This window comes from Pseudomonas sp. NFACC43 (assembly GCF_900119645.1).
Classification (GTDB): domain Bacteria; phylum Pseudomonadota; class Gammaproteobacteria; order Pseudomonadales; family Pseudomonadaceae; genus Aquipseudomonas.
Map to the genome: position 1 here is coordinate 1 of NZ_FPKK01000015.1, position 110,024 is coordinate 110,024.

Sequence of the window (110,024 nt, forward strand, 5' to 3'; positions counted from 1 at the left end):
ACGGCTTAACGTATTGCGGGGCAATCAGTTTTACCTCGTGGCCCAATGCCTCAACCTGTCGAGCCAGCCAGTGGGCACCGCCACACGACTCCATCACCACTGTGCAGGCCGGCAGTTGGGCCAATGTGCCGAGCAATTGGCTGCGGCTGGTTTTCTTGCGCAAAACCTGATGACCTTTGGCGTCCTGGCCGTGCAGATGGAAACTGTGTTTACCAATGTCGATGCCGAGAAGCGTCATCGTGTTCATGAGAGATCCTCCGCCGAAAACGAGAAAAGCCCTGCAAGCGTAAACCTGCAGGGCTTCTCGGTCAGGCTGACCATCTCATTAAACCCGACGCTTGGTCGGGCTTCTCTTGAAATCTGGATATTAGGTTCGTTTCGCCTCGGCTTGCATCATCAACTGATTCTGCTGCTTGATAGCTTCAATCAAAACCTCGCTGTAAACACGCTTCTTTTGGTCCGATTTTGCATTGCGAATAAAATCGGCAAAGGTGCTTTTGGCCCCTTTAGTCAAACCTAGCTTGATCGAGATCATAGGTGCGCTCCGGATGGTGGCCCGAGCGTGGCCTCTAGGTCGGCAGGGATAGGGTAGTCAATTTTATCGCCACCAGCTTTATAAAGTCGTCCCGAGTTGTCGATATGATTGAGCAATGGTTCCACATGGAAATGTGCAGATATATGCAATTCAGCATTTGTATTCCGCAAAAAGAACAAGCATCATGCGCGTTATGCAAAAACGCAACGTTTCTACCGTATTAAGAGCATTGCTCGATCAGCACGGGATCTCCCCCACGGAGCTTCACCGGCGTACCGGCGTGCCTCAGTCCACCCTCTCGCGGATCCTCAGCGGCAAGATCGTCGATCCTTCGGATAAGCATATCTCGAAGATCGCCGAGTATTTTGCCGTGAGCACCGACCAGTTGCGCGGGCGCGCCGATCTTTCGCCCGTTGGCAGCGGGCGCCGCGACGAGCCGCATTCCGAACTCAAGGACATAAGCCTGTGGGACGACGATACCCCTGTCGAAGAAGACGAGGTCTCGGTTCCCTTTCTGCGTGAGGTTGAATTGGCTGCTGGATCAGGAAGATTCGTCATCGAGGAGAGCGAGCGCTCCAGCCTGCGCTTTGGCAAGCGCAGCCTGCGCCATAACGGCGTGCAGTTCGACCAGGCCAAATGCGTGACGGTGCGCGGCAACAGCATGCTGCCAGTACTGCGCGATGGGGCCACGGTCGGGGTGAACGCAGGCAAATGCGGGATCGGCGACATTGTCGACGGCGACCTCTACGCCATCAATCACAACGGCCAGCTGCGGGTGAAACAGCTCTACCGCTTGCCTACCGGTATCCGCCTGCGCAGTTTCAATCGCGAAGAACACCCAGACGAGGACTACACCTTCCAGGAAATGCAGGATGAGCAAATCGTCATCCTCGGTCACGTCTTCTGGTGGGGCATGTACGCCCGCTAACCTCTCCACGGTCAGATAAAACCCGCCGTTGCGCGGGTTTTTTTTCGTCTCCAAAACCGCCGTAACCCCCATGCCTGCTGGATGTAGATGCATTCGTGCATTGCTTTCGCATAAATAAATGCATTTACGCATTGACTTGATATGCATACATGCATATTCTGTGTCCAAGCCGCTCGACAAAGTGGCTGGCAACAACCGCTCTTTAGTTTCACCCATAGGCAGCGATGAACCGGCCTCAACGGTTCAGAGGGTTGGCAACTGGCCCAGGTGTGCAGCGTAAAGCACCAGAAGCAGTTATCCGGCGGGCAGGGACCGCGGTCGGAGGAACAATTTGAATGGATCCGTACCGCGCCAGTCGCGCCGAAAGATCAAGCGCATTACTGAAAAGCCTGGGCAACCGGGCTTTTTGGAATGCCTGCACCGTGAGGTGCGTTCAAACACATCACCGCCGCTAATGGAGGGCTTCCGATGCTGAAGGATTTCAGATGCGGTCACTGCAAACGACTTCTGGCCTGCGTGGGCGAGAACACCGAACTCCAGATCAAATGTTCCCGGTGTGGGACGTTGAATCATGTGAAGGCCGTTGAGCCTCGAGTGAACGCCGGCGAGCGAACAGCGTGCGGAATAGACCCTGCACTCCGTGCTCAATGACATCCAGCGAGGTAAGAAAAATGAAATTGCTCAAAAAAATCCTACTGGCGACTGCGTTTCTGTCGTCCTTCGTATCCCTGAACACTTGGGCTGATACGGCCATGTCGTGGAACCTGGCCCGGGACATGTACCTGATGACCGAAGCTGCACCGGCCGGTTCGCCGTGGTCGTTCATGCAAAACAAATCGGGGGTGAATGCCTCGGCCAACTACACGCTCTTTCCTACGTTCCAGGCCGAGGTGTGTAACGGTAATCCAACGACTTGCTGGCGAGACGATGTCCCGGCTTCCTGGATCGCTATTCCCAAGAAAAGCTTCACCTTTACTGGCTCGGGCACCAGTTTCGTATTCAAACAGGGGGACGTGGTTGCGCATCCGGGCACCAACAGCCAGAGCATCTTCCGCTGGGCCAGTCCTGTCACCGGCAACATCAACGTGCTGGGTCGGGTCAACGACCTGCATAACGCCTGTGGGGATGGTATTGGCTGGTCGCTCAACCTGGGCGACACCGTGCTCCAGTCCGGGAGCCTGGCAAACGGCGGTAGCACTACGTTCATGTTGAACAACGTCGCAGTCACGCCGACGTCTTTGCTTTATCTGGTCATCGACAGGAAGGCGAACAACTCTTGCGACGCGACCAGTGTGGACATGCTGATTACTCGGTAGACGCAATAGGGGCTCCGGAGGCATCCAGTTAAAAGAGTTGTATCAACGCGCCTCAAAAAACCATTTATCTAAGGGAAGAAAACCAGTGAAAAAATTGCTCAGTGTGCTGATCGCAGCCGTCCTGGCGAGCCAGGCCCTCCACGCGTTTGCCGAAATCTCACCCGTCGGTTCCTGGCAACTCGCTTCCTACCATGTTCCGGGCGGCGGTTTTTATGCCAACCAGACGATCTGTTTCAAAGCAGACAATACCTGGTACTCGAGTTCCCAGGCCGGCTGGAAGGGCGCATGGTTCCAGAACGGGGACGATCTCCAATGGAACGGGAGTGTGCCAATGCCGGGTGCAGGGAGCGCCAACAATCTCGCAACCATTGCCATGGGCAAGTTCGTCGCTGCAGGTTCTATGTCGGGTAACTACGCGGAATGGGCCGCACCCAGTGCGCTGCCACTGCCCTGGGACAGGCACTACACCTACACCATGACTTACAAAGGCGCGACCTGCGCTGCGCCAAAGTGATTTCAATCTTCAGTGACCTGGCCAACGTTTGAACGCTGCTTCCAGTGACTCAATGGGTTGCAACGACCCATATCTCTTTCAACTTCAAACAACTTACCCGCCCAATCTTAATCACCCCAGGAAACGAGACATGACAAACGAGCAACAAGCGTTGCTGGACATGCCGATCTGGCTGGTCATCGTGCTCGCCCTGGTGGGCGGGGTGTCCGGCGAGATGTGGCGTGCCGACAAGGAAGGGGCGCGCGGTTGGTCCCTGTTACGGCGCCTGGCCTTGCGCTCCGGTGCCTGCGTGATCTGCGGTGTCTCGGCAATCATGCTGCTGTATGCCCTCGGCATGTCGATCTGGAGTGCTTGCGCCCTGGGTTGCCTGACCGCCATGGCTGGCGCCGACGTGGCCATCGGGCTGTACGAGCGCTGGGTCGCCAAGCGGATTGGTATCTGCGAAATGCCACCGCCGGATTCCCGTTCCGACCAACAGTGAGCCCGGTGCCCCAGCCCACAGCAAAGAGGCCATCCAATGCCCGTTCTCATTGAAAAACCATCGCAGTTGTTTTCCGCCATTGCCGAGACGCTGCGTACCACGTTTCCCGGCCTGAAGGTCGGGAGCCTCCAGGACTTCGACGACACCGGCGATCAGCCTTGGGTCTTGATCGCCATCGAGCGCGATGCGTCAGGCAACCGTGCCAACGACGCACGCATTGCCCATGTCCTGACGCTGTCCATGCAAGTCGTGTCGCCGGGCGCGGGGTTGGCGGCCTGCGATCTGGCCAGTGAGTTGAAACGCCTGATCGTCGACAACCGCTGGGGTCTGTCGGCCGAGCAATGCAGTCGGCCAGCGGATGTCGAGGGTATCGCGTCCGTCTTTAGCGGCGGGACCCGGTCCTATACCGCCTGGACCCTTTCATTCACTCAAACCCTGTACCTGGGTCCGACGCTGCTGGACGACCCCTCGGGTATCCCGAAATTTGCCCGTACCTGGGAAGTGTCGAACATCGACGACCCGGATCAATACACCTCACTTGAGGCCTGAACCATGTTCGATGGACTTGTACGCCTGCACCTGGGGCCGATCATCGAGCGCCTGGCCGAGGTGGAAGCCGAGCTGGAAGACCTGCATCGACGCGCCGACAGCTTCTGCCGCATCGGTGTCTGTCAGGAAGTGGATGCGGCCAGCAACACGTGTCGGGTCAGCCATGGGGATCTGTTGACCCCGGCGATCCGGTTCTTCAACCCGAGTGCCGGTGCCCAGAGCGAATCGCGGATCCCCTCGATTGGCGAGCAGTGCCTGCTATTGAACCACGGTGGTGGCGATGGCGGCGGTCAGTCGGTGGCGTTGTTCGGTCTCAATGGCGGTCAGTTTCCGCCCGTCTCGACACAGGCCTCGCTGACGCGTCGGCTCTATCAGGACGGCACGGAGAGCGGCTACGACCATACCAGCCATGTCCTGCACTGGAACAACGGCCCCACCGCATTCGCCGGTTCCCGTGAATCCCTGGAACTGAGCATCGGTCCGGCGCGGCTGGCGATGAGCCCAGAGACGATAGAACTGCAACTGGGCGCCGTCGGCATTCGGCTCGACGCCTCCGGTGTGCACCTGAGCGGCCCGTTGGTGGATCACCAGGGACGCGTCATCAGTACCGCATAAAGAGCTTCCCATGATCGGAATCGATAGAAACACCGGCGTGACGGTGGACGACTGGCTGCAGTTCGTGCAGCGCGCCACCCGGGCGTTGACCACGCCTCTGGGCACGCGTCAGAAGCGCCCCTTGTACGGCTGCGCACTGACGCAACTGCTGGGACAGAACCTCGGCGACGATCTGCTGATCCTGGCCCAGAGCCACGCGGCCCAGGCGTTCTACAACCCGCACAACGGCATCGGTGACTTCGAACCGCAAGTCATCGTGGCCAGCCGGCATGGTGCCGGGCTGCTGCTGCGCTTCGCCGGCATCTGGAAAAACCGCAAACAGACTTTCGAGGTGGTGACATGAGCATGTTGATCCCCGGCCAGAATCAGTTGGCCGAACCTGCCATCGTGACCGTCGAAGCGTTCGAGGATCTGCTCGCAGAATTCAAGACCTTCGTGGTGGAGTACGTTGCCGCACGCTCTCCCACCAGCGCGGCGAAGCTGGTGGACAGTCTTGAAAACGAAAGCGAACTGCTGACCCTGGCGCTTGAGGCGTTCTGCGTACGGCTGCAAACCCACGAACGCAAGTACAACGCCCGCATCAAGCAGATGTTGGCGTGGTGGGCCACGGGCACCAACCTCGACGCTCGTCTCGCGGACATGGGCCTTGAGCGTCAGTTGCTTGACCCAGGCGACCCGGCAGCGTTCCCGCCCATCCCCCCGGTCTACGAGAGCGATGACGATGCGCGGTTGCGCTACTACCTGGCGCCCCATGCGCCAGCGGCCGGCTCGCGCATGCAGTATCGGCGGGAGATTTTTACCTTGGGTGAACGGCCAGTGGTGAAGGTGGACAGTGCGGCTGGCGGTGTCGTGAACGTGACCTACACATTCGATCCGGACGGTCTCGCCGCGCAGGTCAAGGACGGCAACGGACGCCGGACAGCCCTGGGTGAAGTCACCGTGACGGTGTTGTCCCGGGAGGGTGATGGCACGCCGTCCGAAGCGCTGCTGGACGGTGTTCGCCGGCACTTCGCCCGGCCTGACGTACGACCGGAAACCGATCTGGTCATCGTGCAGGCCGCGCAGATCAAGCCTTACAACATCCGCGTCGTGGCGAAGATCAATGCCGGCCCGGATTCAGGCTTGACCCAGGTTGCCGCAGAACGGCAATTGCGGGACTACGCCGAGGCGTGTCATCGACTGGAAGGTCGGGTGGACCCGAGCTGGATCGACTACACGCTGCACAGCGCCGGCGCGGTCCAGCTCGAGATTCTCGAACCGCTGGAGCCGATCGTGACCACGGCTTTCCAGGCACCGTATTGCACGGGCGTCGAGGTCGAGGTGCAAACGCTATGAGTGACGACACACCTCGCCCGAGTCTGTTGCCGGCCAACAGTTCACCCTTGGAAAGGGCACTGGACCTGGGGTTCGCTCGGCTGCTCGAACGCATCGATCCGCCGTTTCCCGAGCTGATGAACCCGGCCGCCACGCCGTTGGCGTTCCTGCCGTATCTCGCGGCGGATCGTGGGGTCAACGAGTGGAGCTCCACGGCTCCCGAAGCTGAAAAGCGCCTGACCGTTGAACTCGCCTGGCCCACCGCCCGGCAGGCCGGGACGCGAAAGGCGCTGGAAAATGCTGCCAAGGGTTTGCAACTGATGCCTGAAGTGCGCGCCTGGTATGAGCAAACACCCCCTGGCCCGCCCTACAGTTTTTCCGTCAGGGCATTTACCGAGCAGCCCTACAGCGAAGAAATCGACACCCGTCTCGACCGTCGCCTGGCGGATGCCAAAAGCGAACGCGACACCTTGAAGGTGTCTGTCGGCTTGAGTGCATTCGGCCGTCACGTCATCGGCGCCGCCACGCTGTGCGGCGAACTGACCACGGTTTATCCGATCGTCATCGAAGGACTGGAAGCCTCGGGCCAGGCTTTCATGGCCGCCGGGCTCTACAGCGTCGAAACCTCCACTATTTATCCACAGGGGTCCTAAATGGCCGACTACTACACCCTACTCACCGATGCGGGGATCGCCTACGAAACCGCCTGCAAGGCGGCGGGCACACCCATCAAGCTGTCGCAGATTTCCGTCGGTGATGGCGGCGGAGCGGAATACAACCCGGCCGCAACGGCGACCGCGCTCAAGCGCGAAGTCTGGCGTGGGCCGCTCAATGCGCTGTTCCAGGATGAAAGCAATCCGAGCTGGTTGCTGGCCGAGGTCACCATCCCGTCCGATGTGGGTGGCTGGTATGTGCGTGAGGCCGGGATCTGGACCGATACCGGCATCCTCTATGCGATTGTCAAATATCCAGAGTCGTTCAAGCCGGTGTTGGCGACGTCTGGTTCGGGCAAAGAGTTCTACATTCGGTCGATTTTCGAGACCAGCAATGCTGAGCTGGTGACGTTGTTGATTGACGATACGATCGTCAAGGCTACGCGGGCCTGGGTGGCCGGCTATGTGGCCGAGGAACTCGCCAAACTCGACAGGAAGCAGTCGGTGCGGGTGGCGACGACGGCTAACATTGTTTTGAGTGGGGCTCAGACGATTGATGGTGTTGCGGTGGTTGCTGGGGATCGGGTGCTTGTTAAAGCCCAGACCTTGGCGAAAGACAACGGTATTTATATCGTTGCCAATGGGATGTGGGGTCGGGCAAAGGATGCCGACGCGAGTGTCGAAGTCACCTCGGGGTTGATTGTCTCGGTTGAGGAAGGGACGACGCTTGCCAATACGATCTGGCAGTTGATTACTGACGGTGTGATCGTGCTGGGTACCACGGCGTTGACGTTTCAGAACGTGACGCAGGGTTTTGCGCCACTTAACTCCCCAGCCTTGATTGGGGCGCCTACGGCCCCTACGGTGTCGGGGAGCGACAACAGTACCAAGATCGCTACTTCGGCAGCGGTTCGCTCCATCATGGCGCAGTTTGGTTTTGGTTCTGCCGCGTACAGCTATACCGGGGACATCGATGCCATCACATTGAACGGCGTCTACATGGTGACTACTAGTACCACGGGAACTAAGCCCATGAGCCCTGGAGCCACGACGGTTATCCCTAACGGTACGATTTTCCATATGGAACGTGGTAGTTCCAACATGGCGACGCAGTGGTGGGACTCCTTGGTGAGTAGCACCATTCCGATTACCTGTATGCGTACTCGCAATTCTGCTGGGGTATGGACGGCCTGGGCCCAGGTTTGGGGCGCGCTCAATACGCCAAAGCAGGCGAATCCACTCGATCTGACGCCGGGCGCAATGCTTGCCCCTGGCGCGTTCGGAATTGGCCGGGCAATCGTCGGTACCGCCCTGGATTTGAATGACTACACGGTACCGGGTGATTACCTGACAGCCACGGCAGGTCAGCTTAACCTGCCACCCGGTTGGAGCCCTACCCGGCGTTACGGCCTCAAGGTTTCCGGTCTTTCCAATGCTGGCGAGCGTCTGACACAAATGCTGATCGGGGGCATGTCGGGCGATGAGGTCGGCATGGCAATTCGCGCACGGCGTGAGGATGGACAGTGGAAAGACTGGGAGGAAATCACCACCGGTCGACACGGCCCATTCAAGGCAACTCAGACTTACAAGGCCGCCGGGGTGTTTACCTGGGCGGTGCCAGCTGGCGTCAAGAAGGTCTGGGTCACCGTATTCGGCGGCGGTGGCGGTGGCGGACGCTTCTCCCATGGCGGTGGCGGTGGAGGTGGCGGCGGGATTGCCGAAGGATTGGTAGACCTGACCGGCGTTTCCTCTGTCACGGTTACTGTCGGCGCTGGTGGGGCTGGCTGGGCTGGAAGTGATGGCGACGGAGCGCCTGGCAATGCATCGTCTTTCGGCAGTTTCATGAGTGCCACGGGCGGCGCCGGTGCGTCGAAGTGGTATGGCGGCCTAGCAGGCCTTGGATCAGGTGGAGATATCAATACCACCCTGGGCCCGGGTGGACACGCCACTCGCCACGATAATGGTGTGGCTCCTTCGACTTCCATATACGGCGGCGGACATGGCGCCGGCGGCCGGGGTTACGGCGCTGGGGCGGGTTCGATTGGCCAGGCCGGTACGTCCAGTACGCTTGTCGGCAGTGGCGGGGGCGGCGGCAATGAAAACGGCAACGGCGGCAATGGGTCGCCCGGCCAAGTAGTTATCAGATGGTGATCAACATGTGGGCATTGATACAAGACAGCGTTGTGCATGAGGTGACGGAGGTCGATCCCGCAGGACGCTTCCACCCGGATTTGATGTGGAAACCATGCAGCGAAGAAGTCAGACACGGATGGCGGTACGACGGGGAGGTATTTGTCGAGCCGGTGAGGGAGGGCGATTCTCTGGCCGCCCGCGAGCGAGCCTGGCGCGACGCGGAGATGCACGCCAGCGAGTGGCTCGTGACACGTCATCGAGATGAGCAGGACTTGAAACAGGAGACTACCCTGACGTCTGCTCAGTTTTCCGAATTGCTTACCTATCGGCAGGCCCTCCGGGATTGGCCGCAGTCGCCGAGTTTTCCCGACCGCCAATACCGCCCCGTCGTGCTGCCCTGGCTCGCCAGTCAAACCCAATAAATCGCCCCGCACCACGGGGCGTTTTTTTGACCGGCAAATTTCAACAACACTCAACAGCCCCTGCCTCAAGGGGCTTTTTCGTATCTGGAGAACCCCAAAATGGCACCACGCCAAACCTACACCGTACTCCTCCCATTCCCCACCGGCGGCGGCCACTGGTCGACCACCGGCCAGGAACTCGACCTGCTCGACGTCGAGGCCAACGCCTTGCGCAGTGCCGGTCGCCTGGAGCTGAAAAAAAACGAGGCCGGCGAATCGGTCTCCGCATCCACCCCGGCCAAAAAGGCCGCCACCAAGAAGGCTGAATAACTATGGCTGAGGTTTTGAACTTCGAGCACAACGGCATTACTGTCAATGCCACTGAATCTCCCGAGGCCATGGGTGGCCTGGGTGACAACGTCATCGGGCTGGTCGGCACCGCGCCGAACGCCAACCCGCTGATTCCGAAAAACACCCCGTTCCGTATCAACAGCTTCACCACCCAAGCTCAGTTGGACCCGACCGGTGCGGAGGCGGGCACGCTGTTCCATGCCGTCTACCAGATCCTCAAAGTGGTCAAGGTGCCGGTGTACGTGGTCATCGTCGAAGAGGGCGCCACGCTGGCCGACACGCAGAACAACGTGATCGGCGGTATCGAGGCGCAGACCGGGCGCAAGTTGGGCCTGGCGGCGTTGAGCGGGGTGGCCGAGGACCTGACCATCATCGGCGCGCCAGGCTTTACCGGCACCAAGGCCGTGGCCAGCGAGTTCGCTTCGTTCGGCAAGCGCATCAAGGCGCGTGTGGTGCTCGACGGCAAGGACGCCTCGGTCGCCGATCAAGTGACCTACAGCCAGGAACTGGGCGGCGCGGACCTGGGTTTCGACCGTTGCCTGGTGGTGCACAACATGCCGGCGGTGTACTCCAAGGCTGCGAAGAAAAACGTTTTCCTGGCCCCGTCGAGCCTGGCCATCGCTGCCCTCGCCAAGGTCAAGCAATGGGAGAGCCCGGGTAACCAGGTGACCTATGCCGAAGACGTTTCGCGCACCGTCGAATACAACATCCTCGACACCTCTACCGAGGGCGATCTGCTCAACCGCTACGGCGTCAGCTACTACGCCCGGACCATCCTCGGCGGCTTCTCGCTGCTGGGCAACCGTTCCATCACCGGCAAGTTCATCAGCTACGTCGGCCTGGAAGATGCCATCAGCCGCAAGCTGGTGAAGGCCGGCCAGAAGGCCATGGCCAAGAACCTGACCAAGTCCTTCATGGACCAGGAGGTCAAGCGCATCAACGACTGGCTGCAAACCCTGGTGGCCGATGAAACCATTCCGGGCGGCAGCGTGTACCTGCATCCGGAACTGAACAGCGTCGAGAAGTACAAGAACGGCACCTGGTACGTGGTCATCGACTACGGCCGCTACGCGCCGAACGAACACATGATTTATCAACTCAACGCCCGCGATGAAATCATCGAGCAGTTCCTGGAGGACGTTCTCTAATGTTTACCAACCGCGTAAGACAGGCCATCGCGGCCACCCTGCAAGGCCTGCCGTTGTCGGCGACCGTCGAGGAATTCACCCCGCCGAAGATCGAATTCGAAATGGAGTCGATGACTGGCGGTCGCTTCATCGCCGAGGAAATGGCCAAGAGCGGCAAGGCGCTGACGGCCAAGTTGTCGCTGCAAGGCGTCGGCCCGCAAATCATGCTGGCATTGGGTGTGAGCGTAGGGGACGACATTCTGCTGAACGTGCGCGAGGCCGGTCAGGACCAGGACGGCAACACCTGGTTCACCTATCACACCGTGGGCGGCAAGTTGAAATCCCTCGAGGAAACCGCCCTGAAGATGAACGAGAAGCCCAGGACCAATCTGGAGCTGTCCTGCCGCACGTACAACCGCCTGGAAAACGGCGTTCCGGTGATCGACATCGACGTGCGCACCCAGAAGTTCGTGCTCAACGGCGTCGACATCCTCGGCGATGCTCGCCGTGCGGTGTTGCTGCCTTAAACGGATGCCCGTCAGTTGCACCCAATCCCTGTGGCAGCGAGCCTGCTCGCGATAGCGGTGTGTCAGCCAACATCGATGCTGACTAGCCCGACGTCATCGCGAGCAAGCTCGCTCCCACAGGGTGTCCTCTGATTCACCAAGGAACTGATTCCATGTCCTGGACGCCTCCCGTTCATGTCTTGCTGTCGCCGATCACCGGTGACGACGGTTCGCAGATCGAGCAGCTTCAACTCAAACCCTTGTTCTATGCCGCGCAAAAAGAGGCCCTGGCCCGTGCCGGCGATGACGAGGACGATCAATTCTTCGAACTGGCCAAACTGGCCACCGGCCTTTCGGTCAAGGAGCTGGACCAGCTCAAACGCCCGGACTACGTGAGCATTGCGCAGTACGTGCACGAGATGTCGACCCGTCCGGCGTCGTACTTCTTGGGGCAAGTCGCTGACGCTCAAACAGCGCCCGCCGACCCCGACCAAGTGCAACTGCTGCAACCGCTCAACGTCGCTGGCCGCAGCCTGATCTCGCTGACCCTGGAAATGCCCGTGCTGCGAGCGACCAAGGTGATGAAAAAACTGAAGACGGCCAAGGAGCGCGCCGAGTTCATCACCGCCCATTGCACCGGGCTGATGATTCCCGACCTGGACCTGTTGACCGTGCCTGACTGGACTCAGCTTCAGGTGCGCATCGACGATTTTTTAAACAAACCGGCGGACTTCTTTCGGAGCGCGACATCGAAGTGATCCTCGATGTGGTGCCGCTCATTTACTCGGTAAGTGAGGCGGAAATCCTGGAGTGGGACGCCGGCAAGGCCTTGCGCCGCTACGACATCGCGATCGCTCGCCTTGGCGTGAAACAGGAGTAAAGCGCGATGGCAGACAGTAAATATTCGCTCTCCTTTGCGGCGAGCGTCGATATGCCGACACTCGGCAGTGTGGCTGATGGGTCGGGGCTGACTCTGGCGTTGAGCACCGCCAGCCTCGACATCCGGCTGCTGGTATCGGAGCAAGTGAAGCTGCGCGAGACCCTGGCAACGCTGAACACCACGCTCTTGGGGCAACAGTTGCTCAAGGTGAATGCAGCAGCGCCAGCGGCGAATGCGGAGCCGAAGTCGAAACTCAGGGCCGAGGTCGATCAGCTGGCGCCCCCCGACGTCCTCAAGCCTGCCATGGCGATGCAAACGGCCATGGTCGACCTGAACCAGAAGTTGCGGCTGTCGCCGGAACAACTGCAGGTGATGGCCAACGAAAACCAGAAGATCGCCGGCGAAAAGCAAACCGCATCCAGCGGGGCGACCGCTGTGCAGCTGGCACAGATCCAGCTGGCGGCGGTCAATGCGGGGCTGGTCAAGAACGTCAAGCCCGAAGACCGCCAGCAAGTGCTGACGGATTTCGCCCGCGACAGTGCGGTGATGGCGTCGGCCTACAAAATCGAGCTGAAGGACGCCGGCGCGCTTATGGCTGGCTTGCGCACTTCATTGAACCTGGATCGAGGGAAGAGTCTCGAATTGGGCAACGCGGCCAACCGTCTTGGCGCCAGTGCCAGTTTGCAGACCTCGGCGGCGGACATCGGCTCGGTTGCCCAGGGCGGTGGCAAGGCCGGCATCGAAGCGGGCATGACGCCCGAGCAGATCGCCGCCATCGCGGCCGCGCTGTTGAACGCCTCTGTCGGCAAGGACGAAGCGAGCGCCTCGCTGAAAATCCTGGGAACCGCGTTGGGCAAGGGCGACAAGGTCACGCCGGAACAGCGAACGGCCTGGGCTCGATTGGACATCGAACCGGGGGCACTGGCCAGCAGGCTGCGCACGGATGCACCGGGTGCGATCAAGGATGTTCTGGCGACGCTGCAAAGCAAGCCTGCCGAGCAGCAGGCCTCATTGCTCAAGACGCTGTTCGATGGCGACGAGGGCATCGGCAAGTTGCTGAAGTCGCCCGAGGACTTGAAAACCGCGCTCACCGTGGCATCCGATAAGGGCGAAGGTGACAAGGGGTCGATGGCCCAGACCGCCGATACCCGGGGAAACACCTCGCAAGCACGCTGGAATGCACTGGATGCCAGCGTGACCCGTCTCGATACGGCGATCGGCAGCGCTGTCACGCCCATCACCGATCTGGCGATGCTTGGCGTGGACGCGCTGGCGACGGGGTTGAGTGTCGCGGCCGAGTCGCTGCCGAAAATCACTGCGGCGTTGGCCTTGTTCGGCGCGGCGCTCGCATCACCGTTTCGCGGCGCCATTGTGGACAAAGTGACGTCGGGTGTCGCCTCTACCCGCGAGGCATTGCTGAAGCCCGATGCGGCGATCCAGCCAGCGGCAAGCGATACGTCCGGAACTCAAGCCAAGGACGGCGGGCAGAAGCAACCGGGCGCAGGAACAGCCGAGACTTCCCGTCCTGATATGCGCAGCCGGCTGGGGATCTCCGCCGTTCGAGCGAGAACTTTCACCGGCAGGCTGGGCGCCCCCCTGGTGCTGGCCAGCGCTGGCTATGACGGCGTCAAGGCCCTGCAAGCCGGTGATTACAAGGCGGCTTCGGGGGCGGCCGGAGCCGGTCTTGGCGGGCTAGCGGGCGGATATGCCGGTGCCGCCACCGGCGCGATGCTCGGCAGTTTCGTTCCGGTGATCGGCACCGCGATCGGTGCGTTGGTCGGCGGTGCGCTGGGTTCCTATTTGGGCAGCAAGGGCGGCGAATCCCTGGGGGAGGCTATCTACACCGGGGCTGATCGCCTCAAGTCGCCGGACCAAGTCAACAAAGACCTGGTCAGCACCATGATTAGCCCCCAACAAAACACCATGACCGCGAACATCTACATCAACGGCCAGGACCAGGCCAGTGCCAGCCAGTTGGCGAACCTGGTCGTGCAGCAGCTTGCCGGCCAGTTCGCCCTGACAACCGTGCCCAACTCACTGGCCATGCGCAGTGACGCGGCCCTGACCGACGGAGGTCGCTGATGCGTCAACAAATGGCATTGGGCAGTTTCATCTTCGGCCTGTCCCGCAACTTTGCCTACCACAGCCTGCTGCGCACCTCGGACGGTGGCTGGAAAAGCATCGACATTCTTACCAGCAAACCCAAGTCCAGCCAGACCGGCCAAGGCCCGCAAGGGCTGACGATCACGGGCAAGTCGATGTACGCCACCGCCATGGATCGCCTCGATGAGTTGCGAGCGTTGCAGGCGCAGCGTGTGCCATTGCCGCTGGTGGACGGCATCGGCCGCAACTGGGGCCTCTGGCAGATCAACAAGGTGACGGAAACCCAGACCGAGATCATCGATGACGGCACCGCGATGGTGGTGGGGTGGGTGATCGAATTGACGGAGTTCGCCAATGCGTAGGGTTCGAAGCATCGCCGGTGATTCGGTGAATCTGTTGCTGTATCGAGAGCTGGAGCGTTGTGACGATCTGGTCGAAGCGGCGTTCTGGCTGCTCAATCCGGAACTGGCGGAATGGGGCCCGGTATTACCAGCGGGCGTAGGGGTGGTCTTGCCGGAAGTGGACCTCAAGCCCGTGGCAATCCCACCGGTTTCGGCCTGGGATTAAGGAGGCGGCATGTCATTGGGTTTCACGCCTGCGGTGGAAATTTATGGTGCGAACGCCGCGCTGCTCAACGATCGATTGCTCAATTGGACCCACGTCGACGCGGCGGGATTCGAATCCGATCAACTGACGCTCACCATCAGTCTGGATGGGCTTGAAGGGTTGCCCAGCCTGGGCGGGAAAATCGGCCTGCGGGTCGGCTACCTGGAGTCGGGGCTGGTGGACAAGGGCGAGTTCGTCATTACCCGGCGCACGCCGACGCTGTTCCCGTTGCGCCTGACATTGGTGGCCATGGCCGCGCCGTTCAGTGCGGCGGACCAGACCGGATTCAAACAGCGCCGCTCCGTCAGCCATGGCCCGACGACCTTGGGCGCGCTGTTTCGTCAACTGACCTCCAGGCACGGCTTTTCTGCGCGCGTGGCGCCGGACTTGTCGCTGATCAAGATCGAACACATCGACCAGTCCAACGAAACCGACATGGGTTTCCTGACGCGCCTGGCCCACCGTTACGACGCGGTCGCCAAGCCGGTCAACGAGTTGTATGTACTGGCGCGGCGCGGTCAGGCGAAGTCGTTGTCGGGCAAGGTCCTGCCCGAGTTACAACTGTCGGTGACGACGAACAATCGACCCGGCGACCATGCCTTCATTTCGGCCAGGCTGGATGAAACCGCCCGAGCGAAGTACCAGGGCTGCAAGACCAGTTGGTGGGATGCGGCAGCTGGCAAGCTGCGGGTCGAGGAGAGTGGCATCGCCCCGTTCAAGACCCTGCGCCAGCGCTTCCAGAGCGCAGACGATGCCCGCGCCGCCGGTGAAGGAGAGGTGCGTCGGATGCTGCGCGAAGCCCTCAAGGTGGCGATCGAATGCCCGGGCAATCCGGCCTTGTCCGCCGAAGGCATCGTGCTGCTGGATCCTTCCTGGCCGGATTTCATGCGTGGTCGCTGGTCGATCGACAAGGTCACCGCCAGCGGCGACCGGGAAAAAAGCTATCGCTGCTTGATTAACGCGACCTGCCTGGATGCCAAGGCCTGACCCCCGTTCTGCAAACACAGCAGAACCCAGTAGGAGCGAGCTTGCTCGCGATATCACGCAGCACTTTCCAACACCTGGAGTTCCTCCATGAAGATCACTCCGATCCTCACGCAACTGCGTGAGCAATGCCCAACCGTGGCCAATCGAGTGGCCGCCGGTATCGACCTTGGCACATTGCAGCCTCCCTGCGCCTACGTAGCGCCGATCAACGATCTGGCCAGCGCAAACACGGCGCAGAACGCCACCCGGCAAGCGATCCGCGACCGCTTCGAAGTGACCTTGGCTCTCGATTCCACCGACGTGACAACAGCACTGGATCAATTGCACGACCTGCGTGCCGAACTGTGGCGCGCGCTGGTGGGGTTCAAACCCGCTGGCGACTACACCGGCATCGAGTACGACGGCGGTGAGCTGGTTTCCCTCAACAGCAGCCGTGTGGTGTACCGGCTGCGCTTTCTCAGCGAGTTCCAGCTGGGTCGCAACTTGATGAGCCAGCCTGCCGAAAGCTGGCACGAGCGTGAACTGGACGGCTTGTCGTCCTACACCGGGGCCACCGTACGGGTCGATGCCATCGACCCGGCGGACCCCAACCTGAAACGTCCCGGCCCTGACGGGCGCGTGGAACTGACTTTCTCTGGAGACGTAACCCCATGAGCAAACGCATCACCGTGCTGCCGGCCCCGGGCCGTGCCGTACCGGACCCGGAAGCGGGCGATCTGTTGCCCCTCGAGGGCCGTGAAGTGCCGGACAACGCCTGGTGGCGTCGACGTCTGGCCGATGGCGATATCACTACCAAAGCCGTGAAAGCGGCCAAACCACAGGGAGCCAAATGATGGCGATCGGATTCAGCAATATTCCCGCGGACATTCGTGTGCCGCTGTTCTACGCCGAAATGGACAACTCGGCCGCCAATAGCGCGTCATCGGCCATGCGCCGGTTGATCGTCGCCCAGGTCAACGACAGTGTCGCCCCGGCCGATGTCGGCAAACTGGTACTGGTGTCCAGCGTCGCGCTGGCCAAGAACATCGGCGGGCAAGGCTCGATGCTTGCCTCGATGTACGAAACCTGGCGCAAGACCGACCCGCTCGGTGAGATCTGGTGCCTGCCGCTGCACAACGTCGAAGGCGCCGTCGCCAAAGGCGTGCTGACTTTCACCGGCACCGCGACTGAAAGCGGTGTGCTCAACCTGTACGTTGGCGGTGTGCGCGTGCAGGCCGCCATCGTCAACGGCGCCACTGCCGCCCAGGCCGCCACGGCGTTGGCCTTGAAAATCAACGCCGCCGCCGACCTGCCGGTGAGCGCTGCGGCCGCCGAAGGCGTCGTGACCCTCAGCGCCAAATGGACCGGCGACAGCGGCAATGACATCAGCCTGCAATTCAATCGCCTGGGCAAGAGCAACGGCGAAGACACCCCGGCGGGGCTGACCACCGCCGTCACCGCCATGACCGGCGGCACCGGTATGCCGGACCAGACCGCGGCCGTTGCAGCCTTGGGCGACGAGCCATTCGAATTCATCGCCATGCCCTGGTCGGACGTGGCCAGCCTCGACACCTGGCAAGCGGTGATGGACGACAGCACTGGCCGCTGGTCCTGGGCCAAGCAATTGTTCGGTCATGTCTACAGTGCCAAGCGCGGCACCCTGGGTGCCCTGGTGGCGGCCGGTCAGGCGCGCAACGACCAGCACATGACGATCCAGGCCCTGGAGCCGGGCGTACCACAACCGTTCTGGGTCCAGGCCGCCGCATTGGCCGCCCGCACCGCGGTGTTCATCTCGGCGGATGCCAGCCGCCCGACCCAGAGCGGCAGCCTGCCGGGCCTGGATCCGGCACCGGCCAGCGAACGCTTCACCCTGACCGAACGCCAGTCGCTGCTCAACTACGGCATCGCCACGGCGTACTACGAAGGTGGCTACGTGCGCATCCAGCGTTCCATCACCACGTATCAGAAGAATGCCTTCGGCCAGGCCGACAACTCCTACCTGGACAGCGAAACCATGCACCAGTCGGCGTTCATCGTGCGCCGCCTGCAAAGCGTGATCACCAGCAAGTACGGTCGCCACAAACTGGCCTCCGACGGCACCCGTTTCGGCGCCGGCCAGCCCATCGTGACCCCGAGCACCATCCGCGGCGAACTGATCGCGCAATACGCCAAGCTCGAACTGGTAGGCCACGTGGAAAATGCCGAGCTGTTCGCCGAGCACCTGATCGTCGAGCGCGACACCCAGGACCCGAGCCGGGTCAACGTGCTGTTCCCGCCGGATTACATCAACGGCCTGCGGGTGTTCGCGTTGCTCAACCAGTTCCGCCTGCAGTACGACGACGCGGCCTGATCGTTCCGTTCGAACATCTGAATCCAGCCCACCGCGCGTGGGCTTTTTATTGCAAGGAGAAACACCATGGGTCAACTGATTGCGGGCACCTGCTACGTCAAAGTGGACGGCGCTCAACTGACCATCAATGGCGGCTGCGAAGCGCCCCTGATGTTCACCAAACGCGAAACCGTCGTACCGGGTTTCTACAAGGAAACCGACATCGCCCCGTCCTTCAAGGTGACGGCCCTGCACACCGCGGACTTCCCGCTCAAGCAACTGGTGGCCGGCACCGACATGACCGTTACCTGTGAATTCAACAACGGCAAGGTCTACGTGCTGGCCGGCGCCTACCTGGTGGAGGAGCCGGTGTCCAAGGGCGACGACGCCACCATCGAACTGAAATTCGAAGGCATCAAGGGGACCTGGCAATGACCGATGTCGTGACGTTGCGCGTGGCCATCGAGGCCCACGGCGAGTCGCTGAACGAACTGACCTTGCGCCGTCCGACGGTGCAGGAGGTCCGGGCGATCAAGGCGCTGCCGTACAAGATCGACAAGAGCGAGGAGGTGAGCCTGGACATGGACGTCGCGGCCAAATACATCGCGGTGTGCGCCGGCATCCCGCCGTCGTCGGTCAACCAGTTGGACCTGGCTGACCTCAATGCCCTGAGCTGGGCCGTCGCGAGTTTTTTCATGAGTGCGGCGTCGCAGCCATCGGCGACCTGATCGCCGCCGCCTATGACCTGGCCTGGTTCTGGAAGGTTGACCCCGAACAGATGATGGCCAGGCCACTGGACGTGCTCCGCGAATCACTGGAGCACGCGCAACGGATCAATGCGATGCAGCAGGTGCAGTGATGGCAGACACACAAAACGTAGAGAAAAGAGCGGTGCTGCTGACCGGCATCGATGAGCTGTCACCCAAGCTCGCCGGCCTTCGTGCGAAGGTTGCGAGTTTCAAGCAGAACCTCGACGCCACGGGCCTGGGCAGCCTGGATATTTCCAGCCTGCTGCCCAGCGGCGGCCTGGCCCAGCCCTTTATGGACGGGCTCAAGTCGGCCCTGGCCTTCAAGGACGAAGCGGGTGCAGCGAGCGCGGCGGCCAGCGCCGTCCAGGCCCCTGAAGCGCCCCGCATGGCGGCACAGAGCCTGGATGGATTGAAGACTTCCATCAGCAATGTGTCGGTGCAGTTCGGCTCGGCCCTGGGGCCTGCGGTCAACGCGGTGGCGCTCAGTTTGCAGCCCATGGTCAGCGGCGTGGCCCAAGTACTGCAGGACAACCCGCAACTGGTACAGGGCCTGGCGAATGGCGTCGTGGCGTTCAACGCGATCCAGATGGCGGTCAGCGGCGCGAGCCAGGCGTTCGAAGTGGTGAACCTGGCCTTGAAGATGAACCCCATCGGCTTGATTGCCATGGGCATCGCCTTGGCGGCAGGGATGATCATCGCCCACTGGACGCCGATTTCAGCGTTCTTCGCCGGGCTCTGGCAGAGGCTCGCGCCGATCGTCCTGCCGATGGTCGAGTTCTTCAAGACGATGTTCGCCTTTACCCCGATGGGGCAGGTGATCAGCAACTGGGGACCGATCAGCAGCTTTTTTGGTGCCCTCTGGAATGTGATCGTGGCGGCGGCAACGCCGGTCATCGGTTTCATGCAGACGCTGTTCGCCTGGTCACCCTTGGGCTTGATCGTTGCCAATTGGACGCCCCTGACCGGGTTGTTCGCGGCGATCTGGGACCTGCTCAAGGCCTTGACCGTGCCGGTGATGGACGCCTTGAAAGGGCTGTTCGACTGGACGCCGTTGGGGCTGATCATGGCCAACTGGGGCACGATCGGTGAAGTCTTCGCCGGGATCTGGGAAGGCGTGCGCAACCAGGTGTCGATCATGCTGGCGGTTTTCAGCGGTCTGTTCGACTGGTCACCCATCGAGGGCCTCGTCAAGCAGTGGGGGCCGGTGGGCGAGTGGTTCAGCCAGTGGTGGAACGAGTTGCAGGCGGTGATTGCGCCGATCAAGGCGTTTTTCAACGGCGGCTTCGGCGAGATGATCACTTCGTTCACCGCTAAGGTCGAGGGATTGACCGAGGCGCAGCGCGCCACCAACGCCGAAGGCAAAGGTGAGCTGGCGCCGGCGTTTTTTGGCGGGGCCAGCGAGCAGTCTCCGGGCCTGTCGTCCAGCCTGGCGCCAGCGTCCACCAACATTCCAGCGAAAATCCCGCTGGCGCCGGGTACGTTGCCACACACCTCCAGCGCCCTGGTGCAACAAAGCGCCGCCAATAACCGCACGCAACTCGAAGGCGGCCTGACCGTGCGCTTCGAAAACGCACCGGCCGGGCTGCGCGCCGATCCGCCCCGGACCAATCAACCGGCCCTGGCGGTGAGTTCGCGCATCGGCTATCGCTCACTTTCCACAGGAGGCTCCAATGAGCTGGCGTGATCGTTTGTTGCCGGCGTCGTTTCGTGGCGTCGGGTTCTGGGTCGATCAGGCGAAAACCCCGGTCGGCCACAAGGGCCAGTTGCATGAGTATCCCCAGCGGGACCAGCCGTTTTTCGAAGGGCTGGGTCAGCAGGCAAGAATTCATGAGCTGACGGCGTTCATCGTCGGTCCCGATTGCCTGGAGCAGCGCGACAGGCTGCTCAAGGCGCTGGAGCAGGGCAGCGGCGAACTGGTGCATCCGTGGCTGGGGCGCCTGCAGGTCAAGGTCGGTGAATGTGACATGACCCAGACCCGCCAGGACGGCGGGCTGGTGACCTTCGCCCTGAAGTTCTACCCTGACCAGCCGCTGCAGTTCCCCTCGGCCGCGATCAACAGCCAGAAACTGCTGCTGGTATCGGCCGACAGCCTGCTGGGCTCGGCGGTGCGGCGCTTCGAGCAAGCCATGACGTTGATCAAGGCGGCCCGGATCGGCATCGCGGACCTGCGCAACAGCCTCAAGGAGGTGTACGGCGTCATCGAGCAGGAACTCAAGCCGTTGATCGAGACCTATCGGCAACTCAGCGATCTGGTCAAGGCGGTCAAGGAGTTGCCCAGGGAAGTGGCGGCCGAGTTCAAGGGACTGCTGGGAGATATTCGCGAGTTGAAGGACTTTGCCCGGGACGGCTATCGCGGCGTGATAGCCAGCGTGTCGCAACAGGTGCAAGCCATTCGCCAGGCGGATGCGCCCAAGCTCACCACCGGCAAGGACACCATGGCGGCGGCCCAGGCCGTGGCCGATCTGGTGCAGGACACGCTCCTGGTACAGGCGGCGCAATGGATTGCGGCGATGCCTGTGGCTGCGCCCGCGGTGAAACTGGGCGCCACCCCATCGGTGGCGCAGCAGGCCGTGCAGCCGGTCCAGCGCCGGGACGTGCCGGTGGCCGACGATGTGCTGGCCCTGCGCGATGCCCTCAACGACGCCATTTGGCAGGCGTCCCTCAAGGCCGATCCGGATCACTACCAGGCGTTGAACCATCTGCGCCAGCAAATGGCGGCACACCTGACGGCGGTGGCCTCGTCGGGCGTCAGGCTGATCAGCCTGTCGTTCAAGCAGAGCCTGCCGGCGCTGGTGGTGGCCTACCAGCAGTTCGCCGATGCCACCCGGGTGACCGAAGTGACCCAGCGCAACGGCGTGGCCCATCCGGGTTTCCTGCCGCCCAATGACCTGAAAGTCGCGGGGGAGTGAGCCATGAACGAGCTCGACAATGCGGTCACGCTCACCGTCGGCGGTCTGGATTACGGCGGCTGGAAAAGCGTGGAAATCAGTGCGGACCTGGAGCGGCAGTTTCGCACGTTCAAACTCGACATCACCTGGCAATGGCCGGGACAGACCCAAGCGGTACCCATTCGCCCCGGTGATGAATGCCAGGTGCGCATCGGCTCCGACCTGGTGCTCAGCGGTCATGTGTTCAAGGCGCCAGTGAGCTACGACGGGCGCCAGATCAGCCTGAGCATCGAGGGCGGCTCCAAGACCCAGGACCTGGTGGATTGCGCGGCGATCAACCGCCCCAGCCAATGGCGCGGGCAAACGGTGCTGAGCATCGTCCAGGCCCTGGCGTCGCAGTATGGGGTGGGGGTGGTCAGCGAAATCCCCGAGACCGCTCGGTTGAGCACCCACAGCATCGTGCCCGGGGAAACCGTTTTCCAGTCCATCGACCGCTTGCTGACGTTGTTCCGGGTGTTCTCCACCGATGACGCCCAAGGGCGCGTGCTGCTGGCCAGACCCGGCAGCGGCGGACGCGCCAGTGATGTGCTGGAGCTGGGCAAGAACATTCTTTCTGGCAATGCACCAATGGACTACAGCCAGGTGTTTTCCGAATACCGGGTCATAGGCCAGCACAAGGGGAACGACCAGCAGAGTGGAACGGCGGTCAGCGAAGTGGTCGGCACCGCCACCGACCTGAGTTTCAAGCGAAAGCGGGTGACGGTGATCAGCGAGAGCGCCCAATTGACCTTCGAGTTGGCCCAGCAAAGGGCCGACTGGGAAAGCGCCATCCGCACCGGTCGCGCCCTGACCACCACCTACCGCGTGCAGGGCTGGCGCCAGGCCAATGGCGACTTGTGGCGGCACAACACCTTGGTACGGGTGATCGACCCGGTGCTGGGGTTCGATGGCGACATGCTGGTTTCCAAGGTGACGTATTCGTTGTCGAACCAGGGCTCCGTCACCACCCTGCAAGTCGCGCCGCCTCATACCTTCGACGCCAACCCGGTGCCGCCAAAACCCTGAGCCCCACGCCGATGCCTGCGCCCCACACGTCCCCTGTGGGAGCGAGCCTGCTCGCGATGGCGGCAGTGCAGCCTACAGAGATGTTGATCCGAACACCGCGTTCAAGTCCCCGATTCTCAAGGAAATCTCAATGAGCCTACTGACCCGTCTCCTGGCGCGCGGCACTGTCGTGCTCGCCAATTCGGCCACCAAGCTGCAGTCGCTGCAAATGCGCCTTACCGCCGGCGAAGTGAACGATGACATGGAACACTTCGAGCCCTATGGCTTCACCAGCAACCCGCTGGCCGGTGCCGAGGGCATTGCCACGTTCCTGGGGGGCGACCGTTCCCATGCCGTGGTCCTGGTGGTCGCCGATCGCCGCTTCCGTCTCCAGGCTCTGGCCCCCGGCGAAGTGGCGCTCTACACCGACGAAGGCGACAAGCTGCACTTCAAGCGCGGTCGTGTCATCGACATCGAGACGGCAACCCTGAACATCCGCGCCAGCAGCGCGGTGAACATCGACAGCCCGGTCATCAACCACACCGGCAGGATCGTTTCCCAAGGCGACCAGATCGCCGGCGGCATCAGCCAGATCAAACATGTGCATGTCGGCGTACAGGCCGGCAACGGCCAGACCGGCGCGCCGGCGGGAGGCCAATGATGTTCATCAGCCAGAACCTGCACGCCGCGCTGACCCGCTCGGTGTTGATCAGCCTGTTCACCTGGCGTCGTGCCGCTGACGACGATGCCGTCGATGATGACGAACGTTTCGGCTGGTGGGGCGACACTTTTCCCACCGTTGCAGACGACCGCATCGGCTCGCGGCTGTGGCTGTTGCGCCGGGTCAAGCTGACCCGCCAGACCCAGCTCGATGCCGAGTTCTATGCCCGTGAAGCCTTGCAATGGCTGATCGATGACGGCCACTGCCGCGCCATCGACATCATCAGCGAACGCCTCGACGCCCAGCGCCTGAACCTGCGCACGGTCCTGACCCTGGCCGACGGCGAGCGACTGGACATCAACCCCGATAACAGTTGGCAGGTGACCTATGCCGTTTGAAACCCCTTCGCTGCCGGTGCTGATCAAGCGCGCCCAAAGCGACCTGGCCAGCGATTCGCTGCGCCAGTCCGATGCTCAGGTTCTGGCCCGCACCCTCGGCGGCGCGGCCTACGGCCTGTACGGCTACCTGGACTGGATCGCCGAGCAGATCCTGCCGGATAAAGCCGACGAATCCACCCTGGAGCGCATCGCCGCCCTGCGCCTGAACCAGGCGCGCAAAGCGGCCCAGGCGGCCAGCGGCAGTGTCAGTTTCACGGCCACCGCGGGAGCGGTGCTGGATGTCGACACGCTGCTGCAATCCACCGATGGCCGCACCTACAAGGTGACGGCCGCCCGTACCGCCAGCAATGGCATGAACACCACCACCGTCGCCGCACTGGAGGCCGGCAGCCTGGGCAATGCCGATGCCGGCCTGGTCCTTGCGCCGGTCCAGCCGATCCTCGGTATCGGCAGAGATTTCACCGTCCTGTCACCGGGGCTGAGCGGTGGTGTCGCCCGGGAAAGCCTCGAGTCCCTGCGGGCACGGGTGATCCGTTCCTACCGCATCATTCCCCATGGCGGTTCGGCGCAGGATTATGAAACCTGGGCCCTGGAATGCCCCGGCATTACCCGCGCCTGGTGCCGGGGCAGTTACCTGGGGCCTGGTACCGTCGGCCTGTTCGTGATGCGCGACGACGATCTACAGCCGATCCCCAATGCCGAGCAACTGGAGGAAGTCCGAGCCTACATCGAACCGCTGCGCCCGGTGACTGCCGAAGTGCACGTGCTGGCCCCGACGCAGGTACCGGTGACCTACCGGCTGCGCATCACCCCGGACACCAGCGTGGTTCGCGCGGCGATCGAAGCTCAACTGCGCGACCTGCATAACCGCGAAGCCGGTCTCGGCGAGACGCTGTTACTCACCCATATCGCCGAAGCCATCAGCAGCGCCAACGGCGAAACCGACCACAAGCTGACCGCGCCCAGCGCCGATGTGACCGCTGCCAGCAATCAACTGCTGACCTTCGGGGGGTGCGTATGGCTGGAATAAGAAGCGCCGAGCAGTACCAGACCCAATTGCGCAGCCTGCTCCCCAGCGGCCCCGCATGGGACCCGGAGCGGGTGCCGGAGCTGGAGCAGGTGTTGGAAGGCATCGCCCAGGAACTGGCGCGCCTCGACGCCCGCGCCGCTGACCTGCTGCATGAAATGGACCCGGCGGGTGTGAGCGAACTGGTGCCGGATTGGGAGCGGGTGATGAACCTGCCCGACCCCTGCCTGGGTGCCTCGCCTCTGTATGACGATCGCCGCCTGGCGGTACGCCGACGCTTGTTGGCGGTGGGCAGCCAGGCCATTGCGTACTACGTGGAAATCGCCAGGAGCCAGGGTTACCCCAACGCCACCATCACCGAGCACAAGGCGCCCCGCATGGGCCGCGCCCGGTTCGGCGAAGACCACTTCGGCACCTGGCAGGCCCAATTCATGTGGACCCTCAACACCGGCGGCCGCCTGCTGCTGGGGCGGCGTTTTGGTGCGAGCTATTGGGGGGAGCGGTTTGGGGTCAATCCGGGGTCGGCCCTGGAGTGCCTGATTCATCGCAGCGCTCCGGCGCATACGAAGGTTCACATCAATTATGACTAGGAAATAGAGCGATGGATTACCCAAAAAGTGTGCCCAGCGCCGGCTTGGTGAATGGCAAGTTCGTGGATGAAAATCCCCTGACGGGAACGCCGGGCTCCCTGATTCCGGCAGCTTGGGGAAATGGCGTGACCCAGGAAATCTTGAATGTCATCAACGCGGGTGAATTGACGCCGGATGAGACCCGAAACGATCAGTTGCTCCAGGCGATCCAGTCCGTGGCGGCCAAGGGCTGGAATCAGGATCAGGCGCTGCCGCTTGCCGCTTTACCCTTGCCTGCGATCGCCACAGTTGATTCCCGGATGACAGTCACTCCGGTGGCGATATCGACCAGCGGGGGACGCGTTTCGATTCCTGGAGGCGTCTATATCAGCATTGGACAAGAGTTGGTAAGCGGACAGTTGGGTCGTTCGCGTACCTACGTCACGACGGCGTGGAGCAGCGCCGACTTGCTGCCCAGCTCCAGCTATTTCCTGAGAGTGCAGGCTTCCGGTAATTCACTAGCGTTTTACCTGCAGCGTGGAAGTCTGTACGACGCGACGCCGGAAACGCTCAAGGGCTCTTTCAATGGAGCTTCCGGTGGTGGATTTCCATCCACATCGCTGGATATGTGCCTGGCTTGGGTAATGACCGGGGCGCCGGGCTCGTTGCCTACGGTACGCTCGATCTACAACCGGACCCGATTGAGCTGGACTCAAACCGTGAACGGCACCGGCGTGGTGTATCTGCCACTGGACCCTCATGCGCGTTCGGCACAACTTATCGCGGGCAATCCTACGCCGTCCTCCAGCTCTATCACTTCGCTGGCATTCGCCCAGGCTGGGTGGCTCGGCGGTAACTACAGCTACTTATCTCCGGTTGCAACATCGCCGACAAGCAATTCAGTGGGCTGGAGCAATCTCGCGAGCCCGACGATGTGTGTGCTGTTTTCCAACAATGTGGTCAATGACGTGACGGTCGCAACGGTCACAGCCAGTTTTGACCATTCCCAGCTACGTTCGCTGTGGCAGTGTTTTCAGGCTGAGCACACGCTGGGCGCGAACAATGCCGACAGCGACGAACTGCTCCTGAGCATGGGGATCAAGGGGCACCAGGCGCTGACCGATTACAGCGTGGGCATCGCCGTCAATTTTACCAACGCCGTCAACGTCCATCTGTCCTGGGAGCTGATCCGATGAAGGTCATTCAGGAACTGCATCAATACGAAGAGGGACTCCGTCCGCCTCCACCCTCCCCAGCCCACATCTGGGAGGAGGGTGAATGGGTGATTGCCGACGAGCATGCTGCCCAGCTGCTGCATCTTGACGGCGAACGCCTGTGCGACAGGCTGGACGGTGCTGCGGACAGCGCACGTCGGGCCTTGGCAGGCGATCCATTACGTGCCCTGGAATACCAGCAGGCGGCCCTTGAGGCTCAGGCATTCAAGGATCAGGGCTACCCGAAAAAAGCCGTGCCGTCGTCCGTTTCCGCGTGGGTCATCAAGGGGCGCACAGCCAGGCAGGCGGCAGACCAGATCCTCGCCAAGGCCGCCGAGTTCGATTCGAACCTGTTGGCGCTTCGCCAGATACGACTCAAGGCCAAGGCGCACATCCGCGCACACATGGCGAAGGGAAAATCGGACCTGGCGAAAGCGGTTTTCGATGAGGCGTTCGCCAGCATCGAGGTATTGCGCTCCGGCGCCTGATCCTTTCATTTATCTGTAGAGAAATAACATATGGATTATCCAAAAAGCGTTCCCAGCGTCGGGCTGGTGAACGGACGGTTCGTGGACGAAGATCCGCTGGCAGGTACACCCGGCTCATTGATTCCGGCGGTCTGGGGCAATGGGGTTACCCAAGAGATCCTCAATGTGATCTCGGCGGCCGGCATGACGCCTTCAGAAGCGGACACCGGGCAATTGATCAAGGCGTTGCAAGCCATTCTTGGACGCAGCAGTCCGATGCGCTCGGTGGTGACTCGGTTGACGGCATCAAAGACGCTTGTTGCCGAAGAGTTGGGGTTGGTGTTGATCGATGCCAGTGCCGGTGCGAACACGGTGACGCTACCTGCGGCTAATACGGCGCTGGGTATTCGTGATGTGATTGTCCGGCGAGTGGATAACAGTGGGAATCGCCTGATGGTACGGGCCTCCGGTAGCGACAGGATTCGGTTTCATACCCATCTGGCGGCCAGTGGCTACCCGTTTCTGGTATTGATGGGCAGCGGCGACTGGTGGCATTTGCGCAGTGACGAAGCGGGTGCCTGGTGGCCGGTGAGTCGCTTCGATGCGACCGCGTTGGGACGCATTTCCTTCGAAAGCACACGCCAGGTGATACCCGGTGGATATGCGGTGCTCAACGGGAACCTGCTGTTGCGTAGCGAGTGGCCCTGGTTGTGGGATTACGCCCAGCTGTCCGGTGCGTTAGTGACCGAGGGTAACAGGGGAGGAAACGAAGGCGCCTGGACCAGCGGAGATGGCGCCACGACCTTTCGACTGCCTGATATTCGGGGCGAGTTCCTGCGTGTGCTGGATGAGGCTCGAGGGGTAGATGCCGATCGTGCGTCGGGCAGTAGACAAATGTACGCGTTGGAAAGCCACAACCACTATTTACCTACCAGCTCAGGTAGCGCCAATCGTCCTGGGCCTGCTATTGCCGATGCTTCTTGGGACGTGACACGGGACGTCAATGCTGCACCCGCGACGGGGATAGTGGGTACGACCTATCCGAATCCGCTTTTTTTCTCCAGTGGAGACGCCGTTGGCAATATCGGAGTCTTCAGCACGGAAACCCGGCCCAGAAACATCGCCTACCCCGCCCGAATCAAATTGATCTGAGGTGATCATGTTCATTTATCTGTTTGACGAAACCGGTGTTCTATCTGGTCCGGTAGAGCTTTTTGTCACGCCTGGCCTGGGCATTCAAATACCCAGCAATGGCATCCAGCTTTCCTTTGAGCTTCCGCCCGCTCAGGAGCATCACTCCTGGGTCATGGTCAATGGCGTTCCGCGGGAGATGGTGGACCGGCGAGGTCCGGTTTATCGCAAGGATAACGGTGCCGTGCTGCAATGGAGCGAATTCGGTGAGTTGCCGAACCCGTATACGGCGGAGCCGTGGCCCGGTAGCTACCACGTCTGGCGCGACACTGCCTGGGTATTTGACCAGACGCTACAGCTTGCGGATCTCAAGCGCGAAGCGTTGGTAAAGCGTGACAAACTACTGCGAGAAGCTGTTCAGAAAATTGCTCCCTTTCAGTATGCCGAAGACCTCGGCGAAGCCAACGATCAGGAGCAACTGGCGCTGATGGAATGGAAACTCTACAGCGTTGAGTTGAATCGAATCCAGAATCAATCCGGTTATCCAACCGAGATCAATTGGCCGGTGATGCCGGCCTCTGTTGTTTAAAGCAACCGGTACGGTACCAAAGTTGTTCGAATGCTTCAGAAGGTGTTGAGACTTCAACAGCTCGAGCTCTCGGCTGCCTGTTTTTCTGTCATTTGAATACCAAGGGAGAAAAAAGTGGATTATCCAAAAAGTGTTCCGAGTGCGGGCTTGGTGAATGGCAGGTTTGTAGACGAGAACGCCTTGGCTGGGACGCCAGGATCATTGATCCCCGCCAGTTGGGGGAATGGCGTCACACAGGAAATAATCAACGTCATTCAAGCCGCCGGTATTACCCCCTCGGAAGAAACTTACAATCAGTTACTGGCGGCATTGCGCGGCACTGGATTGTTTCTTACCGCTCCTCAGTTCGATAACGATAAGACCGTTGCTACAACAGAGTTTGTAGTCCGCAACGGATTGCAGTACGCCGGCTTTGACGTGTATTCCACACATGCGGCTTTGACATCCAGGGATATTGGTGGAGTCGCCAGTTTTGCCAGTGAAACCCCGGTTACCGCCAAACTGCCCGCCACGACGGGCGTCCTGCATGGCGCCACTGTCAGGATTATCAACGCAGGCAATGGCGTAGTGACTATATCGACGAGCTTGGCGACCGATAAGTTGTCGGGATCGAACGGAGCAGAGGGTACCGTTAGCATCGGGTTAGGGGAGACCGCGGAGTTCATCAAGCTCAATGCCCAATGGCGTCTGATTGGTGGAACGGCCACCTCGAAGTATTCGGCCATGTTCTCTTCGTCGTTACAGCCCAATGGATGGAAACGTATTCCCGATACCACCAGTCCGACGGGCTATGTCATCGAACAGTGGGGAATTTCATCGAGCGGCACGGATGCCAATGGCGTGCTGGTGACGTTTCCCATGTCGTTTCCGAATGCGGTCAGGAATATCAACGTGACCGATGGAGGACCGACCTGTGCGTCGTTCGGCGTCTCATTTGGTTCCCTGAGTCAGTTCAGGCTTTATGGTCGGGATCACAATGGTGTCTACGCGAACTGGACTGGGCTCTGGCGTGCAATTGGTTATTGAAAGGATGCCGTTATGCTGATTTTTTATGCTCCAACCACGGGTGGATTCTACAACTCCATCGATCATGCAAATGAAATTCCCAAAGATGCTGTTGAGATTTCGGAGCACGCATACAGTGCATTGTTCGCAGCCCCTTTTTTAAATAGGTGTATCACGTCGGACGACATGGGGTATCCGGTGCTTTCGGAGCTTGAGGTCGACAGGATCGAGACGCAGATACTCAACGAAACACATTGGCGTGACGCTCAGCTCACCGCCACCGATCGCCTCGTAGCCCGGGATCGCGACGAGATGGACGACGGCGGCGGTACGACGCTGGATCAGGCGCAGTACACGCAGCTCCAGGCCTATCGGCGAGCCCTTAGAGATTGGCCCCAGGACGAGCTGTTTCCCGCGGCTGAGCACCGCCCCGTCGCGCCGCCCTGGTTGAAAGCGCAACTTCAGTGATGTTTTTTTCGATGGTCGGATTATGGACGTTACCCAGCAGCAACTCATCAAGATCATGCCCGACGCCCGCTCTCAAGCGGGCGTTTTCGTTCCTGCGCTCAACCATGCGATGAGCCGTCACCGGATCGATACGCCCAAACGCGTTGCTGCGTTTCTGGCGCAGATCGGCCACGAGTCGGGGCAGTTGCGATATGTGCGGGAGCTTGGCAGTGAAATGTATCTAAGCAAGTACGACACCGGCGCGTTGGCCGTTCGCCTGGGAAATACTCCCCAGGCCGACGGCGACGGCCAGAAATATCGGGGGCGTGGGCTGATCCAGATTACGGGCCGCGACAATTATCTGCGGTGCAGTCTCGGTTTGTTTGGCGATGAACGTCTGCTGGCCTTGCCGGAACTGCTGGAACAACCACAGTGGGCATCCGAATCGGCTGCCTGGTTCTGGGAGCAGAACGGCTTGAACGAACTGGCCGACCGTGACCAGTTCAACAGTATCACTCGGCGTATCAACGGCGGCTTGAACGGCCTGGAAGATCGTCTGCAACTTTGGGCGCGGGCGAGGGCGGTGTTATGCCAGTCTTCGACCTGATGCCTTTTTCCTTCCGTACTCTCGGGATTGTTCTCTTGCTGGCGCTGCTGGTCGCTGGTCCAGCTACGCTGGTGTGGCGACTCCAGGATTGGCGCTATGGTCGTCAACTGGCGCAAATGGCCCAGTCCCAAGCCGAGACCCTGAGTCAGTTGAGCCAGGCGGCGACAGCGCAACAAAAGGCCGAGCAAGAGAAGCGACTGGCCCTGGAACAGCAACTTTCTGCCAGCGAACACACCCACTACCGAGCCTTGAGCGATGCCCAACGTGACCAGGATCGCCTGCGCGATCGCCTTGCTACTGCCGATGTCCGGCTGTCAGTCCTCCTCGACGCCCACGATGCCTCCCCCGGTTGTGCGGTGCCTGCCGCCACCGGCTCCGGCGGCATGGATCATGGCCCCCTACGCGCCCGACTTGACCCGACGCATGCTCAACGAATTATCGCCATCACCGATGAAGGCGACCGTGGATTGATCGCCTTGCGGGCTTGCCAGGCGTATGTCAGGGCGTTGGGTCAGTAATCCGTCGAGTCGTTGTCGACCGGAAAGAATCTTGCCTGGTTTACCGGTTCACGCCCAGAACTGTCATGTAGAAGTTCTTTACTGCCGACCAGACGTGCCTATACCAATTGTTTCTCCAGAACGAATCATCGTTAGGAGCAATGTCTTCTATGTCGCTTGAAACGAGATGAGCGGGTTGCTGGCCGAACATCATGGGTAAAACGCAATGTTGTTTGATCTGGGCCCTTACGACTCTGTCGATGGGCTCTGAACGGTATTCAAGCTTTACAAACTCCGAGCAGCCTCGTTTGCTGAGTATATAAGCGTGCAGTGCGGTTACCCGGCCGCGAGCGATGGAAAAATTCCAGGTCAGCCATATTTTCCCCATCGTGTAACCGAGATGGAGAATGGAAAAATTTTCCGTCGAAATAAAGCGATTGATGTTGCGGACTGTCTGTTTTGAGAAGAAATACTGCAGTGCATCGTCTTCCAGGATCAGGACGTTTGAATAGTTGCGCTGCAATGCAATCTCTGCGCACTTCAAATGCGAATTGAAGCAGCCTCTTGCCGGATTCTCTCTATCAGGATCGACCAGTACGAACTCTATGTCCAAACCTGAGCGTTTCATGGTTTCAAGCAGTAGCAGCCTGCGATCCTTCCGATCCTTGAGGCTGATGCAGAGTACGCCATCAACCGAAAGGCGGCTGAGATCCTTGGTTTTCATTCCATCGTTCCGACTGTCATGGGCAACTGAATATAGCGAGGTTTTTTCGATGTCCATAGCGTGGTCTGGACGTGTCCCGAAAAACAGGACGCTCTCCCGGGCCCCAGCCTTGCAAGCTTCCAACGCTCGTGTACGGTAGGCGTCATTGCGTCGAATCAGGAGAGCGTCATGGATGAGATTACCGAGCTGGCCGCCGAACTGGGCCGGTGCCTGCAGTTGCTCAATGTCCATGTGACCACCGCCGAGTCCTGTACCGGTGGCGGGATTGCCGAGGCGATCACGCGAATTCCAGGCAGTTCGGCTTGGTTCGAAGCCGGTTTCGTCACTTATTCCAATCGCCAGAAGACCCGGCAACTGAATGTGCCGGACGAACTGTTCGGCACGGTGGGAGCGGTCAGTCGCGAGGTGGTCGAGGCCATGGTCCGGGGCGCCCAGCGACAGGGCCAGGCGCGGTTCGCCGTGGCGGTCAGCGGTATCGCTGGGCCGGACGGCGGTTCCCCGGGCAAGCCGGTGGGCACCGTGTGGCTGGCCTGGGGCGTTGGCGAGACGGTCTTCAGCGAGCAGCGGTTCTTTGCGGGCAACCGCGACGAGGTCCGCCGACAAACGGTGAAGGCCGCGCTAGAGGGGCTGCTGCAACATGCCGCCGCAGAAATCTCAAATCGGGGGTAGGCGATCCACGATCCCTGTGGAATAATACTGGCTACTTATACAGGTGTTGGCCGTCAGGCCTTATTGATTACGTGAGGACTTTAATGGACGACAACAAGAAGAAAGCCTTGGCTGCGGCCTTGGGTCAGATCGAACGTCAATTCGGCAAGGGTGCCGTAATGCGTATGGGCGATCAGGACCGTCAGGCTATTCCTTCCATCTCCACCGGCTCCCTGGGCCTGGACATCGCGCTTGGCATCGGCGGCTTGCCAAAAGGTCGTATCGTTGAAATCTACGGTCCTGAGTCCTCCGGTAAAACCACGCTGACCCTGTCCGTGATTGCCCAGGCCCAGAAGGCCGGCGCGACCTGCGCCTTCGTCGATGCCGAGCACGCCCTGGACCCGGAATATGCCGGCAAATTGGGCGTCAATGTCGACGACCTGCTGGTCTCCCAACCTGACACTGGTGAGCAGGCACTGGAAATCACCGACATGCTGGTGCGTTCCAACGCGGTTGACGTGATCATCGTCGACTCCGTGGCGGCACTGGTACCTAAAGCCGAAATCGAAGGTGAAATGGGCGACATGCACGTGGGCCTCCAGGCTCGCCTGATGTCCCAGGCCCTTCGCAAGATCACCGGTAACATCAAGAATGCCAACTGCCTGGTGATCTTCATCAACCAGATCCGCATGAAGATCGGCGTGATGTTCGGCAGCCCGGAAACCACCACTGGTGGTAACGCCCTGAAGTTCTACGCCTCGGTCCGTCTGGACATCCGTCGTACCGGCGCAGTGAAGGAAGGCGACGAGGTTGTCGGCAGCGAAACCCGCGTCAAGGTTGTGAAGAACAAGGTGGCTTCGCCATTCCGTCAGGCCGAGTTCCAGATTCTTTACGGCAAGGGCATCTACCTCAATGGCGAGATGATCGACTTGGGCGTGTTGCACGGCTTCGTTGAAAAGTCCGGTGCCTGGTACGCCTACAACGGCACCAAGATCGGTCAGGGCAAGGCCAACTCGGCCAAGTTCCTGGCGGACAACCCGGAAGTGGCTGCGGCCCTCGAGAAGCAATTGCGCGACAAGCTGTTGAGCCCGGTTGCGGACGTCAAGGCGTTGGCTAACCGTGAGACCGCCGACGATCTGGTTGACGCTGATATCTGATCAAATCGATGACCGCCGTACTCGATACCCTCGTCGCGGTGCGGCGAACTGCGATGGACCTGCTCGCCAGACGCGAGCACGGTCGAGTCGAACTGACGCGAAAACTGCGTCAGCGTGGTGCCTGCGATGAGTTGATCGAAACGACCTTGGATCGCTTGACGCAAGAGGGTCTGCTGTCAGAGGCCCGTTATCTGGAAAGCTTCGTTTCCTATCGGGCTCGCTCCGGTTATGGACCGTTGAGGATTCGGGAGGAACTGGGTCAACGCGGCCTGCAGCGTTCGGATATCGAACAAGCCCTACGTGAAAGCGGTATCGATTGGCAGGATCAGTTGATGGAAACCTGGCGTCGCAAGTTCTCTGGGCATCTACCCGTCGATGCACGGGAACGGGCCAAACAAGGTCGGTTCCTGGCGTACAGAGGCTACTCCATGGAAATGATCAACCGCTTGTTCAGCGGTCGAGGACTGGATGATTGAAAAACGGCCCGCTATTTCGATAGCGGGCCGTTTTTTTATGGGTTCAGGTGACCTTGATCGTCTCCCAGGCAAGCGGATGGGCCTTGGGGTAGGGTTGGGCCCAGTTTTCCGGCAAGTTGATGAAGTCCACCAGCGCCCTCAACCGACCATGGTCGCGAGCGTTGAAGTTGAATGCCAATCGCGTCAGGTGGCTGAACCGTGCTTCATCAGGCTCGTCGCCGTTGTAGGCCAGCTGATGAAAGCGATCGTTCAGGCACAGGTCGGCAAACTCCACTTGCATCTGTTCCAGGGCCTGCTCGTTGAGCTTGTGGTTCATGCGGATCACGAACTGATGCTTGAGCCAGCGGCTGGAATGGAAGTTACGATAGAACTGGTTGATTTCCTCCACGGCATCTTCGGCGGTGTATACCAGGCGCATCAGCTTCAGGTCGGTGGGCAGGATGTAGCGGTTTTCCTCCAATTGTTCGCGGATGAAATCCAGGGCGCTTTGCCAGAACTTTCCTCCGGGAACGTCCAGTAATACTACCGGTACCAGTGGGCTTTTACCGGTCTGCACCAGCGTCAGCACTTCCAGTGCTTCATCAAGGGTGCCGAAACCACCCGGGCAGAGCACCAGCGCGTCGGCCTCCTTGACGAAGAACAGTTTGCGAGTGAAGAAGAAGTGGAAGGGCAACAGGTTCGGCGTGCCTTCGACGGTCGGGTTTGCATGTTGTTCGAAAGGCAGGGTGATATTGAACCCGAGGCTGTGCTCGCGGCCGGCGCCTTCATGAGCGGCGGCCATGATGCCTCCGCCTGCGCCAGTGATGACCATCATGTCCGAGCGGGCCAGCGCCGCTCCCAGCTCCCTCGCCAGGCCATACAGGGGATGTTCGATAGGCGTTCGTGCGGAGCCGAAGACAGTGACCTTGCGGCGCCCCTTGAACTGTTCCAGCGTGCGGAATGCCTGTTCCAGTTCCCGCAGGGCCTGCAACGTGATCTTGGCGTTCCAGCGGTTGTGGTCTTCCTGGGCCATGCGCAGCACGGTCAGGATCATGTCTCGGTAGATGGGGAGGTTGGGGCTGTTGGGTGACACCAGGTTGAGTTGCTCTTCGACCTTGCGGATAAGGTCGTGGCCATGGTTCTCAAAATGACGATTGAGCAGGTCATTTGGTTTGTAAGGCATCAAGCTTCTCCTTCTTGACGGAACCCCGACCCGGGCGAAAGGTTCGCCGGGGCCGCGACACTCCGTGTGTCGCCGTCAATCCAGGCGCTCGCCTGGGCGTTCGATTTGGCCTGAACCTGTTTACATATCATCGATCAGGCCATCCACCGGGTTCCGTATGTCCCTTGGATTTAAGAACAATCACACGGCAAGGTAGGGTGGCAGCCTCGTTCTGCCCAAAACATATTCATGAAGTGAGTCGATCTTGCGTTGCCATGATCATGGCGCTCAAAAGTGACCGTTGGCAACCGCTGGATGAAAGCTTTGGAGTAGCGCACCGCTCGTCCGATTGCCAGTTGCACGCATGCCGCTCTGATTTACTGATAACAGGCGTGTCAATGCAGTTCGATGCCCATGGCTGGGCACGCGATGGATTGAAGCGAATCGGGCAAGGAGGCGGGAGAAATGAGCAGGGTAACCCTGGAACTCGACAGGCAGTTGTATCTGACGCTGTTGGAAGCGGCCCAGGCCAATCGAATCAGCCTCGAGGAAGAGTGTTGTCGTCGCTTGGAGGGCAGGACCTGGCGCTCGCGATACCTGCAGGCGCTGGTGGCGGAACTGCGCGCCGACGATGAACAGCGACGCGCACGCTCGGGCTGATTACTTCTTGGTCTTGGCCGGTTTTGGGCAATCCGACTCCTGGAAGCGTTCGGTCGCGACCGGGCGGTTGGTTTTGACCTCGGTAAACTCGTAGCGCATGGTGGCGCCCTTGGCCATCAGCTTGCGAAAGCCCGGATTGGTGCACACCTTGGAGCCCAGCTGGAAATACACGGCCTTGGGGTCGGCGCGCATCTTTTCGGCATGGCTGCTCTGCACGCTGAGGTGGTTGATCAACTCGGTGCCTTCCACCGTGTAGCCCTGATCGAGAATGTCTTCATTGATCGCCCGGGGGGTGCCAACGCTGCTCTCCCTGGCCACGTTCTGCAACATCTTGTTCAGTTCGAGTTCTTTCAGCGAGGCAGCCTGGGCGCTGAAGGACGTCGCCAACAGAACGGCAACGGTAGGGACGGTAAGGCGCAGCATGAAACTCTCCTGGTTCAGTGACTGGTGGTTCGACCGGTCACGTGACTGTGCGTTCATTGGCGGCGAATTATAGGGGAGGCGAGGTGGACGGTACAGGCTCGTGCGCTCTGGTAGACTGCCGGCCTTCATTGCGCTGTCGAGTGTCGTTCGTGTCGAGTTCTCCCGCCTGTCGGCTTCATGCCCCTAACGCCGTAGCCCGCCTGCGCGATCAGCGCATCGATGAGGGGATCAAGCCGCTTCAGGCCCGTGGCTGGCGCGCACCCCGTTGCAGTGCCTGCCGGGTGATCCAGAGCCATTGCCTGTGTGCCTGGCGACCGAAGGTCGAAGCCCGTTCCGGGGTTTGCCTGATCATGACCAACAAGGAAGTGTTCAAGCCCAGCAACACCGGGTGGCTGATTGCCGACGTGGTACGCGACAATCATGCCTTCATCTGGTCGCGCACCGAGGTCGACGGACAATTGCTGGCGTTGCTGAATGACCCTCAATGGCAACCCTACCTGGTGTTTCCGGGTGAATACGTCGAGCCGTTGCGGGTCACCCACACCGTAGACCTGGATCGTTCCAGGCGACCGTTGTTCATTCTGTTGGACGCGACCTGGACGGAGGCGCGCAAGATTTTCCGCAAGAGTCCCTATTTCGACCAGTTGCCGATCCTGAGCCTGCTGCCTGACAAACTGTCGCGCTACCGCTTGCGCCGTTCCACCCGCAGCGAGCACCTGTGCACCGCCGAAGTGGCGGCGCTGTGCCTGGAGCTGGCCGGGGATCATGATGCGGCCTCTGCCCTGGACGCTTATTTCGATGTGTTCAGCCAGCATTACCTGGGCGCCAAGGGGCAACGGGAAGTGGATGTATCGACCCCGGCTCACGCTGAGCTGTTGCCCTTTATTGATACGGCTCAAGGGGCAGTGGCCGGATAGTGGCCCATACTGGAGACAGTGGTGGCCGTGCTGCTTGACCACCCCGGCTTCGCTGGGCATGCTTGGCGCCGACCGGGGCATGGCCAAGGTTTGAAACGCCATACCGTGCTGGCGTGAACAGTTCCCTCTGGATGCCGCCGCCATGGTGGGTGTCCCGAGTGGCTCTGGTGAGGTGCGATCATATCGGCCTGCCATAAGAACAGGATCATTTGAACAATGGCCACATACGAAATCCTGATTGCCGATGACCATCCGCTCTTTCGTAGCGCGTTGCATCAGGCAGTGACCCTGGGCCTGGGCCCGGATGTCCGGCTGACGGAGGTGGCCAGTATTGCGGAACTGGAGAGCCGGTTGACCGAAAAGGCTGACTGGGACCTGGTGCTGCTGGACCTGAACATGCCGGGAGCGTATGGATTTTCCGGATTGGTACTGTTGCGCGGTCAGTATCCGCAGATTCCCGTGGTGATGGTTTCGGCCCAGGAGGAAGCGTCGGTGATGGTCAAGGCCCGGGAGTTCGGTGCCAGCGGGTTCATCCCCAAGTCCAGTTCGCTTGAAATGATCCAGAAGGCGGTGAAGGCGGTCCTGGATGGTGATGCTGCCTGGCCGCCCCAGGCATTCGAGGCAGTGAGCGTGTCGGAAGAGGCCAAGGCCGCCAGCGAAGGCCTGGCCAGTCTCACGCCGCAACAGTTCCGGGTACTGACCATGGTCTGCGAAGGTTTGCTGAACAAGCAGATCGCTTATGAATTGAACGTCTCGGAGGCCACCATCAAGGCCCATGTGACGGCGATCTTCCGAAAGCTGAACGTGCGCACCCGGACCCAGGCGGCCTTGTTGTTGCAACAGCTTGAGTCAATTTCACCGCAGCCCTAGTGTGTCTGTTCACGCTTTTTTGACCGGGTTTGAATTAGCTTCTCCACTCCTTTCGATCAGTTGCCCATCCTATGTCACCTTTTAAAGGCCAAACCGGCCTGAAACGCATCCTCAACGCCTCCGGCTATTCCCTGGATGGCCTGCGCGCGGCCTTTGTCGGCGAAGCGGCGTTCCGTCAACTGGTCCTGCTCAACGTCATCCTGATCCCGCTGTCGTTCTTCCTGAACGTCAGCCGTGTCGAGCAGGCGCTGTTGATTGCGGTCTGCCTGCTGGCGCTGATCGTCGAACTGCTCAATTCGGCGGTGGAGGCGGCCATCGACCGCATTTCCCTGGAACTGCACCCGCTGTCGAAGAATGCCAAGGACATGGGCAGTGCCGCCCAGCTCGTCGCCCTGACGATGATTGCGCTGGTATGGGGCGTGATCCTGCTGCAGTAGCGCTTCAGGCAATGGCCGGCAGGACGATTTCGTCGCTGCGTTGCGCGCCGGCGGTGAACGCCCGGCACAGCTCGAGAAACTCGCGCATCGCCGATGTCTGGTATTTCTGTTTGTGCCAGATGAAGTAGAACTGCCGCGCCAGGTCCATGTCCGGGGTTTCCACGGGGACCAGGCTGCCCCGACGGAACGCATCGCGCAGGGCCAGGCGTGAAATGCAGCCGATCCCCAGGCCGGATTCCACGGCGCGCTTGATGGCTTCGGTGTGTTCCAGTTCCAGGCGGATGTTCAGCGCGCTGCGATGATGGCGCATGGCTTGGTCGAAGGTCAGGCGAGTGCCGGAGCCCTGTTCCCGCAGAATCCACGCTTCATGGGTCAGTTCCTCCATGGTCGCCTGGCCGCGCCTGGCCAGTGGATGCTGGGGCGCGCAAAACACCACCAGCTCGTCCTCGACCCAACTCTGCACTTCGATATCCGGATGGCTGCAATCGCCTTCGATTAGACCCAGATCAATTTCATAGTGGGCGACCTGATGCACGATATTGGCAGTGTTCTGTACATGCAGCTTCACCTGGCTTTCCGGATGGCGCTGCATGAAACCGCCGATCAGCAGGGTGGCCAGGTAATTGCCGATGGTCAGGGTGGCGCCAACCGCCAGTGAGCCGAAGCCGGACTTGCCGTTGAGCAGGTCTTCGATCTCCTTGGCCTGGTCCAGCAACGCCACCGCCTGGGGTAGCAACTGTTTGCCCAGGGCGTTGAGGCTCAGGCGCTTACCGGCGCGGTCGAACAACTGGCAGCTGGACTGGCGCTCCAATTCGGTGATGGAGGTGCTGGCAGCCGATTGCGACAGATTGAGCTGGCCCGCAGCACGGGACACGCTCTCCTGCTGGGCGACGGCGACGAAGACCTGAAGTTGACGTAGAGTAAATCGCATATCGATATAACCGATAACCCTTATCTTAATAATCCATTTAACAGATATTGTCGCCGCTATTAGAATGCGATGCAATTGCGCTCCTTCCCGGCGCAGGCATCATTTCCAGGAGTCCCCCGTACATGAGCAACATGAACCACGAGCGTGTCCTCAGTGTTCATCACTGGAACGACACTCTGTTCAGCTTCAAGTGCACCCGCGATCCGGGCCTGCGCTTCGAGAACGGTCAGTTCGTGATGATCGGCCTGCAGCAGCCCAACGGCCGCCCGCTTATGCGCGCTTACTCGATTGCCAGCCCGAACTGGGAAGAGCATCTCGAGTTCTTCAGCATCAAGGTGCCTGATGGTCCGCTGACTTCCCAATTGCAGCACCTGAAGGAAGGCGACGAGATCATCATCAGCAAGAAACCCACCGGCACCCTGGTGCTGGACGACCTCAAGCCGGGCAAGCACCTGTACCTGCTCAGCACCGGCACCGGCCTGGCGCCGTTCATGAGCGTCATCCAGGATCCGGAAACCTATGAGCGTTTCGAAAAAGTGATCCTGTGCCACGGCGTACGTTACGTCAACGAAGTCGCCTATCGCGAGTTCATCACCGAGCACTTGCCGCAGAACGAGTTTTTCGGCGAAGCGCTGCGTGAAAAACTGATCTACTACCCGACCGTGACCCGCGAGCCGTTCGAGAACGAAGGCCGCCTGACCGACCTGATGCGCAGCGGCAAGCTGTTCCGCGACATCGGCCTGCCACCGATCAACCCCCAGGACGACCGCGCCATGCTGTGCGGTAGCCCGAGCATGCTGGAAGAAACCAGCGAAGTGCTCAACAGCTTCGGCCTGACCGTTTCGCCGCGTATGCGCGAGCCGGGGGATTACCTGATCGAACGGGCCTTCGTAGAGAAGTAAGCCCGCGAAGAAGACGACTCGGTCCAACCGATCGCCATTGAAATAGCCCGCGTCGCCTGGATAAGGCGGCGCGGGCTTTTTCGTTCCAGGATCATTGTTTCGCCGGAATCACTTCCAGCACGCGGATCAACCCCAGCCGCGGATAATGCCAGCGAACGTCCACATCCCAGAATTGCGCGCCATATTCCCGTTCCGCTGTCGGCACCTGGTACGCCGGGCGGGGGTCCTGGGCCAGGCACTGTTCGATCAGTTCCACCAGCGGCTCCTGCAGGCGCATGGCGTGGTCGCGGGCTTGGTGCAGGGCAGGGGGCGCCCATTGCACGGGGACCGGCTCGGGCGCTGCGCTGGCGATGCTGTTCGAAGCCGTGCCAATGATGTCGGCGTAGGGCACGTAGGGCTTGATGTCCAGTACCGGTGTACCGTCCAGCAAGTCGATGCCCGAGATCCACAGACGAGCGGCTTCGACCCGTTCCAGCTTGACCACGGATTGGCCGATGCCGTTGGGGCGATGGGTTGCCCGGGTGGCGAATACCCCCATGGATTTGTTGCCGCCCAGGCGAGGCGGACGCACTTTCAGCCGAGGTTTTTTTTCCAGGGCCTGGTGGAACAGGAACAGCAACCAGACATGGCTGACCTGCTCCAGGCCCTGCACGGCGTCGCCCTGGTCGAACGGCGCCACCAGCTCCAGCACGCCGCGAGCGGCAGGCGCCAGGTGAGGTTGCCGTGGGATGGCGAACTTTTCCTTGAAACAGGAGTGGACGAAGCCGACGGGGGAGACGTTGTAAGTCATGGGATGAAATCGACGCCAGATGGAGAGGGCATGATAACGCGGGAGCTGCAATCGGCACTGTCCTCTGTGGTGAGGGGAATTATCCCCACTGGACGTGCAGCGTCCCCTCGCCATCGCGGCCCTGGGAAGTCAGCCGCGAACGCGCAGCGTCAGCCCCTTGAGGAAGTTGCGCAGCAACTGGTCGCCGCACGGGCGGTAGTTGGTGTGGCCGAACTTGCGGAACAGCGCGCTCAGTTCCGGTTTGGACACCGGGAAGTCCGCAGACTTGAGGATGGCGTGCATGTCGTCTTCCTTCAGTTCGAAGGCCACTCGCAGCTTCTTGAGGATGATGTTGTTGGTCACCGGCACTTCGATGGGCAGCGGTGGGCGGCTCTCGTCCTTGCCCCGTTTGAAGATCACCAGGCCGTCGAGGAAATGCGCCATGACTTCGTCGGGGCAGAACACGAAGCCTTCTTCTTCATCCTTCTTGAGATAGCCCGCCAGGTCCGCCAGGGACACGTCCAGGCCGCCCAGCTTGATGATCTCGATGACTTTCTTGTCGCTGATATCGAGCATGTAGCGCACGCTGCGCAGTACGTCGTTGTGAATCATGTGTGCAATCCTGATCAATCGGCGGTGGGTGCCCAGCGAGGTGCGGCACCGGAAGAAGTGACTTTAGAATTTCTCTTTGGCGGACAGGTAGCGCCACTGGCCCAGCGGCACCTTGCCGATGGACACGCCGCCGATGCGGATCCGGCGGATGGCGACGGCCTTTAGGCCGACCGCCTGGCAGAGCAACGCGATGATGCCCGGCTGCGGGTTCTTCAGCGCGAAGCGCAGGCGGTTCTCGTTCTGCCAGCTGGCCTTGACCGCGGGTAACTCCTTGCCCTTGTAGGTCAGGCCATGGTTCAGGCGGTTGAGGCCGTGGGCAAGCATCTCTCCCTCGACGTCCACGACGTATTCCTGCTCGATCTTCGCGGCGTCGGCGGTGAGCTTGCGCAGGATCTTCCAGTCCTGGGTGAACACCAGGAGGCCGCTGGCATTGGCCTGCAGGTCGGCGCTGGCGGTCAGTCTCATGAAATGGCCCTTGAGCGGACGTTTGCCGAAGCGGTGCTCTTCGCTCAGGGTCTGCGGGGCCAGGCTCGCCATGGCGGTGTCCACGTCCATGCCCGCCGGAACGTTCAGCAGCAGGGTCACCGGCTCCGGCGCGGTGGCCTTGGCTTGTGGGTCGAGTTCGACCTTCTGGGTGGTGACCTTGAACTGCGGTTCGTCGACGACCTCGCCATCCACGGTGACCCAGCCGCCCTCGATGAACAGCTCAGCCTCCCGGCGGGAGCAGCCGACAAGTTCGATGAGGCGTTTGGAGAGGCGTATCGGGTCAGTCATGACAAGGCCGTAGCAAAAAGAGGGTGGGCATTGTACCTGCGTGGCGCCGGTTAATCGCGGTTCCATTTGCCTCGTGTGGCTTTTAGCCGCGCACGGCCTTCAGGCCGGGCTGCCTGTAGCGCATATGCAGCAACGGGTATGGCTGGCCCATGCCGTCCCGCGCCGAGCGGCCGACCACTTCGAATCCCTGCTTGAGATAAAAGCCCAGGGCCTGCGGGTTCTGTTCGTTGACATCCAGCTGATCGGCGTTCATGTGTTCCATGGCGTAGTGCAAGAGTTGCTTGCCCAGGCCCTGGCCCCGGTGCTGTGGGTCGATGAACAGCATTTCGATCTTGCCCGCCGCGACGCCGGCGAAACCGGTAATGCGCTGGCGCGCGTCCCGGGTGCAGATGAGCATTACCGCATCCAGGTAGCGGGTGAGCACCAGGTTCTTCAGCAGCTCGATGTAGCTGTCCGGAAGAAAATCATGGGTTGCCCGCACCGAAGCTTCCCAGACCTGGGTCAGTTCCTGGTAATCGCTGGATTTCGGGGTATGGATGACCGAGTGCTGGCGCATGCCCGCCTGTTCCTTGTGCTGAATGTCCCGGGTTTCTCCATACGATAGCCGTAAAAAAGCCCCGCATCTTGTCGCAAGGCAGGGCTTTTTGGTTTTTTCGAGGCTGGCGAATCAATGGCTGCAGGCACGGACCTGTGACCCTGGCCACAAAAGTCACCTGGGCCTGGGTCCACGCCAGGATCAGGCGATCTGCTCAGCCCACAGATCGTACTCATCGGCATCGGTCACCTTGCACCAGACCTTGTCGCCCGGCTTGAGATGGCTGCCGTTGTCGATGAAGACGTTGCCATCGATTTCCGGGGCATCGAAGAAGCAGCGGCCCACGGCGCCTTGCTCGTCCACTTCATCCACCAGGACCTCGATTTCACGGCCGATGCGCATTTGCAGGCGCGCCGAGCTGATTGCCTGCTGATGCGCCATGAAGCGCTCCCAGCGGTCCTGCTTGACGTCGTCCGGCACGACGTCCAGGGCCAGGTCGTTGGCCGGAGCACCTTCCACCGGGGAATACTGGAAGCAGCCGACGCGATCGAGCTGGGCTTCGGTCAGCCAGTCCAGCAGGTACTGGAAGTCTTCTTCGGTTTCGCCGGGGAAGCCGACGATGAAGGTGGAGCGGATGATCAGGTCCGGGCAGATTTCGCGCCAGTTCTTGATGCGAGCCAGGGTCTTGTCTTCGAACGCCGGGCGTTTCATGGCCTTGAGGACCTTCGGGCTGGCGTGTTGGAACGGGATGTCCAGGTACGGCAGGATCTTGCCGGCGGCCATCAGTGGGATCAGTTCGTCCACGTGCGGGTAAGGGTAGACGTAGTGCAGGCGGACCCAGACGCCGAGGGTGCCGAGGGCTTCGCACAGTTCGGTCATGCGGGTCTTCACTGGCGCGCCGTTCCAGAAGCCGGTGCGGTATTTCACGTCGACGCCGTAGGCACTGGTGTCCTGGGAGATCACCAGCAGTTCCTTGACGCCGGCCTTGACCAGGCGCTGGGCCTCATCGAGCACATCGCCCACCGGGCGACTCACCAGCTTGCCGCGCATCGACGGGATGATGCAGAAGCTGCAGCTGTGGTTGCAGCCTTCGGAAATCTTCAGGTAGGCATAGTGGCGTGGGGTCAACTTGATGCCTTGTGGCGGCACCAGGTCGATGAGCGGGTTGTGGTCCTGCTTGGGGGGCACCACCTCATGCACCGCGTTGACCACCTGCTCGTACTGCTGCGGGCCGGTCACCGCCAGTACGCTGGGGTGCACGTCGCGGATGTTGCCTTCTTCGACGCCCATGCAGCCGGTGACGATGACCTTGCCGTTTTCCTTGATGGCTTCGCCGATCGCTTCCAGGGACTCGGCCTTGGCCGAATCGATGAAACCGCAGGTGTTGACCACTACCACGTCCGCGTCCTGATACGTGGAAACGACGTCATAGCCTTCCATGCGCAGCTGGGTCAGGATGCGCTCGGAGTCGACCAGAGCCTTCGGGCAACCCAGGGAAACGAAGCCGACCTTGGGATTGGCTGGCGTGGTAGTGGTGGACATGTCTAACCTCGGTGTAGGGGGATCGTCTCTTGGGAGACAGGGCGCCTGGCGCGCCTCTGATCAAAAAGTGCGCAATTCTAGCGATGGACGCGTCACTTGACCAGCTTTATGCGGGGAAAAACGACGAGTGCTGCGCTATGCTTCGCGCCTTTGCGCTTTGCTGCTTTTTACAGTCAACTGAATACCTGTAACTAGATGTTGAGCGACGCATGGGCGTGACAAAACATGTTGCGTATAAGAAGGCGGTCTTGGGAATCAGGAGTATTGGATGGGGCAGGCAAGTAGTCAGGCGGTGGAGGCCGGGCATTCGGCCGCAAACCCGCTTAGCATGCTGGTCGCGGCGGTCGGAGTGGTTTATGGCGACATCGGCACGAGCCCGTTGTACACCCTCAAGGAAGTGTTTTCCGGTGCCTATGGCGTACCCGTCAACCATGACGGGGTGCTGGGGATCCTGTCGCTGATCTTCTGGTCGCTGATCTGGGTCGTGTCGATCAAGTACATGATGTTCGTCCTGCGTGCCGACAACCAGGGCGAGGGCGGCATCATGGCGCTCACCGCCCTGGCACGGCGGGCGGCGGGAAGCCGGGCCCGGCTGCGCACGTTGCTGGTGGTTTGCGGTCTGATCGGCGCCGCGCTGTTCTACGGCGACAGCATGATCACCCCGGCGATTTCCGTGCTCTCGGCCATCGAAGGCCTCGGGCTGGCGTTCGAGGGCATCGACCATTGGGTCGTGCCGCTGTCGCTGGTGGTGTTGGTCGCGCTGTTTCTGATCCAGCGCCATGGCACCGCGCGGATCGGCATCCTGTTCGGCCCGATCATGGTCATCTGGTTCGTGGTGCTCGGTGCGCTGGGCGTCTACGGCATCAGCCAGCAACCGGAAGTGCTGCTGGCGGTGAACCCGGCCTGGGCAGTGCGTTTCTTCGTGGTCCATCCAGGCATGGGCGTGGCGATCCTCGGTGCCGTGGTACTGGCGTTGACCGGTGCCGAAGCGCTTTACGCCGATATGGGCCATTTCGGCCGCAAGCCGATTGCCCGCGCCTGGTTTCTCCTGGTGTTGCCGGGCTTGATGCTCAACTATTTCGGCCAGGGCGCGTTGTTGCTGGGTGATCCCGAGGCGGCGCGCAACCCGTTCTATCTGCTGGCGCCGAGCTGGGCGTTGCTGCCGCTGGTGGGCCTGGCCACCCTGGCCACGGTGATCGCTTCGCAAGCGGTGATTTCCGGCGCGTTCTCCCTGACCCGTCAGGCCATCCAGCTGGGCTATATCCCGCGCATGTATATCCAGCACACTTCCAGCGCCGAACAGGGCCAGATCTACATCGGCGCGGTGAACTGGTCGTTGATGGTGGGTGTGGTGCTGCTGGTGCTGGGATTCGAATCGTCCGGCGCGCTGGCCTCGGCCTACGGCGTGGCGGTGACCGGCACCATGCTGATGACCACCATCCTGGTCTCGGCCGTGATCCTGTTGCTATGGAAATGGCCGCCTGTGCTGGCGATACCGGTACTGCTCGGTTTCCTGCTGGTGGATGGCCTGTATTTCGCGGCCAACGTGCCGAAGATCATCCAGGGCGGGGCTTTCCCCGTCATCGCCGGCATCGCCTTGTTCGTGCTGATGACCACCTGGAAGCGCGGCAAGCAGTTGCTGGTGGAGCGCCTGGACGAAGGTGCGCTGCCGTTGCCGATCTTCATCAGCAGCATCCGTGTGCAGCCACCGCATCGCGTGCAGGGTACCGCCGTGTTCCTGACGGCGCGCTCCGACGCCGTGCCCCATGCGCTGTTGCACAATCTGCTGCACAACCAGGTGCTGCACGAGCAAGTGGTATTGCTGACGGTGGTCTACGAAGACATCCCGCGAGTACCGCCGCAGCGGCGCTTCGAGGTCGATTCCTACGGCGAGGGTTTCTTCCGGGTGATCCTGCATTTCGGTTTCACCGATGAGCCGGACGTGCCGCAGGCGCTCAAGCTCTGCCACCTCGACGAGCTGGATTTCAGTCCGATGCGTACGACGTATTTCCTCAGCCGGGAAACGGTCATCGCTTCCAAGCTCGAAGGCATGGCTCGCTGGCGCGAGTTGCTGTTCGCCTTCATGCTGAAGAACGCCAACGGCAACCTGCGGTTCTTCAACCTGCCGTTGAACCGGGTGATCGAGTTGGGAACGCAGGTGGAGATGTAGGCGCGTATTCCAGTCGCCTGTCTGGACAAAGGCCCCTGTCGCGTGTAGCGGCAGGGGCCTTTTTTGTGGGCAAGGAAGTGAATTCCCGCCGCAGTGTCAGATCATTGCGCAGCGGCCTGCTGGCGCTTGTTGATCTCGTCCACCAGGCGCTTGGCCAGGGCCGGGTAGTTTTCGTCGAAGTGATGCCCGCCCGGCAGCTGGATGGCTTCACCTACCGCTGTCTTGTCGGTGCAGCCACTTTCGCCGGCTTCTTCGGCGCCATAGATGCACACCACTTTGCCGGCAGGCAACTTGGCCATTTCCGGGCCGGTGGCGGCTTCGGTGCCGGCGTTGCCCAGCCAGCCCTCGACTTCGATCTCGAAGCTGCCGGTGCGGGCGAAGGCCAGCAGGATGATCGCGTCGACCCGTTGCTGTTCGGTGGCCGGCAAGCGATTGTAGATCGCCGGCAGCACGTCGGCTCCGAAGGAGTAGCCAGTCAGGATGAAGCGCTTGGTGCCCCAGATCTGGCGGTAGTGCTGCATCAGTTCGGTCAGGTCCAGTGCGCTCTGTTCCGGGCTCTTGCGCTGCCAGTAGTAGCGCAGGGTGTCGATACCGACCACCGGATAGCCGATCCTGGCCATTTCATCGGCCACGTCACGATCCAGGTCACGCCAGCCGCCATCCCCGGAGAGGAACAGGGTCACGGTGTCCCGGGCCTGGCTGGCGGGCACTTCCACCACCGGAATGGCCAGGCCCCCCTTGCCCTTCTCGGCGCCCACCAGGATCTTGCGCAGCTCGTTGTTCAGCACTTGTGGCAAGGCGATGTCATAGTCGCTGATGCTGGTTTCGGCATTCGGTTGGTCCCGCACGAACCCGGCGCTGGTGTCATCGGGGTTATCGTTCCAGGCCACCAGCCAGTGGCCGTGGGCCGCGCTCTTGGGCAGCAGGTGGGTGCAGCCGGGTTTTTCCAGGGCCAGGTCCACCGAGACGGCCTTGGCCTTGTCATCCTTCTGCTCGGCCAGCCAGCGCCAGGCCAGCACGGCGCCAGGGCCGATGCCGCTGACCAGCGTCGCCGGTCCCTGGAGCTGCCTCAGGCCGGCTTGCAGGGCGCGTCCCTGCAACATGCAGTCCTTGGGCAGGATCACCTGGACGATCAGTGCCGAGCCGCTGCGGCTGAGTGTGCTCAGTTGAGTATCACTCAGCTTCTGCTCTTCATTGACCGCCACCAGGACCTGGGCACGCGGCTTGGTGCCGGGAACGACCCGGGTCATGGGCACGCCGTCGGCAGGCGTCAGTTGTTCAAGGGTAGGTTGCGGGGCGGGGCGGTTCCAGTACCAGTAACCACCCCCCAGGATCACCGCCAGCACCAGCAGGGCGGCCACTACATATCGCCAGGAGCGTTGCATCATCAGCGTTTCACCAGTCCAGTCAGGCCGCCCGCGATCAGGGCGGCGGTATCGGCCAGCGCCACCAGCGGATCGAGTCCGGCGGGCATGGCCATGTAACGAGGTTCCCAGTCAGGCTGGAACTTGTCTTTGAATCGGCGCAGCCCCTGGAAATTGTAGAGCTGCTCGCCACGGCGGAACACCATCGAGCCCAGGCGCTGGGTCAGCGGCGCGCCGCGACGTGGCTGCAGGCCCGACAGCGGGACCATGCCGAGGCTGAAGCGGGCGTAGCCATGGTTTTTGTAATGCTGGATCAGACCGACCATCATGAACTCCATGGTCAGCTTCGGCGCGTCGGGATGGGCACGCATCAGGTCGAGGCTGGCCAGCTCGTGACTGTGGGTTTCCAGCAGGTTGGCGAACGCCACCGGACGGCCCTCGAAGCGAATCACAGCGATGCGGAAGTGCTTGAGGTACTCGTCGCTGAAGCGGCCCAGGGAGAACCCTTTCTCGCGCACGTTCTTGCCGGTCAGCCAGGCATCGGAAATGACCTTGAGTTCATCCATCGGCGCCTGGCCCGGTTCGTGGATTTCCAGGGACAGGCCGTCCCGGGTGCCACGGTTCCAGGTGTAGCGCAGGTCCTTCATTTCCTTGCCCTTGGCCTCGAGGTCGAAACGCTTGAGGTCGATCCGGGCTTCTTCACCCAGCTTGATCGCCGTCAGGCCGATATCCATGTAGTACGGCAGGTTCTCGACCCGTACCTGGTAGAACACCGGGCGGGCGTGGTGGACATCGCACAGGTCACGGAACTGCCAGATCATTTCGGCCCGCTGCTGGGGCGGCCCGATCGGGTCATACAGCGCCACCAGGCTGCGGCCACGACGGGCATACATCAGGAAGGCTTCGTCGTTGGGATGGAACAGCAGCGCCTTGTCGCCGGTCAGGGCCAGGCCGCCGTCGGGTTGTGAAGAGGCCATCAGGATGGTCTTGGCGCGCTCCAGTTCTTGCGCCGTCGGCAAGTGGATCACTGGCCGCGCGGTGCGCAGCAGCCAGGTCAGCGAGACCACCACCAACAGCACCGCTGCCCCCAACAGCGAGCGCAGGCCGCGAGGCGCGTCGGCATCCAGGGTGAACTGCCACCACAGCTGATGACTGTAGGGAACGTCCTGGTAGGCGAACAGCAGCAGCCAGATCGACGCGCCGAGCACGCAGAGACTGGCGATCAGGAACAACGGCGAAAAGGGCAGCTCGGTGAGCCGGCTCGGACGGTAGAAGGAGCGCCGGAACACCGCCAGCAAGGCGGCCGTCAAGGTCAACAGCGTCGCTTCTTCCCAGTCGAACCCCTTGAGCAGCGAGAGCAGGGCACCCACCAGCAGCAAGACGGTGGTCAGCATCCAGGCGGCCGACAGGCGACGACGCAAGCCTTGGGCGAGCAACAGGCACAACACGCCCACCAGGCTGGCGCCGAAGTGGGACGCGTCCACCAGTCGGTGCGGGATCAGGAACCCGATATGCTCCAGGCGCGTATCGATCTCCGGCGTCACGCCGGAAAACAGCAGCACCACGCCAGACAGGAACACCAGCACCGCCAGGACCGGCGCCGCCAGGCCCGAGGCCGCCCGCAGGGTCTGGCGGGTCTGGAACAGTCGTTGTGCTTCGTTGATCAGCAACAATACGCAGGCCACCAGCATGGGCAGTAGCACGTAGATCAGGCGATACAGCAGCAGGGCGGCGGCCAGCGGTGCGGCTCCCAGCTTGTCGGCAAACGCGGCCAGCAGGATCGCTTCGAACACCCCGACGCCGCCCGGCACATGGCTCAGCACCCCGGCCGCCAATGCCAGCAGGTACACCAGCAGGAACGCGCCGAAGGGCGGCGCTTCGGGGAGCAACAGGTACAGCACCGTGGCCGCGGCCGCGACGTCCAGTGCCGTGATCACCAATTGCAGGAATGTCAGGCGTCGGCCCGGCAAGCGCAAGGTGCGGCGTCCGGCCCTGACCAGCAGGCTGTCCCGGTGAGGTTGCTCCGGCAGGCGCCGGCGATAGATACCCACCGCCAGGATGCCCATGAGCAGCAGTACCGCCACGGAGATCGCCGCCAACAGGGGAGCCGGAAGATGCAGCGCAGCGGAGGCGGCGGGCAGGTTGCTGAGGGTGGCCAGTGCCGCCAGTGGCGGTAGTGCGCAACCCAGGGACAGGCTGGCGAACAACGTCATGTGGGCGACATCCGCCGCTCCGAGGCCATGGCGGGCGTAAAGTCGGTAGCGCACCGAGCCCCCCGACAGCAGCGACAGGCCGATGGCATTGCCAATAGCGAATGCGGTGAAGCCGCCCAGGATCAATGTCTGCGGCGGCAGCGTCACGCCGGCATAACGGCTGGCGGACCATTCGTAGCCCAAGAGGATGATGAAGCCTGCGACCGTTGCTGCTACTGCCCCAAGCAGGGCGGGGCGAGGCACGTCGAGAATCGAATCGTGCAGTGCGTAAAGGTCGAGTTCGCTCAGGAGATGACGACAGGCGATCAGGGCGATCGCAAACAGCAGCAGCGTGACGGCGAGGCCGATAGGCTGTCGGTACTGACTGATCCGATCCAGCCAGCGCAATCGTTCGGCCTTGATCGGTTGTGTCGCGGAAACTGTATCTTGTGGGTCAGAGTGGGCGCGCATCAATCACCTCTTGAGCTATGCGCGACAGGATGGGGGTATCCAGCCAGGTTACCAATCCCTGCGGCAGAAAATAATTACAAAACTTTTGTAATGAAGCCGATTTTTACCAGACCTAAAAACAGCAGGCACAAAAAAGGCCACTCTTTCGAATGGCCTTTTTCAGACGTTTGGTTGCGGGAGCCGGATTTGAACCGACGACCTTCGGGTTATGAGCCCGACGAGCTACCAGGCTGCTCCATCCCGCGTCTGTGAGGCGGCATTCTACAGGCGAAAGCTTAGGTGTCAACCGTTAAAAGGTCGCGAGGTCAAATTAACGGCCAATCCGCCGTCGACGCGACTAAATGCGCGAAATCAAAAAGAATTGTCCTACAAGCCTGAAGGTCCGGGTCAGCCCATTCCCGACGGGGCGGGCTTGGCCACAGGGCAATGTCACGGCCTGCTGCCGTCTAAAGGTGAAGGGCTTATAGCAGGCGAGCCCGCTGCCAGGGGAAGACGAAACGATCGGGCACAAAAAAGGCCATTCTTTCGAATGGCCTTTTTCAGACGTTTGGTTGCGGGAGCCGGATTTGAACCGACGACCTTCGGGTTATGAGCCCGACGAGCTACCAGGCTGCTCCATCCCGCGTCTGTGAGGCGGCATTCTACAGAGGAACGATGGTCTGTCAACCCCTTGCCCTGAAAAAACTGTTCAGCTTCAAGCGCTTAGCCCTGTAGGAAAGCCATGTGACCGAGCTGTGACGCAGGCGTGGCAAGGGCTTGCGCTCTATCGCGCGCTTCGCCACGATTGAAGAAATGAATTTCTGCGACGTTCTTTTCGCTTATGAAAGATCTTGCAAACTACTGGTGCTATATACAGGTTCCGATGCGATACTGGCGGTCCGATCTATTCCACATCTCGTTTCGCTATGACGCAACGCAAAATCATCCACGTCGACTGTGACTGCTTCTATGCCGCCATCGAGATGCGCGATGACCCGCGACTGGCCGGCAAGCCCATGGCAGTCGGCGGCTCGGCGGATCGACGCGGCGTGATTGCGACCTGCAACTATGAAGCACGGGCCTATGGTGTGCGTTCGGCCATGTCGTCCGGCCATGCCTTGAAACTCTGTCCCGACCTGACCATCGTCAAGCCTCGGATGGACGCCTATCGGGAGGCGTCGAAGGAAATCCACACGATCTTCAGCGATTACACGGACCTGATCGAGCCCCTGTCCCTGGATGAGGCCTACCTGGACGTTTCCGCCAGTGCCCATTTCGGCGGCAGTGCCACCCGTATCGCTCAGGACATTCGTCGCAGGGTCTCCAATCAATTGCACATCACGGTGTCGGCCGGTGTTGCGCCAAACAAATTCCTCGCCAAGATCGCCAGCGACTGGAAGAAACCCAATGGCCTGTTCGTCATCACGCCGGATCAGGTGGAGGACTTCGTCTCGGCCCTGCCGGTCAGCAAGCTTCACGGCGTCGGCAAGGTCACCGCCGACAAACTGAACCGTCTCGGGATCGTCGATTGCCTGCAGTTGCGTCAGTGGGACAAGTTGGCGTTGGTGCGTGAGTTCGGCAGTTTCGGAGAGCGGCTCTGGAACCTGGCCCGTGGAATCGATGAGCGCCTGGTGCACAACGACAGTCGGCGACAGTCCATCAGCGTGGAGAACACCTACGATGTGGACCTGCCCGATCTGGCCAGCTGCCTCGACAAGCTGCCGGAGCTGATGCAGACCCTGAGTGGGCGCATGGCTCGCATCGACAGCAGCTATCGTCCCGGCAAGCCGTTCGTCAAAGTGAAATTCCATGACTTCACCCAGACCACCCTCGAACAGGCGGGGGCAGGGCGGGACCTGGGCAGTTATCAATCGCTCATGACCCAGGCATTCAATCGCGGTGGCAAGCCGGTACGGCTGTTGGGGATCGGGGTGCGGCTGGAGGACTTGCGGGGCGGGTACGAACAGTTGGAGTTGTTCGAGCGGTGAGGGCTCGCCAGGCGTTCCCTGTGGTAAGGGGATTCATCCCCGTTGGGCTGCGAAGCAGCCCCCAAGTAATGCATGCAATCCGTCTGATATACAGGGCTGTCAGGTTTTAGGGCTGCTTCGCAGCCCAGCGGGGCGTTGCGACGGTTTGCTTAATCCCCTCGCCACAGGGACTGCTTCGGATTCTTGGTGCTTTGGCTTCAATTGGCGCCCGGATCCGCCACCAGCCGCCCGCCGTCCTTGGTCAGGGCTTTGAGGAATTCAGTCTGCAATTCCGGATCATTGCGGGTCAGCTCGATCAGGCTCTGCTCCAGCTCGCTGGCTTCTTCTTCCAGGCCCAGCTCCGACAGGCGCTTGACCCGGTGGACCCACTGGCTCACTTCGTCGTCTTCCAGGTCGTCATAGATCAAGGCATGGGCTTCCACCAGCTTGCTGCGCAGGTTGCTGCTGATGCTCAGGGACGAATCGGTATGCACTTCGTCCAGGGTGTCCGTCACGCTGATCTGCAACTTGCCCAGATGGCTCGGGTCATGCTCGGCGAACGGGCTTTCCAGCAGGTTCAAGCGCAGCACACCGTTGCGGTCGGTGCTCAGCTCGAAGGTCTGCCGCGCAGCCTTGACCTGCACGGGGCGTTCGCTCCAGGGCAGGCTCGAATATTCGGTACGCTTGTCGCGCTGGACTTCGTCGATGCCGGCAAGGTTCTGTTGGGCGCGGCCATGGGATGGCGCGTTCATGAACGGATTGAGCCCGGCGACACCGTAGCTGATCCAGTCGTGGGTCGCGCTGTCAGGCACGTTGCCCAGGGTGAGCACATTGGCCACGTTCGCGCCGATGCCGGCCACTACCGCCACGGCGCCGAGGGGGATCTCGTAGATCTCCCGCCAGGGCTGGTAGGGCGTGTAGCGGTCGTAATGGCGCGTGACCTCGAACTCGGTGACCTCGAAGGTCTTCTGCTCGTTGATGCGTACCCGGCGCTGCGGCAGGTCGAGCACCTTGGGTTCGCCCACGTCGATCTGCAGGCTGTGATCGAGCAGTTTGCGCTCGACCCGCTCTTCGTGCTCGCTGCGTTGCGACATCTGGTTGGCGCAGCCGCTGACCAACAGGGCGCCGCACAATGCGGCGCCACCGAGGCCTAAGGTGTTTCGCTTGAACATGACGTCTCTATCTGGTGTCAGCGGCGGATACGAGCCTGGAGGAAAGAGAGCACGTCGGCGACCGGCAGCGCTTGCGGCTCGGCCTCGGTACGGCTCTTGTATTCCAGGTTGCCTTCGGCCAGGCCGCGATCACTGACGACGATCCGGTGCGGGATGCCGATCAGTTCCATGTCCGCGAACTTGATGCCGGGGCTGGTTTTCTTGTCGCGATCGTCCAGCAGCACTTCGAAGCCGGCGGCCGTCAGTTCGGCGTAGAGCTTGTCGGTGGCTTCGCGTACCAGGTCGGTCTCGTAGCGCAACGGCACCAGGGCGATCTGGAACGGCGCCAGGGCGTCGCTCCAGATGATGCCTTTCTCGTCGTTGTTCTGCTCGATGGCCGCCGCCACGACACGGGAGACGCCGATACCGTAGCAACCCATTTCCAGGGTGACCGGCTTGCCATTCTCGCCCAGCACTTCGCACTTCATCGCCTTGCTGTACTTGTTGCCCAGCTGGAAGATGTGCCCGACTTCGATGCCGCGCTTGATTTCCAGCACGCCCTTGCCGTCCGGGCTCGGGTCGCCCGCCACGACGTTGCGCAGGTCGGCGACGGTAGGAACGGGCAGGTCACGTTCCCAGTTCACGCCGAAATAGTGCTTGTCGTCGATGTTGGCGCCGATGGCGAAGTCGCTCATCAATGCCACCGAGCGGTCGATGATGATCGGCAGCGGCAGGTTCAGCGGGCCAAGGGAGCCGGCACCGGCGCCGATGGCATCGCGCAGCTCGGCGTCGGTGGCCATGACCAGCGGGCTGGCGACGCCTGGCTGGTTGGCGGCCTTGATTTCGTTCAGCTCATGGTCGCCACGGATGATCAGGGCGATCAGCTTGCCCTCTTCTTCGGCGCGGACGATCAGGGTCTTGATGGTGCGCTCGATGGGCAGGTTGTAGCCTTCCACCAGTTGGGCGATGGTCTTGGTGTTCGGGGTGTCCACCAGGCGCAGCTCTTCGCTCGGCGCGGGACGGAAGGTTTCCCGTGGCACGGCTTCGGCTTTCTCGATATTGGCGGCGTAGTCCGAGCCGTTGCTGAAGACGATGTCGTCTTCGCCGGATTCGGCCAGTACGTGGAACTCGTGGGAGCCCGCGCCGCCGATGGAGCCGTTGTCGGCCTCGACCGGCCGGAACTTCAGGCCCAGGCGGGTGAATACGTTGCAGTACGCCTGGTGCATGCGGTCGTAGGTGACCTGCAGCGATGCCAGGTCGGTATGGAACGAGTAGGCGTCCTTCATGATGAATTCGCGCCCGCGCATCAGGCCGAAACGTGGACGGATCTCGTCACGGAACTTGGTCTGGATCTGATACAGGTTGATGGGCAGCTGCTTGTAGCTGCTCAACTCGTTGCGCATCAGGTCGGTGATCACTTCCTCGTGAGTCGGGCCGGCGCAAAAGTCGCGACCGTGGCGGTCCTTGATGCGCAGCAACTCGGGGCCGTACTCTTCCCAGCGCCCGGACTCCTGCCACAACTCGGCCGGTTGGGTGCCCGGCATCAACACTTCCAGAGAGCCGGCGGCGTTCATTTCTTCACGCACGATGGCTTCCACCTTGCGCATGACTCGCAGGCCCATCGGCAGCCAGGTGTACAGGCCCGAAGCGAGTTTGCGGATCATGCCGGCACGCAGCATCAGTTGATGGCTGATCACGACGGCGTCGGAAGGCGTTTCTTTCTGTGTGGCGAGCAAAAATTGACTGGTGCGCATGGTTGGCCGTTGTCGGTTGCTGATGACTGGAGGTGACGGAGCATTGTACGGGCGAGATGCCCTGGCGTACAGGCGCGTGGCTGCTCCCCGGGTGCGAACGCCGGTTTCCCCGGCGGTTACTGAAGTTTCCTACGAATCTTCCGCGGGTCGGGTGGGTGCCGGCTCCACAGGCGTGGTTTCGCCCTGGCGACGGTTCTCCTGGAACCAGTGCAGGCCGATCAGCAGCAGGGTCGGCACACCCAGCAGGGCGGTGATCAGGAAGAAGTTATGGTAGCCGAACTTTTCCACCATCACCCCGGAATAGCCGCCGATCAAGCGTGGCAGCAACAGCATGATCGAGCTGAGCAAGGCGTACTGGGTGGCAGAGAATTTCAGGTTGGTCAGGCTCGACAGGTACGCCACGAATGCCGAGGTGGCGAGGCCCGAGCTGAAGTTGTCCAGCGAGATGGTCACCACCAGCATGTTCAGGTTGGGGCCCATGTCGGTGAGGATCAGGAACAGGATATTGGTGGCGGCCGAGGCGATGCCACCGATGAGCAGGATCGGCAGGATGCCGAAGCGCACGATCAGCAGGCCGCCCATGCCGGCGCCGACGAGGGTCATGATCAACCCGAAGATCTTGCTGACGCTGGCGATCTGGTCCTTGGTGAAGCCCTGGTCGATGTAGAACACGTTGGCCATGACGCCCATCACGGTGTCGGACATCCGGTACGTGGCGATCAGTCCGAGCAGCAGCAGCGCCTGCCAGCGATAGCGCAGGATGAAATCGTTGATGGGCGTCAGCACCGGCGCCAACCCGCGGCGCCCCATGGCCGACAGGCACATGGCGGTCAGGATGATGTAGAGGATGGCCCGCAGGAAGGCGCGATCTTCGAGCAGCAGGTCCAGCAGGCTCACCCCTTCGAACAGCACGCTGGCGAAATCGGTGTTGTAGAGCTGGGTGAACATGGCCGGGACCGATACCAGCAGCACGATGAGCACGAACACCGACGCCAGCTGGTGGACGAAGGTGTAGCGTCCGGCCTGCAGTTGCGTGCGCAACGGCACAGGCGGTTCGCGCATGAACAGCGAGGTGAGCAGGGCCGGCACCATCAGCACGCCGAACAACAGGTAGGTGCCGGCCCAGGCCGAGTGCTTGTAGCTGAAGCCGGTGGAGCCAAATCCTTCGGCGAAGAACAGGGCGCCCGCAGTGGCCAGCAACGCGGCGACCCGATAGCCGGACATGTAGCTGGCGGCCAGGGCAGCCTGGCGGGTGTCGTCGACGATCTCCAGGCGATAGGCGTCGACGGCGATGTCCTGGGTGGCCGAGGCGAAGGCCACGATCACCGCGATGGCGATCAACCAGGAGAGGTGTTTTTGCGGGTCGCAGAAACCCATGCCGATCAGGCCCAGGATCACCAGGCCCTGGGAGAGCACCAGCCAGGAACGGCGTCGCCCCAGTTTGCCCAGCAGTGGCAGGCGCCACTGGTCGAGCAGCGGCGACCAGACCCACTTGAAGGCGTATGCCAGGCCGATCAGGCTCGCGTAGCCGATGGTCTCGCGGGCCACGCCAGCCTCGCGCAACCAGACCGAAAGCGTGGAAAACACCAGCATGTAGGGCAAGCCGGCGGCGAAGCCAAGCAGCAACAGCACGAGCGTCGAGGGACTGGCATAGGCGGCGAGGGCGGCGCGCCAGGTTTTACGGGGCATGGGCTGAAGTCTGCCTCAAAAATTGCGAAAACAAAGCGCGCACTCTAACCGCTGTGCTCTACCGGGCGCCAGCCATGACGCCGAATATCAACACGATTGTTCAGGACACTGATGCCCTCCAGGCGCAGGCGTGCCCGCTGTTCGTCCCCTGAAGCGCTGCCCGCCGGCAGGCTGATCCGACCGCCGGCACCCAGCACCCGGTGCCAGGGCAGTCGGGTGTCCTCGGGCAACTGGCTGAGGGTTCGGCCGACCCAGCGGGCCGCACGGCCCAGGCCGGCCATTTCGGCGAGCTGACCATAGGTGACCACCTTGCCGGCCGGCACCTGCGCCAGGGTCAGGTAAAGAGTGGTGCGGCGGATTTGCGCGGCGTCTTCGGTGGCCGCTGGAAGATCAGTCACATTGGGTTTTCCTGAAAGAAGTGTCCGTCCGTAGATTAATTCCTACAGGACCGGTTGAGAAATGAACTCATTCCCCATACGCGGGTCAGTCGTTGCTGAGGTGTCATCCCGGGGGATAATGCCGCCTTTTCACCGAAAACTTGAGCCCATTATCGCTTATGTTGTCCAGAACCCTGTTATGCCTAGCTGTCACCAGCGCCTCCATGCCCTTGCTTGCCGATACCGTCTGGCTGAAGAACGGCGACAAGCTTAGCGGAAAGATCACCGTTTTCGATGGCGGCAAATTGCTGATCCAGACCGAGTATGCGGGTGCGGTCCCCATCGACTGGAACCAGGTCAAGACCCTTGAGAGCGACCAGCAGCTACTGGTCAAGCAGGACGCCTACTCCGGTGAAAAAGCCAAGGCCCTGCAAGCGGCCGACGACGGCAAGGTCACCCTGGCCAACGGTGACGAACCCAAGACGGTGGAATTGGCGAGTATCCAGCAGATTCTCAAGCCCAAGCCGGTGGTCGAAGACCTGGTGTGGAAGGGCAACATCGATGCCGCGCTGGATTATCAACGCGCGGAAAACGATACCGACGATTACGACATCGATTTCAAGACTTCGGCGCGCCATGGCCGATGGCGGCATACCGCCGAGGGCGAATACAACCGTGAATTCCAGGATGACGTGGTTTCGGCCGATAACTGGAGGCTGGAATATTCCCTGGACCGGTTCCTGACGGACAAGTGGTTCTGGCAGGGTCGCCTCAATTACAAGCGCGACAAGGTCGAAGACCTGGCCCGCCAGCGCGTGGTGGGTACCGGTCCGGGCTATCAGTTCTGGGATGACGAACTCGGGGCGTTCTCGCTGGGCTCGCTGTTGAACCGCACGGACTACGAGTACCGGGACGGCGGCAAGGACAATTTCTATTCCGTTGCCATGAAGTGGGACTACAACCGCTATCTCATAGGCAAGCGCGTCGAGTTCTTTACCAACGGCGAAGTGGGCAAGCCGCTGTCCGGGGTCGCGGAGTATGCCTATGACGCCGAGGTGGGGCTGCGCTACAAGGTCACCGACTGGGCATCGCTCAACCTCAAGGCCGAGAAGGATGTCATCGAGGGCACCGAGGACAGCGACCTGAGCAAGACCCGCTACACGGCCGGGTTTGGCGTGACCTGGTAATCCCGGGCCAGGGATAAACCCTGTGGGAGCGAGCCTGCTCGCGATAGCGGCAGATCAGCCATACCCAGGCTGACTGACAAATGGCTATCGCGAGCAGGCTCGCTCCCACAGTTTTTTTGTGCCTGGTTAAAGCAGGCAGGCATAAAAAAGCCCCGCTTTTGAGGGCGGGGCTTTTGCTGGATCAGGAACAGTTAGATAACTGTTACTTCTTCAGCTTGCATGCCTTTCTGGCCGCGGGTAGCGACGAAAGAAACCTGCTGGCCTTCTTTCAGGCTTTTGAAGCCGTCAGATTGGATGGCTTTGAAGTGTACGAACAGATCGTCACCGGATTGTGGGGTGATGAAGCCGAAGCCTTTTTCATCGTTGAACCACTTGACGGTACCGGTTTGGCGATTAGACATGGTGTAACTCCTTGGACAAAGATAACTGCGACTCAGGAAGAACCCTGGCCGAGACTGAGTGCAAAGAGCAGGAAAAATTCTTGTAGATGGTTGGATCGAAATTCAACATATCGTGTAGAGATTCTCAGTGACACAAGCAGCACAGTGACGCCACCTTAACCCTTTTTCCGTAACGTGCCAATGGTCTTTGCGAAGGTTTCTCGGTTTTAGTGACTGACGGCGCGCGCGATTGCCGGCAGGCCCCGTAAATCAAGGCGGATCGGCGAGATTTGCTCGCTGCACTTTGAACCCGTCCCGCGCCCCGGTAAGATGCCGGACAGTTTTTCTCCACCTCGCTATCAGGACACCCGCCATGAGCATCAAATCGGACAAGTGGATTCGCCGCATGGCGCAAGAGCACGGCATGATCGAGCCTTTCGTGGAGCGCCAGATGCGTGGCGAAGGCGCCGACCGGCTGATTTCCTTCGGTGTCTCCAGCTACGGCTACGACGTACGCTGCGCCGATGAGTTCAAGGTGTTCACCAACATCAATTCGGCCACTGTCGACCCGAAGAACTTCGACGAGAAGAGTTTCGTCGACATCAAGAGCGACGTCTGCATCATCCCGCCGAACTCCTTCGCCCTGGCACGCACGGTCGAGTACTTCCGCATCCCGCGCAACGTGTTGACCATCTGCCTGGGCAAGAGCACCTATGCCCGTTGCGGCATCATTGTCAACGTCACGCCGCTGGAACCGGAGTGGGAAGGGCACGTGACCCTGGAGTTTTCCAACACCACCACCCTGCCGGCGAAAATCTATGCCAACGAAGGCGTGGCGCAGATGCTGTTCCTCGAGTCCGATGAAGAGTGCGAAGTGTCCTACAAGGACCGTGGCGGCAAATACCAGGGTCAACGCGGTGTGACATTGCCGCGTACCTGATTCTGACGAGTTGTTGGAATTCCTGAGCGGGCAGACACTCTATCCAGATGTACTGCCCGTTTTTGCCTCAGCGCGACGGGCCTTCGCTCAGGAGTAGCTCTATGAAGATCGATCCGCGCATCAGTGCCGAACTGGCAAGGCTTGAGCCCAACCAGATTGGCGTCCTGGCTTGGTCCTTGCTGGCCCACCCTGTCGAAGCAGCGGGAGGCATACCCGGCCAACCCGATCCCGACACCCCCAACGAGCAACCCACCGAACCCGGCGAGCCGACCTTGCCGGACGAGCCGCCTCCCGCCCCTGTAGCCTGACGAAAGGCTGGCCCATCGATCGAACACCGGCAGTGTTTCAGTCGATGGGCCAGATTTCGTTGTCGCCGATCACGAATATCCGGCAGTCGTTGTCCTGCTCGATCCGATAACCCCCTGTGAACGCGCCAAAGGCGGGCAGCAGGCTGATCTCGCTGCCCAGGCGAAAACAGGCCAGGCGAAGGCGCTGGCGCCCCTTGCCACTGAGGTGGTAGACCGGGTGTACGTGCCCGGCCAGGACATGACGGCTCGGATGCGGCTCGGGCTCGTGCTGCACAGCGAAAGGGCCCAGCAGCAAAGGCTCCGGTACGACGCGAATGTTCAGCGCGGGCGGTGGGTCGCCGGCGCGCTTGTCGTGGTTGCCGCGAATCAGCGTGATCGCCAGGTGCGGATGTCGTTCACGCCATTGGGAAAGTGCCTTCAGGCTGCCCGGCGCATGGGATCCCGGGCCGTGGAGAAAATCCCCAAGGAAGATCAGTTGCCGGCACGGCAGGCTTGCCAGCAGCGAGTCCAGGGCCTCGATGTTGCTGGCGGTGGTGCCGTGTGGCACTGGCTGGCCGAGGCTGCGGTAGGCGGCGGCCTTGCCGAAATGGGCATCCGCCACCATCAGGGTTTCCTGGGCGGGCCAGTACAGGGCTTTCTGGGGCAACAGCCAGAGTTCTTCGCCGGCCAGATGGACAGGATACGGGGCGGGCATCAGCGATCACCCCGATCGGCGGTTTCTTCCAGCTCGCTGACCATCCGGCGGATCCGATCGGCCAGTTTTTCCGAACTCATGCTCTCCCTGAACCGCTCCACCAGCAACGGGAACCCCAGGGGAGTGGGGCGCTGGATGGCATGCAGGTCCAGTGTCAGGGTATCGAGGCGTTCCAAGGTCTGCTCCAGTCGACGTATATCCAGTTCTTCACGCAGGACCTCTTCCCCGGCCTGGGCCAGCAAGAGGTTATCGGCGTCGTATTGCTTGAACACCTGAAAGAACAACCCGCTGGACGCCTGGACCTGCCGGGTACTTTTGGGCGCGCCGGGGTAACCGGCGAATACCAGTCCGGCGATCCGGGCGATTTCACGAAAGCGCCGCAGGGCCAGTTCCCCGGCATTGAGACTGGCAAGCACGTCGGCCAGCAGGTTGTCCGTGCTCAGGAGTGCGCCATCGAGCTGTCGCGACCAATCCACCGCCGTGGCGCTGAGCAGTTCCAGGCCGTAATCGTTGACCGCGATGGAAAACGTCAGGGGTTGCCGCTGGCTGATGCGCCACGCCAGCAGGCTGGCAAGCCCCAGGTGCACCTGGCGTCCGGCGAACGGATACAGGAACAGATGCCAGCCTTCACGGGATTTCAGGGTCTCGGCCAGCAGCGTCTGCTGCGTGGGCAAGCCGGACCAGCGCTGCTGGGTCGACAGCAGCGGTTGCACTGCCTGCATTTCCGGCCCCTGGAAACGCCCCGCGGCGGCTTCGCTCAGGCGTGCCACCACGGCGGCGGCCAGTTCGCTGGAAAGTGGCATCCGCCCGCCGTTCCAGCGTGGCACGGCGGCCTTTTTCGCCTGGCTGCGACGTACATAGGCGGTCATGTCTTCGACTCGCACCAACTCCAGCAAGCGCCCGGCGAAGAGGAAACCGTCACCGGGACGCAGGCGGGCGATGAAGCCTTCCTCCACGCTGCCCAGGGTCTTGCCGCCTCCACCCTTGCTCCAGAATTTCAGTTGCAGGCTGGCGTCGCTGACGATGGTGCCGATGCTCATGCGATGACGCCGGGCCAGGCGTGCGTCGGGTACCCGCCAGACGCCCTGTTCGTCGGGCTCTACCCTTCGGTAGTCGGGGTAGGCTGTCAACGACAGGCCGCCATGGCGCACGAACGCCAGGGCCCAGGCCCATTCGGCTGCGTTCAGGTCGCGATAGGCCCAGGCACCCCGTACTTCCTCGAACAACGCCTCGGGAATGAAGCCGCCGCCCAGGGCCATGCTGACCAGATGTTGCACCAGGACATCCAGAGGCTTGTGGGGCGATTCCCGAGGTTCGATGCGCCGTTGCGCCACGGCATCCTGGGCGGCGGCCGCCTCGATCAGTTCCAGGCTGTGGGTCGGCACCAGGGTGACCCGCGAGGTCCGGCCCGGCGCGTGGCCGGAGCGTCCGGCTCGCTGCATCAGCCGTGCCACGCCCTTGGCCGAGCCGATCTGCAGCACCCGCTCCACCGGCAGGAAATCCACCCCCAGATCCAGGCTCGAGGTGCATACCACGGCCCTGAGCTGGCCGTCCTTCAGGGCCCGTTCGACCCAATCCCGGGTCTCGCGGGACAGCGAGCTGTGATGCAATGCGATCAGGCCGGCCCAGTCGGGCCTGGCTTCCAGCAAGGCCTGGTACCAGATCTCCGATTGGGCCCGGGTGTTGGTGAAGACCAGGCAACTGCTGCTGGCCTCGATTTCGGCGACGACCTGGGGCAGCATCTTCAGGCCGATGTGTCCGGCCCAGGGGAACCGTTCGAGGGCGGGAGGGATCAGCGTGTCGACTTGCAATGCCTTGGCGTTGGCTCCTTGCACGCTGACCCCGTTGCCTTGGGGAATCAATACCTGCTCGGCGTGGGCCTGGTTGCCGAGGGTGGCGGACACCCCCCAGACGATGAGTCCGGGGTGCCAGTGCCGCAAGCGCGCCAAAGCCAGCTGCAGCTGCACGCCGCGCTTGTTGCCGAGCAGCTCGTGCCATTCGTCCACTACGACCATGCGCAAGGTCGAGACGGCGGCTTGCGCATCGGCCCGGGCAAGCAGTAGGGTCAGGCTTTCAGGCGTGGTGATCAGCGCGGTAGGCAGGCGCCTGCCCTGGCGGGCCCGTTCGCTGGCGCTGGTGTCACCGGTGCGCAGTCCGACGCTCCAGTTGATCTGCAGCGGCGCCAGCGGCGCTTCGAGGGCCTTGCCGGTGTCGGCGGCCAGCGCCCGCATGGGCGTGATCCACAGGACGGTCAGCGGTTCGGCCGGTGGCTTGCGTTTGCGAGGTTTATCCGGCGGCGGTGCCGGATGGGCAAAACGATCGAGGGCGGCAAACCATACCGCGTAGGTCTTGCCCGCGCCGGTGCTGGCGTGCAGCAGCCCGCAGTCGCCTCGTTTTACCGCGGCCCATACCTGTTTCTGAAAGGCGAACGGCTTCCAGCCGCGGGCGCCGAACCACTGGTTTGCGAAATTGTTGGATGTCGCCATGCCTGCCGCGCGCGTCCTGAAAGTCCTTCTTCAGAGACCACGGCGGGCTATGAAAGGTTTTAAAGAACCCTGTGGCGAGGGATTCATCCCCGTTGGACTGCGAAGCAGCCCGAAAGCTAAGGAATGATTTGCCAGACGCACCGAGGCGATCGACTGAGGAGCAGCTGCGCAGCCCAAGGGGGATGAATCCCCTCGCCACAAGAGCGGTAGCTGGCCCCTCGATTCAGCTGTGCCGAGGGTTATTTCAGGTTGCCACTGAGGAACTGCTTGAGTCGTTCGCTCCTGGGATTGCCCAGCACGTCTTCCGGCGCGCCTTCTTCTTCCACCAGGCCCTGATGCAGGAACAGCACCTGGTTCGAGACCTTGCGGGCGAAGCTCATTTCATGGGTCACCATGATCATGGTCCGACCTTCTTCGGCCAGGCCCTGGATGACCTTCAGCACTTCACCCACCAACTCGGGGTCCAGGGCGGAAGTGGGTTCGTCGAACAGCATCACCTCCGGCTCCATCGCCAGGGCCCGGGCGATGGCCACCCGCTGTTGCTGGCCGCCGGAAAGAAACGCCGGGTATTGCTCGGCGACCCGCGCCGGCAGGCCAACCTTGTCGAGGTAGCGACGGGCACGGGCCTCGGCCTCCTGCTTGTCGACCCCCAGCACCCGGCGTGGCGCCATGGTGATGTTTTCCAGTACGGTCATGTGGCTCCACAGGTTGAAGTGCTGGAACACCATGGCCAGGCGCGTGCGGATGCGTTGCAGTTCGTTCGGGTCGGCCACGTGCATGCCGTGGTGATCCTTGACCATGCGGATCGATTGGCCGTCCAGGCTCATGGCGCCGTCGTTGGGTTGTTCCAGGAAGTTGATGCAGCGCAGGAAGGTGCTTTTCCCTGAACCGCTGGCGCCGATCAGGCTGATGACGTCGCCGGTCCTGGCCTTGAGGGAAACGCCTTTGAGCACCTGATGTTGGCCATAGCTTTTGTGCAGGCCTTCGATGGTCAGTTTGTACATGGAGCATGCATCCTCAAGGCGAAAGTAGGTAACCGCTGCGGTAGGCCTCGGTGCCGGCGACATGGGCGATCACCATGCCGGCGGTGGCCATGCGACGCAGGGAGCGGGCATACATCAGCCCGGCATTGCGGCAGTGGACGGGGGTGACGGTGTCGTTGACCGGGTCGATGATTTGCGCCACCAGTTGCCCGGCCTCCAGGTATTCGCCGGGCAGCGCGCTGTACACCAGCAGCCCGCCGACAGGCGTCGCCACCGGCTCGACGCCGGCCAGGGGCGTGGCCGGGTAAGGCAGGTCGGGCAAAGGCATCGGCTCGCCCTCGATGGCGCCGTAGCGGATCAGGTATTCGATCAGGGCCTGGCAGTCCAGGCTCGCGAGGCCGTGGTTGACGTCGCCCTGGCCGCGCAATTCGACGGTGACCGAAAAACTGCCCAGGGGAATCTCGAACCGGTCGCCGAAGCGCTCCTTGAGCTGCCACCAGAGCAGGGTGAAGCACTCGTCGAACGATTGGCCCCCCGAGTCGGTAGCCAGCAGGCAGGCCTCGGCGCCGATGTAGCGGGCCAGCGGCTCGACCTGGGGCCAGGCCTCGGGCGTGGTGTAGAGGTGGGCCACGGCTTCGAAGTCGCAATGCAGGTCCAGCACCATATCGGCGTCGCAGGCCAGCCGTTGCAGCACCAGGCGCAGGGATTGCAGTTGCGTACTGGCGGTCTGTCGGGCCAGGGCGTCGCGCAGGCTGGTGCGGATCAGCATCAGGTTGTGTTGTGGATCCTGGGTCAGCAGCTCTTCGATCTCGTTGCCGATTTCTTCGCTCAGGTCGACGAACCGGCGATTGAAGTTCTGCCCGCTCTCGAGCTCGTAGCGGCCCAGGGGTACGTCCATCAGCACTTGTTCCAGGCCGATGGGATTGGCCACCGGTACCAGGACGATTTCGTGGCGCAGGTGGCCGGAGGCTTCCAGTTCCGCCAGGCGTTGCTTGAGGTGCCAGGCCACCAGCATGCCGGGCAATTCGTCGGCGTGCAGGGATGACTGGATGTAGATTTTACCGGCGGCGTTTTCCGGGCCGAAGTGAAAGCTGTGGATCTTGCGTGCGGTCCCCGGCAGCGGGGCCAGCAGGTCATGAATCTGGTGGCGCATTTACGTGAACCTTAGTGAGTCGGGCCGAGGAAGGCCAGCCAACGACGTTCGGCGAGGCGGAAGAGTCCCACCAGTGCAAAGGTGACGCTCAGGTAGATCAACGCGGCGATCCCGAACGACTGGAAAGTCAGGAAGGTGGCCGAGTTGGCGTCCCGGGCGACTTTCAGTACGTCTGGAACGGTAGCGGTGAATGCCACCGTCGTCGAGTGCAGCATCAGGATCACTTCGTTGCTGTAGTAAGGCAGCGAGCGCCGCAGCGCCGACGGCATGATCACGTAGGCGTACAGTTTCCAGCCGGTCAGGCCATAGGCTTTGGCCGCTTCCACCTCGCCATGGTTCATGCTGCGAATCGCCCCGGCGAAGATTTCCGTGGTGTAGGCGCAGGTGTTCAGGGCGAAGGCCAGGATGGTGCAGTTCATCGCGTCCCGGAAGAAGCTGTCGAGCAACGGCTGGGCGCGCACCGCCGCGATGCTGTAGATGCCGGTGTAGCAGATCAGCAACTGGATATAGAGCGGTGTACCGCGGAACAGGTAGGTGTAGAACTGCACTGGCCAGCGCACGTAGAACCTGGGCGAGACCCGGGCGATGGACAGCGGGATGGACATCACGAAGCCGATCAGCAGCGAAGCGCTGAGCAACCACAAGGTCATCGCCAGGCCCGTGACGTTGACGCCGTCGCTGTAAAGGAACGGTCGCCAGTATTCCTGCAGGAGTTCGATCATCGCACGGCCTCCCGGGCTCCGGCGGCATAGCGACGTTCCAGCCAGCGCAGGATGACATTGGAGGCACTGGTGATCAGCAGATAGATCAGTGCCGCCAGTACCAGGAAGTAGAACAGCTGATAGGTGCTCTTGCCCGCGTCCTGGGCCGCCTTGACCAGGTCGGCCAGGCCGATGATCGACACCAGCGCGGTGGCCTTGAGCATCACCATCCAGTTATTGCCGATGCCCGGCAGGGCGAAGCGCATCATTTGCGGGAACACGACGAAACGGAAGCGCTGGCCACGCTTGAGGCCATAGGCCGTGGCCGCTTCGACCTGGCCCCGGGGAACCGCGAGGATCGCGCCGCGAAAGGTTTCGGTGAAGTACGCGCCATAGATGAAGCCCAGGGTGATGACCCCGGCGCCGAACGGGTTGATCTCGATGTATTCCCATTCCATGAAATCGGTGAAAGAGGTCAGCCAGGTTTGCAGGCTGTAGAAGATCAGCAGCATCAGCACCAGGTCCGGTACGCCGCGAATCAGCGTGGTGTAGAGCTGGGCTGGAATTCGCAGCAGTTTTAGGCGCGACAGCTTGGCGCTGGCGCCCAGCAGGCCGAGCAGGACACTCAGCAACAGGGACAAGGCCGCCAACTTGATGGTCATCCAGGTGCCTTGCATCAGCAGCGGGCCGAAACCCTGCAGGCTGAAGGCCGAGAGCCCCAGATTTTGTAGGAGTTGTTCGAACATGGAGAATGCCTTTGGCAGAAAAAAAGCGCCCGTCCGAGGCCGGACGGGCGCCGCGCATTATTTGCCGCTGTACAGATTCAGATCGCCAAAGTGTTTTTTCTGGATTTCGGCGTACTTGCCGTCATCGTGTAACGCTTTGATACCTTTGTCCAAAAGCGCCTTCAGCTCTTTGTTACCTTTCTTGATACCGATGGCGGTCTTGGACGGCAGCAGTTCGCTGTCCACCGGCTTGCTGACTTCATAGTCGACGCCCTTGGGCGATTTCAGGAAGCCCAGCTCGGCCTGGAGCATGTCCTGGATCGCGCCGTCGAGGCGGCCGGAGGTCAGGTCGGCGTAGACCTGGTCCTGGTTCTGGTAGGCCTGGGTCTTGACGCCGGCCTTGTCCAGCACGGCCTTGGCGTAGGCTTCCTGGATGGTGCCTTGCTCGTAGCCGATGGTCTTGCCCTTGAGCGAAGCGACGTCTTCACTCAGGCCCGAGCCTTTCTTAAACACGTAGGCCGTCGGGCCGGAGAACAGTTCGCTGGAGAAATCGATGACTTTTTCCCGGGCCGGGGTAACGGTCATGGAAGAAATCACGCCGTCGAACTTATTGGCCTTCAGGCCCGGGATCATGCCGTCGAAATCGCTTTCGACCCATTTGCATTTGACTTTCAGTTCCTCGCAGATCGCGTTGCCCAGGTCGATGTCGAAACCGACCAGGCTGCCATCGGCGGCCTTGGATTCAAACGGGGCGTAGGACGGGTCGACACCAAAACGCAGTTCCTTGTATTCCTTGGCCGTGGCGACGCCAGCAGCCATGCACAATGCCAGTGCAGAAAGGGTCAGCAGTGCTTTTTTCATTATCGAGTCCCTAGAACCAAAGGTGAGCGCTTGTGGCGCGTTAAGTGTTGTTACCGGCAATGGTGAGAACGGTAGACGGCAAAAAGATAGCAATTTCCGAACCAGAGTGGCGAACAGGCGTTTAAAAGCTTCGACGCGCCAGGATGCAAGGTGATGGTGCGCGAGGTGGCAGCGTACCGCAAAAAATGCACCAGGATGGATCGGACGTTGCCGGGGAATGCGCGGCAGGGGAGGAAAGTTATCCATGGTGATCCTGTCTCTGTGGCGGCGGGATAAATCCACTCGCCACACAGACGGGGCGGTCTTTCGTTTACTGACTGAGTTCGGACCTGAAGGTGGATTTCATTTCAGCAGATCCTGCAGCGTTGCCAACGTGTCGGCGTCCTCGACGGTCTTGTCCTGGCGCCAGCGCAACATTCGCGGAAACCGTACTGCGATGCCGCTCTTGTGTCGCTTGGACAGGGCAATCCCCTCGAAGCCCAGTTCGAACACCAGGGTGGGCTTCACGCTGCTCACCGGGCCGAACTTCTCCACGGTGGTCTTGCGCACGATACTGTCGACCTGGCGCATTTCTTCATCGGTCAGCCCCGAATAGGCCTTGGCAAACGGCACCAGGCTGCGTTCGCGGCTGCCCGGCGGGTTGTCCCACACGGCGAAGGTGTAGTCGCTGTACAAGCTGGCGCGCCGGCCGTGGCCACGCTGGGCATAGATCAATACGGCATCGACGCTGAACGGGTCGATTTTCCACTTCCACCACACGCCCATGTCCTTGGTCCGGCCGACGCCGTACAGCGCATCGCGTGCCTTGAGCATCATGCCTTCGACTCCCAGGCTGCGGGACGCTTCGCGCTGGCGGGCCAGGTCGGGCCAGTCCCGCCCGGTGACGATCGGCGACGGCAACAGGACCGGGCTGTGGCAGCGGGTGACAAGCGCCTCCAGGCACTCGCGACGCTCGGCCTGGGGGCGGCTGCGCCAGTCGTCGCCCTGCCATTCCAGCAGGTCGTAGGCCATGACCACCACGGGGGCATCTTCAAGGACTTTCTTGCTCAGGGTCTTGCGGCCGATGCGCTGTTGCAGCAAGGCGAAGGGCTGCACGGCCGGTTGCAGCGGCGCATCGGCATCGAAGGCCTCGTCGGTGAGGGGAAGTGGGGTTTTCCAGACCACGATCTCACCGTCGATCACCGTGCCATCCGGTAACGCCCCGGCCAGGGCGTGCAGTTCGGGGAAGCGCTCGGTGACCAGCTCTTCGCCCCGGGACCACACCCATAGCTGGCCGTCGCGCTTGACCAGCTGGGCGCGGATACCGTCCCATTTCCATTCCACTTGCCAATCGCTGGCCGGCCCCAGGAGTGTGTCGAACTGCTCCACCGACGCGCTAAGGGCGTGAGCCAGGAAGAACGGATAGGGTTGGCCGCCGCGTTGGGCATGCTCATCGTCGGATTCGGCGGCGATCAGCTTGAGAAAGCTGTCGGCCGTGGGGCGATGGGACAGGTCGGTGTAGCCCACCAGCCGCTGGGCCACTCGTTTGCTGTCCAGCCCTGCCAGGCCGGCCAGGGCCCGGGTCACCAGCAACTTGGACACGCCGACCCGGAAGCTGCCGGTGATGAGCTTGATGCACAGCATCAGGCTCGGCCGGTCGAGCTGCGCCCACAGGGCTGGCAGCCGCGCCGCCAGTACTTCAGGCGGCTCGCCCCGCAGAGGCAGCAGCTTCTCTTCGATCCATGCCGCCAGGCCTTCGTCGGAGCGGTGGGGCGACTCCGGCAGCACCAGCGAGATGGTCTCCGCCAGGTCGCCCACGGCCTGGTAGCTTTCCTCGAACAGCCAGGACGACAGGCCGGACACTTGCACCGCCAGTTCCCGCAGGATTTTCACCGGCACCAGTTGCCGTGGCCGGCCCCCGGAGAGGAAGTACACGGCCCACGCGGCATCCTGTGGCGAGGCCTGGGTAAAGTAGCCCCGCATGGCGGCCAGCTTGGCATTGCTGGAGGTGGTGGCGTCCAGGTCGGCATACAGCTCGGCGAAGGCCTTCATGATGCCTCCTCGTCGGAGGGGGGCGTCACGCTGGCGGGCTCCTCCTCGTCGTCGCCGTATTCGGTGGAGAACCCCTGGGCGTCGAGGCCCTGTTCGCAAAGGTGACGCACCAGCACGCCCACCGAGCCGTGGGTGACCATGACCCGCTCTGCGCCGGTCTGCTCGATGGCCCACAGCAGGCCGGGCCAGTCTGCATGGTCGGAGAGCACGAAGCCTCGGTCCACGCCGCGCCTGCGCCGGGTGCCTCGCAAGCGCATCCAGCCGCTGGCGAAGGCGTCGCTGTAGTCGCCGAATCGGCGCATCCAGGTGCTGCCGCCGGCGGAGGGCGGGGCGATGACCAGGGCCTGGCTCATGATCGGATCGTTCTTCTGGACGTCTGCGGCATAGATCGTCGGCGGCAGATACACCCCGGCCTCACGGTAGACACGATTCAATGGTTCCACCGCGCCATGGGCCAGGATCGGTCCGAGGCTGGCGTCGATACCATGGAGGATCCGCTGGGCCTTGCCGAAGGAATAGCAGAGCAACACGCTGGTGCGGCCGGCGGCAATGTTCCCGCGCCACCACTGGTTGATCTCGTCGAATATCCGCGCCTGGGGCTGCCAGCGATAGATCGGCAGGCCGAAGGTGGATTCGGTGATGAACGTATGGCATCTCACCGGCTCGAACGCGGCACAGGTGCCGTCGGGTTCGACTTTGTAGTCCCCGGATGTCACCCAGACTTCGCCTTCGTACTCCAGCCGTACCTGGGCCGAGCCCAGGACGTGGCCGGCGGGGTGCAAGCTCAGGGTCACGCCGTGATGGCGCAAGCGTTCGCCGTAGGGCAGGGTCTGCAGATTGATGTCCTGGCCCAGTCGCGAACGCAGGATGCCTTCGCCGGGGGCCGCCGCCAGGTAGTGCTGGTTGCCGCTGCGGGCATGGTCGCCGTGGGCGTGGGTGATGACCGAGCGTTCCACGGGACGCCAGGGGTCGATGTAGAAATCTCCGGGCGGGCAATACAGGCCTTCGGGGCGGGCAATGACAAGATCCATGCAGTCACCGATGCGATGGGCTTGTCAGGTAGAGGTGGCGGGAGACGCAGAAGTTCTATCGGGTTTGACGGCAGTCGGCGACCCGATGCGCAGGTGTGGCGAAGGGAGGGATCCCTTCGCCACAAGGCAGGCTATCTGCCGGGCGCCAGGGTCAGGCGCGTCTTGCCGTAGGCGCGGTCGAAGTTCTGCGGCTGCAAGGGCACGTTCTGGTACTGCGCCTTGATCCACGGGTCGATGCCGCTGAGGTAGCTCGGGCTGGCCGGGTTGCCCGACTGGCCGACGCCGCCCTGGACCAGCAATGGTTCGGGCTGGCTGAAGTCGACGATAAGGCGCAGCGTGGGTGCCAGGACGGTGTTGAAATCCTGGCCCCAGGCGAACGCGGAGGTGTTCAGCGTGGTGGCATCGCCACCCGCCGACAACGGGCCGCGCACGGTCTGGCCACTGCCGTTCTTCCACTCGTAGCGGTGCAGCTTGCCCCACTGCCAGGCCTTGTGATCGGTGCCCAACTGGCTGTCGCCGACGCTGATGGCCGCGGCCAGTGCGCGGGCCAGGATGACCGCCTTGTCTTCCTTTTGCGGGGTGCGGACATCGTCCCAGAAGGGGCTGTCTTCGCGGCCGAGCAGATGATCGGCCTGGGCCGAATAGGAGAGCTGGCCGTTGGCAACCAGGGCTTTCCACGCCTGGCTGTTCTCCGGGCCCAGTTCATCGAGGAAAATCTGCTTCATGCTTTCCTGCAGGAACAGCTCGTAGATCGCGGCGTCGGCGGAAACCGGGCTTAGCCGGCCGTCGAATGCCATCAGGCGGGTGTAGGCCTCGCGGGCCTTGGCCCGGTCGGCCGGCGGCAGCGCTTCGATTGCCTGCTTGAGCGGCTGGGCCAGGCCCGGGGCTTCGAAGACCTTCTTGAGCTTGGCCGCGAACGGGGTGGTCTGGTCGTATTGCATCGCGGTCAGGCTGCGGACGTCGTGCTTGCCTGCACCGGCCAGTTCGGCCAGGCGCTCGCCACGCTCCGGCGCGGCCCAGGAATTGGACAACTGCATGCCGTAGCCGTGGGGAATGACCCGCTGGTTGGCATTGCCGAGCCAGCCCTGGGCTGGATCCTGGTCGTAGGGGTGTGCCATGGGGTCGGCGTAACCTTCCCAGTCATAGCGACCATCCCAGCCCGGGGACGGCAGCAGGCCTTCGCCTTCGCGACGGTTCGGATAGCGACCTGTGACCTGCCAGCCAATGTTACTGGCGTCAGCGAAGATCACGTTCATGGCCATGGCTCGGATTTCGCGGGTGGCGTCGGAAGCCTTCTCGGCGTTCTGTGCACGGGACAAGTCGAAGAATGCGTCCAGTGTCCTGTCGTCGGTAAAAGCCGGTGTCTGCAAGGCCAGGCCAAGGCCGTTGGCCATGGCCAGTCCTTGGGCGCTGTTGAGCAGTGGCCCGTGACGAGTCTCGAACACGGCTTCACGGATCGGTCGTTGACCTTTGACGAAGTAGGTTTCGTTGCGCACCGTCACCGGCTGCCATTTGCCGTTGACCTCGTAGGACAGGGAGTTGCCCTGGCGTCGGATCTTTTCCAGGAACAGGTCCTGGTTGTCGCCCTGGACGCTGGTCATGCTCCAGGCCACCTTGCCGTTGAAGCCCGCCAGGATCATCGGGATGCCCGGTACGGAAACGCCTGCCGCCTGGTACTTGGGCGCCCGGATCTGCACCGGACTCCATGAGGAAGGCGCGCTCAACGGCCCTTGGCTGGCGCTGGCCAGCAGGCTCTTGCCGCCACGGCTGCGTTGCGGGGCGATCACCCAGTCATTCGAAGACCCTGCACCCGGCAGGTTCAGCCCGGCCAACTGATTGCTGGCCTTGTCGAGTTCGGCCAGGCCAGGGATCTGACCATTGAGCCGGATGCCCTGGAGCTTGTCGGCTTCGCTCAGGGGCAATGGTTCGTCCGGATAGGAGGGACTCAGCCAGGCCAGTTTGTCGTTGTTGACCGTCTGGGCCAGCACCAGGCTGGCGATCTCCTCCGGCAGGTTGGCCGACTGGCTGAAATTCAACAGGCAGAACATCAGCGCCGAATCTTCCGGCTTCCAGTATTCGGGTTTGTAGCCAGTGGCGGCCAGGTCCGCTGGCAGCTTGTCGCGATAGCGGAACAGGTAGGCGTTGACGCCGCGGGCGTAGACCTCGAAGAAGCGCTTGAGCCGTGGCGAAGAGGCCTTGTACAACTCGTCGGCGCTTTTTTTCAGGTTGACGGCGCGCATGTAGCGGTCGACGTCCAGGCGCTCGGCCCCGGACATTTCCGCCAGCCGACCCTGGGCCAGCAGGCGCAGGGTCACCATTTGCGTGATGCGGTCGCCGGCATGGACGTAGCCGAGGGCGAACAGCGCATCATGGAAACTGCTGCTCTCGATCAAGGGCATGCCCATGGCGTTGCGTCGAACCGTGACGTTCTGCGCCAACCCCTTGAGCGGTTGTACGCCGGAAGTGGGCGGGACGGTGTCCTGGGTATTCCAGGCCTGGCAACCGCTCAAGCCGAGCACACCAGCGACCGTGGCGGCAACGCCGAGTCGGGGAAAGAAAGAAGTAGAGGCTGGCGAGGCCATGGCAAAGCTCCTGCGGGAGGGGGCACCCAATGAAAGGCGCTACGTTAGTGAGCAGGAGAAGGCCGCGCAAGCGGCGACGAGGGATATTTGTGGAGCAGGCGATGAAAACCCGGTTGCCGGACGAGTGCCAGGGCTTGCCTGTAGGACGAGGTGATGCTCAAGTGTCGGGAATTTCAATGGCCTGACGAGAAAACCGGCATGCAGCTACGCCAAGACGCAGCGCTGATCCTGATCGATCAACAGAAAGGCATTCTTCATCCCAGGCTCGGTCCTCGCAACAATCCCGAGGCGGAGCTGCGCATGCTCGAGTTGCTGCGGTTCTGGCGACAGTCGGCGCGGCCGGTGATCCATGTCCATCACCTGTCCCGTTCGCCGGACTCGGTGTTCTGGCCGGGGCAGTCGGGGGTGGAGGTCCAGCCGCGATTCGAGCGGCTGGCGGGGGAATGGTTGGTTCAAAAACAGGTGCCGGACGCGTTCAGTGGCACGCGCCTGGAAGAAGACCTGCGTCGGGCAGGCATCGGGCAACTGGTGATCGTGGGGGTGGCGACGCACAACTCGGTGGAGTCCACGGCGCGTACGGCCGGTAACCTGGGATTCGACACGTGGGTGGTCGAGGATGCCTGCTTTACTTTCGACAAGGCCGACTACTTCGGCAATGTCCGTTCGGCTGCCGAGGTGCATGCCATGTCCCTGGGCAACTTGCAGGGCGAGTATGCGACGGTGGTCGATGTGAAGCGGATTCTGGAGGCGGGCTGACAAGTGGTTGTGCCGGTCTCATCGTGGGCAGACCCGCTCCCGCACTGGATCACGCGGCAATAGGCAAACGTACCTTGTACCCTGGATCCCCTGTGGGAGCGAGCTTGCTCGCGATGATGCTTCAACAGGCGAAGATGGCCTTCGCCCGGCCCCTCAAGCCCCGTGGCACTTCTTGAATTTCTTGCCGTTGCCGCATGGGCAAGGGTCGTTGCGGCCGACATCCTTCAGGGCATTGCGCACCGGTTCCTGGTGAGCGTGGCCGCAGTTCGGACCATGGACATGGCCGTGGTCATGATCGTGGTGATGGTCATGGTCGTGGTTGCAATCAGGGCCATGGACGTGGGGTTGTTGGGTCATGGGGTCACTCCGCAATTAAATCGGCGGCGATTATCACGCCATTGCGCTCCAGGTGCACGTAGTGAGCGATGAATAATCCGGTTTCCAGCTCACCTTCCAGACGATAGGGAATCTGTTCCCGGGGTTTCTCGAGCAATTTCACCACTTCGCGCACCTGCGGCCACAGGTTGGTACGGATCGGCACCTTGAAGTAGGCGCTGTTGTTCGGGCCCACCGTGAACCAGTGTTCGTGCTCGCCTTCGGTGAGCAGCAGGGTGCCCAAATGAACCCGGTAGGTCAGGCCGCGCACGGTCAGGTCGCTGTCCCCTGGGTTGTCGACCCGAAAATGCAGCACGAACCGTTGCTCCACCAGGCGCGCCCGTACGACTTCGACCTTGACCAGGTGCACTTGCGGTTCCGGCGCCTGTTCACCACGCCAGGACGCACAACCGCCAAGCCCGATGAACAGCAGCAGGCTGGCGGTGCGTAGCAGGAGTGATGGACGTGTCATGTCTGCGCCTCTGTCACCAGGTCTTGAATGCCTGCGCGACGATCATGCTTCGTTGAAAGCGGGTCCGGCTTCTCTTGCAAAGCCTAGGCTCTGTACGAAAAGCCTAGGGCAGAAGCGGACGAGTGCTCGACGATTTCAACGATTGAAATAGCCCGCGCAGCACTTCTTGAACTTATGCCCGCTGCCGCACGGGCAGCTGTCGTTGCGGCCCGTCTTGACCGGCACGGTCGGGTCGATGAAATACCAGCGGCCACCGTTCTGCACGAAGGAAGACTGCTCGCGGTGGCTGTGCTCGCCATGGCCGTCATGCCAGCGTGCGGTAAAGGTCACGAAGGCATGTTCCGGTTGGCCACCGAAGACTTCACTGCTCTGCACTTCCAGTCCCAGCCAGGTGCTGTTGGCGCTCCACTCGCTGATGGCCTGGCGGTCGAGCCCGTCCTGTTGAGCGGGCAGGGTGGTCGCCACCAGGTAATCCACCAGCCCGAGCACATAGGCACTGTAGCGCGAACGCATCAAGGCTTCGGCGCAGGGCGCCGGGTGGCCATCGTGGTAATGGCCGCAGCATGCGTCCAGTGGGTTGCCGCTGCCACAGGGGCAGATGGGGGCGTGCAGGCTCATGTTCACAGCTTCTACCACCAGTATTTTCCGAAGTTTTCCGGGTTGGCCCAAAAGCGTGAGTTGAGCCAGTCGGGGACTTGCTTGTATTCAAGCAGATCATAGGTGAACAGGGTCAGCACCTGCTCCTCGCGCTGGAACCGCTCGCTGGCCTGCAGCGCCAGGGAGAAGAAGTCGGTTTCCTGCCAGCCGCAGGCGTTGAGGTCCGCCAGCACGGCAATACGGCTGGCATTGAGGTTGCGGATGCCACCCAACAGGTTCAGACCGTCGCGCTTGGGCAAATGCTCCAGGCAATCGAGCGCCAGCGCCAGGTCGAAGCGTTGCGTGGCGATATCCGGCGGCAACGGGCCCGGGCTGGCCTGGACCACTTCGGTGTCGGGATGGGCCTGCCGGAATGCTTCCAGCGCGGGAAAGCCGCTGGCACCGACCAACAGCAGTTTTCGCGGCGCATAACGGTCAAGCACGGCGGCCAGGGCTTGCTGGGGGGTACGCGAAGAAATGGCAACGGTCATCGAAGTTCCTCAGTCAGAGCCACCACGATAGCCTGCGCAAGGGTCCTGGCCTAGAGCGGTTTGCGCGCAAAACAGGCAAACGGCTGTAAACACGGGGCGAAACCCGCGATGGCCCCGGGCTGGCGCGGATCCGGACTCGGGTCTTTACTCCCCTGAATCGGTGCAAAGCCGATTCCTCAAGGAGAAAAAACCAATGAGCATAGTTCGGACAGCGTTACCCCTGGTTCTGCTTACCAGTGTGTTGACTGGTTGCGCAGGTTTGCAAAAAACCGACTGGCCGATCTGTGCGGCCACGGGCGGTGTCGTCGGCGCCGGGTTGGGCGCCATCGAAAGCAGTTCCTGGATCGGTCCTGGTGCGCTGGTGGCCGGTACGGTGGCTGGGGCCTGGTGCTGGGCCCATGGCGACGGCGACGAGGACGGCGATGGTGTGCCGGATAGTCGCGACAAGTGCCCTGGCACCCCCAAGGGCGTGCAGGTCGATGCCGACGGTTGCCCGCCGCCAGCGCCAGCGCCGATGGCGCAAGAGCCCGTGGTGGTCAAGGAAGAAACCATCGTGATCCGCGATGTGCACTTCGAATTCGACAAGGCCACGCTCACCGCCACCGACAAGCAAGTGCTGAGCGATGTGGCGAGCCGTCTGAAGCAGGAATCGTCCACTGCGCAACTGCGGGTGACCGGTCATACCGACAGTGTCGGCAACACGGCCTATAACCAGCGGTTGTCGGAAAAACGGGCCAATTCGGTGGTGCAATACCTGGTGGAAAGCGGCGTACCTCGTGCCAGCTTCGTCTCGGTGTCCGGTGCCGGCGAGAGCCAGCCGGTGGCCGACAACCAGACGGCCGAAGGACGGGCCATGAACCGTCGCACGGAAATCAAGATAAACCGTTGAAAGCCTGAGGCGAGGGGGCCCGCTCCCTCGCCACGGCTACTTCCTGTGTCACGACGATTAAATTTTCCCCGGCCTCTGGCTTAACCTGCGCGCAAGCCGTTACTGTGGCTGCAAAGAACAATGCTCACCGGGGGGCATATGAAGGTGTTTTGGGGACTGGGGCGCTTGCTGACCCTGCTGTTCTGGCTGGTGGTACTGACCAACCTGGTCCTGCCGTTCATCTATCCGCTGCATCTGCTGGTCAACCTTGCCGGGGCGCTGCTGCTGGCGCTGCATCTGCTGGAATTGCTGCTGTTCAGGGCCTGTTTCCGTGGCCTGCCCGCTCCTGGCCGTGAACGGCTCAGGGTGCTGCTGTTCGGCATCTTCCATCTGCAAACCCTTCCGACCGCCGCAGAGGCTTCCCATGCGTAAATTGTGTCTGCTCGCCGCACTCGTCTGCCCGTGGGCTTCTGCCCAGGATCTCCAGGTAGAAAGCCATTCGTTGATGCGCCTGCCCAACACGACCAGTGTCCTGAGCCTGGAACGCTTGGACGTGGCTGATTACGGCACTTTGCTGGTGCCCTCGAACGTGACTCAACTGACCATCGGCCAATTGCACCTGGGCCGCGAGGCACGGATCGCCATCGTGCCGGCGCAGCAGCCCCTGGAAATGAAGGTGAGCCAGGCTGAACTGGCCGATGGCAGCCAGATCACCTCCCGTGGTGCACCGGGAACGTACACCAAGGCAGCACGGCCGGGGCGCAACCTCAACCTGCGTTTCAACGCCCTGCAGGCGCCGCTGCTCTCGGTGGATGCGCGCGGTGGCACCGGTGCGCCGGGTTATGTGGGCCTCGATGGCGCCAACGGGCAGGCGCCGGGATGCACGTGGGGTTCGGCCGGACGCGGTGCCGATGGCAGCAACGGCGGCGACGGCCAGCCAGGCGCGGCCGGAGCCCAGGTGCGTCTCGAATTGCCCCGCGAGTACCCCGACGGGCAGATCAAGGTAATGGTGGACGGCGGAGCGGGTGGTGCGCCAGGGCCTGGCGGCAAGCCCGGTGCCGGTGGCAAGGCCAAGGGATGCCTGGTCTATACCGCCGATGGCGGCAAGAGTGGCCGCCCTGGCCTCGACGGCCAGCCGGGGCCTGCCGGCGCGGCTGGAACGCTGACCGTGCAGCGGTTCTGAACATAAGATCGCCAGTGGGCCCGCCCTCGCAGGGCTGGCCCTACATCCTCAGAACATTGGCCGCGCCGCGCCGATCGCCACCACCAACAGCCCGATCAGCAGGTTGATGCCGACCAATCGTCGGATCTTGCCCAATGCTGCGGCGCCCGCCGGCCAGTCCTGGGCGGCCACGGCCTTGCGCAACGGGGGCAACTGCAAGGTCTGGATACGAATGAACAGTGCCGTCATCACCACGTACAGGCCCATCATGACCTGCACATAGCGCGGCGCGGTTTCGAACCCGGCGAAGCGCATATGGATCAGGCCCGTACCGCTGATCGGCAAAAGCACCACCGCGATCCAGACCCAGACAAAAAAACGTTGAAACACTTCGACCCACAACCCGAGCCTGGCGGGACCTTCCAGGGCCGTCATCGCGGCGGGGCGCAGGATCATCCAGGCAAAGAACATCCCGCCGACCCAGACCAGGGCCGCCAGTAGATGCAGGGTGTAGATGAAGGCAAAGGGTGTCATTGAGTTACTCCGTTCTGCGCGGGATTCATTAGCGGGGTATGATAGCCGCCGATCCGAACCACTGAAAATTTATCCAGCGTTTTTTAGCGCCCGACCATCCATGATCAGCAACGAACTCAAAACCACGATCCAGGGCGCCTATTCGCGTTTTCTCGAAGCCAAGAGCCTCAAGCCGCGTTATGGCCAGCGCCTGATGATCGCCGAAGTGGCGAAAGTCCTGGGTGACATCGACACCGACGATGAAGGCCGGCGCAGTGGCGAGCCCGCCGTCGTGGCGGTGGAGGCCGGTACCGGTACCGGCAAGACCGTCGCCTACAGCCTGGCTGCGATCCCCACGGCCAAGGCCGCCGGCAAGCGCCTGGTGATCGCCACGGCCACGGTGGCCCTGCAGGAGCAGATCGTCTACAAGGACCTGCCCGACCTGATGCGCAACAGCGGCCTGAACTTCAGTTTCGCGCTGGCCAAGGGGCGTGGGCGCTACATGTGCCTGTCCAAACTGGACATGCTGCTGCAGGAAGGCCAGGCGCAGACCGCCACGGCCCAGTTGTTCGAGGAGGAAGGCTTCAAGATCGAGGTCGATGAAGCCAGCCAGAAGCTGTTCACCAGCATGATCGAGAAACTGGCCGGCAATAAGTGGGACGGTGACCGCGACAGCTGGCCCACGACCCTGGAAGATGCCGACTGGGCCCGGCTGACCACCGACCACAGCCAATGCACCAATCGCCACTGCCCCAACTTCGGCCAGTGCGCCTTCTACAAGGCCCGTGAAGGCATGGGCAAGGTCGATGTGATCGTCACCAACCACGACATGGTCCTGGCCGACCTGGCCCTGGGGGGCGGCGCCGTGTTGCCGGATCCGCGCGACACCGTTTACGTGTTCGACGAAGGGCATCACCTGCCGGACAAGGCCATCGGCCACTTCGCCCATTACACCCGGCTGCGTTCCACCGCCGACTGGCTGGAAAGCACCGCCAAGAACCTCACCAAGCTGCTGGCCCAGCACCCCTTGCCGGGGGACCTGGGCAAGTTCATCGAGCAGGTGCCGGAACTGGCGCGGGAGATCAAGACGAACCAGCAGTTCATGTTCACCGCCTGCGAGCAGGTGGCCGACTTCAAGCCCGGCGAGGATGTCGAGGGCCGGGAGCGGCCACGGCATCGTTTCGTCGGTGGGGTCATTCCCGAGCACATGCGTGAAATGGGCATCGAGCTCAAGAAAGGCTTCGCCCGCCTGACCGACCTGTTCACGCGCCTGACCGACCTGCTCAAGGAAGGCATGGATGGCGAGGTGAACATCGGTATCGCCAGCAATCAGGCCGAGGAGTGGTACCCACTGTTCGGCAGCCTGTTGTCCCGGTCCCAGGGCAACTGGGAACTGTGGACCGCGTTCACCACCGAGGACCCGGAGGACAATCCGCCCATGGCGCGCTGGCTGACCCTGGCCGAAAGCGGTTCGCTGTTCGATATCGAAGTCAACGCCAGCCCGATCCTGGCGGCGGACATGCTGCGTCGCAACCTGTGGAATGTGGCCTATGGCGCGCTGGTGACCTCCGCCACGCTGACCGCCCTGGGCACCTTCGACCGCTTCCGCATGCGTGCCGGCTTGCCCAGGACCGCCGTCACCGCCGTGGTCCCGAGCCCGTTCCATCACGCCGATGCCGGGGTATTGCGGGTGCCGGACCTGCGCGCCGACCCCCGGGACGCCGCAGCCCATACCGCAGCGATCATCCGTGACCTGCCGGAGCTGGTGGAGGGCTCCCGGGGCACGCTGGTGCTGTTTTCCTCGCGCAAGCAGATGCAGGACGTATTCGATGGCCTGGATCGCGACTGGCGCAAGCAGGTGTTCATCCAGGGCAACCTGTCGAAGCAGGAGACCCTGAACAAGCACAAGGCGCGGGTCGATGGCGGGGACTCCAGCGTACTGTTCGGCCTGGCCAGCTTCGCCGAAGGCGTCGACCTGCCCGGTGCCTACTGCGAACACGTGGTGATCGCCAAGATCCCGTTCTCGGTCCCGGACGATCCGGTGGAGGCGGCCCTGGCCGAATGGATCGAAGCCCGCGGCGGCAACCCGTTCATGGAAATCTCCGTGCCCGACGCCTCGCTGAAGCTGGTCCAGGCCTGCGGCCGGTTGCTGCGCACCGAAGAGGACCGCGGCACCATCACGTTGCTCGACCGCCGGCTGGTGACCCAGCGCTATGGCAAGGCGATCCTCAACGCGCTGCCGCCGTTCCGGCGGGAGATTTCCTGACGCCCTCATTTTGTGGCCGGGAAGCTTGTCTGTGGCGAGGGGATAAGTCCCTTCGCCACAAGGAGAGTGTCCAGCCGTCCTGTGGCGGTTCCCAAAAACCTCAATGGCTGAAACAATGCCCGCCACTCTAAAAGTGTTTGTTTCAAAGGAGTTGCGCGTGCAGATTCAAGGCCATTATGAGCTTCAGTTCGAGGCTGTACGTGAAGCGTTCGCGGCACTGTTCGACGATCCCCAGGAGCGCGGCGCGGCCTTGTGCATCCAGGTCGGTGGCCGGACGGTGATCGATCTCTGGGCTGGCACCGCCGACAAGGACGGCGACGAAGCCTGGCACAGCGATACCATCGCCAATCTGTTCTCCTGCACCAAGACCTTTACCGCCGTCGCCGCCTTGCAACTGGTGGCCGAGGGCAAGCTGCAACTGGATGCGCCGGTTGCCCGGTACTGGCCCGAATTCGCTGCCGCCGGCAAGCAGTCCATCACCCTGCGTCAATTGCTCTGTCACCAGGCCGGGCTGCCAGCGTTGCGTGAATTGCTGGCGCCCGAGGCACTGTACGACTGGCAGACGATGGTCGATGCCCTGGCGGCCGAAACGCCCTGGTGGACCCCGGGCGACGGTCACGGTTACGCGGCGATCACCTATGGCTGGCTGGTGGGCGAACTGCTGCGCCGGGCGGACGGCTGCGGACCCGGCGAGTCCATCGTGGCGCGGGTGGCAAGGCCCTTGGGCCTGGATTTCCATGTGGGCCTGGCCGATACGGAGTTCCACCGCGTGGCCCATATTGCCCGTGGCAAGGGCAACGTCGGCGATGCGGCGGCACAGCGCCTGTTGCAGGTCACGATGCGTGAACCTGCAGCCATGACCACACGTGCCTTCACCAATCCACCATCGATCATGACCAGCACCAACAAGCCGCAGTGGCGACGCATGCAGCAGCCGGCCGCCAACGGCCATGGCAATGCCCGCAGCCTCGCCGGGTTCTATGCCGGTTTGCTGGATGGCAGTCTGTTGGAAGGCGAAATGCTCGATGAGCTGACCCGCCAGCACAGCCTTGGCGACGACAGGACATTGCTGACCCGGACCCGTTTCGGCCTGGGGTGCATGCTCGACCAGCCTGATGTGCCGAATGCGACCTATGGCCTGGGGCCGCGGGCATTCGGTCATCCGGGTGCCGGAGGCTCCATCGGCTTTGCCGATCCGGAACATGACGTGGCATTCGGCTTCGTGACGAACACCCTCGGGCCCTACGTGTTGATGGACCCGCGCGCGCAGAATCTTGCGAGGGTACTTGCCACTTGTCTATAAAGCGTCACTGGACGGGGGGGACCTGGAACCCAGGGTCTCTTTCGGTTTCAAAGCGACTGTTTATGTGCCCCGGCCTGGGGTCTGTATTTTTCATTTACATCATTTTGTGGATATCCAATGTCATCGAATAAAACCCTCGCTCTGGCGCTGTGCTTCGCTATCACCGGTTGCGCGCAAAACCCACAAAATGATGCCGAGGGCGGTGGTGGCTGGTGGCCGTTTGGCTCTACCGACAAGGTAGCGAGCAAAGACCCGGCGCCAGCTCCAGCTCCGGCGGCTGCGCTGAAGCCGGCAGCCGTGGCGCCCCAGGCCAAGGCCGAGAGTGCCACGCATTGGTGGTGGCCGTTCTCCTCTGACGAGGCAGGTGACGAGCCTGCCAGCAAAGACGCGGTCAAGCCTGAAACCAAGCCTGAGGCCAAGACCCCGGTCAGCATTGCCAAGACCGAATCCGAAAGCGCTGGCAAATGGTGGTGGCCGTTCGGCGGCAAGGAACCGCAAGCCCCGAAGGCGGCGCCAATGCCTGACCCGAAAATCACCCAGGCCTGGCTCGACGACTATGAGCCCAAGCTGCGCACCGCGATCAAGGACAGCAAGCTGGAACTTGAACGCCGTGACAACGTGCTGGTGGTCACCGCGCCTGTGGACAGTTCGTTCAACCCGGATCGTCCGGCCATGCTGCTGCCGGTGACTCTCGGCCCGTTCACCCGTGTGGCGAAGATCCTGGAAGCCGATCCGAAATCCGCCGTGCTGGTCCTGGGCCATGCCGACACGTCGGGCGCGGCGCCCGCCAACCTCAAGCTCAGCCAGGAGCGGGCCCAGTCCGTGGCGGCGATCTTCCGTCTCAGCGGGTTGCAGCGCGATCGCCTGCTGTTGCGTGGCATGGGCTCAGAGGCCCCTCGTGCGGCCAACGACAGCGTCGAAGGGCGCGCCTTGAACCGTCGCGTAGAGCTGCTGATCACGCCACAGAACACGCTGGTGGCGCTGCTGGGCAAATACAACATGCCGGCTCCCGCACCGGTCACCCTGGTGGCCGCCCAGGACGTCAAGCCTGCGGCCCCGGCGCCAGCACCGAAGAAGGCTGCGGTGCCGGCCGCCAAGAAGGCCCCGGCCAAGAAAGCCGCGGCCAAGGCTCCAGCGAAAAAAGCCCCGGCGAAGAAGGCCACCCCGGCGAAAAAACCCGAACCGGCCAAAGCCGCCACCGACAGCAAGAAAGTCGCGGCCGCCGATACTTCCAAGCAGTGACGGGCCAACCACAAGGAGTGCGCCATGACCCAAACGCTGGCTGATATGCGCCGCGACTACACCCGCGATGGCCTGACCGAGGCGCAAGCCCCGGCCGAGCCGTTTGCGCTGTTCCACCAATGGTTCGCCGAGGCGGTGAAAACCGAGCAGCCCCCGGTGGAAGCCAATGCCATGACCCTGGCGACGGTGGACACGGATGGACGCCCCCATTGCCGGATCCTGCTGCTCAAGGGACTGGATGCCCAGGGCTTCACCTTCTTTACCAACTACGACAGCGCCAAGGGCCAGCAACTGGCCGCCAATCCGTTCGCGGCCATGACATTCTTCTGGCCGACCCTCGAGCGTCAGGTGCGCATCGAGGGCAGGGTGGTGAAAGTCACGGCCCAGGAGTCGGATGCCTATTACCAGGTGCGGCCGCTGGGCAGTCGTCTCGGCGCCTGGGCCTCACCTCAGAGCCGGGTGATCGCCGGCCGCGGCGAACTCGAGGACTTGCTCAAGGCCACTGAGCAACGCTTCAGCGACAGCCAGCCACACTGCCCCGAGCATTGGGGCGGTTATCGCCTGCTGCCGGAGCGCATCGAGTTCTGGCAAGGTCGCCCGAGTCGCCTGCACGATCGACTCAATTACCGCCTGGAAGGGACGCAGTGGACTCGCGAGCGTCTGGCCCCGTAGGGGCCGGATAATCTGCCGCAGCGGCCTGGAGCCATTGCGGCAGGTCCCGGCGCTTGATCCGTAGCGCCCGGGCGCGATCCAATTGTTGCAGCATGTAATCCTTCTTCCCCTCGTCCCGCCCTGCCAATGACAGCGCCAGGTCGCGATCTACCCAGCGTTTGATCCGTACGTACAGCCACCAGTGGAAGTACAGACCGGCGAGCGTGGTGACCGCGATGATGAAATAGTCCATGGAAATCCTTGGGCCAACGACGCAGGTTTCGTAAATTGGCGCTACTGTTTTGTGGAATTTCTCGGGTATGCCTGTATCCCACCTGAATGAAAACAATTTTATCCCGGCGAAGCCGTGACAGGCGTCAAGCTGCGGAGTTTAATGATTACCTGTCTTTTGGAGTCTGATGCTATGCGTAAGTCTGTTTTGCTGGTTGCTTCCTTTTCCACGATGGCGATGTTGCTCACTGGTTGTCAGTCGAGCCTGACCGGTGACTCCTATTCCCGTGACGAAGCGCGTCGCGTGCAGACGATTCGCATGGGGACCATCGAAGCCTTGCGTCCGGTCAAGATCGAAGGCACCAAGACCCCGATCGGCGGTGCCGCCGGTGCGGTGGTCGGTGGTGTGGGCGGCAGCGCCATCGGTGGCGGCCGCGGCAGTATCGTCGCCGCCGTGATTGGCGCCGTGGCCGGTGGCCTGATCGGCTCCGCCACTGAAGAAGGCCTGACCCGCACCCAGGGTGTGGAAATCACTGTTCGCGAAGACGACGGTAGCATGCGCGCCTACGTGCAAGAGGTTCAGGAAAACGAAGTATTCCGTGTGGGCGAGCGGGTTCGTATCGCCACCGTGAACGGTGTGAGCCGCGTTACGCACTAAGCGCAACGGGAAGGAAAAAACCCCGATCAGGTGACTGATCGGGGTTTTTTTATGCCCTTCGTTGAATTGGCCGAAGGTCACGGTCTTTCCGTGCGGGACGGACGCTGACCCGGTGGCCAGGGGCGTTCGGTGGTCGCTTGCCGAGTATTGTCGGACTGCTTTGCTTGAACGTCTGATCTTGAGGGGGCGAATCGACCGGGTGACGGATCGCTACGCCGCGAAAAGGCGTAGCGATCGGTCTTCAAGGATGCGTCAGGACAGGGTTGTGTGCTTGCGGCTGGCCGCTGCGGTCACCCCATAACCCAGTACTGCCGCGAGGATCGAGCCGGTGAGGATGCCCATTCGATCCATGCCGGCGTACTGGCTGGCGCCGGGCTCGAAGGCCAGGGAGCCAACGAACAGGCTCATGGTGAATCCGATGCCGCACAGGATCGCCACTCCCAGGACCTGGCCCCAGTTGGCGCCGGCGGGCAGGCCGGCGATACCGGCTTTCACCGCCAGCCAGGTGAGGCCGAACACACCGACGGTCTTGCCCAGCAACAGGCCGATGGCGATGCCCATCGGCACGGGATGGGTGAAACTCTCGACGGTGACACCGCTCAGGGACAGGCCGGCATTGGCAAAGGCGAACAGCGGCAGGATGCCGTACGCGACCCAGGGATGCAGGGCATGCTCCAGGGACAACAGCGGCGAGGTTTCGGCGTTTTTCGTGCGCAGCGGGATACAGAAGGCCAGGGTGACGCCAGCCAGGGTGGCGTGCACCCCGCTCTTGAGCACGCAGACCCAAAGCACCAGGCCCACGACCATGTAGGGCGCGAGCTTGATCACGCCCATGCGGTTCATGGCCACCAGCACCGCGATGCAAACCGCCGCCAGCACCAGCGACAAGGTCGACAGGGCGCCCGAGTAGAAGATCGCGATGATGATAATGGCGCCGAGGTCGTCGATGATTGCCAGGGTCATCAGGAACAGTTTGAGCGACACCGGTACGCGTTTGCCCAGAAGGGCCAGGACCCCCAGGGCGAAGGCGATGTCGGTGGCCGTTGGAATCGCCCAGCCGGAAAGGGCCGCCGGGTTGTCGCGGTTGAGGAACCAGTAGATCAGTGCCGGCACCACCATGCCACCAATCGCCGCTGCGCCTGGCAGGACGATCTGCGAGGGTTTCGACAGTTGCCCGTCGAGGACCTCGCGCTTGACCTCCAGGCCGATGAGCAGGAAGAACAATGCCATCAGCCCGTCGTTGATCCACAGCAGCAGCGGCTTGGCGATCTTCAATGCACCAACCTGAGCCACCACCGGCGTATCCAGCAAGCCGCCATACAGCCAGGACAGGGGTGAGTTATTGATGACCAGGGCCAGTACGGCGGCCGCGATCAACAGCAGGCCGCTGGCGGCTTCCAGCTGGAAAAAGCGCATCAGGGAGTTACGTAGAGGCAAGATCGCTCTCCATTCATCGAATCAAAGTGGCCACACCCTAACCCGTAGTGTTAGTTGTTAAAACAAAAGTTATATTCTTTTTTGTTATATGGCGTTACAACGCCTGGTTGCGCTCGGGCAGTGACAAGGCATATTGGACCTTAGCTGTACCTGTGCGCGATGTAGCTTTTTTCCTAAGCTTGCGACTGGTTTTTCCGATACCCGCCGTGCCTGCATGAGCGTCAGGCTTCCTCCGCGTCGAACCGATCCAGTGAGAACACACATGAACGACCACCGTCAGTGGGCACGCGAAGCGATTCGCATCATCGAGGCCGACTTCCAGCGCAGCGCCGACACTCATCTGATCCCGTTGCCGCTGCCGGGCCTTCCGGGTATCGAGTTGTATTTCAAGGACGAGTCCAGCCATCCCACCGGCAGCCTCAAGCATCGGCTGGCCCGGTCGCTGTTCCTCTATGCGTTGTGTAACGGCTGGCTGAAACCCGACGCGCCGGTGATCGAGGCGTCCAGTGGGTCGACGGCCATTTCCGAAGCCTATTTCGCTCGATTGCTGGGTCTGCCCTTCATCGCGGTGATGCCGGCGACCACCTCACGGGAAAAAATCGCGCAGATTGCCTTCTACGGGGGCCAAAGCCACCTGGTGGAGGATCCTACGCAGATCTATGCCGAGTCCGAGCGCCTGGCTCGTGAGCATGACGGGCACTTCATCGACCAGTTCACCTACGCCGAACGGGCCACGGACTGGCGGGCCAATAACAACATTGCCGAGTCGATCTTCCAGCAGATGCGCTTCGAGCGGCATCCGGAGCCGAGCTGGCTGATTTCCAGCCCCGGCACTGGCGGCACCACCGCGACATTGGGGCGCTACGTACGTTATCGCCAGCATCGCACCCGGGTGCTGTGTGCCGATGCCGAGCGTTCGGTGTTCTTCGATTTCTACCGCAGCGGCGACGCCAGCCTGCGCCTGGACTGCGGCTCGCGGATCGAAGGCATCGGCCGGCCACGGGTGGAGGCCTCGTTCCTGCCCAAGGTCATCGACGCGATGGTCAAGGTGCCGGATGCCTTGTCCCTGGCTGCCATGCATTACCTGGCGCAACGTCTGGGCCGGCGAGTAGGTGGCTCCAGCGGCACCAACCTGATCGGCGCTCTGATTGCTGCGAAACAGATGGTGGACGCGGGTGAATCGGGGTCGATCGTGGCGATTTTGTGTGACGCAGGGGAGCGCTACGCCACCACTTATTACGATCCGGCATGGCTCGAGGCACAGGGGTATGAGTTGAGTGGGCTGATGGACGCCGTGGCAGCGAGTGTGGAGCGGGGCGCGGCACTGCCGGAGAGTGTGTTGCGGGCCAATATCTGAATCTTGAAACCCTCAGGCCCCTTGTGGGAGCGAGCTTGCTCGCGACCGCGGTGGATCAGTCAACATCTGTGTTGAATGCCAGGCCGTCATCGCGAGCTCGCTTCTACAGGGTAATGCTGTTTACCGGGGCCTGTGGCTGCCTCGAGTGAACAGCAGTGTCCCCTCAGGCTTCGAGGCCGAGGATATCCCGTGCCACCGCCTCGGCAATCCTGATCCCATCGACGCCTGCCGACAGGATCCCGCCTGCATAACCGGCACCTTCGCCGGCCGGGAACAGGCCCTTCACGTTCAGACTCTGCAACGATTCGTTGCGGGTGATGCGCAGCGGTGACGACGTACGGGTTTCGATGCCGGTCAGTACGGCGTCATGCAGCGAATAACCGCGGATCTGTTTTTCGAAGGCCGGCAGCGCTTCGCGAATGGCTTCGATGGCGAAGTCCGGCAACGCCAGGGCCAGGTCACCCAGGGCGACCCCTGGTTTGTAGGAAGGCTCGACGCTGCCCAACGCCGTGGACGGCTTGCCGGCAATGAAGTCGCCCACCAGCTGCGCCGGGGCCTCGTAGTTGCTGCCGCCGAGCACAAAGGCATGGGACTCCAGGCGCTCCTGCAATTCGATCCCGGCCAGGGGGCCGCCGGGGTAGTCCACCTCCGGCGTGATGCCCACCACGATGCCGGAGTTGGCATTGCGTTCATTGCGCGAGTACTGGCTCATGCCGTTGGTCACGACCCGATTCGGCTCGGAAGTGGCGGCCACCACGGTACCGCCAGGGCACATGCAGAAGCTGTATACCGAACGACCGTTCCTGGCGTGGTGCACCAGCTTGTAGTCGGCGGCGCCCAGTTTCGGGTGGCCGGCATACTTGCCCAGGCGTGCGCTGTCGATCAGCGATTGCGGGTGTTCGATACGGAAACCCACCGAGAACGGCTTGGCTTCCATGTATACGCCACGGCTGTGGAGCATGCGGAAGGTGTCCCGGGCGCTATGTCCCAGGGCCAGGATCACGTGGCGGGAGTGAATACGTTCTCCGCTGGCCAGCTCGACGCCGACCAGTTGACCATCCTCGATCAGCACGTCCGTCACCCTTTGCTGGAATCGCACTTCACCGCCCAGGGCACGGATCTGCTCGCGCATGTTTTCCACGACGCCTGTCAGGCGGAAGGTGCCGATGTGGGGCTTGCTGACATAAAGGATTTCCTCCGGCGCACCGGCCTTGACGAACTCGTGCAGCACCTTGCGGCCCAGGAATTTCGGGTCCTTGATCTGGCTGTAGAGCTTGCCGTCTGAAAACGTCCCGGCGCCGCCTTCGCCGAACTGCACGTTGGATTCGGGATTGAGTACGCTTTTGCGCCACAAGCCCCAGGTGTCCTTGGTGCGCTGGCGAACTTCCGGACCGCGCTCGAGAATGATCGGCTTGAAGCCCATCTGCGCCAGTAACAGGGCGGCGAAGATCCCGCACGGACCGAAGCCCACCACGATCGGCCGTTCACCCACGTCCGCCGGGGCCTGGCCGACCATCTTGTAGCTGACATCCGGTGCTTCGTTGACGTTACGATCATCGGCGAACTTGCGCAGCAGGCCGGCTTCATCGCGCACCGTCAGGTCGAGGGTGTAGATGAAGCACAGTTCGGAGGATTTCTTGCGTGCGTCGTAGCTGCGCTTGAACAGGGTGAAGTCGAGCAGGTCATCGCTGGCGATGCCCAGGCGCTGCAGGATGGCGGCGCGCAAGTCTTCTTCGCAATGGTCGAGCGGCAGTTTCAGTTCGGTGATTCGTAACATGGTGGGGTCCGGTTCGCGGGGCGCACAACTGCGCCAGGGCGTTCTTCAAACCGGCGATTATAAGCCGCAAAGCCGATTCCGGTGAGCTTAAAACAAGCTGCCCGTCCATTCAGTCGTCGCGTGCCCCACCGAAATAGGCACAGCCGCGCTGGACCTGGCCGTTGACCCGCAATTCGGCGCTCATGTGCTGCACGCTGCCGGTGCTGCTGTCGACACAGCGGGAGGGGGTGACCCAGAGTTCGACTTTCTGGCCATTAGCCTCGGTGCCAAGGTTGAAGCGGCCGTCGCCCACTTGTTCTTCGACGTAAGGCACTGCCAGTGTCGGCTGGCCTTCGCGCTCCAGCACCAGGCCCTTGCCTCCGGCCTGGAGCGACCATTCAGGGCCGTGTCCTGTGGCGCGCAGGGTCATTCGCTTGAAGTCGGCGTCGTCGCAGGATGTGCCCGAGCGTTCCAGGCGATACAGCTGCTGGAGGTCCAGCTGGCTGTCGGTGCCGGCCGCGGCACTGGAGACGATACGCCCACGCACATCGGCGAACAGCTTGCCCTGGTCTCCGGCCAGGACGGCGGCCTGCTGCAGCACACTGGTGCTGCCGCTGTCGTTGACGATGAAGCGGCGCTGGTCCTGGCAGGGCTGGAACAGCAGCTTGCCATCGGCCGCCGTGAGCTCGCCCTGCATGCGAGTCTGGCCCGCATGGGACGCGCTCTGGCGTGGTGCTTCGAGCAATTGACAGGCGGCGAAGAGGGGGAGGAGGGCGACAAGCAACAGGGAACGGGCGGCACGCATCATTGGGTCTCCAGACAAGTGTCGCCACGTTACTCAGACTGGTCCTTCACCACAACCCGTAGGTGCTTTCCCTGGCTCAACCTACGTGAAAGGTCTGGCCGCTCTGCAGGCCTTCGACGCTCTTGGCGTAGGCCAGGGCGACGTCGGCGGCCGGCACCGGCTTGTAGCCCCGGAAGTAGGGTGCGTACTTGTCCATGGCTTCCACCAGCACGTTCGGGCTGACCGAGTTGACCCGCAGCCCCCGAGGCAACTCGATCGCCGCGGCACGCACGAAGCTGTCCAGGGCGCCGTTGACCAGGGCCGCCGATGCGCCGCTCTTGATCGGGTCATGGCTGAGCACGCCGGTGGTGAAGGTGAACGAGGCTCCGTCGTTGGCATATTCACGGCCGATCAGCAACAGGTTGACCTGGCCCATCAGCTTGTCTTTCAGGCCGAGGGCAAAGCTTTCCTCCGTCATGTCGCCCAAGGGGGCGAAGGTGACATTGCCCGCCGCGCAGACCAGTGCATCGAAGCGTCCGGTCTTTTCGAACAGGGCACGGATGGAGGCGCTGTCGCTGATGTCCACTTGCAGGTCACCGCTGTGGCGGCCGATGCGGACGATTTCGTGGCGCGGCGACAGTTCGTTATCGATGGCCGAGCCAATGGTGCCGTTGGCGCCGATCAACAGGATTTTCATGGAGATTCCTCATTGGGTTGAACGAGTTTTCAGTCTAGAGGGGTTCTTTACGCTGATAATCATGCTAATAGGCAACTTTTGGTTTTCATTTGGAAACAATCCAATGAGCGAAATGGATGACCTGGCGGCGTTCGCCGTGTTGATCGAGGCGGGCAGCTTTACCCTGGCCGCCCAGCAGTTGGGGTGCAGCAAGGGCCAGTTGTCCAAGCGCATCAGTCTGTTGGAAAGCCGTTTTTCAGTGGTGCTGTTGCAGCGCACCACGCGACGCCTGAGCCTTACAGCGGCGGGGACGGCGTTGCTGCCCCAGGCCCAGGCATTGCTGGTGCAAGTGGAGCGTGCGCGTCAGGCATTGGCCCGGTTGAAGGATGACATTTGCGGTCCGGTGCGCATGACGGTTCCGGTTTCCCTGGGTGAAACCTTCTTTGATGGGCTGTTGACGGAATTTGCCCGCACCTATCCGGACGTGCAGATCGAACTGGAGCTCAACAACGGCTACCGCGACCTGTCCCGGGATGGTTTCGACCTGGCGATCCGTTCCGATGCCGCCATTGATGAGCGCCTGGTGGCGCGGCCGCTATTGGCCTGGCACGAAATGACCTGTGCCAGCCCGGCCTACCTGGAGCGTCATGGGGAGCCCGACACGCCTCAGGCCCTGGCCGAACACCGTTGCCTGCTCAACAGCCATTACAGCGGCCGCGAGGAATGGCTGTACCACCAACGGCATGAGCTGCTGCGGGTGCGAGTCTCCGGGCCGTTCGCCAGCAATCACTACAGCCTGTTGAAAAAAGCGGCCTTGGCCGGTGCCGGAATTGCCCGGCTGCCGTCCTACCTGCTGCATGAAGAATTGGCCGACGGGCGCCTGCGCAATTTGCTGCACGATTACCAGACCCGGCGCATGCCGATGTACCTGGTCCATCCGTACCAGGGCGGCCTGCCCAGGCGCACCCAGGTGCTGGCCGACTATCTGATCGATTGGTTCAAGCGCAGTGGCGAGGCGTTGGATCGGCTCCAACGATAGTCCATCCACTGGACAATCCCTGGGGTGGCTTGGATATTTCGACTGTCCAGATCCCTGTGAGGGAATCTGTGTTCAGCCGTGGGCGTAGCGCTTGGCGATCAGGTGATCGATCGACAACACTCCCGGTCCACGGGCCATCAGGTACAGCAACACCGCCGCCCAGGTGCCATGGGTCGGGTAGGCGTCCGGGTAGACGAACACCTGGATGGTCACGGTCATGCCGAGCAGGGCCAGTGCCGAGAAGCGCGTCGCCAGGCCAAGCAGGATCAGCACTGGAAATACATGCTCGGCAAAGGCCGCCAGGTGCGCGGCCAGTTCCGGCGACAGCAGCGGCAGGGCGTATTCACTTTTGAACAGGGGGATGGTCGAGTCCGCCAGGCGCGGCAGGCCGATCTGGAAGGTGCCGTCGACCAGGTCGATGGCCAGTCCTTCGATTTTGGTCTGGCCGGACTTCCAGAACACTGCGGCAATGCAAAAGCGCCCGATGAAGGCGATCAGGCTGTGGGGAATTTTCTCCAGCCATTGAATGAAACCGCAAATCAGGGTGTTCATGGGAGTACCTGTTCGGCTAGGAGATGGGTGATGGCCTGGTGGCGGATGAGCCCCGCCAGGGTGTGTTCCAGGTCAAGGTCGATCGAGGCCTCAATGGCCGCAGTCAGGGAGAACCCTTGTTGCAGGGCTGCGATGAACCCATGGGCCGCGCGACTGATCGCAAACACCTCCACGTCCAGGCCATTGCGCAGCACCAAGGCGTTTTGCGCGGGAAGCGTTTCGAACGGTGCGGGCGCCTGGTGTTGATGGGCGGCCCAGATCGTCACGACGGCATAGGGGGATTGCAATAGCCGAAGTGACGGGTGAAGCCCGATCTTCAAGTCCCCTGCCAGCATGGGGGACGACAGCGCCGCCACGATTCGTTCTTGCGCCATGGGCTCGGCGTCGGCGGCATGCCAGGCTTGCACATGCAGTCGCTCCAGCCGAGCGACGTCCGCCAGGTAAGGCACGCTGGCGGCGGGTTCGAAGTGTTCGATGAACTCGGCAAAGTCGCCGCCGTAGTCGTTCATCACCAGGCTGCGCGGCGGCGTGGATTGGACATAGACCCCGGCCATGGCTCGGAAGAATTCCTCGCCCACCAGTTGCACCACCACCGGGTAGTTGTCGGCCAGGGCATTGATCAATGAGCTGAGCACGTTGTTGCGGTACACCGCGAAACGGCTTTCCGGGGCTGCCCCATTGGCGCTGACCAGGCCGGGCGGACATGCCTTGCGCGGGTCGAGCAGGGCGGCGGCAAATGCGTGCTGATTGCTCATGGCCGGGCTCCAGCGGCGCTCAACAGATGATCGGCCTGGCGTGCTTCGGCCAGCAGCACCTCCCATGCCGGGACGTGGTTGTCGCGCTCGATCAAGGTGGCGACCGGCCCGGTCCGCTCCAGCGCCTTGAGGTACAGCTGCCAGACTGCATGATCGATCGGCGCGCCGTGATCATCTATCAGCAGGCGCTCGCCGAGGCTGTCGGTATCCTCGGCGAAGCCGGCCAGGTGGATTTCGCCGGTCATCTGCAGGGGCAGGGCGTCGAGGTAGGCCAGTGGATCGCGGCCATGGTTGATGCACGAAACGTAGACGTTGTTCACGTCCAGCAGCAGGCCGCAGCCGGTGCGGCGGATCACTTCGCTCATGAACTGTGGCTCGTCGAAGGTCGAGGTTTCAAAGCCCAGGTAGGTGGCCGGGTTTTCCAGTAACAGCGTGCGCTTGAGGCTGGTCTGCACCTGGTCGATGTGTTCGCAGACCCGTTCGAGGGTTGCTTCGTCATAGGCCAGGGGGAGCAAGTCATTGAGGAATACCGGGCCGTGGCTGGACCAGGCCAGGTGTTCGGAAAAGGACTGGGGCTGATAGCGTTCGATCAAGGCGGCCAGGCGCTGCACATGCGTGACATCCAGCGGACCCTCCCCACCGATCGACAGGCCGACGCCATGCAACGACAGCGGATACCGTTCGCGTATCAGCCCCAGGAAGTGATGAAGCGGCCCGCCGGCCACCATGTAGTTTTCCGCGTGCACTTCGAAAAAACCCAGATCCGGTCGGGTCTGCAGCACTTCATGAAAATGCTCGCTCTTGAGCCCCAGCCCCGCCCTTGGCGGCAGTCGACGATCAGTGGCGAGGGATGGGGTGTTCAACATGGTGGCGGGCCTCAGGCGATGCGATCAGGACTTGGCTTTGAACGCTTCGAGCTGGCCGAAACCGGTGGGTGAGGTTTTGCTTTCCATGGTGGTGCACGTGCCTTTAGGCACCGATTTCCAGGCGTTGGCCTGATAGTCCATTTTTGCGGTACCGGCGCAGGTGGTGCCGGCGCCGGCGGCGCAGTCATTCTTGCCCTTGAGGGCAACGCCGAAGCATTTTTCCATGGTGTCGTCGGCTGCGTGAACGGTCGAGACGGCTGTCATGCTCAGGGCGGAACCCAGGGCCAGGACCAGGGCAGTGGCGGACAGGGTGCGGGTCGAAGCAGTCATGATGATTCTCCAGTCTTCAGGGAAATGAACCGGCGTTAGCGCCGGTCTGCTGAACTAGAGAAGGACGATGGCAAAGCGTTACAGCGGGCCCCCATTATTTTTTGCCCACCTGGGAAATCCGATGTGGAGGATCCCCGTTGGGCTGCCAAGCAGCCCCGAAAAACAGCTCTGCGGTGTGTCAGGCTGATTGATGCGGCATCGCGAGGGCTGCTCGCAGCCCAACGGGGATAAATCCCCTCGCCACAGATGTATTGCTGCCTGCCATTGCATTCACTGGAAAAGCCGGGCAAAAAAAACGGCCCGAAGGCCGTTTCTTTTTGTGCGACAGACTCAACCCCCCAGATACGCCTCGCGCACTTTCGGGTCGGTCAGCAGTGCTTCACCGGTGCCTTGCATCACCACCCGGCCGTTTTCCAGCACATAGGCACGGTCGGCGATCTTCAGCGCCTGGTTGGCGTTCTGCTCCACCAGGAACACCGTCACGCCATCCTTGCGCAGCTGCTCGATGATGTCGAAGATCTGCTGGATGATGATCGGTGCCAGGCCCAGGGAGGGCTCGTCGAGCAGCAGCAGCTTGGGCTTGCTCATCAGCGCACGGCCAATGGCGAGCATCTGCTGTTCACCACCGGACATGGTGCCGCCGCGCTGGGTAAAGCGCTCTTTCAGGCGTGGGAAAAGGTGCAGCACCTTGTCCATCTGTTCCTGATAGTCGCCCTTGTCGGTGAAGAATCCACCCATGGCGAGGTTTTCTTCCACGGTCAGCCGGGCAAACACCCGACGGCCTTCCGGCACCACCGCAATGCTCTTGCGCATGATGTGCGACGAGTCCATGCCCACCAGCTCCTCACCCATGTAGCGGATGCTGCCGCTGTGGGCCCGGGGCGAACCGCAGAGCGTCATCAGCAGGGTGGATTTGCCGGCACCGTTGGCGCCGATCAGTGTCACGATCTCGCCCTGGCGGACTTCCACGTTGACGCTGTGCAGGGCCTGGATCTTGCCGTAGAAGGTGGAAACGTTTTCGAACTGCAGCATTTACGCTTCCCCCAGGTAGGCTTTGATCACTTCAGGATTGTCGCGGATCTGTTCCGGGGTGCCATCGGCCAGGGGCGTACCCTGGTTGATCACCACGATGTGGTCGGAGATGCTCATGACCAGTTTCATGTCGTGCTCGATCAGCAGCACGGTGACGTTGTGCTCTTCGCGCAGCACTCCGATGAGGGCCTTGAGATCTTCGGTTTCCTTCGGGTTCAGGCCGGCGGCCGGCTCGTCGAGCATGAGGATCCGCGGACGGGTCATCATGCACCGGGCGATCTCCAGGCGCCGCTGCTGACCATAGGCCAGGGTCCCGGCGGTCCGGTTGGCGAACTCCTTGAGGTTGACTTTCTCCAGCCAGTATTCGGCGTACTCCATCGCCTCGCGTTCGCTCCTGCGGAAGGACGGGGTCTTGAACAGGCCGGCAAAGAAGTTGGTGTTCAGGTGACGGTGCTGGGCGATCAGCAGGTTCTCGATCGCAGTCATGTCCTTGAACAGCCGTACGTTCTGGAAGGTGCGTACCACGCCCTTGAGGGCGATCTTGTGCCCCGGCAGGCCCTGGATCGGCTGGCCGTCCAGCAGGATGGTGCCGCCGGTGGGCTGGTAGAAACCGGTCAGGCAGTTGAACACGGTGGTCTTGCCCGCGCCGTTCGGCCCGATCAGCGCCACGACCTGTTTTTCCTTGACGGTCAGGGCCACGCCATTGACCGCCAGCAAGCCGCCGAAGCGCATGCTCAGATTTTCGACCTTGAGGATCTCGCGGCTCATTTGTGCGGCTCCGCTCTTAGTTTGAGTTCGGGGCGTTGCATAGGCAGCAGACCTTGAGGACGCCAGATCATCATCAGCACCATCAAGGCGCCGAACATCAACATGCGGTATTCACTGAATTCACGCATCATTTCAGGCAGCAGGATCATCACGATCGCGGCCAGGATCACACCCAGTTGCGAGCCCATCCCGCCCAGCACGACGATGGCGAGGATGATCGCCGACTCGATGAAGGTGAAGGATTCCGGCGTCACCAGGCCCTGGCGGGCAGCGAAGAAGCTGCCGGCGAAACCGGCGAACGCGGCACCGAGGGTAAAGGCCGAGAGCTTGATCACGGTTGGATTGAGGCCCAGGGCCCGACAGGCGATTTCATCTTCGCGCAATGCTTCCCACGCACGGCCGATGGGCATGCGCAGCAGGCGGTTGATGACGAACAGCGCGGCCAGGGCCAGCAGCAGTGCGACCAGGTAGAGGAACACCACCTTGCTCACCGGGTTGTAGGTCAGCCCGAAGAACTGGTGGAAGGTCTGCATGCCCTCGGCCGCGGTGCGGTCGAAGCTCAGGCCGAAGAACGTCGGCTTGGGAATGTTGCTGATGCCGTTGGGGCCGCCGGTGAGGTCGGTGAGGTTACGCAGGAACAAGCGGATGATCTCGCCGAAGCCCAGGGTCACGATGGCCAGGTAGTCGCCCCGCAGCCGCAGCACCGGGAAGCCCAGCAGGAAGCCGAAGGTGGCCGCCATCAAGCCGGCGATCGGCAGGCAGATCCAGAAGCTCAGGCCCAAATAATGGGACAGCAGCGCGTAGCTGTAGGCACCGACCGCGTAGAAACCCACGTAGCCCAGGTCCAGCAGCCCGGCCAGACCGACCACGATGTTCAGGCCCAGTCCCAGCAGGACATAGATCAGGATCAGCGTGGCGATATCCACCGCGCCCCGGGAGCCGAAGAACGGCCAGACCAGGGCAACCACGATCAGGCCGATGATGATCTGGCGCTGGGTGCGTGGCAGTGTCAGGAACTGGCTGACCTTGGGTGAAACCAGCGGTCCGCGGTTGGAACGCAGCAGCGTGCCGACCTGTTGGCTGAACAGCACCCGCAGGAACATCAGTACCGAGCACAGGGCAATCACGCTCAGTGTCAGGGGACCGGTGCCGTGCACTTCGAGGTTGACCCCGACGATGCTCAGCTTGAGGCCCAGCACGGGGAAGGCCACGGCCCAGACCAGCGCGGCGCTGAACAGCGCCTGTTTAAGATATTTGTTCATACTTTCTCAACCTCCGGACGGCCCAGGATGCCGGTCGGCCGGAACAACAGGACCAGGACCAGGAGACCGAACGCCACGACGTCCTTGTACTGGTCACCAAAGATATCGGCGCCGAACGCTTCGGCCACCCCGAGCACCAGCCCGCCGAGCATCGCGCCCGGGATGCTGCCGATGCCACCCAGTACCGCCGCGGTGAAGGCCTTGAGGCCCACCAGGAAACCGGCGTTCGGGTTGATCACCCCGTACTGCATGCTCAGCAGTACCGCGGCGACAGCCGCCAGTGCGGCCCCGATGACGAAGGTGAGGGCGATGATGTTGTTGGTGTTGATGCCCAGCAGGTTGGCCATCTTGATGTCCTCGGCGCAGGCGCGACAGGCGCGGCCAAGGCGGGAACGGGAGATGAACAGGGTCAGCCCGAGCATGGCGACCAGGGTCACGACGAACACCAGGATCTGCATGTAGGACACCAGCACTTCTTCGGCGCCGCCCGGGCCGAAGGAGAAGCTCCCCGGGATCAGGTTGGGAATCGACTTGTCCTTGGAGTCCTGGGACAGCAATACGGTGTTCTGCAGGAATATCGACATGCCGATGGCGGAAATCAGCGGGATCAACCGGTTGCTGCTTCGCAAGGGACGATAGGCAACGCGTTCGATACTGTAGCCATAGGCACTGGTTACGATGATCGACGCCACGAACGCGGCGGTCATCAACAGCGGCAGTGAGTCGATGCCCATCATGGCCAGCCCGGCAAGGGCGATGAAGGCCACGTAGGAACCGATCATGTAGACCTCGCCATGGGCGAAGTTAATCATTCCAATGATGCCGTAAACCATTGTGTAGCCAATGGCTATCAAGGCATAGGTGCTGCCAATGGTCAGGCCATTAACCAGCTGTTGGAAAAAATGATAGATCTCAGGCATTACAGCGCTCCTAAAAACCCGATACGCATTTCACTGGTGGAGTCATGTTCCGGCCCGGTGCTGTGTTCTCTGATCACATTTGCTCCGAGCGTTTGCCAGCGAACCGCTGGTGACGGTTTTAAGATTTTCAGGTGAACCAGCGCCCGGATCGCGGGTGCCTGGCCCATAAACCTCGTAAAACAAAGCCCACTGCTTGCACAGTGGGCTTGTTGACCATGAGTGTCCTGTATCACGAGTACGGTTCCTTATGGCGGCGTCTGTAGTCGTCATGCTGCGTTGCCTGACGACTACCGCCACTCGTCAAAAAAGAACGTATTTGTGAGCCAGGACACCAGGCCTGGCTTACTGAGGGGAGACTTCAGTCTTCGGCTTGTTGAAGTGCCATTCGTAGACCACGAACTTGAAGTCCTTCAGGTCGCCCTTCTCGTCGAACGACAGGTCGCCGGTCGGCGTCTTGAAGGTGCCCTTGTGGATGGTTTCGGCAACCTTGGCGGTGTCGTCGCTCTTGGCGGCCTTGATGCCTTCGGCGATCAGTTGGACCGCGGAGTAGGCCGGGAACACGAACGGACCGCTTGGATCCTTGCCGTCGGCCTTGATGGCATCGACGACGGCCTTGTTCGCCGGATCGGCATCGAAGGACTTCGGAAGGGTCACCAGCAGGCCTTCGGAAGCGTCCTGGGCGATCTGGGAGATGGAGTCGTTGCCGACGCCTTCAGGCCCCATGAACTTGGCTTTCAGGCCCTTTTCCTTGGACTGACGCAGGATCAGGCCCAGTTCAGGGTGGTAGCCACCGTAGTAGACGAAGTCGACATTGTTCTGCTTGAGGCGCTGGATGATCGAGGAGAAGTCCTTGTCACCGGCGTTCAGGCCTTCGAACACAGCCACTTTCACGCCTTTGGCTTCGAGGGTTTTCTTCACGGCGCTGGCGATACCTTCACCGTACTGCTGCTTGTCGTGCAGGACAGCCACGACTTTCGGCTTGACGTGGTCGGCGATGTAGTTGCCGGCGGCAGGGCCCTGGGCGCTGTCCAGGCCGATGGTGCGGAAGATCATCTTGTAGCCACGGGCGGTGATGTCCGGGCTGGTGGCGGCCGGGGTGATCATGATCACGCCTTCGTCTTCGTAGATGTCCGAAGCTGGCTGGGTGGAGCTGGAGCACAGGTGGCCGACGACGAACTTGACGCCATCGTTGACCACTTTGTTCGCCACGGCGACGGCCTGTTTAGGGTCGCAGGCGTCGTCGTATTCCTTGACTTCGAGCATCTTGCCATCGACGCCGCCCTTGGCGTTGATGTCCTTGACGGCTTGTTTCGCGCCAACGAATTGCATGTCGCCGTACTGGGTGACCGGACCGGTCTTCGGACCGGCGATGCCGATCGTGATGGTGTCGGCGGCGAACGAATGGCTGGCAACCCCGGCCAGAACCATAGCGGCAAACAGTTTGGAAATCTGCTTAGTAGCCTTAGTCATAGTGCTCCACTCATGCTGTTGTAGTTTTTATAGTCCTGGCGCCGCAGCGGCAGAACCGGGTCAGATATGCTGGATATCCCCACGGAAAATGCCCCCGGCAACTGTACCGGTACAGTGTAGAGCGCCCCTTGTTGGCAAGGGAAGCTGGCACTCGGGGACAAAATCAGGGGTTGTCGCTTTATTGAAAGAAAAAGACAGAATAGCGGCGGGTGTTGTCCGGTCTGATCGGCAATCCCTGGCCATGCTGCGTTTTTCAATCGTCACTCCAATTGCAACCGGGTTTTTCTGCCAGACCACCGACGTTATCATTCGCGCCGATTTCTTTTCCGGACAGTGCCCATGAATCAAGAACCTAGCACCCTCTATGCCAAGCTGCTCGGGGAAACTGCATCCATCACCTGGAAGGAGCTGGAACCGTTCTTCGCCAAGGGTGCCCTATTGTGGGTCGACCCGGCACTGGATTTGATCGCCGCCGCCGAGGCCGTGGCCCAGGACGAAGGGGACAAAGTCGCCGCCTGGCTGGCCGCCGGGCACGTCGCCAAGCTCTCTGAAACGCGGGCGCTGGATTTCGTGGAGCGCGATCCGCTGCTCTGGGCGGTGGTGGTTTCTCCCTGGATCATGATCCAGGAAAGGGCGTCGAATTGATCGGTGCACCAAACCAGGTCAATGCCATGACCTGGAAAAAGTGTGTAGCTGAGTAGCGTGACAGCAGCCTGCCGTGGCGAAACGCCACAGGACAGGCTGACGTATACGTAACGGGAACAGTTCATCGAGCAGCCTTTGGGCTGCTCAATTGTTTCTGGATGTTGTGCCGGTGATGGAGTCAAAGCCGCTATCGCGAGCAAGCTCGCTCCCACAGTGGGCCTTGTTCACAGGGCCTTGTGAAGCGAGCCAGCTCGCGGTCGAGGCGACGCGGTCTGCGTACCTGGCCTCAGTAAGTCCTGCCGGTGTGGTTGTTCAAGGAAATGACCTTGGTCTTGCCGATGCGGTGACGGTAGATCTCGCGCAGGTACTTGATGGCCTTCTTCACGCAATCACGGGACAGGCGGATATCGTTGATCGACACGAACTTCTCCTTGTCGCTGATCAGCTCGCGGTATTTCTTTTCGTACATCGGCTTGATCGCATACCAGTTGGTGTCGAGGATCTTCGCCGGGTTCTCGAATTCGTTGAGCAGGTCGTCGATCCGTTCCTCGTCGAAGTCTTCGTTGATGATGAAGTCCAGGATCGAGTTGTCCAGGGTGTCGTCGAAGCGATACGGGTTGCGGGCGAAGCAGCGCTTGATGAAGGCCACGATCAGCGTCAGGAAATCGTCCGACAGGCATGGGCTCTTGGCGATCAGGGTGGTCAGCGACAGGTTGGCCGACGCGCCGATCACCAGGGCGTAGCGCTTGAGGGTGGTGTTGGGGAACAGGCTGTTGAGGTGGGTCTTGAGCCGGTTCAGGTCCATATAGGACAGCTTGTAGTCCTTGGGCAGCGAGACGATGGACACCACCGACGAGCAGTTCTTGAAGAAATGCAGGTCGTGCAGGGCCGCGGCATCGTAGCCGGAGTTCTTGTACTGCTCCAGCGAGGCCCGGTAGCGCTTGGATTCGATCGGCAACAGGCTGATGCCCTCGATGGCCTGGGTCACCTTGTTGAAGTGCGGCAGGTCGATGGAGCGGAAGAACAGGTCATCGATGTTCAGGCGTGGCGGTTCCTTGTCGAACACCTTGAACTTGTCGTTGCTGGGCGCCGGGGTTTCCGGGACGACGGACTCGGCGTAGGCGATCGCCACCGGGCCGGCCAGGCTCATGAACAGGTCGTTGGCATCCAGGCGAATGGTTTCGCCGATGTCGATGCCGGCGCGCCGGAAATAGTTCTGGTCGTAGTCGGTGGTCACGGCCTGGGCCGTCAGGATGTTGAAGATCTGCTGGGAGATGTACTGGTTGGCGTGCTTCTCCATGGCATTGACATCGATGTTCTGGATGTTGCCGTCATCGCTCTCTTCGGCGTAGCGCATGATGTCGTTGGAGATCAGCATCATGGCGTTCCAGGGGCGGATGCGGCCCATGACACTGGCTTCGCTGCTGTCTTCATTGGCGAAGTTGTACGAGAAATCCCATTCTTCCGAGAGGTATTTGCACAGCAGGCGTCCGGCGTTGATGTGCAACGCTTCGGACATTTCGCTGCGGTGATCGGAAATATTCGGCAGTACGCAAATGCCGCTGGTGAAGATCGGCTCGAAGACGAAGGAATGACCGCTCTTGCTGTCGTGCTCGTCCATGGGCTTGGTGTCGAACGTCTTGTTCATGTACGAATACTGCTGGGCCAGGCCGAACTCCGAGGCCATGCCCGAACCTGTACCGCCGCCGGCACTGAAGATCGAGAAATACAGGCGCGACTGGTTGGCCTTGATGCCGCAGCTGTCGATCAGGTACGAGTGGATCATTTTCCAGTCGGGGCTGGAGAAACGCTGGGTGTCCTTGTTCAGGATGATCTTGGCCAGGTACTGGCCCAGGATCGGCGCGTTACCGGCGCCACCGGCATGGACTTCCGACAGGTCCATGATCTTCATCTTGCTGTAGTCGCGCAGGAAGCCGCTTTTTTCACCCTTGCGCGAAAAGCGGATGCGCCCGGCGATGTCCTTGTCCAGGTCGCCGAGCATCACCAGGGGCTCCACCAGGAATACCGGTTTGGTCGCCTTGCCGGTGCCCAGGCGCAGGTTGTTGCGGATCCACTGCGCGGGACGATAGCCCTTGTCGCTGTAGGCCTTGTCTTCGGCGTTGAATTCGTTGAGGTAGAACTTGCGGGCGTTGTACACCAGCTCCGCCACGTCCAGGGCAATGTTGGAACCGCAGCGCCCGAGACCGATCAGGCACACCGACGGGAATTCCTGCTGGCCGCGTTCGCTTTCCTCGTCCACCAGGTGCGGGGGGCGCGGGAAGACCGTGTCACGCAGGCCGTCGAGGTTGTCGAGGATACGGTCGGTGTTGGTTTCGGTGAAATACAGATACTGCTGGGTCGACAGGGAACGCAGGCCCCCCGGCGACTTTGAGGTTTCAGGGCCGTTGGCGGCCGGGCTCAGGGTCAGATCGGATAACGCAGTGGAGGTTTTTTTTGAGGTCATGGTGCGCGTATGCCTGAGCTGTTCGGCTCGACAATCGTTGTCATCGAACCATCGCTGATGGGAGCTCGCGCCCTGGTTGGCGCGAAGGTCGGCCCAAGCGTTCAGGACAGCAGCCTGACAGCGCTCGGGTAAATCTATTCATGTTGGATCGGCCAGCGAGTGATGATCTTTAATCAGGATTGGGCAAAATGATGGCAATTGTCACAGTCACTTGATTGCCGTCAATAAACCCGCCGCACCCATGGCCCGGTATCAGCGGGGCGAATGATTGGAGACAGCCCGCGCTGCGCTATCTAGATTGCAGATTCAGGGCCCGGATGCCTCGCCGTCGCCCCATAACAATAAAGAGACGGACCCATGCAGAACTCGACCCAAGCGGCGAATGCCTGGCGCATTCTGTTCCTGTTGTTCCTGGCCAACCTGTTCAATTTCTTCGACCGCACCATCCCCGCCATCATCATCGAGCCGATCCGCATGGAATGGAGCCTCAGCGACTTCCAGATCGGCATCATCGGCACGGCGTTCACCATCGTCTATGCCCTGGCCGGCCTGCCTTTGGGACGCATGGCCGATACCGGCTCGCGCAGCCGGCTGATGGGCTGGGGACTGGCGGCCTGGAGCGGGTTGACGGCGGTCAATGGCCTGGTGGGCAGTTTCTGGGCGTTCCTGGTGGTGCGCATGGGGGTGGGCATTGGCGAAGCCAGTTATGCACCGGCGGCCAATTCGCTGATTGGCGACCTGTTCCCGGCTCATCGCCGGGCGCGGGCCATGGGGATCTTCATGCTGGGCCTGCCGATCGGGCTGCTGCTGGCGTTCTTCACCATCGGTGCGATGGTCAAGGCCTTCGACAGCTGGCGCGCCCCGTTCTTTATCGCCGCGGTACCGGGATTGGTGCTGGCGGTGTTCATGTTCTTCATCAAGGAGCCCAAGCGCGGTGCGGCGGAGACCGTGCAGGTGTCCCAGGAAAAAGTCGACCGGCCGGTGCGTCGGGTATTGGCCATTCCGACTTTCCTGTGGCTGGTGCTGGCGGGGTTGTGCTTCAACTTCGCGACCTATGCCTGCAATTCCTTCCTGGTGCCCATGTTGCAACGGTATTTCCTGATGCCGCTGCACGAAGCGGCGGTCGCCACGGGGATCATGGTGGGCGTGACCGGCTTGTTCGGGCTGACCCTGGGCGGCTGGGTCGCCGACAAGATTCACCAGCGCGTGCCCAACGGTCGCCTGCTGTTCGGGGCATTCAGCCTGGCTATTTCCACGATCACCACGGCGTGGGCGTTGCACGCCGGACGTATCGAAATCGGCGTGTTCGTGGCGGTGTTCAGCGTGGGCTGGTTGTTTGCCTATAACTTTTATACCTGTGTCTACACCGCGATCCAGGACGTGGTGGAGCCACGCTTGAGGGCCACGGCGATGGCACTGTATTTCGCCGGCTTGTATCTGTTGGGCGGTGGCCTGGGCCCGGTGGTGGTCGGCGGCCTTTCCGATTATTTCGCGCGCACGGCCATGGCGGCCGCGGGCGTCGATCAGATGGCCGAAGCGTTCAAGGCCATCGGCCTGCATGACGCGATGTACCTGATACCGGTGGCCCTGTTGCTGACCATGCTGTTCCTGTTCCTGGCGTCACGTTGCTTCGTGCGCGATGCCAAGCGGATGAAGGACGGCATGAGCGCTGAGGCGGCGCCGGAAGTCGTGCCGGCGACGGCTTGATGGCACCGGACTCAGCTCCGATGATGAGCCGGATTCTGTGGCGAGGTGATAAATCTCCTCGCCACAGGTTTGTGCTTGGCGACGAGATGGTGCCTAGCGAACCTTCTCGTCCCGGCCGCGCAGCAATCGGTTGGGCATCGCCACTGCCGCTGCCAGCCCGAGCAACGACACCGCCGCGCTGATCAGCAGCAGATTCCTGAACGTCCCCTGCAAACCCTGGCGCAGGGCCTGCTGCGCCTGGCCCGGGGCGGCGTTCAGGCCGTCCAGCAAGACATTGCCGGAATGTCCTTCGCCCATCGGTGATGCGCTGGCGAGCTGGGCCAGGCTGGAATCCTTCAGCAAGGCCAGCAACAGCGCCGACATCAACGCCACGCCCACCGCTGCGCCGAGGGAGCGGAACAGGTTGGTGGTGCTGGTGGCCACGCCGATGTCCGCCTGTTGCACGGAGTTCTGCGAACCCACCAATGAGGTCGGGAACTGCATGCCGGAGGCGATGCCGCTGAGCAGCATGAACAGGCTGCTGAGCCAGAACGCATCGGGCGGGGTGAGCGCCATGCCGAGGATGGCGAACGGAAAGAGCAGGGCACCGCTGAGGATCATCGGTTTGTAGCGCCCCGTGACCGAAGTCCGGCGCCCGGCGAAATAGGCGCCTATGGGCAGTCCCATCGCCAAGGGCAACAGGTGCAACGCCGCACTGTCGGCACCCGCGCCGGTGACGCTCTGAAAGCGCAACGGTACCAGCACGGTCAGGGAAATCGCCTGGAAGCTGGTGAAAAAGACCGTGCACCAGCACAGCACCGCGCTGCGGTTGAGGAACAGGTGCATGGGCAGCAAGGGTTCCCGCGCCCGGTTTTCGTGCCAGACGAACATCGCCAGGGCCACCACCGCGCATCCCAGCAGCCCCAGCACATCGCGGCTGTGCCAGGCGTGGCCCTGGCCGATCTGAGTAATGCCCAGCAGCAATGCGGTCAGGCCGATGACCAGCAGCACGGTGCCCAGGTAATCGATGATGGGAATGCGTTTCGGCACCGGCAGCCCGACCAGCGTCCGCCGGGCCACCCACCAGGCCGCCAGGCCCAGGGGCAGGTTGATCCAGAACACCCAGCGCCATGACAGGTATTCGGTCATGTAGCCGCCCAGCACCGGCCCGGCCACGCTGGCCACCGCATACATGCTGCTGAAATAGCCCTGGTAGCGACCCCGCTCCCGGGGCGGCACGATGTCGCCGATGATCGCCTGGCTCACGGAAATCATCCCACCGGCACCGATGCCCTGGACAATCCGCGCCAGCACCAGCTGTTCCATGCTTTGGGCCAGGCCGCAGAACAGCGAGGCCAGGGTGAACAGGCCCATGCCGAACAGCATCAGTGGCCGCCGCCCATAAAGGTCGCCGAGCTTGCCGTAGATCGGCACCGCCACGGTCATGGCCACCATGTAGCCGGAGATCACCCAGGCCAGCAGGCTGAGGTCCTTGAACTGTGCGGAAATAGCCGGCATCGAGACGGCGACGATGGTCTGGTCCAGGGCGCCCAGGAAAATCGCCAGCATCAGCGCCACCAGTACGCTGCGAATGGCGGGCTTGGGAGCTTGAGGCATGTTGAGCTGAGTCACGGTAGAACCTGCGGGCTTCACACGAATGCCCTGGCGAATGGAACGAAGCCCGCAGTTTAAGTCGGTAGCCGGCTATTCGATAGCCTCATAAGGAAGTCCGACATAATTTTCCGCGATGGTTTTGCGCCCGGCCTCGGAGTCGACGAAGTATTCCAGCTCCGCTTGGCTGATGCGCTGGTCGAAGGCATCGTCGTCAAAGCGGTGCAGCATCGACGTCATCCACCAGGAGAAGCGCTCGGCTTTCCAGACCCGCCGCAGGCAGATGGCCGAATACTGCTGCAGCAGATCCACGCGTCCTTCGCGATAGACCTTGAGCAGGATGTTGAACAGCGTGCTGACGTCGCTGGCCGCCAGGTTCAGCCCCTTGGCGCCGGTGGGCGGGACAATGTGGGCAGCGTCCCCCACCAGGAACATGCGCCCGTATTGCATGGGCTCGACCACGAAGCTGCGCAGTGGCGCGATGCTTTTTTCGATGGAGGGGCCGGTCACCAGCGCCTCGGCCAGGTCGGCGGGCAGGCGACGCTTGAGTTCGGCCCAGAAACGTTCATCCGGCCAATCGGCCACCTGCTCCTGCGCGGGCACCTGCAGGTAATAGCGGGTGCGGGTTCGCGAGCGCATGCTGCACAGGGCAAAACCGCGTTCGTGGCGGGCGTAGACCAGCTCTTCATGGACCGGTGGCGTGTCGGCCAGGATGCCGAGCCAGCCGAACGGGTAGACCCGCTCGAAGACCTTGAGGTTTTCCGCCGGGATCGACTGGCGCGCCACGCCGTGGAAGCCGTCGCAGCCGGCGATGTAGTCGCAGTCCAGGCGCCAGGCCTGCCCCTGATGCTCGAAGGTGACGAAGGGGTGCTCGGTCTGCATGTCATGGGGCTGGGCCTTTTCGACCTCGTACAGCGTGCGGCCGCCGCTGGATTGCCGCGCAGCCATGAGGTCGCGGGTCACCTCGGTCTGGCCATAGACCATCACGTTCTTGCCGCCGGTCAGGCCCTTGAGGTCGATGTGCACTCGACGGCCATTGAGGGCCAGTTCAAAGCCGTCGTGGGGCAGGCCTTCGGCATCCATGCGCTGGCCGACGCCGGCCTGGCGCAGGAGCTCGGCCATGCCTTGTTCCAGCACCCCTGCGCGAATGCGGCCCAGGACATAGTCCGGGGTCTGGCGTTCGAGGATCAACGTGTCGATTCCGGCATTGTGCAACAACTGGCCAAGCAGCAGTCCAGAGGGGCCGGCGCCGATGATGGCGACTTGAGTCTTGAGGGTTTTCATTGTTGTTATGGCTCTCACGAAGCACGCGACCGGGGTCGGTGATGATGGGTACGTGCATTTTTCGCTTGCGAACCTGTCGATTGAAGGGGAAAACTGAGCCGATTCCTGTACTTTCTGCCAATCGGTGCGATTATCGCCCGCAACCCGAGGCCGATCCTCGTTATGAAAACAACCGACCTGCCTTCGATCCCGGTGTTCAAGCTCTACGGCGAAAGCCAGGATTGGCCGACGCCGGATCTTCTGCACTGCGAAACCATTTCCAAGCGCAGCCGCGAGCATCAATGGGAGATCAAGCCCCACCGGCATGCCGATCTCTGTCAGTTGCTGTTCGTCTACAAGGGCCAGGCGGAGCTGGAAATCGAGGGTCAGCGCACGCAGCTCGAACCGCCGGCGGTGCAGATCCTGCCGCCGCTGTCGGTCCACGGCTTTCGTTTTTCCGAGGATGTGCAGGGTTATGTGGTGACCCTGGCGGCACCGCTGGTGACGCACCTCCAGGCGCAACTGGGCCATTCGGTGAATATCCTGGCCCAGGCCGACAGCTACCCGGCCGGGGACAACGCCGAATACCTCAACAGCCTGTTCAGTGCCTTGCAGGACGAGTACATGGGCCATCAGCCGGCCCGGGAAATGCTCATGCATGCGCTGGTCAGCGTGATCATGGTCTGGGTCAGTCGCCAGGTGATGCAGCGGCGCACCAAGGCCCAGCGTCCGCAGCGGGCCCGGGAATACCTCAACGGGTTCATCCAGCTGGTGGAAGAAACCTATCGCCAGCACGTCAAGGTCGAGGACCTGGCCCATCGCCTGGGCATCTCGGTCTCGCACCTCAACGGCACCTGCCGCGAGCTGGCCGGGCAACCGGCCCTGCAGATCATGCACGAGCGTCAGCTGCTGGAGGCCAAGCGGCTTTTGACCTACACCGGCATGACCATCTACGAGATCTCCGAGTTGCTCGGGTTTTCCGACCCGACCAACTTCACTCGCCTGTTCCGCCGGCGGGTAGGCATTTCACCCAAGGCCTTCCGAGACCGCCTCAAGACCGATCAGCAGGAAGACTGAGTCCGCTTCAGCGCAGGGCGTTCAGAGTCGCGTTGTGGGGAATGCAGCGCTCCAGGTTGCAGCTGGCGTATTCGCGGGGCTGCTGCCTGGCCTGTTCGACCCGATAAGCCGCCGTTCCATACAGCGCAAGCGTGGCGGCGCAGGTCACGAAAACGGCGAGGCGCCTTTTGGTTCTGATGTTCATGGCGGTGACCTCTGAACGAATACCCCGGGGGTACTGTTTTCAGCATAGGTCAGCCGTGGCGGGTTGCCAGTCAGGCAGTGGGTGTGTTTAACCCGATATTCAGGGCACTGATAGCTCCTGTGGAAGCGAGCTTGCTCGCGATCAAGGTGGGTCAGTCACTCTGTGTCTCGAC

117 protein-coding genes, 2 tRNA genes and 1 pseudogene are annotated in these 110,024 nt (G+C 61.9%); 67 read left to right on the forward strand and 53 right to left on the reverse strand.

Translation table 11 applies throughout. The features are described from left to right. Window positions 1–247: pseudogene (locus BT179_RS27035) on the reverse strand (IS110 family transposase); the annotation flags it as partial. Between the two features lie 120 nt (window positions 248–367). Continuing rightward, window positions 368–535, reverse strand: a complete 168-nt coding sequence (locus BT179_RS27040) for a hypothetical protein (protein ID WP_256343860.1) — start codon at window positions 533–535, stop codon at window positions 368–370. A gap of 193 nt (window positions 536–728) precedes the next feature. Here BT179_RS27040 and BT179_RS21830 point away from each other — a divergent pair, with 193 nt between their 5' ends. The 40 genes from BT179_RS21830 to BT179_RS22025 all read left to right on the forward strand — a co-directional run bounded on the left by BT179_RS21830 (window position 729) and on the right by BT179_RS22025 (window position 31,621). Further along, a complete protein-coding gene (locus BT179_RS21830; protein WP_072388731.1) occupies window positions 729–1,463 on the forward strand; it encodes a LexA family transcriptional regulator in 735 nt (244 codons plus the stop codon). A gap of 468 nt (window positions 1,464–1,931) precedes the next feature. Continuing rightward, window positions 1,932–2,114, forward strand: a complete 183-nt coding sequence (locus BT179_RS21835) for a Com family DNA-binding transcriptional regulator (RefSeq protein WP_072432258.1) — start codon at window positions 1,932–1,934, stop codon at window positions 2,112–2,114. A gap of 20 nt (window positions 2,115–2,134) precedes the next feature. Continuing rightward, window positions 2,135–2,779 (forward strand): hypothetical protein, encoded by a 645-nt coding sequence (locus BT179_RS21840; protein ID WP_072432259.1) that lies wholly within the window; start codon window positions 2,135–2,137, stop codon window positions 2,777–2,779. An 85-nt stretch (window positions 2,780–2,864) separates the two neighbouring features. Continuing rightward, entirely contained in the window at window positions 2,865–3,293 is a 429-nt protein-coding gene (locus BT179_RS21845) for a hypothetical protein (RefSeq protein ID WP_072432260.1), read from the forward strand. A gap of 130 nt (window positions 3,294–3,423) precedes the next feature. Next, window positions 3,424–3,774 (forward strand): phage holin family protein, encoded by a 351-nt coding sequence (locus BT179_RS21850; RefSeq protein WP_072387887.1) that lies wholly within the window; start codon window positions 3,424–3,426, stop codon window positions 3,772–3,774. A gap of 36 nt (window positions 3,775–3,810) precedes the next feature. Continuing rightward, a complete protein-coding gene (locus BT179_RS21855; protein WP_072387885.1) occupies window positions 3,811–4,323 on the forward strand; it encodes a hypothetical protein in 513 nt (170 codons plus the stop codon). Between the two features lie 3 nt (window positions 4,324–4,326). Continuing rightward, window positions 4,327–4,938 (forward strand): phage baseplate assembly protein V, encoded by a 612-nt coding sequence (locus tag BT179_RS21860; RefSeq protein ID WP_072387883.1) that lies wholly within the window; start codon window positions 4,327–4,329, stop codon window positions 4,936–4,938. A gap of 10 nt (window positions 4,939–4,948) precedes the next feature. Then, entirely contained in the window at window positions 4,949–5,281 is a 333-nt protein-coding gene (locus BT179_RS21865) for a phage baseplate protein (protein WP_072432261.1), read from the forward strand. Next, window positions 5,278–6,273 (forward strand): baseplate J/gp47 family protein, encoded by a 996-nt coding sequence (locus BT179_RS21870; protein WP_072432262.1) that lies wholly within the window; start codon window positions 5,278–5,280, stop codon window positions 6,271–6,273. The genes BT179_RS21865 and BT179_RS21870 overlap by 4 nt, the downstream gene beginning before the upstream one ends. After that, entirely contained in the window at window positions 6,270–6,905 is a 636-nt protein-coding gene (locus tag BT179_RS21875) for a phage tail protein I (RefSeq protein ID WP_072432263.1), read from the forward strand. Before BT179_RS21870 ends, BT179_RS21875 begins: the two co-directional genes overlap by 4 nt. Further along, on the forward strand, window positions 6,906–9,056 hold the full coding sequence (locus tag BT179_RS27045; protein ID WP_256343861.1) for a phage tail protein: 2,151 nt from the start codon (window positions 6,906–6,908) through the stop codon (window positions 9,054–9,056). It begins immediately after the preceding gene. Continuing rightward, window positions 9,050–9,460, forward strand: a complete 411-nt coding sequence (locus BT179_RS26325) for a phage tail assembly chaperone (RefSeq protein ID WP_143148724.1) — start codon at window positions 9,050–9,052, stop codon at window positions 9,458–9,460. Before BT179_RS27045 ends, BT179_RS26325 begins: the two co-directional genes overlap by 7 nt. 99 nt (window positions 9,461–9,559) lie before the next feature. Further along, window positions 9,560–9,769, forward strand: coding sequence for a hypothetical protein (locus BT179_RS21890; protein ID WP_072432264.1), 210 nt, complete (start codon window positions 9,560–9,562; stop codon window positions 9,767–9,769). A 2-nt stretch (window positions 9,770–9,771) separates the two neighbouring features. After that, the gene (locus BT179_RS21895; protein ID WP_063322735.1) at window positions 9,772–10,938 is read left to right on the forward strand and encodes a phage tail sheath protein; all 1,167 of its coding nucleotides are present in this window, start codon (window positions 9,772–9,774) and stop codon (window positions 10,936–10,938) included. Beyond that, complete coding sequence (locus BT179_RS21900; protein ID WP_072387867.1) at window positions 10,938–11,444, forward strand: phage major tail tube protein; 507 nt, start codon at window positions 10,938–10,940, stop codon at window positions 11,442–11,444. The genes BT179_RS21895 and BT179_RS21900 overlap by 1 nt, the downstream gene beginning before the upstream one ends. Before the next feature lie 152 nt (window positions 11,445–11,596). Further along, window positions 11,597–12,181 (forward strand): phage tail assembly protein, encoded by a 585-nt coding sequence (locus BT179_RS21905; RefSeq protein WP_072432265.1) that lies wholly within the window; start codon window positions 11,597–11,599, stop codon window positions 12,179–12,181. A gap of 128 nt (window positions 12,182–12,309) precedes the next feature. Continuing rightward, a complete protein-coding gene (locus BT179_RS21910) occupies window positions 12,310–14,385 on the forward strand; it encodes a phage tail tape measure protein (RefSeq protein ID WP_072432266.1) in 2,076 nt (691 codons plus the stop codon). Continuing rightward, window positions 14,385–14,768, forward strand: coding sequence for a phage tail protein (locus tag BT179_RS21915; protein WP_072387861.1), 384 nt, complete (start codon window positions 14,385–14,387; stop codon window positions 14,766–14,768). Before BT179_RS21910 ends, BT179_RS21915 begins: the two co-directional genes overlap by 1 nt. Then, window positions 14,761–14,973, forward strand: coding sequence for a tail protein X (locus tag BT179_RS21920; RefSeq protein WP_072432267.1), 213 nt, complete (start codon window positions 14,761–14,763; stop codon window positions 14,971–14,973). Before BT179_RS21915 ends, BT179_RS21920 begins: the two co-directional genes overlap by 8 nt. Before the next feature lie 9 nt (window positions 14,974–14,982). Further along, window positions 14,983–15,999, forward strand: a complete 1,017-nt coding sequence (locus BT179_RS21925; RefSeq protein ID WP_072432268.1) for a contractile injection system protein, VgrG/Pvc8 family — start codon at window positions 14,983–14,985, stop codon at window positions 15,997–15,999. Window positions 16,000–16,086: 87 nt separating this feature from the next. After that, complete coding sequence (locus BT179_RS21930; protein ID WP_072432269.1) at window positions 16,087–16,653, forward strand: phage tail terminator protein; 567 nt, start codon at window positions 16,087–16,089, stop codon at window positions 16,651–16,653. Next, window positions 16,650–16,832, forward strand: coding sequence for a DUF2635 domain-containing protein (locus tag BT179_RS21935; RefSeq protein WP_003198311.1), 183 nt, complete (start codon window positions 16,650–16,652; stop codon window positions 16,830–16,832). The genes BT179_RS21930 and BT179_RS21935 overlap by 4 nt, the downstream gene beginning before the upstream one ends. Then, entirely contained in the window at window positions 16,832–18,328 is a 1,497-nt protein-coding gene (locus BT179_RS21940; protein WP_072432270.1) for a phage tail sheath subtilisin-like domain-containing protein, read from the forward strand. The genes BT179_RS21935 and BT179_RS21940 overlap by 1 nt, the downstream gene beginning before the upstream one ends. A gap of 66 nt (window positions 18,329–18,394) precedes the next feature. After that, window positions 18,395–18,742: a phage tail tube protein gene (locus tag BT179_RS21945; protein WP_003198314.1), complete on the forward strand. Its 348-nt coding sequence runs from the start codon at window positions 18,395–18,397 to the stop codon at window positions 18,740–18,742. Next, window positions 18,739–19,035 carry a phage tail assembly protein gene (locus BT179_RS21950; protein ID WP_072432271.1) on the forward strand — a complete coding sequence of 99 codons (297 nt, stop codon included), beginning with the start codon at window positions 18,739–18,741 and terminating at the stop codon, window positions 19,033–19,035. The genes BT179_RS21945 and BT179_RS21950 overlap by 4 nt, the downstream gene beginning before the upstream one ends. A 130-nt stretch (window positions 19,036–19,165) precedes the next feature. Next, a complete protein-coding gene (locus BT179_RS21955; RefSeq protein WP_072432272.1) occupies window positions 19,166–20,740 on the forward strand; it encodes a phage tail tape measure protein in 1,575 nt (524 codons plus the stop codon). Further along, entirely contained in the window at window positions 20,727–21,965 is a 1,239-nt protein-coding gene (locus tag BT179_RS21960) for a DNA circularization protein (protein ID WP_072432273.1), read from the forward strand. The genes BT179_RS21955 and BT179_RS21960 overlap by 14 nt, the downstream gene beginning before the upstream one ends. Window positions 21,966–21,968: 3 nt before the next feature. Continuing rightward, on the forward strand, window positions 21,969–23,009 hold the full coding sequence (locus BT179_RS21965) for a phage baseplate assembly protein (protein WP_072432274.1): 1,041 nt from the start codon (window positions 21,969–21,971) through the stop codon (window positions 23,007–23,009). Window positions 23,010–23,139: 130 nt separating this feature from the next. After that, window positions 23,140–23,649, forward strand: coding sequence for a phage baseplate assembly protein V (locus BT179_RS21970; RefSeq protein ID WP_072387843.1), 510 nt, complete (start codon window positions 23,140–23,142; stop codon window positions 23,647–23,649). Then, window positions 23,649–24,047, forward strand: coding sequence for a phage GP46 family protein (locus BT179_RS21975; RefSeq protein WP_072432275.1), 399 nt, complete (start codon window positions 23,649–23,651; stop codon window positions 24,045–24,047). Before BT179_RS21970 ends, BT179_RS21975 begins: the two co-directional genes overlap by 1 nt. After that, window positions 24,037–25,077, forward strand: a complete 1,041-nt coding sequence (locus tag BT179_RS21980; protein ID WP_072432276.1) for a baseplate J/gp47 family protein — start codon at window positions 24,037–24,039, stop codon at window positions 25,075–25,077. The genes BT179_RS21975 and BT179_RS21980 overlap by 11 nt, the downstream gene beginning before the upstream one ends. Next, entirely contained in the window at window positions 25,065–25,664 is a 600-nt protein-coding gene (locus BT179_RS21985; RefSeq protein ID WP_072432277.1) for a YmfQ family protein, read from the forward strand. Before BT179_RS21980 ends, BT179_RS21985 begins: the two co-directional genes overlap by 13 nt. 11 nt (window positions 25,665–25,675) lie before the next feature. Then, entirely contained in the window at window positions 25,676–26,839 is a 1,164-nt protein-coding gene (locus tag BT179_RS21990) for a phage tail protein (RefSeq protein WP_072432278.1), read from the forward strand. After that, window positions 26,836–27,345 (forward strand): phage tail protein, encoded by a 510-nt coding sequence (locus BT179_RS21995; RefSeq protein ID WP_072432279.1) that lies wholly within the window; start codon window positions 26,836–26,838, stop codon window positions 27,343–27,345. The genes BT179_RS21990 and BT179_RS21995 overlap by 4 nt, the downstream gene beginning before the upstream one ends. Before the next feature lie 30 nt (window positions 27,346–27,375). Continuing rightward, window positions 27,376–28,476, forward strand: coding sequence for a phage tail protein (locus BT179_RS22000; protein ID WP_072432280.1), 1,101 nt, complete (start codon window positions 27,376–27,378; stop codon window positions 28,474–28,476). Between the two features lie 7 nt (window positions 28,477–28,483). Then, the gene (locus tag BT179_RS22005; protein ID WP_072432291.1) at window positions 28,484–29,044 is read left to right on the forward strand and encodes a tail fiber assembly protein; all 561 of its coding nucleotides are present in this window, start codon (window positions 28,484–28,486) and stop codon (window positions 29,042–29,044) included. 114 nt (window positions 29,045–29,158) lie between these two features. Then, a complete protein-coding gene (locus BT179_RS22010) occupies window positions 29,159–30,070 on the forward strand; it encodes a gp53-like domain-containing protein (protein ID WP_072432281.1) in 912 nt (303 codons plus the stop codon). A 12-nt stretch (window positions 30,071–30,082) separates the two neighbouring features. Next, entirely contained in the window at window positions 30,083–30,517 is a 435-nt protein-coding gene (locus tag BT179_RS22015) for a phage tail assembly chaperone (RefSeq protein ID WP_072432282.1), read from the forward strand. Window positions 30,518–30,539: 22 nt separating this feature from the next. Continuing rightward, window positions 30,540–31,103, forward strand: coding sequence for a glycoside hydrolase family 19 protein (locus tag BT179_RS22020; RefSeq protein ID WP_072387825.1), 564 nt, complete (start codon window positions 30,540–30,542; stop codon window positions 31,101–31,103). After that, the gene (locus tag BT179_RS22025) at window positions 31,085–31,621 is read left to right on the forward strand and encodes a lysis system i-spanin subunit Rz (protein ID WP_177305133.1); all 537 of its coding nucleotides are present in this window, start codon (window positions 31,085–31,087) and stop codon (window positions 31,619–31,621) included. The genes BT179_RS22020 and BT179_RS22025 overlap by 19 nt, the downstream gene beginning before the upstream one ends. A gap of 40 nt (window positions 31,622–31,661) precedes the next feature. On the opposite strand, the gene BT179_RS22030 is transcribed toward BT179_RS22025, so the two are convergent. Next, a complete protein-coding gene (locus tag BT179_RS22030; RefSeq protein ID WP_072432283.1) occupies window positions 31,662–32,324 on the reverse strand; it encodes a glycosyltransferase family 25 protein in 663 nt (220 codons plus the stop codon). Between the two features lie 168 nt (window positions 32,325–32,492). Between BT179_RS22030 and BT179_RS22035 the strand changes: the two genes are divergently transcribed. The 3 genes from BT179_RS22035 to recX all read left to right on the forward strand — a co-directional run bounded on the left by BT179_RS22035 (window position 32,493) and on the right by recX (window position 34,605). Next, complete coding sequence (locus BT179_RS22035) at window positions 32,493–32,993, forward strand: CinA family protein (protein ID WP_072432284.1); 501 nt, start codon at window positions 32,493–32,495, stop codon at window positions 32,991–32,993. An 83-nt stretch (window positions 32,994–33,076) separates the two neighbouring features. Then, window positions 33,077–34,129 (forward strand): recombinase RecA, encoded by a 1,053-nt coding sequence (gene recA, locus BT179_RS22040; RefSeq protein WP_072387821.1) that lies wholly within the window; start codon window positions 33,077–33,079, stop codon window positions 34,127–34,129. An 8-nt stretch (window positions 34,130–34,137) separates the two neighbouring features. After that, complete coding sequence (gene recX, locus BT179_RS22045; RefSeq protein WP_072387819.1) at window positions 34,138–34,605, forward strand: recombination regulator RecX; 468 nt, start codon at window positions 34,138–34,140, stop codon at window positions 34,603–34,605. A gap of 43 nt (window positions 34,606–34,648) precedes the next feature. Here the strand turns inward: recX and BT179_RS22050 are convergent, their stop codons facing one another. Next, window positions 34,649–35,767 carry an LOG family protein gene (locus BT179_RS22050; RefSeq protein ID WP_072387817.1) on the reverse strand — a complete coding sequence of 373 codons (1,119 nt, stop codon included), beginning with the start codon at window positions 35,765–35,767 and terminating at the stop codon, window positions 34,649–34,651. A 444-nt stretch (window positions 35,768–36,211) separates the two neighbouring features. Here BT179_RS22050 and BT179_RS22055 point away from each other — a divergent pair, with 444 nt between their 5' ends. Further along, window positions 36,212–36,406 (forward strand): hypothetical protein, encoded by a 195-nt coding sequence (locus BT179_RS22055; RefSeq protein ID WP_072387815.1) that lies wholly within the window; start codon window positions 36,212–36,214, stop codon window positions 36,404–36,406. Here the strand turns inward: BT179_RS22055 and BT179_RS22060 are convergent, their stop codons facing one another. Then, window positions 36,407–36,829, reverse strand: a complete 423-nt coding sequence (locus tag BT179_RS22060) for a quorum-sensing-regulated virulence factor family protein (RefSeq protein ID WP_072387813.1) — start codon at window positions 36,827–36,829, stop codon at window positions 36,407–36,409. Window positions 36,830–36,978: 149 nt separating this feature from the next. On the opposite strand from BT179_RS22060, the gene BT179_RS22065 reads away from it, so the two are divergent. The 3 genes from BT179_RS22065 (at window position 36,979) to BT179_RS22075 (ending at window position 39,053) form a co-directional block, all read left to right on the forward strand. Further along, on the forward strand, window positions 36,979–37,746 hold the full coding sequence (locus tag BT179_RS22065) for a tRNA-uridine aminocarboxypropyltransferase (RefSeq protein WP_072388725.1): 768 nt from the start codon (window positions 36,979–36,981) through the stop codon (window positions 37,744–37,746). A 216-nt stretch (window positions 37,747–37,962) separates the two neighbouring features. After that, complete coding sequence (gene erdR, locus BT179_RS22070; RefSeq protein WP_072387810.1) at window positions 37,963–38,616, forward strand: response regulator transcription factor ErdR; 654 nt, start codon at window positions 37,963–37,965, stop codon at window positions 38,614–38,616. Window positions 38,617–38,687: 71 nt separating this feature from the next. Continuing rightward, window positions 38,688–39,053 (forward strand): diacylglycerol kinase, encoded by a 366-nt coding sequence (locus BT179_RS22075; protein ID WP_072432285.1) that lies wholly within the window; start codon window positions 38,688–38,690, stop codon window positions 39,051–39,053. A gap of 4 nt (window positions 39,054–39,057) precedes the next feature. Here BT179_RS22075 and BT179_RS22080 read toward each other — a convergent pair whose 3' ends face one another. Then, complete coding sequence (locus tag BT179_RS22080; protein ID WP_165887761.1) at window positions 39,058–39,984, reverse strand: LysR family transcriptional regulator; 927 nt, start codon at window positions 39,982–39,984, stop codon at window positions 39,058–39,060. A 122-nt stretch (window positions 39,985–40,106) separates the two neighbouring features. Here BT179_RS22080 and fpr point away from each other — a divergent pair, with 122 nt between their 5' ends. Further along, window positions 40,107–40,886 (forward strand): ferredoxin-NADP reductase, encoded by a 780-nt coding sequence (gene fpr, locus BT179_RS22085; RefSeq protein ID WP_016966062.1) that lies wholly within the window; start codon window positions 40,107–40,109, stop codon window positions 40,884–40,886. A 91-nt stretch (window positions 40,887–40,977) separates the two neighbouring features. Here the strand turns inward: fpr and tsaA are convergent, their stop codons facing one another. The 5 genes from tsaA to rimO all read right to left on the reverse strand — a co-directional run bounded on the left by tsaA (window position 40,978) and on the right by rimO (window position 45,118). Further along, window positions 40,978–41,676 carry a tRNA (N6-threonylcarbamoyladenosine(37)-N6)-methyltransferase TrmO gene (tsaA, locus tag BT179_RS22090; protein ID WP_072432286.1) on the reverse strand — a complete coding sequence of 233 codons (699 nt, stop codon included), beginning with the start codon at window positions 41,674–41,676 and terminating at the stop codon, window positions 40,978–40,980. 129 nt (window positions 41,677–41,805) lie between these two features. Beyond that, window positions 41,806–42,267 carry a YehS family protein gene (locus BT179_RS22095; RefSeq protein WP_072387804.1) on the reverse strand — a complete coding sequence of 154 codons (462 nt, stop codon included), beginning with the start codon at window positions 42,265–42,267 and terminating at the stop codon, window positions 41,806–41,808. A 63-nt stretch (window positions 42,268–42,330) separates the two neighbouring features. After that, the gene (locus tag BT179_RS22100) at window positions 42,331–43,041 is read right to left on the reverse strand and encodes an rRNA pseudouridine synthase (RefSeq protein ID WP_072432287.1); all 711 of its coding nucleotides are present in this window, start codon (window positions 43,039–43,041) and stop codon (window positions 42,331–42,333) included. 82 nt (window positions 43,042–43,123) lie between these two features. Continuing rightward, the gene (locus BT179_RS22105; RefSeq protein WP_072432288.1) at window positions 43,124–43,597 is read right to left on the reverse strand and encodes a GNAT family N-acetyltransferase; all 474 of its coding nucleotides are present in this window, start codon (window positions 43,595–43,597) and stop codon (window positions 43,124–43,126) included. 180 nt (window positions 43,598–43,777) lie between these two features. Then, window positions 43,778–45,118 carry a 30S ribosomal protein S12 methylthiotransferase RimO gene (gene rimO / locus BT179_RS22110; protein ID WP_072432289.1) on the reverse strand — a complete coding sequence of 447 codons (1,341 nt, stop codon included), beginning with the start codon at window positions 45,116–45,118 and terminating at the stop codon, window positions 43,778–43,780. A 268-nt stretch (window positions 45,119–45,386) separates the two neighbouring features. Here rimO and BT179_RS22115 point away from each other — a divergent pair, with 268 nt between their 5' ends. Beyond that, the gene (locus BT179_RS22115) at window positions 45,387–47,288 is read left to right on the forward strand and encodes a potassium transporter Kup (RefSeq protein WP_072387796.1); all 1,902 of its coding nucleotides are present in this window, start codon (window positions 45,387–45,389) and stop codon (window positions 47,286–47,288) included. Between the two features lie 101 nt (window positions 47,289–47,389). Here the strand turns inward: BT179_RS22115 and BT179_RS22120 are convergent, their stop codons facing one another. From BT179_RS22120 to BT179_RS22135, 4 genes are all read right to left on the reverse strand, one after another. Continuing rightward, complete coding sequence (locus BT179_RS22120) at window positions 47,390–48,676, reverse strand: virulence factor family protein (RefSeq protein ID WP_072387795.1); 1,287 nt, start codon at window positions 48,674–48,676, stop codon at window positions 47,390–47,392. After that, the gene (gene mprF, locus BT179_RS22125) at window positions 48,676–51,315 is read right to left on the reverse strand and encodes a bifunctional lysylphosphatidylglycerol flippase/synthetase MprF (RefSeq protein WP_072387794.1); all 2,640 of its coding nucleotides are present in this window, start codon (window positions 51,313–51,315) and stop codon (window positions 48,676–48,678) included. Before mprF ends, BT179_RS22120 begins: the two co-directional genes overlap by 1 nt. A gap of 168 nt (window positions 51,316–51,483) precedes the next feature. Next, window positions 51,484–51,560 (reverse strand) — tRNA-Met (locus BT179_RS22130). 303 nt (window positions 51,561–51,863) lie between these two features. After that, a tRNA-Met gene (locus BT179_RS22135) sits at window positions 51,864–51,940 on the reverse strand. A gap of 280 nt (window positions 51,941–52,220) precedes the next feature. On the opposite strand from BT179_RS22135, the gene dinB reads away from it, so the two are divergent. After that, a complete protein-coding gene (gene dinB / locus BT179_RS22140; RefSeq protein ID WP_072387793.1) occupies window positions 52,221–53,282 on the forward strand; it encodes a DNA polymerase IV in 1,062 nt (353 codons plus the stop codon). A 197-nt stretch (window positions 53,283–53,479) separates the two neighbouring features. Here the strand turns inward: dinB and BT179_RS22145 are convergent, their stop codons facing one another. The 4 genes from BT179_RS22145 to BT179_RS22160 form a co-directional block, all read right to left on the reverse strand. After that, complete coding sequence (locus tag BT179_RS22145; protein ID WP_072387791.1) at window positions 53,480–54,433, reverse strand: hypothetical protein; 954 nt, start codon at window positions 54,431–54,433, stop codon at window positions 53,480–53,482. Window positions 54,434–54,450: 17 nt separating this feature from the next. Next, a complete protein-coding gene (locus BT179_RS22150) occupies window positions 54,451–56,166 on the reverse strand; it encodes a proline--tRNA ligase (protein WP_072387790.1) in 1,716 nt (571 codons plus the stop codon). Between the two features lie 129 nt (window positions 56,167–56,295). After that, window positions 56,296–57,855 (reverse strand): AmpG family muropeptide MFS transporter, encoded by a 1,560-nt coding sequence (locus BT179_RS22155; RefSeq protein WP_072387789.1) that lies wholly within the window; start codon window positions 57,853–57,855, stop codon window positions 56,296–56,298. A gap of 44 nt (window positions 57,856–57,899) precedes the next feature. Further along, window positions 57,900–58,253, reverse strand: a complete 354-nt coding sequence (locus tag BT179_RS22160; RefSeq protein WP_072387788.1) for an MGMT family protein — start codon at window positions 58,251–58,253, stop codon at window positions 57,900–57,902. A gap of 158 nt (window positions 58,254–58,411) precedes the next feature. Between BT179_RS22160 and BT179_RS22165 the strand changes: the two genes are divergently transcribed. Then, window positions 58,412–59,419 carry a DUF481 domain-containing protein gene (locus tag BT179_RS22165; RefSeq protein WP_072387787.1) on the forward strand — a complete coding sequence of 336 codons (1,008 nt, stop codon included), beginning with the start codon at window positions 58,412–58,414 and terminating at the stop codon, window positions 59,417–59,419. A gap of 191 nt (window positions 59,420–59,610) precedes the next feature. Here the strand turns inward: BT179_RS22165 and BT179_RS22170 are convergent, their stop codons facing one another. Continuing rightward, window positions 59,611–59,820: a cold-shock protein gene (locus BT179_RS22170; RefSeq protein ID WP_024780123.1), complete on the reverse strand. Its 210-nt coding sequence runs from the start codon at window positions 59,818–59,820 to the stop codon at window positions 59,611–59,613. Between the two features lie 352 nt (window positions 59,821–60,172). Here BT179_RS22170 and dcd point away from each other — a divergent pair, with 352 nt between their 5' ends. Together dcd and BT179_RS22180 are read left to right on the forward strand one after the other, a co-directional pair. Next, on the forward strand, window positions 60,173–60,739 hold the full coding sequence (gene dcd / locus BT179_RS22175) for a dCTP deaminase (protein ID WP_017126297.1): 567 nt from the start codon (window positions 60,173–60,175) through the stop codon (window positions 60,737–60,739). 101 nt (window positions 60,740–60,840) lie between these two features. Beyond that, entirely contained in the window at window positions 60,841–61,047 is a 207-nt protein-coding gene (locus BT179_RS22180; protein ID WP_072387785.1) for a hypothetical protein, read from the forward strand. A 37-nt stretch (window positions 61,048–61,084) separates the two neighbouring features. Here the strand turns inward: BT179_RS22180 and pdeM are convergent, their stop codons facing one another. The 10 genes from pdeM to BT179_RS22230 all read right to left on the reverse strand — a co-directional run bounded on the left by pdeM (window position 61,085) and on the right by BT179_RS22230 (window position 74,294). Beyond that, complete coding sequence (pdeM, locus tag BT179_RS22185) at window positions 61,085–61,741, reverse strand: ligase-associated DNA damage response endonuclease PdeM (protein ID WP_072432212.1); 657 nt, start codon at window positions 61,739–61,741, stop codon at window positions 61,085–61,087. Then, entirely contained in the window at window positions 61,741–64,227 is a 2,487-nt protein-coding gene (locus BT179_RS22190) for a ligase-associated DNA damage response DEXH box helicase (RefSeq protein ID WP_072432213.1), read from the reverse strand. The genes pdeM and BT179_RS22190 overlap by 1 nt, the downstream gene beginning before the upstream one ends. A gap of 239 nt (window positions 64,228–64,466) precedes the next feature. Then, window positions 64,467–65,231, reverse strand: coding sequence for an ABC transporter ATP-binding protein (locus BT179_RS22195; protein ID WP_072387779.1), 765 nt, complete (start codon window positions 65,229–65,231; stop codon window positions 64,467–64,469). A 13-nt stretch (window positions 65,232–65,244) separates the two neighbouring features. Further along, window positions 65,245–66,363, reverse strand: coding sequence for a succinylglutamate desuccinylase/aspartoacylase family protein (locus BT179_RS22200; protein ID WP_072387777.1), 1,119 nt, complete (start codon window positions 66,361–66,363; stop codon window positions 65,245–65,247). A gap of 11 nt (window positions 66,364–66,374) precedes the next feature. Next, on the reverse strand, window positions 66,375–67,085 hold the full coding sequence (locus BT179_RS22205) for an ABC transporter permease (RefSeq protein WP_072387775.1): 711 nt from the start codon (window positions 67,083–67,085) through the stop codon (window positions 66,375–66,377). Next, window positions 67,082–67,810, reverse strand: coding sequence for an ABC transporter permease (locus BT179_RS22210; RefSeq protein ID WP_072387773.1), 729 nt, complete (start codon window positions 67,808–67,810; stop codon window positions 67,082–67,084). Before BT179_RS22210 ends, BT179_RS22205 begins: the two co-directional genes overlap by 4 nt. A 57-nt stretch (window positions 67,811–67,867) precedes the next feature. After that, complete coding sequence (locus BT179_RS22215) at window positions 67,868–68,650, reverse strand: transporter substrate-binding domain-containing protein (RefSeq protein WP_072387771.1); 783 nt, start codon at window positions 68,648–68,650, stop codon at window positions 67,868–67,870. A 342-nt stretch (window positions 68,651–68,992) separates the two neighbouring features. Further along, the gene (locus BT179_RS22220; RefSeq protein WP_072432214.1) at window positions 68,993–70,681 is read right to left on the reverse strand and encodes an ATP-dependent DNA ligase; all 1,689 of its coding nucleotides are present in this window, start codon (window positions 70,679–70,681) and stop codon (window positions 68,993–68,995) included. Beyond that, on the reverse strand, window positions 70,678–71,712 hold the full coding sequence (locus BT179_RS22225) for a ligase-associated DNA damage response exonuclease (protein WP_072432215.1): 1,035 nt from the start codon (window positions 71,710–71,712) through the stop codon (window positions 70,678–70,680). The genes BT179_RS22220 and BT179_RS22225 overlap by 4 nt, the downstream gene beginning before the upstream one ends. 131 nt (window positions 71,713–71,843) lie before the next feature. Then, window positions 71,844–74,294, reverse strand: coding sequence for a penicillin acylase family protein (locus tag BT179_RS22230; RefSeq protein ID WP_072432216.1), 2,451 nt, complete (start codon window positions 74,292–74,294; stop codon window positions 71,844–71,846). Between the two features lie 198 nt (window positions 74,295–74,492). Here BT179_RS22230 and BT179_RS22235 point away from each other — a divergent pair, with 198 nt between their 5' ends. Beyond that, window positions 74,493–75,050 (forward strand): cysteine hydrolase family protein, encoded by a 558-nt coding sequence (locus tag BT179_RS22235; RefSeq protein WP_072432231.1) that lies wholly within the window; start codon window positions 74,493–74,495, stop codon window positions 75,048–75,050. Between the two features lie 153 nt (window positions 75,051–75,203). On the opposite strand, the gene BT179_RS22240 is transcribed toward BT179_RS22235, so the two are convergent. The 4 genes from BT179_RS22240 to BT179_RS22255 form a co-directional block, all read right to left on the reverse strand. Then, window positions 75,204–75,407 carry an SEC-C metal-binding domain-containing protein gene (locus BT179_RS22240; protein WP_003198420.1) on the reverse strand — a complete coding sequence of 68 codons (204 nt, stop codon included), beginning with the start codon at window positions 75,405–75,407 and terminating at the stop codon, window positions 75,204–75,206. A gap of 4 nt (window positions 75,408–75,411) precedes the next feature. Continuing rightward, on the reverse strand, window positions 75,412–75,897 hold the full coding sequence (locus BT179_RS22245) for an LEA/WHy family protein (RefSeq protein ID WP_072387762.1): 486 nt from the start codon (window positions 75,895–75,897) through the stop codon (window positions 75,412–75,414). Window positions 75,898–76,032: 135 nt separating this feature from the next. Further along, a complete protein-coding gene (locus tag BT179_RS22250; RefSeq protein ID WP_092181839.1) occupies window positions 76,033–76,509 on the reverse strand; it encodes a YchJ family protein in 477 nt (158 codons plus the stop codon). Window positions 76,510–76,526: 17 nt separating this feature from the next. Further along, window positions 76,527–77,024: a DUF6231 family protein gene (locus BT179_RS22255; protein ID WP_072432217.1), complete on the reverse strand. Its 498-nt coding sequence runs from the start codon at window positions 77,022–77,024 to the stop codon at window positions 76,527–76,529. 193 nt (window positions 77,025–77,217) lie between these two features. On the opposite strand from BT179_RS22255, the gene BT179_RS22260 reads away from it, so the two are divergent. From BT179_RS22260 to BT179_RS22270, 3 genes are all read left to right on the forward strand, one after another. Continuing rightward, on the forward strand, window positions 77,218–77,913 hold the full coding sequence (locus BT179_RS22260) for a PA1041 family peptidoglycan-binding anchor lipoprotein (RefSeq protein ID WP_072387756.1): 696 nt from the start codon (window positions 77,218–77,220) through the stop codon (window positions 77,911–77,913). 138 nt (window positions 77,914–78,051) lie between these two features. After that, window positions 78,052–78,324, forward strand: coding sequence for a DUF1145 domain-containing protein (locus BT179_RS22265; protein WP_072387754.1), 273 nt, complete (start codon window positions 78,052–78,054; stop codon window positions 78,322–78,324). Then, window positions 78,317–79,075, forward strand: a complete 759-nt coding sequence (locus BT179_RS22270) for a collagen-like triple helix repeat-containing protein (protein ID WP_072387752.1) — start codon at window positions 78,317–78,319, stop codon at window positions 79,073–79,075. Before BT179_RS22265 ends, BT179_RS22270 begins: the two co-directional genes overlap by 8 nt. A 48-nt stretch (window positions 79,076–79,123) precedes the next feature. Here the strand turns inward: BT179_RS22270 and BT179_RS22275 are convergent, their stop codons facing one another. Further along, the gene (locus tag BT179_RS22275) at window positions 79,124–79,588 is read right to left on the reverse strand and encodes a CopD family protein (protein WP_072432218.1); all 465 of its coding nucleotides are present in this window, start codon (window positions 79,586–79,588) and stop codon (window positions 79,124–79,126) included. Window positions 79,589–79,688: 100 nt separating this feature from the next. Here BT179_RS22275 and dinG point away from each other — a divergent pair, with 100 nt between their 5' ends. The 4 genes from dinG (at window position 79,689) to pdxH (ending at window position 85,050) form a co-directional block, all read left to right on the forward strand. Next, entirely contained in the window at window positions 79,689–81,833 is a 2,145-nt protein-coding gene (dinG, locus tag BT179_RS22280; protein WP_072432219.1) for an ATP-dependent DNA helicase DinG, read from the forward strand. A gap of 157 nt (window positions 81,834–81,990) precedes the next feature. Continuing rightward, the gene (locus BT179_RS22285; protein WP_072432220.1) at window positions 81,991–83,136 is read left to right on the forward strand and encodes a serine hydrolase domain-containing protein; all 1,146 of its coding nucleotides are present in this window, start codon (window positions 81,991–81,993) and stop codon (window positions 83,134–83,136) included. Between the two features lie 117 nt (window positions 83,137–83,253). Next, window positions 83,254–84,378 carry an OmpA family protein gene (locus tag BT179_RS22290; RefSeq protein ID WP_072432221.1) on the forward strand — a complete coding sequence of 375 codons (1,125 nt, stop codon included), beginning with the start codon at window positions 83,254–83,256 and terminating at the stop codon, window positions 84,376–84,378. A gap of 24 nt (window positions 84,379–84,402) precedes the next feature. Next, window positions 84,403–85,050, forward strand: coding sequence for a pyridoxamine 5'-phosphate oxidase (gene pdxH / locus BT179_RS22295; protein WP_072432222.1), 648 nt, complete (start codon window positions 84,403–84,405; stop codon window positions 85,048–85,050). Here pdxH and BT179_RS22300 read toward each other — a convergent pair. Then, window positions 84,998–85,282: a hypothetical protein gene (locus BT179_RS22300; protein WP_072432223.1), complete on the reverse strand. Its 285-nt coding sequence runs from the start codon at window positions 85,280–85,282 to the stop codon at window positions 84,998–85,000. The two genes, pdxH and BT179_RS22300, sit on opposite strands and share 53 nt — an antisense overlap. 171 nt (window positions 85,283–85,453) lie before the next feature. On the opposite strand from BT179_RS22300, the gene BT179_RS22305 reads away from it, so the two are divergent. Continuing rightward, entirely contained in the window at window positions 85,454–85,918 is a 465-nt protein-coding gene (locus BT179_RS22305; RefSeq protein ID WP_053153052.1) for an outer membrane lipoprotein, read from the forward strand. 252 nt (window positions 85,919–86,170) lie between these two features. On the opposite strand, the gene nhaA is transcribed toward BT179_RS22305, so the two are convergent. After that, window positions 86,171–87,355 carry a Na+/H+ antiporter NhaA gene (gene nhaA / locus BT179_RS22310; protein WP_072387735.1) on the reverse strand — a complete coding sequence of 395 codons (1,185 nt, stop codon included), beginning with the start codon at window positions 87,353–87,355 and terminating at the stop codon, window positions 86,171–86,173. A 262-nt stretch (window positions 87,356–87,617) separates the two neighbouring features. On the opposite strand from nhaA, the gene BT179_RS22315 reads away from it, so the two are divergent. Then, a complete protein-coding gene (locus BT179_RS22315; protein ID WP_072432224.1) occupies window positions 87,618–88,712 on the forward strand; it encodes a PLP-dependent cysteine synthase family protein in 1,095 nt (364 codons plus the stop codon). A 163-nt stretch (window positions 88,713–88,875) separates the two neighbouring features. Here BT179_RS22315 and BT179_RS22320 read toward each other — a convergent pair whose 3' ends face one another. From BT179_RS22320 to BT179_RS22330, 3 genes are all read right to left on the reverse strand, one after another. After that, window positions 88,876–90,489 (reverse strand): NAD(P)/FAD-dependent oxidoreductase, encoded by a 1,614-nt coding sequence (locus BT179_RS22320; protein WP_072432225.1) that lies wholly within the window; start codon window positions 90,487–90,489, stop codon window positions 88,876–88,878. A gap of 109 nt (window positions 90,490–90,598) precedes the next feature. Further along, window positions 90,599–91,273 (reverse strand): hypothetical protein, encoded by a 675-nt coding sequence (locus BT179_RS22325; RefSeq protein WP_072388718.1) that lies wholly within the window; start codon window positions 91,271–91,273, stop codon window positions 90,599–90,601. Between the two features lie 76 nt (window positions 91,274–91,349). Beyond that, entirely contained in the window at window positions 91,350–91,949 is a 600-nt protein-coding gene (locus BT179_RS22330; RefSeq protein ID WP_072432226.1) for a short chain dehydrogenase, read from the reverse strand. 103 nt (window positions 91,950–92,052) lie between these two features. Here BT179_RS22330 and BT179_RS22335 point away from each other — a divergent pair, with 103 nt between their 5' ends. Continuing rightward, window positions 92,053–92,967: a LysR family transcriptional regulator gene (locus BT179_RS22335; RefSeq protein WP_072387727.1), complete on the forward strand. Its 915-nt coding sequence runs from the start codon at window positions 92,053–92,055 to the stop codon at window positions 92,965–92,967. 72 nt (window positions 92,968–93,039) lie between these two features. Here the strand turns inward: BT179_RS22335 and BT179_RS22340 are convergent, their stop codons facing one another. From BT179_RS22340 to BT179_RS22380, 9 genes are all read right to left on the reverse strand, one after another. Then, window positions 93,040–93,519: a DoxX family protein gene (locus BT179_RS22340; RefSeq protein WP_072432227.1), complete on the reverse strand. Its 480-nt coding sequence runs from the start codon at window positions 93,517–93,519 to the stop codon at window positions 93,040–93,042. Then, the gene (locus tag BT179_RS22345; protein WP_072432228.1) at window positions 93,516–94,274 is read right to left on the reverse strand and encodes an HvfC/BufC N-terminal domain-containing protein; all 759 of its coding nucleotides are present in this window, start codon (window positions 94,272–94,274) and stop codon (window positions 93,516–93,518) included. The genes BT179_RS22340 and BT179_RS22345 overlap by 4 nt, the downstream gene beginning before the upstream one ends. Further along, complete coding sequence (locus BT179_RS22350) at window positions 94,271–95,140, reverse strand: MNIO family bufferin maturase (protein WP_072432229.1); 870 nt, start codon at window positions 95,138–95,140, stop codon at window positions 94,271–94,273. The genes BT179_RS22345 and BT179_RS22350 overlap by 4 nt, the downstream gene beginning before the upstream one ends. Before the next feature lie 24 nt (window positions 95,141–95,164). After that, window positions 95,165–95,470 (reverse strand): BufA1 family periplasmic bufferin-type metallophore, encoded by a 306-nt coding sequence (locus tag BT179_RS22355; protein ID WP_072387717.1) that lies wholly within the window; start codon window positions 95,468–95,470, stop codon window positions 95,165–95,167. Window positions 95,471–95,800: 330 nt separating this feature from the next. After that, entirely contained in the window at window positions 95,801–96,502 is a 702-nt protein-coding gene (locus tag BT179_RS22360; protein ID WP_072387714.1) for an ABC transporter ATP-binding protein, read from the reverse strand. After that, window positions 96,503–97,270, reverse strand: coding sequence for a high-affinity branched-chain amino acid ABC transporter ATP-binding protein LivG (gene livG, locus BT179_RS22365; protein WP_072387712.1), 768 nt, complete (start codon window positions 97,268–97,270; stop codon window positions 96,503–96,505). It lies immediately after the preceding gene. Continuing rightward, on the reverse strand, window positions 97,267–98,532 hold the full coding sequence (locus BT179_RS22370; protein ID WP_072387709.1) for a high-affinity branched-chain amino acid ABC transporter permease LivM: 1,266 nt from the start codon (window positions 98,530–98,532) through the stop codon (window positions 97,267–97,269). The genes livG and BT179_RS22370 overlap by 4 nt, the downstream gene beginning before the upstream one ends. Next, complete coding sequence (gene livH, locus BT179_RS22375) at window positions 98,529–99,452, reverse strand: high-affinity branched-chain amino acid ABC transporter permease LivH (protein WP_053153077.1); 924 nt, start codon at window positions 99,450–99,452, stop codon at window positions 98,529–98,531. The genes BT179_RS22370 and livH overlap by 4 nt, the downstream gene beginning before the upstream one ends. A 342-nt stretch (window positions 99,453–99,794) precedes the next feature. Continuing rightward, the gene (locus BT179_RS22380; RefSeq protein ID WP_072387707.1) at window positions 99,795–100,922 is read right to left on the reverse strand and encodes a branched-chain amino acid ABC transporter substrate-binding protein; all 1,128 of its coding nucleotides are present in this window, start codon (window positions 100,920–100,922) and stop codon (window positions 99,795–99,797) included. A gap of 339 nt (window positions 100,923–101,261) precedes the next feature. Here BT179_RS22380 and BT179_RS22385 point away from each other — a divergent pair, with 339 nt between their 5' ends. Next, a complete protein-coding gene (locus BT179_RS22385) occupies window positions 101,262–101,567 on the forward strand; it encodes a DUF2288 domain-containing protein (protein WP_072387705.1) in 306 nt (101 codons plus the stop codon). A 286-nt stretch (window positions 101,568–101,853) separates the two neighbouring features. Here BT179_RS22385 and BT179_RS22390 read toward each other — a convergent pair whose 3' ends face one another. Beyond that, window positions 101,854–104,031, reverse strand: a complete 2,178-nt coding sequence (locus tag BT179_RS22390; RefSeq protein WP_072387703.1) for a hypothetical protein — start codon at window positions 104,029–104,031, stop codon at window positions 101,854–101,856. Window positions 104,032–104,388: 357 nt separating this feature from the next. Between BT179_RS22390 and BT179_RS22395 the strand changes: the two genes are divergently transcribed. Next, window positions 104,389–105,738 carry a spinster family MFS transporter gene (locus BT179_RS22395; protein WP_072432230.1) on the forward strand — a complete coding sequence of 450 codons (1,350 nt, stop codon included), beginning with the start codon at window positions 104,389–104,391 and terminating at the stop codon, window positions 105,736–105,738. A gap of 93 nt (window positions 105,739–105,831) precedes the next feature. Here the strand turns inward: BT179_RS22395 and BT179_RS22400 are convergent, their stop codons facing one another. Then, the gene (locus tag BT179_RS22400; protein ID WP_072387699.1) at window positions 105,832–107,349 is read right to left on the reverse strand and encodes an MDR family MFS transporter; all 1,518 of its coding nucleotides are present in this window, start codon (window positions 107,347–107,349) and stop codon (window positions 105,832–105,834) included. Between the two features lie 72 nt (window positions 107,350–107,421). Continuing rightward, window positions 107,422–108,612: a 4-hydroxybenzoate 3-monooxygenase gene (gene pobA, locus BT179_RS22405; RefSeq protein WP_072387697.1), complete on the reverse strand. Its 1,191-nt coding sequence runs from the start codon at window positions 108,610–108,612 to the stop codon at window positions 107,422–107,424. A 162-nt stretch (window positions 108,613–108,774) separates the two neighbouring features. Here pobA and BT179_RS22410 point away from each other — a divergent pair, with 162 nt between their 5' ends. Continuing rightward, complete coding sequence (locus tag BT179_RS22410) at window positions 108,775–109,668, forward strand: helix-turn-helix domain-containing protein (RefSeq protein ID WP_072387695.1); 894 nt, start codon at window positions 108,775–108,777, stop codon at window positions 109,666–109,668. Window positions 109,669–109,675: 7 nt separating this feature from the next. On the opposite strand, the gene BT179_RS26820 is transcribed toward BT179_RS22410, so the two are convergent. Further along, a complete protein-coding gene (locus BT179_RS26820) occupies window positions 109,676–109,852 on the reverse strand; it encodes a hypothetical protein (RefSeq protein WP_165887752.1) in 177 nt (58 codons plus the stop codon). Window positions 109,853–110,024: the final 172 nt, after the last annotated feature.

What these genes read in the sequence shown, in the direction of transcription:
- BT179_RS27040 (WP_256343860.1), bottom strand. Translation starts at nt 535, where the DNA reads ATGATCTCGATCAAGCTAGGTTTGACTAAAGGGGCCAAAAGCACCTTT.
- BT179_RS21830 (WP_072388731.1), top strand. Translation starts at nt 729, where the DNA reads ATGCAAAAACGCAACGTTTCTACCGTATTAAGAGCATTGCTCGATCAG.
- BT179_RS21835 (WP_072432258.1), top strand. Translation starts at nt 1,932, where the DNA reads ATGCTGAAGGATTTCAGATGCGGTCACTGCAAACGACTTCTGGCCTGC.
- BT179_RS21840 (WP_072432259.1), top strand. Translation starts at nt 2,135, where the DNA reads ATGAAATTGCTCAAAAAAATCCTACTGGCGACTGCGTTTCTGTCGTCC.
- BT179_RS21850 (WP_072387887.1), top strand. Translation starts at nt 3,424, where the DNA reads ATGACAAACGAGCAACAAGCGTTGCTGGACATGCCGATCTGGCTGGTC.
- BT179_RS21855 (WP_072387885.1), top strand. Translation starts at nt 3,811, where the DNA reads ATGCCCGTTCTCATTGAAAAACCATCGCAGTTGTTTTCCGCCATTGCC.
- BT179_RS21860 (WP_072387883.1), top strand. Translation starts at nt 4,327, where the DNA reads ATGTTCGATGGACTTGTACGCCTGCACCTGGGGCCGATCATCGAGCGC.
- BT179_RS21865 (WP_072432261.1), top strand. Translation starts at nt 4,949, where the DNA reads ATGATCGGAATCGATAGAAACACCGGCGTGACGGTGGACGACTGGCTG.
- BT179_RS21870 (WP_072432262.1), top strand. Translation starts at nt 5,278, where the DNA reads ATGAGCATGTTGATCCCCGGCCAGAATCAGTTGGCCGAACCTGCCATC.
- BT179_RS21875 (WP_072432263.1), top strand. Translation starts at nt 6,270, where the DNA reads ATGAGTGACGACACACCTCGCCCGAGTCTGTTGCCGGCCAACAGTTCA.
- BT179_RS27045 (WP_256343861.1), top strand. Translation starts at nt 6,906, where the DNA reads ATGGCCGACTACTACACCCTACTCACCGATGCGGGGATCGCCTACGAA.
- BT179_RS26325 (WP_143148724.1), top strand. Translation starts at nt 9,050, where the DNA reads ATGGTGATCAACATGTGGGCATTGATACAAGACAGCGTTGTGCATGAG.
- BT179_RS21890 (WP_072432264.1), top strand. Translation starts at nt 9,560, where the DNA reads ATGGCACCACGCCAAACCTACACCGTACTCCTCCCATTCCCCACCGGC.
- BT179_RS21895 (WP_063322735.1), top strand. Translation starts at nt 9,772, where the DNA reads ATGGCTGAGGTTTTGAACTTCGAGCACAACGGCATTACTGTCAATGCC.
- BT179_RS21900 (WP_072387867.1), top strand. Translation starts at nt 10,938, where the DNA reads ATGTTTACCAACCGCGTAAGACAGGCCATCGCGGCCACCCTGCAAGGC.
- BT179_RS21905 (WP_072432265.1), top strand. Translation starts at nt 11,597, where the DNA reads ATGTCCTGGACGCCTCCCGTTCATGTCTTGCTGTCGCCGATCACCGGT.
- BT179_RS21910 (WP_072432266.1), top strand. Translation starts at nt 12,310, where the DNA reads ATGGCAGACAGTAAATATTCGCTCTCCTTTGCGGCGAGCGTCGATATG.
- BT179_RS21915 (WP_072387861.1), top strand. Translation starts at nt 14,385, where the DNA reads ATGCGTCAACAAATGGCATTGGGCAGTTTCATCTTCGGCCTGTCCCGC.
- BT179_RS21920 (WP_072432267.1), top strand. Translation starts at nt 14,761, where the DNA reads ATGCGTAGGGTTCGAAGCATCGCCGGTGATTCGGTGAATCTGTTGCTG.
- BT179_RS21925 (WP_072432268.1), top strand. Translation starts at nt 14,983, where the DNA reads ATGTCATTGGGTTTCACGCCTGCGGTGGAAATTTATGGTGCGAACGCC.
- BT179_RS21930 (WP_072432269.1), top strand. Translation starts at nt 16,087, where the DNA reads ATGAAGATCACTCCGATCCTCACGCAACTGCGTGAGCAATGCCCAACC.
- BT179_RS21935 (WP_003198311.1), top strand. Translation starts at nt 16,650, where the DNA reads ATGAGCAAACGCATCACCGTGCTGCCGGCCCCGGGCCGTGCCGTACCG.
- BT179_RS21940 (WP_072432270.1), top strand. Translation starts at nt 16,832, where the DNA reads ATGGCGATCGGATTCAGCAATATTCCCGCGGACATTCGTGTGCCGCTG.
- BT179_RS21945 (WP_003198314.1), top strand. Translation starts at nt 18,395, where the DNA reads ATGGGTCAACTGATTGCGGGCACCTGCTACGTCAAAGTGGACGGCGCT.
- BT179_RS21950 (WP_072432271.1), top strand. Translation starts at nt 18,739, where the DNA reads ATGACCGATGTCGTGACGTTGCGCGTGGCCATCGAGGCCCACGGCGAG.
- BT179_RS21955 (WP_072432272.1), top strand. Translation starts at nt 19,166, where the DNA reads ATGGCAGACACACAAAACGTAGAGAAAAGAGCGGTGCTGCTGACCGGC.
- BT179_RS21960 (WP_072432273.1), top strand. Translation starts at nt 20,727, where the DNA reads ATGAGCTGGCGTGATCGTTTGTTGCCGGCGTCGTTTCGTGGCGTCGGG.
- BT179_RS21965 (WP_072432274.1), top strand. Translation starts at nt 21,969, where the DNA reads ATGAACGAGCTCGACAATGCGGTCACGCTCACCGTCGGCGGTCTGGAT.
- BT179_RS21970 (WP_072387843.1), top strand. Translation starts at nt 23,140, where the DNA reads ATGAGCCTACTGACCCGTCTCCTGGCGCGCGGCACTGTCGTGCTCGCC.
- BT179_RS21975 (WP_072432275.1), top strand. Translation starts at nt 23,649, where the DNA reads ATGTTCATCAGCCAGAACCTGCACGCCGCGCTGACCCGCTCGGTGTTG.
- BT179_RS21980 (WP_072432276.1), top strand. Translation starts at nt 24,037, where the DNA reads ATGCCGTTTGAAACCCCTTCGCTGCCGGTGCTGATCAAGCGCGCCCAA.
- BT179_RS21985 (WP_072432277.1), top strand. Translation starts at nt 25,065, where the DNA reads ATGGCTGGAATAAGAAGCGCCGAGCAGTACCAGACCCAATTGCGCAGC.
- BT179_RS21990 (WP_072432278.1), top strand. Translation starts at nt 25,676, where the DNA reads ATGGATTACCCAAAAAGTGTGCCCAGCGCCGGCTTGGTGAATGGCAAG.
- BT179_RS21995 (WP_072432279.1), top strand. Translation starts at nt 26,836, where the DNA reads ATGAAGGTCATTCAGGAACTGCATCAATACGAAGAGGGACTCCGTCCG.
- BT179_RS22000 (WP_072432280.1), top strand. Translation starts at nt 27,376, where the DNA reads ATGGATTATCCAAAAAGCGTTCCCAGCGTCGGGCTGGTGAACGGACGG.
- BT179_RS22005 (WP_072432291.1), top strand. Translation starts at nt 28,484, where the DNA reads ATGTTCATTTATCTGTTTGACGAAACCGGTGTTCTATCTGGTCCGGTA.
- BT179_RS22015 (WP_072432282.1), top strand. Translation starts at nt 30,083, where the DNA reads ATGCTGATTTTTTATGCTCCAACCACGGGTGGATTCTACAACTCCATC.
- BT179_RS22020 (WP_072387825.1), top strand. Translation starts at nt 30,540, where the DNA reads ATGGACGTTACCCAGCAGCAACTCATCAAGATCATGCCCGACGCCCGC.
- BT179_RS22025 (WP_177305133.1), top strand. Translation starts at nt 31,085, where the DNA reads ATGCCAGTCTTCGACCTGATGCCTTTTTCCTTCCGTACTCTCGGGATT.
- BT179_RS22030 (WP_072432283.1), bottom strand. Translation starts at nt 32,324, where the DNA reads ATGAAAACCAAGGATCTCAGCCGCCTTTCGGTTGATGGCGTACTCTGC.
- BT179_RS22035 (WP_072432284.1), top strand. Translation starts at nt 32,493, where the DNA reads ATGGATGAGATTACCGAGCTGGCCGCCGAACTGGGCCGGTGCCTGCAG.
- recA (WP_072387821.1), top strand. Translation starts at nt 33,077, where the DNA reads ATGGACGACAACAAGAAGAAAGCCTTGGCTGCGGCCTTGGGTCAGATC.
- recX (WP_072387819.1), top strand. Translation starts at nt 34,138, where the DNA reads ATGACCGCCGTACTCGATACCCTCGTCGCGGTGCGGCGAACTGCGATG.
- BT179_RS22050 (WP_072387817.1), bottom strand. Translation starts at nt 35,767, where the DNA reads ATGCCTTACAAACCAAATGACCTGCTCAATCGTCATTTTGAGAACCAT.
- BT179_RS22055 (WP_072387815.1), top strand. Translation starts at nt 36,212, where the DNA reads ATGAGCAGGGTAACCCTGGAACTCGACAGGCAGTTGTATCTGACGCTG.
- BT179_RS22060 (WP_072387813.1), bottom strand. Translation starts at nt 36,829, where the DNA reads ATGCTGCGCCTTACCGTCCCTACCGTTGCCGTTCTGTTGGCGACGTCC.
- erdR (WP_072387810.1), top strand. Translation starts at nt 37,963, where the DNA reads ATGGCCACATACGAAATCCTGATTGCCGATGACCATCCGCTCTTTCGT.
- BT179_RS22075 (WP_072432285.1), top strand. Translation starts at nt 38,688, where the DNA reads ATGTCACCTTTTAAAGGCCAAACCGGCCTGAAACGCATCCTCAACGCC.
- BT179_RS22080 (WP_165887761.1), bottom strand. Translation starts at nt 39,984, where the DNA reads ATGCGATTTACTCTACGTCAACTTCAGGTCTTCGTCGCCGTCGCCCAG.
- fpr (WP_016966062.1), top strand. Translation starts at nt 40,107, where the DNA reads ATGAGCAACATGAACCACGAGCGTGTCCTCAGTGTTCATCACTGGAAC.
- tsaA (WP_072432286.1), bottom strand. Translation starts at nt 41,676, where the DNA reads ATGACTTACAACGTCTCCCCCGTCGGCTTCGTCCACTCCTGTTTCAAG.
- BT179_RS22095 (WP_072387804.1), bottom strand. Translation starts at nt 42,267, where the DNA reads ATGATTCACAACGACGTACTGCGCAGCGTGCGCTACATGCTCGATATC.
- BT179_RS22100 (WP_072432287.1), bottom strand. Translation starts at nt 43,041, where the DNA reads ATGACTGACCCGATACGCCTCTCCAAACGCCTCATCGAACTTGTCGGC.
- BT179_RS22105 (WP_072432288.1), bottom strand. Translation starts at nt 43,597, where the DNA reads ATGCGCCAGCACTCGGTCATCCATACCCCGAAATCCAGCGATTACCAG.
- rimO (WP_072432289.1), bottom strand. Translation starts at nt 45,118, where the DNA reads ATGTCCACCACTACCACGCCAGCCAATCCCAAGGTCGGCTTCGTTTCC.
- BT179_RS22115 (WP_072387796.1), top strand. Translation starts at nt 45,387, where the DNA reads ATGGGGCAGGCAAGTAGTCAGGCGGTGGAGGCCGGGCATTCGGCCGCA.
- BT179_RS22120 (WP_072387795.1), bottom strand. Translation starts at nt 48,676, where the DNA reads ATGATGCAACGCTCCTGGCGATATGTAGTGGCCGCCCTGCTGGTGCTG.
- mprF (WP_072387794.1), bottom strand. Translation starts at nt 51,315, where the DNA reads ATGCGCGCCCACTCTGACCCACAAGATACAGTTTCCGCGACACAACCG.
- dinB (WP_072387793.1), top strand. Translation starts at nt 52,221, where the DNA reads ATGACGCAACGCAAAATCATCCACGTCGACTGTGACTGCTTCTATGCC.
- BT179_RS22145 (WP_072387791.1), bottom strand. Translation starts at nt 54,433, where the DNA reads ATGTTCAAGCGAAACACCTTAGGCCTCGGTGGCGCCGCATTGTGCGGC.
- BT179_RS22150 (WP_072387790.1), bottom strand. Translation starts at nt 56,166, where the DNA reads ATGCGCACCAGTCAATTTTTGCTCGCCACACAGAAAGAAACGCCTTCC.
- BT179_RS22155 (WP_072387789.1), bottom strand. Translation starts at nt 57,855, where the DNA reads ATGCCCCGTAAAACCTGGCGCGCCGCCCTCGCCGCCTATGCCAGTCCC.
- BT179_RS22165 (WP_072387787.1), top strand. Translation starts at nt 58,412, where the DNA reads ATGTTGTCCAGAACCCTGTTATGCCTAGCTGTCACCAGCGCCTCCATG.
- BT179_RS22170 (WP_024780123.1), bottom strand. Translation starts at nt 59,820, where the DNA reads ATGTCTAATCGCCAAACCGGTACCGTCAAGTGGTTCAACGATGAAAAA.
- dcd (WP_017126297.1), top strand. Translation starts at nt 60,173, where the DNA reads ATGAGCATCAAATCGGACAAGTGGATTCGCCGCATGGCGCAAGAGCAC.
- BT179_RS22180 (WP_072387785.1), top strand. Translation starts at nt 60,841, where the DNA reads ATGAAGATCGATCCGCGCATCAGTGCCGAACTGGCAAGGCTTGAGCCC.
- pdeM (WP_072432212.1), bottom strand. Translation starts at nt 61,741, where the DNA reads ATGCCCGCCCCGTATCCTGTCCATCTGGCCGGCGAAGAACTCTGGCTG.
- BT179_RS22190 (WP_072432213.1), bottom strand. Translation starts at nt 64,227, where the DNA reads ATGGCGACATCCAACAATTTCGCAAACCAGTGGTTCGGCGCCCGCGGC.
- BT179_RS22195 (WP_072387779.1), bottom strand. Translation starts at nt 65,231, where the DNA reads ATGTACAAACTGACCATCGAAGGCCTGCACAAAAGCTATGGCCAACAT.
- BT179_RS22200 (WP_072387777.1), bottom strand. Translation starts at nt 66,363, where the DNA reads ATGCGCCACCAGATTCATGACCTGCTGGCCCCGCTGCCGGGGACCGCA.
- BT179_RS22205 (WP_072387775.1), bottom strand. Translation starts at nt 67,085, where the DNA reads ATGATCGAACTCCTGCAGGAATACTGGCGACCGTTCCTTTACAGCGAC.
- BT179_RS22210 (WP_072387773.1), bottom strand. Translation starts at nt 67,810, where the DNA reads ATGTTCGAACAACTCCTACAAAATCTGGGGCTCTCGGCCTTCAGCCTG.
- BT179_RS22215 (WP_072387771.1), bottom strand. Translation starts at nt 68,650, where the DNA reads ATGAAAAAAGCACTGCTGACCCTTTCTGCACTGGCATTGTGCATGGCT.
- BT179_RS22220 (WP_072432214.1), bottom strand. Translation starts at nt 70,681, where the DNA reads ATGAAGGCCTTCGCCGAGCTGTATGCCGACCTGGACGCCACCACCTCC.
- BT179_RS22225 (WP_072432215.1), bottom strand. Translation starts at nt 71,712, where the DNA reads ATGGATCTTGTCATTGCCCGCCCCGAAGGCCTGTATTGCCCGCCCGGA.
- BT179_RS22230 (WP_072432216.1), bottom strand. Translation starts at nt 74,294, where the DNA reads ATGGCCTCGCCAGCCTCTACTTCTTTCTTTCCCCGACTCGGCGTTGCC.
- BT179_RS22235 (WP_072432231.1), top strand. Translation starts at nt 74,493, where the DNA reads ATGCAGCTACGCCAAGACGCAGCGCTGATCCTGATCGATCAACAGAAA.
- BT179_RS22240 (WP_003198420.1), bottom strand. Translation starts at nt 75,407, where the DNA reads ATGACCCAACAACCCCACGTCCATGGCCCTGATTGCAACCACGACCAT.
- BT179_RS22245 (WP_072387762.1), bottom strand. Translation starts at nt 75,897, where the DNA reads ATGACACGTCCATCACTCCTGCTACGCACCGCCAGCCTGCTGCTGTTC.
- BT179_RS22255 (WP_072432217.1), bottom strand. Translation starts at nt 77,024, where the DNA reads ATGACCGTTGCCATTTCTTCGCGTACCCCCCAGCAAGCCCTGGCCGCC.
- BT179_RS22260 (WP_072387756.1), top strand. Translation starts at nt 77,218, where the DNA reads ATGAGCATAGTTCGGACAGCGTTACCCCTGGTTCTGCTTACCAGTGTG.
- BT179_RS22265 (WP_072387754.1), top strand. Translation starts at nt 78,052, where the DNA reads ATGAAGGTGTTTTGGGGACTGGGGCGCTTGCTGACCCTGCTGTTCTGG.
- BT179_RS22270 (WP_072387752.1), top strand. Translation starts at nt 78,317, where the DNA reads ATGCGTAAATTGTGTCTGCTCGCCGCACTCGTCTGCCCGTGGGCTTCT.
- BT179_RS22275 (WP_072432218.1), bottom strand. Translation starts at nt 79,588, where the DNA reads ATGACACCCTTTGCCTTCATCTACACCCTGCATCTACTGGCGGCCCTG.
- dinG (WP_072432219.1), top strand. Translation starts at nt 79,689, where the DNA reads ATGATCAGCAACGAACTCAAAACCACGATCCAGGGCGCCTATTCGCGT.
- BT179_RS22290 (WP_072432221.1), top strand. Translation starts at nt 83,254, where the DNA reads ATGTCATCGAATAAAACCCTCGCTCTGGCGCTGTGCTTCGCTATCACC.
- pdxH (WP_072432222.1), top strand. Translation starts at nt 84,403, where the DNA reads ATGACCCAAACGCTGGCTGATATGCGCCGCGACTACACCCGCGATGGC.
- BT179_RS22300 (WP_072432223.1), bottom strand. Translation starts at nt 85,282, where the DNA reads ATGGACTATTTCATCATCGCGGTCACCACGCTCGCCGGTCTGTACTTC.
- BT179_RS22305 (WP_053153052.1), top strand. Translation starts at nt 85,454, where the DNA reads ATGCGTAAGTCTGTTTTGCTGGTTGCTTCCTTTTCCACGATGGCGATG.
- BT179_RS22315 (WP_072432224.1), top strand. Translation starts at nt 87,618, where the DNA reads ATGAACGACCACCGTCAGTGGGCACGCGAAGCGATTCGCATCATCGAG.
- BT179_RS22320 (WP_072432225.1), bottom strand. Translation starts at nt 90,489, where the DNA reads ATGTTACGAATCACCGAACTGAAACTGCCGCTCGACCATTGCGAAGAA.
- BT179_RS22325 (WP_072388718.1), bottom strand. Translation starts at nt 91,273, where the DNA reads ATGCGTGCCGCCCGTTCCCTGTTGCTTGTCGCCCTCCTCCCCCTCTTC.
- BT179_RS22330 (WP_072432226.1), bottom strand. Translation starts at nt 91,949, where the DNA reads ATGAAAATCCTGTTGATCGGCGCCAACGGCACCATTGGCTCGGCCATC.
- BT179_RS22335 (WP_072387727.1), top strand. Translation starts at nt 92,053, where the DNA reads ATGAGCGAAATGGATGACCTGGCGGCGTTCGCCGTGTTGATCGAGGCG.
- BT179_RS22340 (WP_072432227.1), bottom strand. Translation starts at nt 93,519, where the DNA reads ATGAACACCCTGATTTGCGGTTTCATTCAATGGCTGGAGAAAATTCCC.
- BT179_RS22345 (WP_072432228.1), bottom strand. Translation starts at nt 94,274, where the DNA reads ATGAGCAATCAGCACGCATTTGCCGCCGCCCTGCTCGACCCGCGCAAG.
- BT179_RS22350 (WP_072432229.1), bottom strand. Translation starts at nt 95,140, where the DNA reads ATGTTGAACACCCCATCCCTCGCCACTGATCGTCGACTGCCGCCAAGG.
- BT179_RS22355 (WP_072387717.1), bottom strand. Translation starts at nt 95,470, where the DNA reads ATGACTGCTTCGACCCGCACCCTGTCCGCCACTGCCCTGGTCCTGGCC.
- BT179_RS22360 (WP_072387714.1), bottom strand. Translation starts at nt 96,502, where the DNA reads ATGCTGCAGTTCGAAAACGTTTCCACCTTCTACGGCAAGATCCAGGCC.
- livG (WP_072387712.1), bottom strand. Translation starts at nt 97,270, where the DNA reads ATGAGCCGCGAGATCCTCAAGGTCGAAAATCTGAGCATGCGCTTCGGC.
- BT179_RS22370 (WP_072387709.1), bottom strand. Translation starts at nt 98,532, where the DNA reads ATGAACAAATATCTTAAACAGGCGCTGTTCAGCGCCGCGCTGGTCTGG.
- livH (WP_053153077.1), bottom strand. Translation starts at nt 99,452, where the DNA reads ATGCCTGAGATCTATCATTTTTTCCAACAGCTGGTTAATGGCCTGACC.
- BT179_RS22380 (WP_072387707.1), bottom strand. Translation starts at nt 100,922, where the DNA reads ATGACTAAGGCTACTAAGCAGATTTCCAAACTGTTTGCCGCTATGGTT.
- BT179_RS22385 (WP_072387705.1), top strand. Translation starts at nt 101,262, where the DNA reads ATGAATCAAGAACCTAGCACCCTCTATGCCAAGCTGCTCGGGGAAACT.
- BT179_RS22390 (WP_072387703.1), bottom strand. Translation starts at nt 104,031, where the DNA reads ATGACCTCAAAAAAAACCTCCACTGCGTTATCCGATCTGACCCTGAGC.
- BT179_RS22395 (WP_072432230.1), top strand. Translation starts at nt 104,389, where the DNA reads ATGCAGAACTCGACCCAAGCGGCGAATGCCTGGCGCATTCTGTTCCTG.
- pobA (WP_072387697.1), bottom strand. Translation starts at nt 108,612, where the DNA reads ATGAAAACCCTCAAGACTCAAGTCGCCATCATCGGCGCCGGCCCCTCT.
- BT179_RS22410 (WP_072387695.1), top strand. Translation starts at nt 108,775, where the DNA reads ATGAAAACAACCGACCTGCCTTCGATCCCGGTGTTCAAGCTCTACGGC.
- BT179_RS26820 (WP_165887752.1), bottom strand. Translation starts at nt 109,852, where the DNA reads ATGAACATCAGAACCAAAAGGCGCCTCGCCGTTTTCGTGACCTGCGCC.